General features: G+C 45.6%; 131 protein-coding genes, 1 pseudogene and 1 other annotated feature (2 of these 133 running past the window's edge). Of the genes and pseudogenes, 113 read left to right on the forward strand and 19 right to left on the reverse strand.

Going from position 1 to position 113,850, the window contains the following annotated elements; genetic code table 11:
- The 44 genes and pseudogenes from MKY23_RS07915 to MKY23_RS08130 all read left to right on the forward strand — a co-directional run.
- A protein-coding gene (locus tag MKY23_RS07915) for a histidine phosphatase family protein (protein WP_221786963.1) crosses the window boundary here: on the forward strand, positions 1-611 show its 3' portion. Its footprint begins 7 nt before the window's first position; 611 of the gene's 618 nt are visible here — the last part of the coding sequence; its start codon lies off the left edge, out of view; it ends in the stop codon at positions 609-611.
- Between the two features lie 68 nt (positions 612-679).
- Positions 680-835 (forward strand): hypothetical protein, encoded by a 156-nt coding sequence (locus tag MKY23_RS07920; protein WP_336122126.1) that lies wholly within the window; start codon positions 680-682, stop codon positions 833-835.
- A 130-nt stretch (positions 836-965) separates the two neighbouring features.
- Positions 966-1,916: a radical SAM protein gene (locus MKY23_RS07925; RefSeq protein WP_154982924.1), complete on the forward strand. Its 951-nt coding sequence runs from the start codon at positions 966-968 to the stop codon at positions 1,914-1,916.
- A gap of 170 nt (positions 1,917-2,086) precedes the next feature.
- Positions 2,087-3,112, forward strand: coding sequence for a phosphodiester glycosidase family protein (locus tag MKY23_RS07930; RefSeq protein WP_221786961.1), 1,026 nt, complete (start codon positions 2,087-2,089; stop codon positions 3,110-3,112).
- Between the two features lies 1 nt (position 3,113).
- Positions 3,114-4,127 (forward strand): bifunctional glycosyltransferase family 2/GtrA family protein, encoded by a 1,014-nt coding sequence (locus MKY23_RS07935; RefSeq protein ID WP_339837006.1) that lies wholly within the window; start codon positions 3,114-3,116, stop codon positions 4,125-4,127.
- A gap of 214 nt (positions 4,128-4,341) precedes the next feature.
- Positions 4,342-5,055: an AAA family ATPase gene (locus MKY23_RS07940; protein ID WP_336122129.1), complete on the forward strand. Its 714-nt coding sequence runs from the start codon at positions 4,342-4,344 to the stop codon at positions 5,053-5,055.
- Between the two features lie 59 nt (positions 5,056-5,114).
- Positions 5,115-5,615 (forward strand): isochorismatase family cysteine hydrolase, encoded by a 501-nt coding sequence (locus MKY23_RS07945; protein WP_308722163.1) that lies wholly within the window; start codon positions 5,115-5,117, stop codon positions 5,613-5,615.
- A 56-nt stretch (positions 5,616-5,671) separates the two neighbouring features.
- Complete coding sequence (locus MKY23_RS07950; RefSeq protein ID WP_221786958.1) at positions 5,672-5,902, forward strand: hypothetical protein; 231 nt, start codon at positions 5,672-5,674, stop codon at positions 5,900-5,902.
- A 24-nt stretch (positions 5,903-5,926) separates the two neighbouring features.
- Positions 5,927-6,409 (forward strand): hypothetical protein, encoded by a 483-nt coding sequence (locus MKY23_RS07955; RefSeq protein WP_154887076.1) that lies wholly within the window; start codon positions 5,927-5,929, stop codon positions 6,407-6,409.
- Positions 6,410-6,432: 23 nt separating this feature from the next.
- Complete coding sequence (locus MKY23_RS07960; protein ID WP_336122131.1) at positions 6,433-6,897, forward strand: NUDIX domain-containing protein; 465 nt, start codon at positions 6,433-6,435, stop codon at positions 6,895-6,897.
- A 35-nt stretch (positions 6,898-6,932) separates the two neighbouring features.
- A complete protein-coding gene (locus MKY23_RS07965; RefSeq protein ID WP_339837012.1) occupies positions 6,933-7,556 on the forward strand; it encodes a hypothetical protein in 624 nt (207 codons plus the stop codon).
- Positions 7,557-7,693: 137 nt separating this feature from the next.
- Positions 7,694-8,176, forward strand: coding sequence for a GNAT family N-acetyltransferase (locus MKY23_RS07970; RefSeq protein WP_339837016.1), 483 nt, complete (start codon positions 7,694-7,696; stop codon positions 8,174-8,176).
- Positions 8,177-8,303: 127 nt separating this feature from the next.
- Positions 8,304-8,642, forward strand: a complete 339-nt coding sequence (locus tag MKY23_RS07975; protein ID WP_339837019.1) for a hypothetical protein — start codon at positions 8,304-8,306, stop codon at positions 8,640-8,642.
- A gap of 24 nt (positions 8,643-8,666) precedes the next feature.
- Complete coding sequence (locus MKY23_RS07980) at positions 8,667-9,176, forward strand: hypothetical protein (RefSeq protein WP_339837022.1); 510 nt, start codon at positions 8,667-8,669, stop codon at positions 9,174-9,176.
- Between the two features lie 158 nt (positions 9,177-9,334).
- Positions 9,335-9,772, forward strand: a complete 438-nt coding sequence (locus MKY23_RS07985; protein ID WP_339839324.1) for a LytTR family DNA-binding domain-containing protein — start codon at positions 9,335-9,337, stop codon at positions 9,770-9,772.
- Complete coding sequence (locus MKY23_RS07990) at positions 9,769-10,179, forward strand: hypothetical protein (protein ID WP_154982934.1); 411 nt, start codon at positions 9,769-9,771, stop codon at positions 10,177-10,179. Before MKY23_RS07985 ends, MKY23_RS07990 begins: the two co-directional genes overlap by 4 nt.
- A 15-nt stretch (positions 10,180-10,194) precedes the next feature.
- Positions 10,195-10,593 carry a hypothetical protein gene (locus MKY23_RS07995; protein WP_339837027.1) on the forward strand — a complete coding sequence of 133 codons (399 nt, stop codon included), beginning with the start codon at positions 10,195-10,197 and terminating at the stop codon, positions 10,591-10,593.
- Positions 10,594-10,611: 18 nt separating this feature from the next.
- A pseudogene (locus MKY23_RS08000) lies at positions 10,612-10,944 on the forward strand (hypothetical protein); the annotation flags it as partial.
- A gap of 79 nt (positions 10,945-11,023) precedes the next feature.
- The gene (locus MKY23_RS08005) at positions 11,024-11,368 is read left to right on the forward strand and encodes a hypothetical protein (RefSeq protein WP_221786947.1); all 345 of its coding nucleotides are present in this window, start codon (positions 11,024-11,026) and stop codon (positions 11,366-11,368) included.
- A 193-nt stretch (positions 11,369-11,561) separates the two neighbouring features.
- Positions 11,562-12,074: a hypothetical protein gene (locus tag MKY23_RS08010; RefSeq protein WP_339837032.1), complete on the forward strand. Its 513-nt coding sequence runs from the start codon at positions 11,562-11,564 to the stop codon at positions 12,072-12,074.
- Between the two features lie 32 nt (positions 12,075-12,106).
- Complete coding sequence (locus tag MKY23_RS08015; protein ID WP_339837036.1) at positions 12,107-12,358, forward strand: hypothetical protein; 252 nt, start codon at positions 12,107-12,109, stop codon at positions 12,356-12,358.
- 51 nt (positions 12,359-12,409) lie between these two features.
- On the forward strand, positions 12,410-12,598 hold the full coding sequence (locus tag MKY23_RS08020; protein WP_154887057.1) for a hypothetical protein: 189 nt from the start codon (positions 12,410-12,412) through the stop codon (positions 12,596-12,598).
- Positions 12,595-13,086, forward strand: a complete 492-nt coding sequence (locus MKY23_RS08025) for an NUDIX hydrolase (protein ID WP_221786934.1) — start codon at positions 12,595-12,597, stop codon at positions 13,084-13,086. The genes MKY23_RS08020 and MKY23_RS08025 overlap by 4 nt, the downstream gene beginning before the upstream one ends.
- An 11-nt stretch (positions 13,087-13,097) precedes the next feature.
- Positions 13,098-13,505, forward strand: a complete 408-nt coding sequence (locus MKY23_RS08030; RefSeq protein WP_339837043.1) for a phosphoglycerate mutase family protein — start codon at positions 13,098-13,100, stop codon at positions 13,503-13,505.
- A gap of 183 nt (positions 13,506-13,688) precedes the next feature.
- Positions 13,689-13,817, forward strand: coding sequence for a GNAT family N-acetyltransferase (locus MKY23_RS08035; protein ID WP_221786930.1), 129 nt, complete (start codon positions 13,689-13,691; stop codon positions 13,815-13,817).
- Positions 13,818-13,827: 10 nt separating this feature from the next.
- Positions 13,828-14,220, forward strand: a complete 393-nt coding sequence (locus MKY23_RS08040; protein ID WP_308722158.1) for a hypothetical protein — start codon at positions 13,828-13,830, stop codon at positions 14,218-14,220.
- 80 nt (positions 14,221-14,300) lie between these two features.
- Positions 14,301-14,852 carry a GNAT family N-acetyltransferase gene (locus tag MKY23_RS08045; RefSeq protein WP_339837048.1) on the forward strand — a complete coding sequence of 184 codons (552 nt, stop codon included), beginning with the start codon at positions 14,301-14,303 and terminating at the stop codon, positions 14,850-14,852.
- A gap of 50 nt (positions 14,853-14,902) precedes the next feature.
- Positions 14,903-15,565 (forward strand): Type 1 glutamine amidotransferase-like domain-containing protein, encoded by a 663-nt coding sequence (locus tag MKY23_RS08050; RefSeq protein WP_339837051.1) that lies wholly within the window; start codon positions 14,903-14,905, stop codon positions 15,563-15,565.
- Positions 15,566-16,459 (forward strand): PhzF family phenazine biosynthesis isomerase, encoded by an 894-nt coding sequence (locus MKY23_RS08055; protein WP_339837054.1) that lies wholly within the window; start codon positions 15,566-15,568, stop codon positions 16,457-16,459.
- Between the two features lie 26 nt (positions 16,460-16,485).
- A complete protein-coding gene (locus MKY23_RS08060) occupies positions 16,486-17,250 on the forward strand; it encodes an aminoglycoside adenylyltransferase domain-containing protein (protein WP_221786913.1) in 765 nt (254 codons plus the stop codon).
- Between the two features lie 15 nt (positions 17,251-17,265).
- The gene (locus MKY23_RS08065) at positions 17,266-17,538 is read left to right on the forward strand and encodes a hypothetical protein (RefSeq protein WP_145328782.1); all 273 of its coding nucleotides are present in this window, start codon (positions 17,266-17,268) and stop codon (positions 17,536-17,538) included.
- A 29-nt stretch (positions 17,539-17,567) separates the two neighbouring features.
- Positions 17,568-18,449 carry a GNAT family N-acetyltransferase gene (locus tag MKY23_RS08070; protein ID WP_336122143.1) on the forward strand — a complete coding sequence of 294 codons (882 nt, stop codon included), beginning with the start codon at positions 17,568-17,570 and terminating at the stop codon, positions 18,447-18,449.
- A gap of 20 nt (positions 18,450-18,469) precedes the next feature.
- Entirely contained in the window at positions 18,470-19,066 is a 597-nt protein-coding gene (locus tag MKY23_RS08075) for an HD domain-containing protein (protein ID WP_221786911.1), read from the forward strand.
- Between the two features lie 45 nt (positions 19,067-19,111).
- The gene (locus MKY23_RS08080) at positions 19,112-19,564 is read left to right on the forward strand and encodes an NUDIX hydrolase (RefSeq protein ID WP_154982947.1); all 453 of its coding nucleotides are present in this window, start codon (positions 19,112-19,114) and stop codon (positions 19,562-19,564) included.
- A gap of 98 nt (positions 19,565-19,662) precedes the next feature.
- Entirely contained in the window at positions 19,663-20,451 is a 789-nt protein-coding gene (locus tag MKY23_RS08085) for a hypothetical protein (RefSeq protein WP_339837066.1), read from the forward strand.
- A gap of 49 nt (positions 20,452-20,500) precedes the next feature.
- Positions 20,501-21,169: a zinc dependent phospholipase C family protein gene (locus MKY23_RS08090; RefSeq protein ID WP_339837069.1), complete on the forward strand. Its 669-nt coding sequence runs from the start codon at positions 20,501-20,503 to the stop codon at positions 21,167-21,169.
- Entirely contained in the window at positions 21,166-21,615 is a 450-nt protein-coding gene (locus MKY23_RS08095) for a hypothetical protein (protein ID WP_221786904.1), read from the forward strand. The genes MKY23_RS08090 and MKY23_RS08095 overlap by 4 nt, the downstream gene beginning before the upstream one ends.
- Before the next feature lie 40 nt (positions 21,616-21,655).
- Positions 21,656-22,237: a GNAT family N-acetyltransferase gene (locus MKY23_RS08100; protein ID WP_221786902.1), complete on the forward strand. Its 582-nt coding sequence runs from the start codon at positions 21,656-21,658 to the stop codon at positions 22,235-22,237.
- 137 nt (positions 22,238-22,374) lie between these two features.
- The gene (locus MKY23_RS08105) at positions 22,375-22,905 is read left to right on the forward strand and encodes a PH domain-containing protein (protein ID WP_260510688.1); all 531 of its coding nucleotides are present in this window, start codon (positions 22,375-22,377) and stop codon (positions 22,903-22,905) included.
- A complete protein-coding gene (locus MKY23_RS08110) occupies positions 22,902-24,488 on the forward strand; it encodes a PH domain-containing protein (RefSeq protein WP_221786901.1) in 1,587 nt (528 codons plus the stop codon). Before MKY23_RS08105 ends, MKY23_RS08110 begins: the two co-directional genes overlap by 4 nt.
- Before the next feature lie 24 nt (positions 24,489-24,512).
- Positions 24,513-24,875 carry a DUF3139 domain-containing protein gene (locus MKY23_RS08115; protein ID WP_221786899.1) on the forward strand — a complete coding sequence of 121 codons (363 nt, stop codon included), beginning with the start codon at positions 24,513-24,515 and terminating at the stop codon, positions 24,873-24,875.
- 21 nt (positions 24,876-24,896) lie between these two features.
- Positions 24,897-25,682: a Cof-type HAD-IIB family hydrolase gene (locus MKY23_RS08120; protein ID WP_221786897.1), complete on the forward strand. Its 786-nt coding sequence runs from the start codon at positions 24,897-24,899 to the stop codon at positions 25,680-25,682.
- A 135-nt stretch (positions 25,683-25,817) separates the two neighbouring features.
- On the forward strand, positions 25,818-25,988 hold the full coding sequence (locus MKY23_RS08125; protein WP_154887023.1) for a YHYH domain-containing protein: 171 nt from the start codon (positions 25,818-25,820) through the stop codon (positions 25,986-25,988).
- Positions 25,989-26,033: 45 nt separating this feature from the next.
- A complete protein-coding gene (locus MKY23_RS08130; RefSeq protein ID WP_339837074.1) occupies positions 26,034-26,696 on the forward strand; it encodes an HAD family hydrolase in 663 nt (220 codons plus the stop codon).
- Between the two features lie 6 nt (positions 26,697-26,702).
- Here MKY23_RS08130 and MKY23_RS08135 read toward each other — a convergent pair whose 3' ends face one another.
- Entirely contained in the window at positions 26,703-27,860 is a 1,158-nt protein-coding gene (locus MKY23_RS08135; RefSeq protein ID WP_221786893.1) for a glycosyltransferase family 1 protein, read from the reverse strand.
- 179 nt (positions 27,861-28,039) lie between these two features.
- On the opposite strand from MKY23_RS08135, the gene MKY23_RS08140 reads away from it, so the two are divergent.
- Complete coding sequence (locus tag MKY23_RS08140; RefSeq protein ID WP_221786890.1) at positions 28,040-28,609, forward strand: hypothetical protein; 570 nt, start codon at positions 28,040-28,042, stop codon at positions 28,607-28,609.
- Between the two features lie 19 nt (positions 28,610-28,628).
- Positions 28,629-28,910 (forward strand): hypothetical protein, encoded by a 282-nt coding sequence (locus tag MKY23_RS08145; RefSeq protein ID WP_221786888.1) that lies wholly within the window; start codon positions 28,629-28,631, stop codon positions 28,908-28,910.
- Between the two features lie 72 nt (positions 28,911-28,982).
- Here MKY23_RS08145 and MKY23_RS08150 read toward each other — a convergent pair whose 3' ends face one another.
- Entirely contained in the window at positions 28,983-29,756 is a 774-nt protein-coding gene (locus MKY23_RS08150) for a sporulation protein (protein WP_339837078.1), read from the reverse strand.
- Between the two features lie 163 nt (positions 29,757-29,919).
- Here MKY23_RS08150 and MKY23_RS08155 point away from each other — a divergent pair, with 163 nt between their 5' ends.
- The 13 genes from MKY23_RS08155 (at position 29,920) to MKY23_RS08215 (ending at position 43,638) form a co-directional block, all read left to right on the forward strand.
- Positions 29,920-30,597, forward strand: coding sequence for a class I SAM-dependent methyltransferase (locus MKY23_RS08155; protein WP_339837081.1), 678 nt, complete (start codon positions 29,920-29,922; stop codon positions 30,595-30,597).
- Positions 30,598-30,617: 20 nt separating this feature from the next.
- The gene (locus MKY23_RS08160; RefSeq protein ID WP_339837084.1) at positions 30,618-31,160 is read left to right on the forward strand and encodes a GNAT family N-acetyltransferase; all 543 of its coding nucleotides are present in this window, start codon (positions 30,618-30,620) and stop codon (positions 31,158-31,160) included.
- Between the two features lie 69 nt (positions 31,161-31,229).
- The gene (locus tag MKY23_RS08165) at positions 31,230-31,754 is read left to right on the forward strand and encodes a YfiT family bacillithiol transferase (protein ID WP_336122148.1); all 525 of its coding nucleotides are present in this window, start codon (positions 31,230-31,232) and stop codon (positions 31,752-31,754) included.
- A 171-nt stretch (positions 31,755-31,925) separates the two neighbouring features.
- Positions 31,926-32,309, forward strand: coding sequence for a VOC family protein (locus MKY23_RS08170; protein WP_336122149.1), 384 nt, complete (start codon positions 31,926-31,928; stop codon positions 32,307-32,309).
- A 266-nt stretch (positions 32,310-32,575) separates the two neighbouring features.
- Positions 32,576-33,310, forward strand: coding sequence for a class I SAM-dependent methyltransferase (locus MKY23_RS08175; protein ID WP_339837087.1), 735 nt, complete (start codon positions 32,576-32,578; stop codon positions 33,308-33,310).
- A 65-nt stretch (positions 33,311-33,375) separates the two neighbouring features.
- Positions 33,376-34,089, forward strand: a complete 714-nt coding sequence (locus MKY23_RS08180) for an SDR family NAD(P)-dependent oxidoreductase (RefSeq protein WP_339837090.1) — start codon at positions 33,376-33,378, stop codon at positions 34,087-34,089.
- Positions 34,086-34,622 (forward strand): CDP-diacylglycerol--glycerol-3-phosphate 3-phosphatidyltransferase, encoded by a 537-nt coding sequence (gene pgsA / locus MKY23_RS08185; RefSeq protein ID WP_221786874.1) that lies wholly within the window; start codon positions 34,086-34,088, stop codon positions 34,620-34,622. Before MKY23_RS08180 ends, pgsA begins: the two co-directional genes overlap by 4 nt.
- Before the next feature lie 174 nt (positions 34,623-34,796).
- Positions 34,797-37,466 (forward strand): LuxR C-terminal-related transcriptional regulator, encoded by a 2,670-nt coding sequence (locus MKY23_RS08190; RefSeq protein ID WP_339837093.1) that lies wholly within the window; start codon positions 34,797-34,799, stop codon positions 37,464-37,466.
- A gap of 133 nt (positions 37,467-37,599) precedes the next feature.
- Entirely contained in the window at positions 37,600-39,690 is a 2,091-nt protein-coding gene (locus MKY23_RS08195) for an S-layer homology domain-containing protein (RefSeq protein WP_339837096.1), read from the forward strand.
- 183 nt (positions 39,691-39,873) lie between these two features.
- Positions 39,874-40,326: a GNAT family N-acetyltransferase gene (locus MKY23_RS08200; RefSeq protein WP_336122153.1), complete on the forward strand. Its 453-nt coding sequence runs from the start codon at positions 39,874-39,876 to the stop codon at positions 40,324-40,326.
- Positions 40,323-40,772, forward strand: coding sequence for a GNAT family N-acetyltransferase (locus tag MKY23_RS08205; RefSeq protein WP_251502545.1), 450 nt, complete (start codon positions 40,323-40,325; stop codon positions 40,770-40,772). Before MKY23_RS08200 ends, MKY23_RS08205 begins: the two co-directional genes overlap by 4 nt.
- Before the next feature lie 199 nt (positions 40,773-40,971).
- On the forward strand, positions 40,972-42,192 hold the full coding sequence (locus MKY23_RS08210; protein WP_339837099.1) for an RtcB family protein: 1,221 nt from the start codon (positions 40,972-40,974) through the stop codon (positions 42,190-42,192).
- A 267-nt stretch (positions 42,193-42,459) separates the two neighbouring features.
- The gene (locus MKY23_RS08215; protein WP_339837102.1) at positions 42,460-43,638 is read left to right on the forward strand and encodes a DUF4272 domain-containing protein; all 1,179 of its coding nucleotides are present in this window, start codon (positions 42,460-42,462) and stop codon (positions 43,636-43,638) included.
- Positions 43,639-43,705: 67 nt separating this feature from the next.
- On the opposite strand, the gene MKY23_RS08220 is transcribed toward MKY23_RS08215, so the two are convergent.
- On the reverse strand, positions 43,706-43,984 hold the full coding sequence (locus MKY23_RS08220) for a PH domain-containing protein (protein WP_253495943.1): 279 nt from the start codon (positions 43,982-43,984) through the stop codon (positions 43,706-43,708).
- A 200-nt stretch (positions 43,985-44,184) separates the two neighbouring features.
- Here MKY23_RS08220 and MKY23_RS08225 point away from each other — a divergent pair, with 200 nt between their 5' ends.
- On the forward strand, positions 44,185-44,721 hold the full coding sequence (locus tag MKY23_RS08225; RefSeq protein WP_339837107.1) for a hypothetical protein: 537 nt from the start codon (positions 44,185-44,187) through the stop codon (positions 44,719-44,721).
- Positions 44,722-44,985: 264 nt separating this feature from the next.
- Here the strand turns inward: MKY23_RS08225 and MKY23_RS08230 are convergent, their stop codons facing one another.
- From MKY23_RS08230 to MKY23_RS08240, 3 genes are all read right to left on the reverse strand, one after another.
- Positions 44,986-46,098, reverse strand: coding sequence for an MFS transporter (locus MKY23_RS08230; protein WP_339837110.1), 1,113 nt, complete (start codon positions 46,096-46,098; stop codon positions 44,986-44,988).
- Between the two features lie 90 nt (positions 46,099-46,188).
- Complete coding sequence (locus MKY23_RS08235; protein ID WP_154958299.1) at positions 46,189-46,722, reverse strand: TetR/AcrR family transcriptional regulator; 534 nt, start codon at positions 46,720-46,722, stop codon at positions 46,189-46,191.
- An 84-nt stretch (positions 46,723-46,806) separates the two neighbouring features.
- Positions 46,807-47,577: a DeoR/GlpR family DNA-binding transcription regulator gene (locus MKY23_RS08240; protein ID WP_339837115.1), complete on the reverse strand. Its 771-nt coding sequence runs from the start codon at positions 47,575-47,577 to the stop codon at positions 46,807-46,809.
- A gap of 353 nt (positions 47,578-47,930) precedes the next feature.
- On the opposite strand from MKY23_RS08240, the gene MKY23_RS08245 reads away from it, so the two are divergent.
- The 5 genes from MKY23_RS08245 (at position 47,931) to MKY23_RS08265 (ending at position 52,430) form a co-directional block, all read left to right on the forward strand.
- On the forward strand, positions 47,931-48,890 hold the full coding sequence (locus MKY23_RS08245; RefSeq protein WP_339837119.1) for a metallophosphoesterase family protein: 960 nt from the start codon (positions 47,931-47,933) through the stop codon (positions 48,888-48,890).
- A gap of 87 nt (positions 48,891-48,977) precedes the next feature.
- Complete coding sequence (locus MKY23_RS08250) at positions 48,978-49,835, forward strand: EamA family transporter (RefSeq protein WP_090922113.1); 858 nt, start codon at positions 48,978-48,980, stop codon at positions 49,833-49,835.
- A 91-nt stretch (positions 49,836-49,926) separates the two neighbouring features.
- Entirely contained in the window at positions 49,927-50,772 is an 846-nt protein-coding gene (locus tag MKY23_RS08255; protein WP_339837124.1) for an AraC family transcriptional regulator, read from the forward strand.
- A 326-nt stretch (positions 50,773-51,098) separates the two neighbouring features.
- Positions 51,099-51,650: a nucleotidyltransferase family protein gene (locus MKY23_RS08260; RefSeq protein WP_339837127.1), complete on the forward strand. Its 552-nt coding sequence runs from the start codon at positions 51,099-51,101 to the stop codon at positions 51,648-51,650.
- Between the two features lie 24 nt (positions 51,651-51,674).
- Positions 51,675-52,430 carry a YdcF family protein gene (locus tag MKY23_RS08265; protein ID WP_208606798.1) on the forward strand — a complete coding sequence of 252 codons (756 nt, stop codon included), beginning with the start codon at positions 51,675-51,677 and terminating at the stop codon, positions 52,428-52,430.
- A gap of 98 nt (positions 52,431-52,528) precedes the next feature.
- On the opposite strand, the gene MKY23_RS08270 is transcribed toward MKY23_RS08265, so the two are convergent.
- Both MKY23_RS08270 and MKY23_RS08275 read right to left on the reverse strand, forming a co-directional pair.
- Entirely contained in the window at positions 52,529-53,974 is a 1,446-nt protein-coding gene (locus tag MKY23_RS08270) for a M56 family metallopeptidase (protein ID WP_339837134.1), read from the reverse strand.
- Between the two features lie 9 nt (positions 53,975-53,983).
- Positions 53,984-54,358, reverse strand: a complete 375-nt coding sequence (locus MKY23_RS08275) for a BlaI/MecI/CopY family transcriptional regulator (protein ID WP_154886970.1) — start codon at positions 54,356-54,358, stop codon at positions 53,984-53,986.
- Between the two features lie 227 nt (positions 54,359-54,585).
- Here MKY23_RS08275 and MKY23_RS08280 point away from each other — a divergent pair, with 227 nt between their 5' ends.
- From MKY23_RS08280 to MKY23_RS08360, 17 genes are all read left to right on the forward strand, one after another.
- Entirely contained in the window at positions 54,586-55,116 is a 531-nt protein-coding gene (locus MKY23_RS08280) for a hypothetical protein (RefSeq protein ID WP_339837137.1), read from the forward strand.
- Positions 55,117-55,276: 160 nt separating this feature from the next.
- A complete protein-coding gene (locus MKY23_RS08285) occupies positions 55,277-56,164 on the forward strand; it encodes a TIGR01777 family oxidoreductase (protein WP_090922123.1) in 888 nt (295 codons plus the stop codon).
- 258 nt (positions 56,165-56,422) lie between these two features.
- Positions 56,423-57,424 (forward strand): beta-ketoacyl-ACP synthase III, encoded by a 1,002-nt coding sequence (locus tag MKY23_RS08290; protein ID WP_339837143.1) that lies wholly within the window; start codon positions 56,423-56,425, stop codon positions 57,422-57,424.
- Positions 57,414-58,655, forward strand: a complete 1,242-nt coding sequence (locus tag MKY23_RS08295; protein ID WP_339837146.1) for an ATP-grasp domain-containing protein — start codon at positions 57,414-57,416, stop codon at positions 58,653-58,655. Before MKY23_RS08290 ends, MKY23_RS08295 begins: the two co-directional genes overlap by 11 nt.
- The gene (locus MKY23_RS08300; protein ID WP_339837149.1) at positions 58,652-59,641 is read left to right on the forward strand and encodes an NAD-dependent epimerase/dehydratase family protein; all 990 of its coding nucleotides are present in this window, start codon (positions 58,652-58,654) and stop codon (positions 59,639-59,641) included. The genes MKY23_RS08295 and MKY23_RS08300 overlap by 4 nt, the downstream gene beginning before the upstream one ends.
- Entirely contained in the window at positions 59,638-60,525 is an 888-nt protein-coding gene (locus tag MKY23_RS08305) for an MBL fold metallo-hydrolase (protein WP_339837152.1), read from the forward strand. Before MKY23_RS08300 ends, MKY23_RS08305 begins: the two co-directional genes overlap by 4 nt.
- Complete coding sequence (locus MKY23_RS08310) at positions 60,522-61,841, forward strand: F390 synthetase-related protein (RefSeq protein WP_339837155.1); 1,320 nt, start codon at positions 60,522-60,524, stop codon at positions 61,839-61,841. The genes MKY23_RS08305 and MKY23_RS08310 overlap by 4 nt, the downstream gene beginning before the upstream one ends.
- Positions 61,842-61,894: 53 nt before the next feature.
- A complete protein-coding gene (locus MKY23_RS08315) occupies positions 61,895-62,887 on the forward strand; it encodes an SDR family oxidoreductase (protein WP_339837158.1) in 993 nt (330 codons plus the stop codon).
- A 76-nt stretch (positions 62,888-62,963) separates the two neighbouring features.
- The gene (locus MKY23_RS08320; RefSeq protein ID WP_339837161.1) at positions 62,964-63,116 is read left to right on the forward strand and encodes a hypothetical protein; all 153 of its coding nucleotides are present in this window, start codon (positions 62,964-62,966) and stop codon (positions 63,114-63,116) included.
- A 102-nt stretch (positions 63,117-63,218) separates the two neighbouring features.
- Positions 63,219-63,773: an N-acetyltransferase gene (locus MKY23_RS08325; protein WP_154982981.1), complete on the forward strand. Its 555-nt coding sequence runs from the start codon at positions 63,219-63,221 to the stop codon at positions 63,771-63,773.
- A gap of 24 nt (positions 63,774-63,797) precedes the next feature.
- Positions 63,798-64,676 (forward strand): serine/threonine protein kinase, encoded by an 879-nt coding sequence (locus MKY23_RS08330; protein ID WP_339837166.1) that lies wholly within the window; start codon positions 63,798-63,800, stop codon positions 64,674-64,676.
- Positions 64,677-64,746: 70 nt separating this feature from the next.
- Positions 64,747-65,115, forward strand: coding sequence for a hypothetical protein (locus tag MKY23_RS08335; RefSeq protein ID WP_090922141.1), 369 nt, complete (start codon positions 64,747-64,749; stop codon positions 65,113-65,115).
- Between the two features lie 13 nt (positions 65,116-65,128).
- Positions 65,129-65,284, forward strand: a complete 156-nt coding sequence (locus tag MKY23_RS08340) for a hypothetical protein (RefSeq protein ID WP_186811663.1) — start codon at positions 65,129-65,131, stop codon at positions 65,282-65,284.
- Positions 65,281-65,733, forward strand: a complete 453-nt coding sequence (locus MKY23_RS08345) for a hypothetical protein (RefSeq protein WP_339837171.1) — start codon at positions 65,281-65,283, stop codon at positions 65,731-65,733. The genes MKY23_RS08340 and MKY23_RS08345 overlap by 4 nt, the downstream gene beginning before the upstream one ends.
- A 14-nt stretch (positions 65,734-65,747) precedes the next feature.
- Complete coding sequence (locus MKY23_RS08350) at positions 65,748-66,146, forward strand: hypothetical protein (protein ID WP_339837174.1); 399 nt, start codon at positions 65,748-65,750, stop codon at positions 66,144-66,146.
- Between the two features lie 81 nt (positions 66,147-66,227).
- Positions 66,228-67,025, forward strand: coding sequence for a glutamate racemase (gene murI / locus MKY23_RS08355; protein WP_339837178.1), 798 nt, complete (start codon positions 66,228-66,230; stop codon positions 67,023-67,025).
- 24 nt (positions 67,026-67,049) lie between these two features.
- The gene (locus MKY23_RS08360) at positions 67,050-67,625 is read left to right on the forward strand and encodes a histidine phosphatase family protein (RefSeq protein ID WP_339837181.1); all 576 of its coding nucleotides are present in this window, start codon (positions 67,050-67,052) and stop codon (positions 67,623-67,625) included.
- A gap of 75 nt (positions 67,626-67,700) precedes the next feature.
- Here the strand turns inward: MKY23_RS08360 and MKY23_RS08365 are convergent, their stop codons facing one another.
- Positions 67,701-68,063, reverse strand: a complete 363-nt coding sequence (locus MKY23_RS08365) for a DUF423 domain-containing protein (RefSeq protein WP_090922151.1) — start codon at positions 68,061-68,063, stop codon at positions 67,701-67,703.
- Between the two features lie 25 nt (positions 68,064-68,088).
- The gene (gene coaA, locus MKY23_RS08370) at positions 68,089-69,018 is read right to left on the reverse strand and encodes a type I pantothenate kinase (protein WP_090922153.1); all 930 of its coding nucleotides are present in this window, start codon (positions 69,016-69,018) and stop codon (positions 68,089-68,091) included.
- A 228-nt stretch (positions 69,019-69,246) separates the two neighbouring features.
- On the opposite strand from coaA, the gene MKY23_RS08375 reads away from it, so the two are divergent.
- From MKY23_RS08375 to odhB, 7 genes are all read left to right on the forward strand, one after another.
- Entirely contained in the window at positions 69,247-70,035 is a 789-nt protein-coding gene (locus tag MKY23_RS08375) for a DUF3891 family protein (RefSeq protein ID WP_339837185.1), read from the forward strand.
- 172 nt (positions 70,036-70,207) lie between these two features.
- Positions 70,208-70,681, forward strand: coding sequence for an 8-oxo-dGTP diphosphatase (locus MKY23_RS08380; RefSeq protein ID WP_339837188.1), 474 nt, complete (start codon positions 70,208-70,210; stop codon positions 70,679-70,681).
- Between the two features lie 218 nt (positions 70,682-70,899).
- Positions 70,900-71,334: an N-acetyltransferase gene (locus MKY23_RS08385; protein WP_339837191.1), complete on the forward strand. Its 435-nt coding sequence runs from the start codon at positions 70,900-70,902 to the stop codon at positions 71,332-71,334.
- A 150-nt stretch (positions 71,335-71,484) separates the two neighbouring features.
- A complete protein-coding gene (locus MKY23_RS08390; RefSeq protein ID WP_090922159.1) occupies positions 71,485-71,970 on the forward strand; it encodes a GNAT family N-acetyltransferase in 486 nt (161 codons plus the stop codon).
- Positions 71,971-72,023: 53 nt separating this feature from the next.
- Positions 72,024-72,470, forward strand: coding sequence for an NUDIX domain-containing protein (locus MKY23_RS08395; RefSeq protein WP_339837196.1), 447 nt, complete (start codon positions 72,024-72,026; stop codon positions 72,468-72,470).
- Positions 72,471-73,080: 610 nt separating this feature from the next.
- Positions 73,081-75,954, forward strand: a complete 2,874-nt coding sequence (locus MKY23_RS08400; protein WP_090922163.1) for a 2-oxoglutarate dehydrogenase E1 component — start codon at positions 73,081-73,083, stop codon at positions 75,952-75,954.
- A 5-nt stretch (positions 75,955-75,959) separates the two neighbouring features.
- Complete coding sequence (gene odhB / locus MKY23_RS08405) at positions 75,960-77,234, forward strand: 2-oxoglutarate dehydrogenase complex dihydrolipoyllysine-residue succinyltransferase (protein WP_090922165.1); 1,275 nt, start codon at positions 75,960-75,962, stop codon at positions 77,232-77,234.
- 156 nt (positions 77,235-77,390) lie between these two features.
- Here odhB and MKY23_RS08410 read toward each other — a convergent pair whose 3' ends face one another.
- The 4 genes from MKY23_RS08410 to MKY23_RS08425 form a co-directional block, all read right to left on the reverse strand.
- The gene (locus MKY23_RS08410) at positions 77,391-78,410 is read right to left on the reverse strand and encodes an alpha/beta fold hydrolase (protein WP_154982988.1); all 1,020 of its coding nucleotides are present in this window, start codon (positions 78,408-78,410) and stop codon (positions 77,391-77,393) included.
- A gap of 39 nt (positions 78,411-78,449) precedes the next feature.
- On the reverse strand, positions 78,450-79,430 hold the full coding sequence (locus tag MKY23_RS08415) for a type I phosphomannose isomerase catalytic subunit (RefSeq protein WP_154982989.1): 981 nt from the start codon (positions 79,428-79,430) through the stop codon (positions 78,450-78,452).
- A 207-nt stretch (positions 79,431-79,637) separates the two neighbouring features.
- Positions 79,638-80,222, reverse strand: a complete 585-nt coding sequence (locus tag MKY23_RS08420) for a class I SAM-dependent methyltransferase (protein ID WP_154982990.1) — start codon at positions 80,220-80,222, stop codon at positions 79,638-79,640.
- Complete coding sequence (locus tag MKY23_RS08425; RefSeq protein ID WP_154982991.1) at positions 80,223-81,176, reverse strand: TIGR01212 family radical SAM protein; 954 nt, start codon at positions 81,174-81,176, stop codon at positions 80,223-80,225.
- 314 nt (positions 81,177-81,490) lie between these two features.
- Between MKY23_RS08425 and MKY23_RS08430 the strand changes: the two genes are divergently transcribed.
- Positions 81,491-81,691, forward strand: coding sequence for a hypothetical protein (locus MKY23_RS08430; RefSeq protein ID WP_090922175.1), 201 nt, complete (start codon positions 81,491-81,493; stop codon positions 81,689-81,691).
- 151 nt (positions 81,692-81,842) lie between these two features.
- Complete coding sequence (gene trmB / locus MKY23_RS08435) at positions 81,843-82,598, forward strand: tRNA (guanosine(46)-N7)-methyltransferase TrmB (protein WP_154886924.1); 756 nt, start codon at positions 81,843-81,845, stop codon at positions 82,596-82,598.
- Positions 82,599-82,665: 67 nt separating this feature from the next.
- Here the strand turns inward: trmB and MKY23_RS08440 are convergent, their stop codons facing one another.
- On the reverse strand, positions 82,666-84,930 hold the full coding sequence (locus MKY23_RS08440) for a helix-turn-helix domain-containing protein (protein ID WP_154982992.1): 2,265 nt from the start codon (positions 84,928-84,930) through the stop codon (positions 82,666-82,668).
- Between the two features lie 386 nt (positions 84,931-85,316).
- Between MKY23_RS08440 and MKY23_RS08445 the strand changes: the two genes are divergently transcribed.
- The 3 genes from MKY23_RS08445 (at position 85,317) to MKY23_RS08455 (ending at position 88,846) form a co-directional block, all read left to right on the forward strand.
- On the forward strand, positions 85,317-86,222 hold the full coding sequence (locus tag MKY23_RS08445; protein WP_090922181.1) for an ABC transporter permease subunit: 906 nt from the start codon (positions 85,317-85,319) through the stop codon (positions 86,220-86,222).
- A gap of 36 nt (positions 86,223-86,258) precedes the next feature.
- Complete coding sequence (locus tag MKY23_RS08450; RefSeq protein ID WP_244159348.1) at positions 86,259-87,194, forward strand: carbohydrate ABC transporter permease; 936 nt, start codon at positions 86,259-86,261, stop codon at positions 87,192-87,194.
- Positions 87,195-87,292: 98 nt separating this feature from the next.
- A complete protein-coding gene (locus MKY23_RS08455; protein ID WP_339837205.1) occupies positions 87,293-88,846 on the forward strand; it encodes an extracellular solute-binding protein in 1,554 nt (517 codons plus the stop codon).
- A gap of 111 nt (positions 88,847-88,957) precedes the next feature.
- Here MKY23_RS08455 and MKY23_RS08460 read toward each other — a convergent pair whose 3' ends face one another.
- The gene (locus tag MKY23_RS08460) at positions 88,958-90,109 is read right to left on the reverse strand and encodes a glycosyltransferase (protein ID WP_339837208.1); all 1,152 of its coding nucleotides are present in this window, start codon (positions 90,107-90,109) and stop codon (positions 88,958-88,960) included.
- 50 nt (positions 90,110-90,159) lie between these two features.
- Entirely contained in the window at positions 90,160-90,687 is a 528-nt protein-coding gene (locus MKY23_RS08465) for a phosphatase PAP2 family protein (RefSeq protein ID WP_090922188.1), read from the reverse strand.
- 710 nt (positions 90,688-91,397) lie between these two features.
- On the opposite strand from MKY23_RS08465, the gene MKY23_RS08470 reads away from it, so the two are divergent.
- The 9 genes from MKY23_RS08470 (at position 91,398) to MKY23_RS08510 (ending at position 100,095) form a co-directional block, all read left to right on the forward strand.
- Complete coding sequence (locus MKY23_RS08470) at positions 91,398-92,636, forward strand: glycosyltransferase family 2 protein (RefSeq protein ID WP_090922190.1); 1,239 nt, start codon at positions 91,398-91,400, stop codon at positions 92,634-92,636.
- Between the two features lie 140 nt (positions 92,637-92,776).
- Positions 92,777-92,922, forward strand: a sequence feature (ribosomal protein L20 leader region).
- Positions 92,923-92,975: 53 nt separating this feature from the next.
- Positions 92,976-93,470, forward strand: a complete 495-nt coding sequence (gene infC / locus MKY23_RS08475) for a translation initiation factor IF-3 (protein ID WP_139168915.1) — start codon at positions 92,976-92,978, stop codon at positions 93,468-93,470.
- Positions 93,471-93,494: 24 nt separating this feature from the next.
- Positions 93,495-93,698: a 50S ribosomal protein L35 gene (gene rpmI / locus MKY23_RS08480; protein ID WP_017689665.1), complete on the forward strand. Its 204-nt coding sequence runs from the start codon at positions 93,495-93,497 to the stop codon at positions 93,696-93,698.
- Positions 93,699-93,786: 88 nt separating this feature from the next.
- Positions 93,787-94,146 carry a 50S ribosomal protein L20 gene (rplT, locus tag MKY23_RS08485; RefSeq protein WP_017689664.1) on the forward strand — a complete coding sequence of 120 codons (360 nt, stop codon included), beginning with the start codon at positions 93,787-93,789 and terminating at the stop codon, positions 94,144-94,146.
- Positions 94,147-94,720: 574 nt separating this feature from the next.
- Positions 94,721-95,761: a BMP family ABC transporter substrate-binding protein gene (locus MKY23_RS08490; RefSeq protein WP_090922194.1), complete on the forward strand. Its 1,041-nt coding sequence runs from the start codon at positions 94,721-94,723 to the stop codon at positions 95,759-95,761.
- Positions 95,762-95,960: 199 nt separating this feature from the next.
- On the forward strand, positions 95,961-97,499 hold the full coding sequence (locus MKY23_RS08495; RefSeq protein WP_339837215.1) for an ABC transporter ATP-binding protein: 1,539 nt from the start codon (positions 95,961-95,963) through the stop codon (positions 97,497-97,499).
- Positions 97,492-98,571 carry an ABC transporter permease gene (locus MKY23_RS08500; protein ID WP_090922198.1) on the forward strand — a complete coding sequence of 360 codons (1,080 nt, stop codon included), beginning with the start codon at positions 97,492-97,494 and terminating at the stop codon, positions 98,569-98,571. The genes MKY23_RS08495 and MKY23_RS08500 overlap by 8 nt, the downstream gene beginning before the upstream one ends.
- Positions 98,572-99,534, forward strand: coding sequence for an ABC transporter permease (locus tag MKY23_RS08505; protein WP_090922200.1), 963 nt, complete (start codon positions 98,572-98,574; stop codon positions 99,532-99,534).
- Between the two features lie 186 nt (positions 99,535-99,720).
- A complete protein-coding gene (locus MKY23_RS08510) occupies positions 99,721-100,095 on the forward strand; it encodes a hypothetical protein (RefSeq protein WP_221786825.1) in 375 nt (124 codons plus the stop codon).
- Between the two features lie 6 nt (positions 100,096-100,101).
- On the opposite strand, the gene MKY23_RS08515 is transcribed toward MKY23_RS08510, so the two are convergent.
- A complete protein-coding gene (locus tag MKY23_RS08515) occupies positions 100,102-100,548 on the reverse strand; it encodes a GNAT family N-acetyltransferase (RefSeq protein ID WP_090922205.1) in 447 nt (148 codons plus the stop codon).
- 595 nt (positions 100,549-101,143) lie between these two features.
- On the opposite strand from MKY23_RS08515, the gene ilvB reads away from it, so the two are divergent.
- From ilvB to MKY23_RS08535, 4 genes are all read left to right on the forward strand, one after another.
- Positions 101,144-102,895, forward strand: a complete 1,752-nt coding sequence (gene ilvB, locus MKY23_RS08520) for a biosynthetic-type acetolactate synthase large subunit (RefSeq protein ID WP_090922207.1) — start codon at positions 101,144-101,146, stop codon at positions 102,893-102,895.
- Positions 102,892-103,374, forward strand: coding sequence for an acetolactate synthase small subunit (gene ilvN, locus MKY23_RS08525; protein WP_090922209.1), 483 nt, complete (start codon positions 102,892-102,894; stop codon positions 103,372-103,374). The genes ilvB and ilvN overlap by 4 nt, the downstream gene beginning before the upstream one ends.
- A 324-nt stretch (positions 103,375-103,698) precedes the next feature.
- Positions 103,699-104,691, forward strand: a complete 993-nt coding sequence (ilvC, locus tag MKY23_RS08530; RefSeq protein ID WP_090922211.1) for a ketol-acid reductoisomerase — start codon at positions 103,699-103,701, stop codon at positions 104,689-104,691.
- A gap of 140 nt (positions 104,692-104,831) precedes the next feature.
- Positions 104,832-106,373, forward strand: a complete 1,542-nt coding sequence (locus tag MKY23_RS08535; protein WP_221786822.1) for a 2-isopropylmalate synthase — start codon at positions 104,832-104,834, stop codon at positions 106,371-106,373.
- A 209-nt stretch (positions 106,374-106,582) separates the two neighbouring features.
- Here MKY23_RS08535 and MKY23_RS08540 read toward each other — a convergent pair whose 3' ends face one another.
- Entirely contained in the window at positions 106,583-107,563 is a 981-nt protein-coding gene (locus MKY23_RS08540; RefSeq protein WP_090922215.1) for an aldo/keto reductase, read from the reverse strand.
- A 253-nt stretch (positions 107,564-107,816) separates the two neighbouring features.
- On the opposite strand from MKY23_RS08540, the gene leuB reads away from it, so the two are divergent.
- From leuB to MKY23_RS08570, 6 genes are all read left to right on the forward strand, one after another.
- On the forward strand, positions 107,817-108,902 hold the full coding sequence (gene leuB / locus MKY23_RS08545; RefSeq protein ID WP_110897647.1) for a 3-isopropylmalate dehydrogenase: 1,086 nt from the start codon (positions 107,817-107,819) through the stop codon (positions 108,900-108,902).
- A gap of 367 nt (positions 108,903-109,269) precedes the next feature.
- Entirely contained in the window at positions 109,270-109,809 is a 540-nt protein-coding gene (locus MKY23_RS08550) for a peroxiredoxin (RefSeq protein ID WP_090922219.1), read from the forward strand.
- A gap of 356 nt (positions 109,810-110,165) precedes the next feature.
- Positions 110,166-110,582, forward strand: a complete 417-nt coding sequence (locus MKY23_RS08555) for a hypothetical protein (RefSeq protein WP_090922221.1) — start codon at positions 110,166-110,168, stop codon at positions 110,580-110,582.
- Between the two features lie 493 nt (positions 110,583-111,075).
- The gene (locus tag MKY23_RS08560) at positions 111,076-112,161 is read left to right on the forward strand and encodes an ATP-binding protein (protein ID WP_244159353.1); all 1,086 of its coding nucleotides are present in this window, start codon (positions 111,076-111,078) and stop codon (positions 112,159-112,161) included.
- A 120-nt stretch (positions 112,162-112,281) separates the two neighbouring features.
- Entirely contained in the window at positions 112,282-113,247 is a 966-nt protein-coding gene (locus MKY23_RS08565; protein ID WP_090922225.1) for a MoxR family ATPase, read from the forward strand.
- A gap of 4 nt (positions 113,248-113,251) precedes the next feature.
- On the forward strand, positions 113,252-113,850 hold the 5' portion of the coding sequence (locus MKY23_RS08570) for a DUF58 domain-containing protein (protein WP_221786820.1). 517 nt of this gene lie beyond the right edge of the window; 599 of the gene's 1,116 nt are visible here — the first part of the coding sequence; its start codon is at positions 113,252-113,254; its stop codon lies off the right edge, out of view.

Below are 113,850 nucleotides of genomic sequence, written 5' to 3' on the forward strand. Positions count from 1 at the left end.
TTTTCCTGGTTCGACACGGTGCAGACGAAGAAGGTTATCGCGGCGGTTGGAGCCAAAGGGGACTCACCGAAGCAGGTGTTATTCAAACCAGAGCTTTAGGATCGTATCTGTATGAACATAAAGAGCAATATGATATTCATACGGTGATAAGCAGCGATCTACCCCGTGCGGTGCAAACAAGCCAAGCCATTGAAGAGTCATTGGGCATTCGAGGTATACACACACCTGATTGGCGTGAGATGAACAATGGTGACATGGCGGGTATGCTCCATGCGGAAGCGGAGGAAAAGTACCCCGGGATTTATTTTAATACGCTCAAGATGGACACTGCTTTTCCGGGCGGAGAAAGTCCGACCCATTTTTATACAAGAATACAAAATGCATTCGAGAATCTTTGTGTTCAACTCGAAGAGAAGCGAATCCAATCGAATGTTTTACTGGTGACCCACGGTGGGGTGATTAATGTCCTTTATTATGTGCTGGCTAACAGGGAGTGGAGCAATACGTCCAGTTTTTATCCCATCGACAACACGAGTATTCACACGGTTCAGAACATGAAAAATGGCTGGAGCATATTGGACACGAACAGGATTCCTCATTTAAGATCGTAAAGTAACAGAACTCCAAGGCACCATGTTAAGAAAGGAAACCTGATTTGATAAAAAAAATGCTGAATATCGTGATTGGTATCTCAATTCTGGTGTATTTGTACTTTCTCTATATCATGTTGATGCATCCACCGACGGATGGTTCAGACATTGCACAATTGCAGATTAGATCAGCGTATACGGTAATCGTTATTGCTGTCGCCGGTTTTATTCGTTTGAAATTATAGAGGTGCAGGAGTTAATCATTTTTATATGGAACGTACATAATGTCATAGCGACCTTGGAATGTCTTTCGCTATAATCTTCAGGTTATCAGGACGTGGAGGTAACTGGCTGAAAGATAATCAGGGGAGGCGTATGACGATCAGAAACAAATATAAAGCACTTGAACTGGAGACCCCGGGCGTCTATGAGCTGGAAGGGCTAGAGGTTGGAGTGACTTCGAATTGCAATTATAAATGCGACTACTGCTGTGCCTACAATCGAGATGATGGGGAGTGTATCAGCGGTGCAGAAGTTATCCGAATTATTCGTGAGCTTCCACATCTCAAGCGGGTACGCCTGTCAGGCGGCGAGGTGACGCTGAAATATCAGGATTGTCTGGAGATTGTAACGTACTGTGCAGCACATGGCATCGATACACAGCTGAACACCAATGCCAGTCTGTTGACAGAGGAAAGAATCATAGCATTACGGGATGCCGGCTTGTCCAATATTCATATTTCTTTCAACTACACCGATGCGGAGTCGTATGCTGCCTACTATCGTGTGCATCCACGCATGTATGAGAGATTGGAACAAAACATCCGTCTGTGCACGGAGCTGGGTCTGGAAACGGTGCTAGAAACATTGCTGTTCAAAGGCAATCAGGAAAATATGCAGGCGATCAGCGATAAAGTCTACGGCTTAGGTGTTCGTATTCATGAGATTCAGAACAGCATCAAGATGCCACACACCGACTGGAGTCAGATTGTCTCCAAAGAGTCACTGGTTCAATCCGTCAAGGCGTTAATCGAACATAAAAATCCGGATACGACGCTCTATTTCACATGTATGGATCGGTTTGCCGAACAATTGAATCTGCGTGAACAGCCAGGTGTATATTTCTCGAACTGTGTGGATGGTACGAAACAATTACACTTGCATGGTAACGGTGACATTCTGATCTGTGAGCTGTGTCATCCGGTGGTGATTGGTAACATTTATAGTGGCACGTCGCTAAAAGATATCTATAAGCAGCAGCCCGCTGCACTAACGGATTTTCTGGAAAAGCGCCCTTGCCCGGCTTATGATGCTTTATTCACATAAATCCATTCTACTTTGAGGTCTTCTGATTTCCTTTAACGGAAACGGAGGATCTTTTTTGTATTTTAAAGATAAACTTATAGCCATCTTACCTCTTTCATTTCAGATTCATTTAAGTTACCGGTCCTAATATGGCATTAGAACGTAAATGAATCTGGAGAGGTGAATGATACATGATCAAACTCTTTGAAAAAAACAATCGGAAAGACCAACATAGCATTCCTGTTTCCCGAAAAAAACGCAGGTGGCTTACCTTTACCCTTGTGGCTGTCATTGTTATAGGTAGCATTCTGTACAGCCTGGCTGACCGATATTTGATTCGGCATGTACAGGTGGTTGTGGCTGATGATAACACGGTAGCTACTCCTGCAACGGCGAATGCTGGATCTGAGGGAACAGCGAGTACAACCTCTACTACAACGAGTGCAACGGGTGTACATGCAACGTCGGATGACTGGAATTACAGCAGTGATGATCTAAAGATACAGATTCAGAAGGTGCAGACAGGCTCCGGCTCGGATCAGATTACCTATTATGTAGCTGATGTACAGGCGAAGGACGCGAGCAGTTTGCGAACTGCGCTGGCGGACAATAGCTTTGGCACCAATATCACGGAGGACACATCGGAGATTGCCGAAGCAAACAACGCGATTTTTGCGATAAACGGTGACTACTACGGATTCCGTGATGATGGTGTCATTATCCGTAATGGCGTGTTGTATCGGGACAGCCCGACAAGGGATGCGTTAGCCCTGTTCAATGACGGGACGATCAAAACGTATGACGAAAATGATATTTCCTCTGCTGAACTGCTGGCAGAAGGGGTAACCAATACGTTATCCTTTGGGCCGATTCTGGTGCAGAACGGTGAAATTACTAGTGATTTCAGTCGTGTGAAAATCGACAATAACTTTGGCAATCGCTCCATTCAGGATGCGAATCCACGAACAGCTATCGGTATGATAGCTCCAAACCACTATGTGTTCGTTGTGGTTGATGGGAGACAGGATGACAGCCGGGGCATGACGCTGGCTGAACTTGCCCAGACGATGAAAGACCTGGGCGCAACCGAGGCATATAACCTGGACGGCGGTGGTTCTTCCACCATGTATTTTATGGGCAGGGTAGTCAACAATCCTTTGGGACGTAACCAGGAGCGTGGCGTAAGTGACATTCTGTATCTGACGGAGGCACAATAATATGACAATCCTTATTCCATCCTATGAACCTGACGTTCGTTTATTGAATCTGGTTATGCAGTTACAGACATTTAAGCTTGGGCCTATTGTGATCGTAGATGATGGCAGCGGGGCTGAATACCGTGGAATTTTCGAGACAGCTGAGGCGTACGGTTGTACAGTGCTGACACATGAGGTCAATCGGGGCAAAGGGCGGGCGCTGAAGACAGGTTTTCAGTATATAAGAGAGCATGGCCCCCAAGGCGGAGTCGTGTGTGCAGATAGTGACGGGCAGCATCTGCCGCATGATATTCGGAGTATCTTTGAGACACTGCTTGCGCAGACAAGCCCTGGCATTGTATTAGGAAGTCGTCGCTTTACAGGTAAGGTGCCTGTCCGTAGTCGTTTCGGTAACCGTGTTACCCGTACTGTGTTTGCGCTGACAACAGGCACTAAGGTGAATGATACACAGACGGGACTTCGTGGTTTTCCATATGCGATGCTGGACTGGCTGTGCCAAATTCCCGGAGAACGGTTTGAGTATGAGATGAACATGCTGCTAACCGCACATAAGGAAGATTATGAAATTACAGAAGAATTTATTGATACGGTCTATCTGGACCACAATGAATCCTCCCATTTCCGTCCTTTGGCAGACTCGTTTCGTATCTACATGCCCATTCTGATGTTCAGTACATCTTCTGTCTTATCTGCTCTGATTGATTTTGGATTATTATTTATCATGCAGTATTTCACACATAATCTGTTTCTGTCGGTGGTTGCCGCAAGGCTTTGCAGTTCCATGTTCAATTACACCATGAATCGCAAATATGTATTTTCCGCAGGTAGGGGCTCCAAGATCGGGCAGTCGTTACCGAAATATTTCTCGCTTGTGGTGCTTGTGCTACTACTAAACTACGGTTTGTTATATTTGTATAATGAACAACTGATCATTCCGCTATTGGCGGCTAAAATTCTGACGGAAATTTCAATTTTTGTGTTCAGCTACTGGGCACAGCGAAGATTTGTATTTTAATTAGCCTAAGGATCAGGATCGTGTGCATCTGTTTTAGTTCTTAAATACGGTGCTTTGCTCGAGAACAAGTGTGTACAGCTACATGGAAAAGGAACATAAAGAGTGAGCGATCGGGCTCGCTCTTTTTCAATTGATGCGGTTTCCAAAATATTGGATTATAGGGTACGATGGACATAGGGGTTAACGTGAATGAACCTATGGCAGGAGGTAGATCATGTATCTTCGAAGTGTTGAATTAATGTCAGACAAGATCGAGCAACCTGGGGAATATCCCTTCAGTATCCCGTCGATTCATTCCATGGGGCGACTGGAGTTTAGCAATAACGTTACGTTTTTTGTTGGTGAAAATGGATCTGGAAAATCAACATTGCTGGAAGGCATCGCGCATCAATGTGAATTTAATACCGCCGGAGGCGGGCGGAATAACGTGTTTGAAACACATGCATCTGAGTCCTCACTAGGAGACTATCTAAGACTGGCCTGGTTGCCTAAAATGGCAAACGGTTTCTTCTTGCGATCGGAATCGTTCTATCAATTTGCATCCCATGTCGATGAGATGCCGGAATCTCTTCGATATTATGGCGGACGTTCATTGCATAAGCAATCCCATGGCGAGTCTTTTCTTAACTTGTTCATCAACCGTTTCAGTTCAAAGGGGATTTATCTGCTTGACGAGCCAGAGGCCGCTTTGTCTCCAGCGCGGCAGCTCTCGTTGCTACGAATTATTCATGACTTGTCGAGTACTTCGCAATTTATCATTGCGACACATTCGCCCATTCTGCTCGGGTATCCGGGGGCCAATATTCTAAGTTTTGACGACGGACATATTCACGAGATTAGGTATGAGGATACAGATCATTATCAGATTACTCGCAGCTTTCTGGAGAATCGGGATCGAATGCTGCATGAATTGTTTAGGGATGATTAACTGGATAACGACAAGCAGAAATACGAATTAAACCATTGGATATTAGAAGGAGAGATCGGATGAAAACAGGATTGTTAATTGTGGATATGCAAGAGAGCATTGTGCGTCAAAAGATGGATCAGAAGGCTATAGACCATGCCTGCGAATATATCAATCATGTCGCGAACGTACTTCGCTCCAATGACCATGTGGTCGTGCATATTCAAGATGTGGAAGGCATGGAGGGAGCAGAACCCGAGCAATATCAGGTCATTTCAGAGATTGATGTGGATGGGGAAGATATTACGATCACCAAAGAGAGTTCCAATGCATTCTGGCAAACCAATCTGGAGCAGACGCTCAAAGATTTAGGCGTTGAACTGCTCATCGTATCCGGTTTTGCCGCAGAAGAGTGTGTCCTGTTCACATACAATGGTGCCATGGAGCGCGGATTCAGACCCGTGATGCTCCAGAACGGTGTTCTTAGCACATATTCAGATGCCGTAGCTTCAGCCTACAGGGATCGCAACGTAATCTCGTACCCGGTGGTTGATTACTTGATTGGATCGCGGATGTCATAAACGGAGGTTACTGTTCATCAAAATGCTGATTTTATTCTCGAAGGGGGAAAAGCAGGATGGATGGATACTACATTGCTTTATTAATCGTACTTTCTTGCACGGGGCTGATCTGGACGGTCAAAGGCATTAAAAAAAGGCTGCGTCTGATGGTGTTTTTCGGTGTCATTCTGATGCTGGCACCTATACTAATCATTATGGGCTGGATGACATGGTTACCGCTTGTCAGCTCCGTTGCACTTGTTGCTTCTTTGTTTGTGCGGAAAGAGGCAAGGAGACAGCATGAGTGACCCTGTTACTGGGAGGAAGTCATAATGCCAAATCATCAATTTGTTGTTGAAGATCAAACCGTTCTCAAAGAAAACTTGATGGATGCTTACTCTTGGGACTCTGATGGAAAGGTATATAAACGTGGACTTGGGGTAGTAGAGCAGGCTGTGTTTGAGGATGAATTTATATCTTACATCCATGATACTCTTCGTTGGTTAGACACATGGAATCCGAGTACTGATACAAGACATACAGGACTGAATGTACATGGGATAACCGTTATTGTTGGGCAGGATATCCTGTTGAAGCTTGAGCAAATTATACGATCATGGAATGAGTTACTTAGCCTTGCTCCTGACCCAATTGTTCTTACAGGGAATTATTGCATCGATGTAACGACGGGGAAGAGATGCGATGAGAAGCTTGTGTATGACAAAACCGATTTAATAGATCAATTGAGCAAGCTTGCTGTCATGACAAAGTATGCTGCAGAGACCGGACGTTGTATTATACATTTTGGCGTATAACGATCTGTTGAAAGAGGGGAACAATGACTAGACGTATTATCGTAACAGGCGGCGCTATTATTCGAGACCATGCAGGGAAAATTTTGCTTCAACGAAGATCGGATTACGGAGATTGGGGATTACCTGGGGGCGGTATGGAAGCGGGTGAACAGATCGAAGAGACGATGATCAGGGAAGTGAAAGAGGAAACGGGCTTGGAGGTAATTTCTTACGAATTGGCCGCGATATACACGGGTGAAAAAATGAACTATACATATCCTGACGGGAATGAAGTCGTTTTTGTCATGTTTTTGTTTAATGTTACTGCAGAGTTGGCTGGACGCATGGCCGCGGATCATAGAACGCTTTTGTTTGAAGATGAACAAAGAGAATCGCTGCAGCTTGTGTTTCATCAGCTGGATGAGATCGATTTGTCAGTCATCAACAAGGTTCAGCAACCTGTATTTATCGACCTGATGAAAGGTGAAGCTACGCTGCTTCGTCATTGAAATCATAACATCTCTGGATAAAAGGAGGGCTTTGCTTGCCTTGGCCAATGGTTCATTTTGCAGTTGCATCTGAAATCGTACTGCATTCATCTCCATCATTCTTACTGGGAAGCCTAGCACCGGATTCCATTCATGTGAGAACGAACATACGCAGTGAAAAGGCAAAAACGCACCTCATGGCTGTAGAGCATGAATTTCCTACAGATACTGATTTTCAGCATGTTATTGAATCAAACAGACAACGGATGCAGCAAGACCACCAATTTGCGCAATACCTATGCGGTTACATCGCCCATATATACACTGATCGTGAGTGGACATATCAGATTTATCCACCTTACGAAGCTGACCCGAATGGACGAAGTGTGTACACCCATGATGTGAAAAAGCTGGAGTTTAGAATCCTGCGTGAATACGTCGGTGCTTACGGATGGTTAGATCAGTTGATGACAGCAAAAGCATATGAGTTTGGCAGTCTGTCAGCACATGAGGTGTACGAGTACAGGGGAGAAAAGTTGGATTTCCTTATGAACAAGGAGAACGAGCCTGCGGATGATTTCCATGTGTTGACGATGGACAGTATATCAACTTTTATATTGAAGACCGCCTTGAATTTGAAAACAAGATTCAAAGAATGGCATGTCTACGAACATCTATAAGTTTACACTTTAACGGAGAGCACAGAAAAAAACTGAAAAAGCGAAGCGGTCGCCTTTATCACCGGATTTTCCCCTATGAAAAAGGGAATTCAGAGAATCTATATAGATTCTTAGCGAGACTGGAAGTGGGGAACAGGATGGGACAAGGTATTCGTTTGGTACCATATGAAGAACAATATCATCAAGATTTAACCCGGTTTACGCTGAAAAATGAACAAGTTTACTTTACGGCATTGCCTGCCCAGGTGATCGAAGAGGCTATGATCAATCCGGACAAAGATCCGATCGTTATTTTACATCAGGCTGTGCCTGTAGGGTTCTTTGTTTTACATAAAGGGTCAGAATACGTGGAGCCTGCGGAGTCTGATCGCAAAATACTCATTCGTGCGCTGTCGATCTCGGAGCAATATCAAGGGAGAGGTTATGCACTGGATGCCATGAAGCAACTGCCTGATTGGGTACGTGAGTTTCATCCTGAGATTGACGAAATCATTCTCGCTGTGAATGAGGCAAACAAGGCTGCATATCAGTTTTATGTAAAATCTGGTTTTCTCGACCTTGGATTGACCCGAATGGGCAACAGCGGTATTCAGCATATTTTGCACTACAGCATGAGGTAGGGAGGCAACATAGATGGACATCGGGATGAAGCTCGAATCACATGGCTGGCTGGATATAGAGATTGAATCTCAGCAACAGGAAATCATCGAAATTCCAGTTTCCTAGTTGTCGGATGCCTTGGGGGATATGGCTAGTCAACTCATTGCCCTACATAGAGGTGCGGAAGAAGTTGTCATGGTGATGCAGACGGAGCCAGGGGAATACCGTTTTAAAATCAAGAAAATCGCTCAGGCACGGGTTCGGTTTATGGTGTACGAGATGCGTGACACTTTTAGCTCACAGGTGGTCACAGAAGGGACTTTGTTGATGTCAGAGGAATTAACTTTAGTTAAGCTAACGAAATTATTTTACCGGGAATTTAGTAAGTTAAAGAACTTAGGTCTAGAGGAATATAAGAATCGATGGAGTTATGGGTTCCCTATGGATGCTTATGAGCGAATTGGCCGAGTTGTTCAAATCAAGTAAAGAGTGAATAGAGAGGAGCTTGTAATGAAGGCTGAGATCAGAAAAGAGGATTTAGATTCGCAAAAACTAAGCTGGCTGTGTATTGAACCGATGCTGCTCTCCGTCCGCGGACAGAGTATGGAAGCCAAAAAAGAGGTATACATGCGGCTAAACGAAGGGCAACAAGCATTATACCTGTTTTACTCATATCACAATCACACCATAAGTCTGGCAGAGTTTTATTGGTTCTCGGCATATAACATCATTGATTTGCGTAGCTGGAGCAGGATCAGGAAAGGCATGCAATTTTTTGATTTGAATGAGATAATTGATGTACTGGATGATATTGAAGCACTTATAACAGATGCCAAAAAATCCGGAGAAACATGGCACGAAGTATCGCCAACCGATTTGGAACATGACCCTCAGTTGCTTCAGCAGACGGAGCGTTTATACGCAGCATATCGGCAGGCTTCACAGCAAGCGATCACAACGATGAATGAGTGGGTACGGCAGCATCAGGACTTAATTTTAGAGGTTAAGGCAGAGGCATAGAAAAACGAGCAAAAGATCGTAAAACTACTCTGAAGAGTAGTTTTTTTGTTTTTTAATGCAACACAACTACGGGTTCATGCAACAAAACGCAAAGTAGTGGGAAGTGTCTTTTCAGATATGTAATATGAGTGGTGAGAGGAGGGCAACGTGTGAAAGTTATGTTTGAGGAAAATCAGGAGATGCAGCCTAACGAGGCCAAGATAGTAACTCATCCTGCAGAGAAGTCAAAGTGGGATCGTATTCGGGAAGCGATTGGTCAATCCGAGACGGAACTGGTCGTGATCCAGGCGAAAAACAATCGTCAGGTGAGGATTAAACTTAGCAGCGTCATTGCCATTGAATCGGAAGATCGCATGTGCGGGGTGCGTGTCGTCACAGGAGAGAGATATTTGCTTAACCTACGTCTGAAATATGTGGAAAAAGATTTTCAAGATACATCATTCGTACGAATCAATAATCAGACGATTATCAACGCCACACATATTAGCAACTTTTCAGCTGCCGAACATGCCAGAATTCAGGTTAATCTGACCGATGGCTCCAGCTACTCCGTCAGTCGGTTTTATATTCAAAACTTTAGGAGGAAACTATCATGATCAATCAGCTTAAACAATCATTTTTTCAGGTATTTACGGTCACGACACTTTGGGTCATCCTACTGCTGACGCTGTTCTACCGCGATCAGCCCATTCAAATGGTGTATTTGTGGAACATTGCAGGCATCTCCCTTATTGCGGCTTTATTGTTTGGAGTGATGTACAGCGCACTGTGGAATCATCTTACGTTGAAGCCGATATGGAACATCGTTATTTCTTCTACATGTAACATTGCCGGAGGCATGGGCATCATTTGGTTGTTTTCCAGAGAGATGTTTGAGCTAATTGCGCCTTGGTTCCCGGGAATGTGGCTTCTATCAATCGTGTTGCATGTTATTGCGTTTTATTTTTATGCTAGAATGGATAGCAGGAAAAAAGCGGAAGAATTAAACGACATTCTGAAGTAAGTCAGGTGAACAGCTATGAATAAAGATGAGCTTTTGCAAGTATACGGAATAGAGCCTGACAAGGAACGGCGGGAGTCCATTCGTAGGCTGCTGCAACAAGAGATGGAGAATCAGAAAATAGAGGATCATGAGGTATTGAAACTGCTGTGCATCATGTTGTTTGCTATCGGTAGCGTAGAGGACACAGAGCTGATCTGGCAAGCCAAACGAAAAAATCAGGACGCAGGCAGTTACATTGATGTGCAGCTGCTTTGCGGTGCAGGCTTTGAAGAAACAATCGTGTATCTGGAAAAAAAGGGCGGCGAACAAGCGCATGATCAGGTGCTTTATCTCAAGAAGTGCGAGCCGTACGACTTTGTGGATTTTTGCAAAGACGAATGGTTATCAGGATACAGAGGCTATTACAGCATCTGATGCCAAGGATGGAGGGATATGGTGAAGCAGGAGAGTGCTATACACGTACAGAAGCAACTGTGTGAGAAATACCATGCAGACTATGTTCCGAGTGAACCCCACCTGAAGGTAGGGATTGCCTGGAACGTAAAGGAGAAACGCGAGCCTATCCATGGGATGCGAATTCAGCCAGAAGGCGATACGACGGGCTGGTACATTTGGGCCGAGGAATATTCGGCAGCTGATGATTTCTTTGTACCGCTACATGTTGCTCATATTGATGAATGGGATGCGAAGATTAGTCGATATCTCGGACTTGCTCCGGGATGGAGGTTCCTGATTGCCGAGGATTATGAGGATGTATGGTTTGATGAAGGGTTGCTTAATAGATAAGAAAGAGGTATTTGAGTTTTAACACGATGTGAGGATTTACGAAATGAGGTCAGCAAAGATGGTAATGCAGCATAGGAAAACTAGAACTAGAAGCAGAAGATTACAGATTGGCGTTGCTGTAGTGGCTCTGGTGGTTGGAATTTTGGTACTAACGAATCCAGATGAAAAAGATTTTGAGGCATGGCTTGGAAGTGAGTATGGAATTCATGTTTCATATGATGTGAATGATGGTAGAAGATTTACAGAACTGACTTCCGATGGTGAGAAGACGCTTCAATTTGTTAATGGACATTCACGAAAGTTGGGCATTCTATCAACCTACCGATATCTTTTGAAGGATGAGGATGGGAAGGAGCTCCAAGTTAAGGGTACAGGAATATTAAATAGGTTTGTAAATAAATAATTAAGCTAGCGCGCTTGCATATAGCATGGATATATCCATGCAGGCAGCGTGTTTTTTTATGATGGAAGGATGTGGTCTTGAAGTTGACTTATTTCGTTCGCAAATCCCACATTATGGGTTATGATGTACCTGGGAGAAAATTTTTACATCTACAGGAAGTCATGGGTTGAAAACGAACTGGGAGTGAAGTGGAATGATCCGAAAGTATGCCTTGATCCTCGGTGTTATGTTGTTGCTTGTAACGGCTTGTCAGAGTAAAACAGAGCCTGAGGATACACAGCAACCGGAGGTCTCGGTAAGTACGAATGACGAATTAACCGTAGATGAAGATGAATCAGCAGTCTCTACGCCACAAGATGAAGTTGCCCCGCCCGAATATGTGGATGAGAGCAAGTATTCTGGTGATGAGCTGGAAATTGTCAAACTAATGAATACGCATATGCGTTACTTATATGAACAGGATGAAAAGGCATATATGAGCCTCTTTGCGCCGGAATCTCCGATCTCCGGCATGCCGAATTATACTTTTCGTAAAATCACTTCCATGGGTGACATTACGATTACGGAACAAAAAAAGCTCTATCAAGGTGTTGTAATGATTACGGAAGTGGACGAAGACGACATCGAGTCCAGCTCCACCATGGTGTTTTGGAAATGGAAAGCAGATGGTGATGCTGCGAAATGGATCATTGCGGACATCGATTAACAAGTACAACATGAAAGAAGGTCCAGAACGCGGTGCAGAAGAGATTATTTGAACTTGTGAATGAGGTGCAGGATGAGGCAACTTTTATTGCTTTCCTGATTGCTTTGAGCAAAGATCGGCAAACCTGTCGCGATGAATGGCAGCATGATTCAATCGAATCATTTTTGGAAGCTGCGGCAGATTGGGGGCAGGAATCCGTTAACGGATTAACGCATTATGAGAAGCCTGATAACCCTTGGAAGCGATGTGCTCAGATGATGTATATGGGCAAAATTTATGAGTAATTGGTGAACTATAGGGCAACTAAGAATGATACATAACGGAGGTTATATAAGATGATGGAATTTGTAGAGATAGGTTTGATTGTTGTAACGGTAATGTTGTTCGTCCTAGGTGCGATTAGTAAACGTAAATTATTCATCAGGTGGGGGGGCGCAAGCCTCCTTCTACTAGTCGTGTTGTTTATTCCGTCGTTTGTGAACGGATTTCAGAATGGATTTGTTGAAGGATGGACGGCTCGATGACTGATTCGGTGAACAGAAATATATCGTATTTGCAAGACAACAGCCGATTTAACTTTCGTGTTGCCGGTATTGTGATGGATGCGGACAGAGTTCTTTTACACCAGGCGAAGCAGGATGATTTCTGGAACTTGCCTGGCGGGCGAGTGGAGATGAATGAATCAACAGGGGATGCGATTCGGCGAGAGATGATGGAGGAGCTGGGTGTGTCTATCCGGGTAGAGAGGTTGGCATTTGTTTGCGAAGATTTTTATGAATACGATGGTAAGGAGATGCATGAAATGGGATTCTATTATGTGATCTCTTTGCCCGGAGGGCATTCCTTCTATAATGAACGCGAATTCAAGGGTGTGGAGCAAGATGGCAAATTAACGTTTCGCTGGTTTCCCATCCAAGAGACAGAGCAGATGGAGATTTATCCTGTTTTTTTGCGAAAAGAACTTGTTAATCTTCGTGATTCAAGTAGCATAAGACACTTCATTCAGAAATAGAGGGGTACCGAGTGGATATTACATTTATTCGTCATGGTCACGCGGAGCATTTGTTGAATTATCCGAAGGAGCTTAACCGATTACACCCGGGGTTGACTGAACAGGGAAAAAAACAAATCGTTTCCTTACGTAAAAACATCAACATAATGCCTCACGATACTATTGTGGTAAGTCCTACTAAACGTACTCTTGAAACGGTAGAACTATTAATGACGAATGAGCATAATGGGGCTGTAATTAGTCCTCTAGTCGGCCCTAGAATGTATCCTCAAGATCCGAAGTTTGCTCCATTAGGCTGTGATCAAATCTATTCAATGGCAGAACTCAGCTTGCTATACCCAGATAAGCAATACATAGATGTTGGATTAGAAGCCTGGGAAGAAAGTATAAATCAGATGAATACACAACAGTTCACATGACTAGCAGAGCAACTCTTGGCTTGGTGCAGAAAACAGACGGGGCATACATTCATCGTGTCACACGACGGTACGATCACGAATTACAGAATGATGTTAGGTGAGCATCATCTAACCAGAGATGATTTTCTTGGAGAGGCAGGGTACTACACTGTCCGTGATGTTTAGCTTGAGAAGGAGAAATATATGATGACGCTGTTTCAGCCAATGGAGACACAAAGACTGTATATGAGAGAACTAACTTTGGCAGACCGAGAGAGTGTATTCAAACATTTTGCTGATGAAAAAGTCACGCGGTACATTCTGAATCAATAGGGGGGTTCACATGAAGTCCATTTCCCTTTCATTATCGATACTATTAGCCAGTTTTATTCTGGGGGTCTCATTTATTATTGGCTCTGTACTGCTCATGAATCAGGACAAAGATTCGAGTAATGGAACACTGAATCAGACAGCGGCACAGCAGACGCTCTTGCTTGATAAGGTTTTGTTGACACTGAAAGAGACGGCTACATATCTGGGCATGAATGAAGATCAGGTGATGAGCATCATTAAAACAGAACAGAGCAGTTTGAATGCTTTTCACCACTTTGAGGGGAAAATGTTTCCATTTATAAAAGTTCAAGATCAGTTTTATGTAAGCCGGGTTGAACTGGATTTGTGGATACAAGATGCTTCAAGCAACCATCGTAGATACATTAATGGGCAATTGCAATAGTTATGGCATGTAAGGTTATTCGAATCTTCTAATCATGTACGTTATATCGCTATCCTTGGAGAGGAGAACTAGGCACTAGTATGGAAATCGTCGGACAACAGATTCGGATCACTAGCTTAAACGAGCAGGATATGGACTTTATATGCAAACTGGAATGTGATACAAGCTTGTGGACTTATGAAGAGAGTGTGGAAACGAAGGAAGAGGATGTGAAGGAGAAGTATCGCAGTCACTTCCACGTTGAGGGCGAGACACCGTATGCGTATGATTTTGTTATCCGTCGCTTGAATGATGCCAGTGATACACCAGTGGGTATTGTTCAAATGTGGAGTTACGTTGATTTTCGCAAAAGCTGGGAACTTGGTTTCGCAGTGCTGCCTGAATATGCAGGACAGGGGTACGGAAGCGAGGCGACCCGGTTATTACTACAATTTGCATTTAACGAGTTACAAGCACACAAAGTCGTAGGCATGTGTAATGCCGAGAATGTAAAATCAGCGGCTTTAATGCAGCATGTAGGCATGACAAGAGAAGCCATTTTCAAGGAAGAGTTATGGTGGCGGAATAAGTGGACGGACCAGTGTTTTTTCTCCATTTTGGACAGCGAGTTTAAGAAGCATGGAATGGACTAAGACAGCAGTAATCTAAGACACGTCCTAATACAAGATGAGGGGTTAATCTAATGGCACAGCGTAAACTGGTTTTGCTTAGCGATCTGTATTTTGAACCCCATGATGAACTGAATGAGAGAATTCGAAGCTTGTTTCAGCACAACAAGCCCTCAATCGGTTACATCCCTTCCTGTTCCGACCCACAGCGCATTTATGTCGAGCACACTCGGCGTTTTTATCGCCAGTTTGAGATGGAAGATGTGCAGTATTATGATCTCGATACCGAGTATGAGGAAAGCATGCTGGACTCTCTTTTCGAATGTGACGCGATTCATTTATCTGGCGGGAATACGTTTTATTTTCTAAGTTTGTTACAGCAACGAAATAGGATTGAACAGCTGCGTTCCTATGTTAGTGACGGTGGTATTTTGATTGGGGTTAGCGCGGGCAGTATCCTGATGGCACCTACGATTCAAATAGCTGGATACGGTGAGGATGCAGACGAGAATCATATCGGTTTGACCGATTTACAGGCCCTTGCTCTTGTAGATTTCGAGTTTGCACCTCATTGGGATCGTTCCGAAGAAATGATGCAATCATTCAGAGAATACGCTCAAAATCATCAAACCAAAGTATATGCGTGCCCGGATGGTGGGGCTGTTGTTGTTGAAAATGAATCACTTGAATTATACGGTGGGGCAACTCCTGCTTTGTACAGAGAGGATGAAGAGTAGATGCGTGCTATCCAAGTGTACCACTATGAAGCTTTTTCAAGCCTTCCAGGCAAGGGTAACCCGGCGGGCGTTGTTTTTGATGCAGATCATCTGAGTGAAGTTGCAATGCAACAGATTGCTCATGCTGTCGGTTTTAATGAGACGGTATTTGTATTGAAGTCTGAAAAAGCCGATGTCCGGTTGCGTTATTTCACTCCGGGTCACGAGATTAATCTGTGTGGTCATGCGACGATGGCGGCGATGTATGGACTTAAGACACGTCGTTTATTAGAGGGTAAAGACGCCATTACAATTGAAACTAACGTAGGTATATTACCAATTCAGTTTGAACAACAAGGTGACACCTGGTTGATGGAGATGAAGCAGGATCAGCCACGTTTTGTACCCTTTCAAGGCGATGTTGAGAAACTGGCTAAAGCAATTCATCTGACAACGGATGATCTGGACATGACCATGCCCATCGTTTACGGGAGTACAGGTACATGGACATTATTAATTCCGATTCGTCGTTTAGAGGCATTTGTTAAAATGAAACCGGATTCTTCTCAGTTCCCGGACATTTTATCTGAAAATCCCAAGTCATCCTTACATCCCTTCTGCTTCGAAACACGCGATGATGATGCTCTCATGCATGCAAGGCATTTTTCTTCACCATATTCAGGCACAACAGAAGACCCTGTCACAGGCACCGCATCAGGGGTGATGGGGGCCTATGTTTTGACATATGTGAATCCAGAGATTCATGAGGTTGATTTTACAGTAGAGCAGGGCCATGAGATTAGTAGAGATGGCAAGGTCCAGGTGAACGTACGCCGGGAGCAAGAGGGGATGGATGTCCGAATCAAGGGCACGGCTGTTTATGTTCGGGAGATGAAGGTGGAAATAGACAGTTGAGGTTCTGACAGAAGGAGAGAGTCAAGGTGAATGAAAAGACCATATTGAGCAGGCTCATCGAAGTATTAAAGGAAGAGTTAACCGACGCGTTAACAGGCGTGTATTTACATGGCTCCATGGCGATGGGATGTTTCCATCCGCTGCAGAGTGATATCGATATTTTAGTTGTATGTAGAGAGAAAAGGTCCTCTGAGAGTTACCGCAGAATCGCCGACCAACTGATACGTATAGAAGATGAAATGCATATTCCGAAAGGGTTTGAGATTAGTATTGTACTAGAGTCAGCTGTAACACGTGGTCAATACCCTACACCTTTTGAGTTTCATTATTCTGCATATCACCGGGAGAAGTACAGAAATGATCCTGATTATCTCTGCGGTGGTCATGAAGACCCGGATGTGGTTGCACATATGGCGGTGATCTATGATCGAGGTATTGTGCTGTATGGCAAGCCGATCAAGGAACTGTTCCAGCCGGCGAACCGCGAGCATGTCATCCAATCCATTGCATCTGATGCAAGTTCAGCCTTGGAAGAAATCGTAGACAATTCGGTCTATTATGTTTTAACTTTGTCACGCGTGCTGTTGTATATTCAGGAATCAGTGATTCACTCCAAGCGAGAGGCTGGAGAGCGTGCGGTGGCAGAAGCATTGCCTGAACATCAGGAACTTATCTCCCAATGTTTGGCTAAGTACAACGGGGAACGTGAATCGGTCAATGTGGAACATACACGTTTAAGAGATTATGCCGAATATATGCTCAAACAAATTCAAGAAGCTATGCAGGCTTAAAGGAGAACTTGATATATGAAAGAATCACAACGGATCAAATGGGAGAAACAATTACAGCAAGGAAAAAGGCATCATATCCTGGTGCGCGGCGTTTTGGGCTGGGGTTTGCCTTTGGCTTTTCTGTATACCTTGGTGATGACCTCGTGGAGCGGACAAAGTTTAACCCTGAATGGTGAGTTTTATGTAAACTTACTGACGGCACTTGTGTTGTTTCCAGCTGCTGGCATCTGGTATGGTGCCTGGACGTGGAAAATCCTGAAAATGAAAGTCGAGCAAGGCAGAAGGTAGAGCGGTGAGGTGAAGAAAGGATTGAGTACATGATTACTGAGCTGGAGGCTTCTGAATTTCACAAAATAAAACATCTAACCAATGCCTGTCGCAATATGGAGGTCAAAGCAGTGGCATCAGGCATGAACCCGGGACGGGTCTATGTCGACGATACCCTCAATCCTCAAGCGGCGCTTGTATGGGTTCAGGGGCAATCCGGTTATCAGCTAATTGGTGATTTTCAGAATGAAGTGTTCCGAAGTGAACTCCGAGAGTACATGGAGACACAGATTTATCCCACGTTAGCATCATTACAAATTTTTGACGTAGAGATTGGCGTAGAAGATAGTCGGTGGGAAGCGGTACTTGAGCATATGGCTGGCCCGAGTGAACTGAACGATGATACACAGCATGTGTATCTGCTAAACCCAACGGATGAAAGAATAGAGCGAACAGAGAAAATAAAGAGTGCCAAGCGCTCATCTTCCTCTAGAATGCTTATACAACCAGTCGAGGGAACACAGGTTATTATAATAGACGAAGTACTTTTGAAAGACGATAGGTTGAATAATCTTTCTTTTGTCACATATAAGATCAAGCATTTCTGGACAAACGTAGATGCTTTTCTGAAACATGGTGTTGGCTATGTTGTTACTCGCGAGGAAGAGATTGTGTGCATATGTATTTCTGCTTTTGTCGATGGAAACACACATGCCATTGATATTGAAACATTGGAAGGTCATCGTAAGCGAAATTATGCTGCCTTGGCTGCTCAAGCGTATATGAACGAATGTAACGATAGAGGCATCCGTCCCTATTGGGATTGCTCTCCGGATAACATAGGTTCGATCCGTTTAGCACAAGGTGCAGGTTTATCTCTGGATTTTAACTATCAGGTCTATTGGTACAGCATTTCAGAGTGTATGCGTTAGTAATTGAAGGGGGTAAGAGCGTGGATGAGACACTAGAGTCACAGGTCCAGTTTCTGATTGAAATAGACAAGCTGAAAACGATTGAACGAAGAACACGAATTATCCATGGCGAACGGCTCGAGAATGATGCAGAACATTCTTGGCATCTAGCCATGATGGCATTCATATTGCATGGTCATGCTAACAAGGAAATCGACATGCTTAAAGTAATCAAGATGTTACTTGTTCATGACCTTGTTGAAATTGATGCCGGTGATACCTTTGCGTATGACACCCAAGGAAACACAGATAAACATGAACGAGAGCTTAAAGCCGCAAACCGATTATTTGGTATGTTGCCAGAAGACCAAGCCGAAGAACTGTTAAGTCTGTGGATGGAGTTCGAGACCAAAGAGACACCGGAGGCCAGGTTTGCTTCTTCCATGGATCGGTTGCAGCCGATCATTCATAATCATCAGAATGAAGGTGATACATGGCAGAAATATAACATTACGAGTGATCAGGTATTAAATCGTAATGCCGAAATTGCAAATGGGTCAGCAACGCTGTGGAAGTATACACAACAAATCGTACAAGATTCGGTAGATCAGGGGATATTGAAACAATCCGGTTCCTAAGTAAACGGGGGCTGTTTTAACTACATTTGGACTCAGGAGGCTAACATGGGGTACATCATGGATTTACGAAAATTGGTAGGCACACGTCCCTTGATCATGGCAGGTTCATGTGTACTGGTGTTTAACGAGCAGGGTCACCTGCTACTCCAGAAACGAACAGATAGCTTGGATTGGGGTACCATTGGCGGTTCGCTTGAACCGGGTGAATCATTGGAAGAGACTGCTGCGCGTGAACTATATGAAGAAGCTGGTCTGCGAGCAGAGGCATATAAGCTGATTACCATATTTTCGGGTCAGGATATGTATTACCGTTATCCACATGGAGATGAGGTATACAATGTCATGGCAATCTATGAAGCAGGCGGCATTACGGGCAGTCCAACGGTGATGGATGATGAAGGGTTAGAGCTCAGGTACTTCGACTTGACTCAGCCGATTCCGGATATCAATCCATTCACCAAATATGTGCTGTCCAAAGCGGGATATATCAAAAGCTAGGAGGAGTTTCGCACAACATTATCATTTTTCTCTCAGTGATTTACGGATACTGATTTAGTATGATAATAGTATCATTTTGCAAAGAGAGAGGGTTAGACATGGATACATTTTTGCAGCAAATTAACGAGGTAAATGAGCTTCAGATCGAGCTGGTCAGCCTGCATCCTTTTTTTGCAGAACACCATCCGGTTGTTGTAGCACACGAATCATTGTTATATATCTATGATTATTCATCTGTATCCGGGCAATACGAATGGGTCAAAACCGTACCGGACGACCTATATATTCCTGATGACTGCCTCGGCGCAATGCCTGTACATCATATGAACGATCGGATGTGCGCGATTGTGACCGCTTCTGTTTTCAAAGATTTAGAGCAGAAGGTTTTTCTGTTCCATGAATACGTGCATTGTTCTGTCTATGGAAAATACGAGGAACGAATCGTTGACCGGATGCAGATTAAACATAAAATGACCCAGTTGAGGCGTGTAACCTGGGAGATCGATTACGAATTCCCGTACGAAGATGAGATTGTTGCTGGGCGAATTGAATCTCTTCTATCTGCGTTGAAAAGTGAGAATTTACAGCAAATTCAGGTGGCGCGAACGGCATTGTTCCAATCTCTTACAGAAGAGCAAGCGGAATATTGGAGCTGGCTGGAATGGAATGAAGGAGCAGCAAGGTATATCGAGAATTTGATTCGAGCCAAGTATGAATTGCAGCCTAATCATTATGGCGATACAGCACCTTTTAACCGCCTCGTATTTTACGAGTGTGGATCCGAATATATCCGTTTGCTGGTGAAGGATCAGCCTGCGTATCATACGGATCTGGAAAAGTTGTTTGACCGGATGCAGGACGAGAGACTGGCAGGTTTGGTGAGCTAACGAGAGATTATATATAACCATTCCTTCAATGGAAAAAGGAGATCGGTCTATGCCTCTGCCTATGGTGCATTTAAGTGTAGCCCATCGATTGGCTGATACGTTGCCTGAACCACTGGACCTGGGAGCATTTTATCTCGGAAATATTGCGCCAGATGCCATTCATATGCGTGAAGGCACAACAAGGGACGACAAGCAGTATACTCATTTTTATCCTGAGCAAGAAGACAATTATACCGGACGTCTCCAGAAGTTTTATGGTGATTACATCAGCGAGCGCAAGAGTGAAGGCTGGACTTCCTTTGTCACTGGTTACTTCATGCATGTGATGACGGATTATTACTGGTTTCGAAGTGTGTATCCCGCATTCGAGGAACAGGTTCGTGAGCAAGACCAGTGTGAGGGAGCCGTGCGAACCAAGGAAGACCTGGCCCGTTTATATTACAAGGAGACGGATCAGATTGATTTTAATCTGTATCGCACCATGAATTGGAGCGAAGAAGTATGGTCGGCCTTAAATAACTCGTCAGGGTACGAGATGGCAGATCGTTTAACAGCAGATGAGATCATACGCTGGCGTGATCGCACGTTTTCTTTTTTACATGGGGAAGAACTGGGCATTATTCCAAGTTACATTACCGAAGAGGTTGTACAAGCTTTTGTCCAAAAAACAGTCCCGCGTTTAAACGACTTATCAGCTGAATGGGAGGCCGCTAGGTGAGACATATCGGAATGTTGCTTCTATTCTTCAGCGTCATATTCATTGCAGCGTGCGGTGGCAACAATTCGAGTGATGTGGGCTCCAAAGAGGCTGAGAAACTACAACAGAGTCAGGGGATTCCTACGTTAATCACGTTATCTTGTAATCAGGCTCACTTCTCTAAAACGTGCCGCGATGTAGAATTTGACCGCGCTGACGAGATTCAAATCGTGACCGAAGCCATATTCAGTGCCGAGCGTATGCAGGGGATGCTTGATTATTCTGCTGAATACACGATGAACATCACATATGCAGATGGCGCAGTCACTCGGTACGATCTGTCATTGGGTGCAGATCCAAAGACGCAAGGTTTGCTTGTAAACCAAAAGGATACGACGACTGGATATACGATCCCTCTAGAGAACGCGAATCAACTGAGACAAATCATTCAGCGCCGTACGGACTAAATGGAGCGAAAAGATCAACAACATGAATACAGGCTTATAGATGAATGGAGATGCAGGCAAGTTGATAACAATCGGAACACTGACGGCAGCAGATGTGGATGGAGCATATCATATTTTTGAGACAACGATTCCAGAGGCATACCGTCAGGAAGGGATCGGATCACTTCTGGATGAAATTCAGGAAGAGATCGAACATAAAAAGACTATAGTACAATCTGTTTTGCAACATGAATCTGATCTTGAACCAACGACGACAAGTCCCTTTTTCTTTGTTGCCCGAAAAGAAGGGAAGATCGTAGGTACGATCTCATATGGGCCTTGCGGGAAAGTCGTTCAGGAATGCACCAACCATCGGCTGGATCACGTTGGAACGCTGGGCTCACTGTATGTTTTACCTGAACTGCAGGGCCAGGGGATTGCTTCAGCGCTTATTGCGGCATTGGTCACCGAACTACAGAAGCGGGGGATTATCCAATTTTGTCTGGACAGTGGTTATCGAATTGCACAGCAGAAGTGGCGGCGGAAGTTTGGAGAACCGTATGTTGTGACGAAGGACTACTGGGGTGAAGGAAGCGAAAATATGGTATGGTTGTGTGAAGTGCAGGATTTTGCTGGAAAATAAACGAAAACAAAAGATGACCCCCTGCACTTGAACAGGAGTCATCTTTTTTTATTTCTTTTATCTTACTGCATCGATACATACGCATCATCGTAAAGTATATAGACAAAAAAAGACATGAGAGAGGAGAGAACAACAACATGTCAGAAACAACAGATATGGCAGTAACAACTGGAACAGAGGAATGGAGCACGCCGCAACAGAAGCTTTCCCCTCATGCCATAAGTTTGTGGAGAGTTAGCGCGATCCTTTACAACGTCATTGGCTTTGTGGTGTTGGCAGCGTTGCTTATACTGGACTCCGTCTATGATTGGAGGCCGTGGATCGGCTGGATTTTATGGGGAGTCACGGTTATATCCGCAGGTTATGCTGTGTGGGATATATTTTTGCAGCCCGTGTTGTTGTATCGATATTGGTTTTATGGCGTTAACGCAGAGTTTGTGCAATTGAAGCATGGGGCATTGAACAAGGTGCACCAAGTCATTCCGATGGCCAAGGTGCAATCCGTATCAACGAATCAGGGGCCATTGATGAGAAAATACGGACTATACTCGGTGTCCATCGGAACGATGGGTTCATCTCATCATATACCGGCCTTGCCGGAAGATGTGGCATATGCGCTGCGTAACCAGATTGCGGATTATGCCCGGATTAACGAGGTGGATGAATGACGGAGATGAAACGGCATCATGCACTCAGCTTGTTGTGGAGTTTGGGTAATCTGCTTAAAAGTACATTTGCTTTTATTCTGTTTTTATTCGTATTTCGTGCAGGATCAGATCAGGCATGGGTCTTCTATGCGAGAATCATCTTTTACATCGGTATTTGCATAGCACTAATCTCGATCATCTGGAAATGGTTCACAACACGTTATTCAGCCGATGAGAAAGCTTTCCATATTTACACGGGAGCATTCAGTCGAACCCGTAGAACGATCCCGTATACGAAAGTACAAAATGTGAGCCGACATACGAGCTTTGTTCATCGTTTGTTCGGAGTAACCTCTATACGCTTCGAAACGGGTATCAAGGGTGATGATGCGACGTTTCAGCTACAGGTCGTTTCGGTTTCTGAAGCAGAACAATTAGAAAAGCGGGTAGCCCGTCATTTATCCGAAGTCCAAGCTACGGTTGAGGGAATTATGGATGATGAGCAGGATGCAAAGGATGAGAAAAGTCTACTTGCAGAGCAGTATATCGAAACTGAAGAACAAGCAGGCAGTGACTCAAGCGCCAATGCCAATAACAATGACACAGGAATTAAAGGCACATTCGAACACGTCGTTCACTACCGTTCTACGCGCAAAGATGTGTTCAAAGCTTCGTTTACTTCACTTAGTTTTCTGGTGTTGATCCCGATCTTGGGTTCCTTGTACTCAACCGTGAAGGATTTCTTCCCAGACGAAACCGTAACCGAAAGCCTTGTATTAACCTGGCTTGAATCATGGTGGGTGACGAGCCTGGTCATTCTGCTTTTGATCCTTGTATCTGTCGGGCTTGGAATTGTGCGTACCTTTGTGAAATATGGAGATTTCCAGATCACGTCCGATGACAAGCGAATTTATATTACAAAGGGCATGCTGGAGAAGACGTCGTTCTCGATCCAGAAAGATCGTGTACAGGCCGTCAAGATTACACAGTCCCTGATGAAAAGAATGCTGGGTCTTGCCGAGGTAGAACTTACAACCGCAGGCAGTTTGGGTGAAGCTAGCCAGGAGATTAACACATTATATCCCTTTTTACCTGTGAGGGAGGCCTATCGCATCATTGAAGAAATGCTGCCTTCCTACCATGTGACGGAGGAAATGCATAGGTTGCCGCAAAAAGCGTTGTGGTTGCGTTTACTTAAACCAAACGGGTTGTGGATCATCGTCACGGGTGTGCTAATATACTTCAAACCGGTTTTGTTCGGCATGGAACAGACATGGTGGATGATTTCGCTACTGTTGCTCGTGTGGATTACAACGTGTAAAGTGATCAATTTTTATCATACGCGGTATGCACTGAACGATCAGTTCATTCAGTTTCGCTCAGGTGCGCTGACTTCGACACTGTTTCTGTCCAAACGGGAAAAGGTCATTGAAATCAAGATTACACGTCATCCCTTGCAGCGCAAGTTAGGGCTGGCTTCCATCCATACCGTAAATCGCGCCAAACCTGTCATGCATCAATATGTTCACGATATACCGGATGATGTAGCTGGCACATTCCAGATGTGGTACATGAGGCGTTCCAACGAGGTACAGATCCGGTAGAAACGACAAGGGGCGTTAAGTAAAATGAGTAAAACGAAAAAGATTGTATCATGGACGATTGGCATTACGCTCATTGTATTGATTCTCATGCCGTTTATCTATGTAAAAGTCAACAAAATGATCTATGCACATCGTGTCACAACATATTTAACGGAGCAGAAACATTATTCTCCTGATGAGATTGAATCCGTAGAAGGCGTCTGGAGCGTAAAACTGCCACCCTTCCTTGCTGTAGTGAAGTTTAAGGATGAACCGGATGTGGAGTATATATATTTTGCACATAATGATGTGATTCAGTTTAGCCATCGCATTTCGGAAGAGGCGCAGAAGAGCGGTAAAACGAAATCAGACCTGAAGCATTTTGCGCCGACAGACGACCAGCAGTAGAGGAGAAGAGGATGAGGGTTAATGAAAAAAGTAATAAAAGCTGTATTTTTGGATGTGGACGGTACGTTGCTTAGTGAACAAGATCGCAGTCTCTCCAAGTGTACCGAAGAGTCCATTTGCAGGTTAATCCAAAAAGGAATTCATATCATCCTTGTGACAGGCAGACCACATCATCTATGTGAAGAGTTTAAGCATCTTGGCATAGATACGGTTATTTCAGCTAATGGAGCTTTGGTTACTTGCCGTGGTGAAATCATTCATAAATCCATTCTTTCTTCAACCATGGTTAGGGAATTCAGTCATTTTGCTGATTCTCAGGGACATGCACTTTCCTACTTTACGGAGTCTTTTGGCATGAACGGAACTGGTCGGACGGATCATCATGTGATAGTTGCTCTTCGAGAGACACTTGGAATGATGGAATATGCGGAACAGATCATGACGCTCGATGAGGAAATATACTGTATGTGTTTATACGCAAATGAGGAGGAGACAAACCGATATAAAGAACAGTTTCCTTATTTACGATTTGTACGATTCCATCCGTACGTTTGCAATGTGCTAGAAGCGGGTGAAGTCAGTAAATCTGTAGCGGCTCAGAAAGTTCTAACTCACCTAAATATACGCAGAGAGGATACGATGGCTTTTGGGGATGGAGAGAACGATATAGATCTACTAACTTATGTGGGCGTAGGTGTCGCTATGGGAAACGCTGGAGAGCGTGTTAAGCAAAGTGCGGACTACGTCACGCTGAAAGCGAGTGAGGATGGAATAACTCATGCGTTGAGGCACTACAAGCTTATATAAAGGGACTTTAGTTGGAATAAGGGATATCCATATTGTGGATTTTTATGTAAAATGAAATGAAGTGAAGTGAAATGAAGTGAAGTGAAGTGAGAAAGCCCTAAAGCATAGGGCGTCAAAAGAAAGGTGAATTTTAATATGAAAAAAGGTTTTATACTCATTTTATCGCTGGTTATACTTATCGGTGTATCCTCTTCGGCGTATGCACATCCTGGTCGATTGGACAAAAACGGTGGACACAAGTGCTCCGCAAAATCGATTAAAAAAGGTCTGTGCACAGGCTATCATTATCATAAAAAGAAAAAGTAGTCTCTACTTCTCAATTAACTGAAGGAGAACGGAGGAACAAACTTCATGGATCGCATTAAAGCTGTCATTTTTGACTTGGACAACACGATTCTAAACCGGACAAGAACGTTTGAGGGTTTCACACAAAGTTTGATCAACACGTATTTTGGACACATGGAATCGACCGAACATATAAAGCAGCGGATCATCGAGCTCGACGAAGATGGTTATAAGGAGAAACCCCGGCTGTTCGACGAATTATTAGAAGAATTACGTTGGGCAGAACATCCTCCGCACGAAGAACTAATGGCATTCTACGGCCGGGAGTATGTGCGAAATTCGGTGCTCATGGATGAGGCAAGAGAAGTGGTACAGCATTTGAAAGGCCGTTATTTAATCGGTTTAATCACCAATGGTCAAACACAGATTCAATATGGAAAGATTGATCAACTTGGCATTCGTGAGGATTATGATCACATCATTGTATCGGAAGAAGCAGGTGTGAAAAAGCCTGATCCGCGTATATTTCAATTAGCCCTTGATCATTTTGGTATAGAACCTGAGCAATGCCTCTACATCGGGGATCATCCGCTGAATGATATACAAGGGGCGGCCAAAGCAGGCATGAATACGATCTGGATGAAGGTAAACCAGCCTTGGCCGGAGAAAGTGGAGACTACACCGCTACATACAATCCAGCAGCTTCGGGAATTGAAAACCTTACTTTAGCAAAATTTATGCCGTGTAGATTCGACCTATCTTCTGTCGATGACGTTGCTGGGTGGCCTCTTCGTAATCTTCAATCAGGGTGTCAAAAATCTGCTCCCAGGAACGCTGCTCTGCAAGTTTTCGGCCTTCAAGTCCCATCTTTTTCAGCAGTTCCGAAGAATGGACTCGTAACCTAATCTCTCTTATAAATGCGTCTACGTTACCCGGCTCAACAAGTATGCCGCTGTGCTGATGTACGATAAGGTCTTTGACTCCGCCGGCGTTAGCAGCCAGTACGGGAAGACCCGAGGCCATGGCTTCCAGCACCACATTGCCGAAGGTCTCTGTACAAGAAGGAAAGACAAACAGATCTGCTGATGCATACATCGATGCAAGCTCATCACCATGCAAATATCCGGTGAACGTAACATTGGCAGGCGCTTGCTGCTGCATCTTGGGAAGGGCAGGCCCATCACCGACAATGATCCAGTGAACATGGGCTTGTAGTTCTGCGGGCAATTGCTGCATCGTGGCTGTCAGGGTGGCTATATCTTTTTCCGGGGAGATACGTCCCACGTAGAGCAGGATGAGAGGTGCGGTGATCTGATACCGTTCGCGAATGCTGGGGGTTCGTTTGCATGGAGAATAGAGGTTACAATCAATGCCGCGAGACCAGAGCTTGAGCCGCTGAATCCCCTGAGACTGTAAGGTGTACATCGTGTCTTGGGACGGAACGAATGTAGTATCACAGGTGCGATGAAACCACTTGATGTACTTCCAGTAGAGTGGAATGACACTTCCAAGCTTGTAATAATTGAGATAACGATCAAAGTGGGTGTGATAAGAGATGACGTGTGGAAGGTTGAACTTGAGTGCATATCTCAGGCCAAGCAGCCCCATGTTAAACGGTGTAGCGACATGAAGCAGATCAGGCTGAAATTCCTGTAGCTGTTTATAGGCAGTTACTTTGCTGGGAAAAGCGATTCTGCATTCGGGATACAGAAAAAAGGGGATATTGATTACGGAGCTTACGGGAGCTTCAACGTTTCCTTCCATGATGGATTGGGATGTAAACAGCAGATGTTCTATATTTCTGCGATTCAGATGGTTGCTTAGACGATGGAGTGTTCCTGCGACACCATTGGTTTCTGGAAGATAAGTATCTGTGAACAAGGCTAGACGCATCCTTACCCCTCCCTAAACTTGTGATGCCAAGATCATAACAGCGAATTATTTTCCATGAGTCAAATGCATGTTAACTTGGCGCGATTTCTTTTCTATACAGCATATTCTGGTATGATGGAGAGACGTGGCGGCGCAGATCATGACTACGCTATATAGAGAGATACAGGAGGACAAGTGAGATGAACAAGTTACAGGAAGAAATGGCGGAGTTGATGCCGCTTGCAGGCATCGAAGAGATGTCAGGCGAAGAAATGGTGGGCAGCATTGCGATGGATATGTACCGGGCTGAATTTGCCACGATTCGGGAACAAGTTTCAGAACTGCCTGTTGTAATACGAGATATTATGCTGATTATTGATCTGGATACGGAACTATCCATGAATGGATTGACCGGTTATTTGGAGAATGCCAGCGGCCTGCATTTGAGAGAGGTCATCGAAGCGTTAAACCGAAGTGGCAATGAGACAGATGCGATGATTTTGCAAAAGGTGGAACAACTCTTGAAGGAACAAGGAATTACGCCAGAAAAACTCAGAGAGAACGTGGAACGTCTGTCCGAACACGACATATCAACAAGTTTGCAGACACATGGGACACAGATCCATGAGTTATTACAGCAGGTAGAGCAGGAAGGTCAACATTTAAGCTTTCAAGCGGATAATGAAGAAGTTTTCGATTTGCTGTACCAGTATGTAGACGAGCATAAAGATGAATTAAAGCAGCAACTGGAGCAGTTTCTCGTTCTATAAGAATAAGGGGGAGAAATGGATGCGTCTGAACAAACGTGTGGGGATGGAAACCATTATCGTTAGCTTTACTTTCCTGCTTTTGTTGGTGGTTTGGAAAGTAGTCCAAGGCATGTTTCTAACATTACAGCATGTCCCGCAAGGTACACCATTACAAACCTCTGGTGGGACATCGCAAGTTGACTTTGGACATGTGGCAAGTGGAAGCGGTTTGATGATAACCCTAAGTGTTGGTGGTATATTCCTTTTGGCTATAGCGTACTATGTTGTTCGTTCTTATGTTGTGGGAAAAAACAAGAGATAAAGAGAGTAGCCCTTGGTATCAGATGGATACATAGCCGGGGGCTGCTCTCTTGATGTTTTGCATGTTCGTAGTCTATAGGTGCTCTGAAATAATCTCTTCCAAGCCTTGTGCGACGGAACGTGCACCACGCTCCAGATGTCTCTCGTGCAGTTGCAGGCGCACATAGGTCTCATCCGTGCCCATGGCTTCGGAGAACATTCCGCTAAGTCCACGTGCACGACGGTCGATCTGGATCAACAGTTCCAGGGAATTCCCCATTGGATAGAAGAGAACTTCAAGTTCATCCAAATATCCGCGGAACTTGGTTGTCGGCACAAACTCAAACTCTTGTACAAACGGCAGATTGCCACCGAGCCTTGGCGCATAATCATTGGTTACTTCACGAAGCTTGAATCCCAGCATATCTATGGCATCCAGTACAATTTCCATCTCTCTGGAAGGCACAACATGAATAAGGTCTCGATCTGATGGGTCTACTGCGCTAGAGATGTCCAGTCCCGTTTCCACCCATACTTCCGCACGGTGTAGTGTAATCGGTAAATTGTCCGGTAGATCGAATTGAAAGCTCTTTTCCAGTTTTGTACCAGGCTGCAGGGTGAACCCCTCGGTGAGCAGATATTTGGCTACAACAGCCGTTTCCTTCACTTTGCGATCATTACTTTCCCGAATGTAGTGCGTTTTGATTAACAGATAAATCCGATCAACCTGCTGCTCGACACCTCCGCCCTCAATGTACACTATTCCCGAAAGAGTTCCTCCGGGCATAACTTCTGTTGTATGTAACTCCGTATTTACTTTTGCTGCACCTACACCAACACTGGCCAGCATTTTTTTGAAAAATGACATGTGAGCAACCTCCAGATTCATGGATTATTATGGGGGAATTATGATTTCGAGCATAATACGGACGATGAAATAGATGCGTTTCAATTTTTACAAGAACAGAGGAATCTGTATGGTTTCGCCCGAATGTTACTTTAGGATCAAGATTCCAGATAGGAGGATGTCTATGAGTATGGAGTGGTACGATATGATTGCACGACGTAATGGTGGATACAGAGCTCGGGCACAGTACATATGGGAGGGGAAGTCCGCAGAAGAAATGTTCGAAGAGCGGCTGATCCAGTTACTGCCTGCGTATACATCGGTCCTTGATGCAGGCTGTGGACACGGTGACTTTACTCTTAAAATGGCGGCACATGCTACTCATATAACAGGGTTCGATAACTCGGAAGAGATGATTAAAATAGCGCAGGAGAGTTTGGAGTCCAGTGTCATTCAGAATGTGGATTTTATCTGTGCTACAACAAAGGAAGAACTGCCTTTTCAGGATGAACAGTTCGGCTTGATTTATAATCGTAGGGGTCCCACATCCATTATTGAATACGGAAGGCTTCTCCCTCAGGGAGGCCTGCTGTTTGGAATACATACCGATATAACAAAGGTGCGTGAACGGTTGGAACGTAACCTTTACGAGCAGATTGAGATCGAAGAATATCATGAGGCACTTATGGTTTTTCCTGACGAACACGAGTTTGCTCTCTTCCTTGCAGACGTTCCGGGTAACCCGGATTACACAAGCTCTGAGTTTCGTGAACAATTGCAAACCAAGTTAAAGGAACATACAATTGATGGGAAAATAGCCGTTCGAGAGCATAAATATATATGGAAGGCTGTAAAAGCGTAAGGATTCGGGGAGGGGATGAAATGAATATCGTATATCAAGTGGGGAAATTGACAGTTCGCCTGCTACAGACGGAGGATGAGCAGTTGCTAGTCAAATGGCTGTCTGACCCGGAGGTTCTACAGTATTACGAAGGCCGGGATCAGCCGCATGATCTGGAGCTTGTGAGAGCACATTTTTACAATCAGGATGATGAGGCTGCCCGTTGTATTGTAGAGTATGACGGGAGGGCAATCGGATACATTCAGTTCTATGAGTTGGAGACAGAGGAACGTGTGGAATATGGTTATGCTGACAATAGTGAGATCATCTATGGGACCGATCAGTTTATCGGTGAAACGGATTGCTGGAACAGGGGTATCGGCTCACAACTGGTGAAGTCTATGACAGCGTATTTGATTCAGGAGAAACATGCCCGGAGAGTGGTTATGGACCCGCAAGCGTGGAACGAACGTGCGTTATCTTGTTACGAGAAGTGTGGTTTTAAAAGGGTTAAACAATTGCCACAGCATGAACTGCATGAAGGACAGATGAGAGATTGCTGGTTGATGGAGTACACTCTATAAAATAGCCCGGTGAGTCGTGTCATGTTCATATGCAGTAAACAAATCTACAGGGATCATGGGGGAAATAAGATGGACTTTAGATATCCAATCGGGCAGTTCACACATGAAGGTGAGATAACGCTGGCTCATAGGCAACAATGGATTCAAGATGTTGCAGACCTGCCTAAGCGTGCGAGAGAAGCGGTAGAAGGATTGAATGAAGAACAGCTAAGTCTGCCATATCGGGACGGAGGCTGGATGCTGAAACAGGTTATTCACCACATGGCAGACAGTCATATGAACAGTGTGATTCGCTTCAAGCTCGCTTTGACAGAAGATACGCCTTCGATTCGCCCGTATTTTGAGGAACGCTGGGCCGAACTGAGCGATTCCAAGGATCTGGGTGTGGAGGTTTCACTGCATCTTCTGGATGCACTGCATCGCCGCTGGTCGGCATTGCTATACGCGCTAACGGACGAAGACTATGCCAAAGCGTTCTATCATCCTGCATCCAAAGAAACGATGAGACTGGATCATTGTCTAGGATTGTATGCATGGCATGGCAAACATCATGTTGCCCAGATTACTTCGCTTCGAGATCGACTGGGAATATAGATAAGAAATTACAGCAAACTTTCCTCGCCGTATAGGGGCATGAAACGTCAATTCAGCTGCTCTAAAATGTTTATCTTAAAATAGGACATGCATGTTATACTCAATTGGAATCTGAGGCAATCTAAGATTGAAGGAATACCGAGATAACTTGATTAGAGGAGTGGTTGGCACATGTTTAGCAAATTAGGCCAAGTTATGCTGTACGTCAATAACCAGGATGAATCTCTGGCTTTTTGGACGGAAGTAGCCGGGTTCCATATCGTGGATGAGGTTATTCTTGATGAAGGTATGCGGTGGATTGAGATCGCTCCTGCGAAAGATTCACAGACCAGCATCATTTTGCATGATAAAGAGGTCGTGGCACGTATGTCAGCCGGGGTGAATCTGGGCACACCTTCGTTGATGTTTTTCACCGATGACCTTGATCGGTTATATGCGGATTTGTCTGCTAAACATGTAACGGTTGGAGAGATTGTAGAGATGCCGACAGGGCGTGTCTTTAATTTTGCAGATAATGAGAAAAATTACTTTGCCGTGATGGAGCGCAAGGGATAAAATTAAACGTATATAGCTGTATAGTAGTAATCTTATAGCTGGAATTTCAAGCGGATGACATGTAATGTCGTTCGCTTTTTTTGTGGAAAAAACAATACATATTCTACTAAATTTACACATGAGAAATAGAGAAAATAATGGTTAAAAATGTTATAATAAAATGTAGTGAATTGGTTTGGAATTCATGTAAAAATGCTAGTAAAACAGTAGGGTAAACGAGGTGGAGAAGTACCTATTTTACGAGGTGAAACAGGAGGAATTGAGACTTGGAGAAAACGATAAAAAGTGTGCAGGATCTCTATGATATGCTCGATGCGGATTTCAGATCGGCCAAGCAATTTTGGGAGCCGTTCTATGAGAATCGGGACAGACCCATTCCGTTTTTTCCAAACAAACCAGACGAGAATCTGGTTGCTGATGTAGAAGCTGGACGGTTAAGAGGGGGCAGAGCACTGGAGCTGGGATGTGGCCCCGGCCGGAATGCATTGTATTTAGCGGGACACGGTTATCAGGTTGATGCCTATGATCTGTCAGAGACTGCGATTGCTTGGGCCAAGGAACGGGCAGCGGAAGAACAGCTGGATGTTCATTTTGAATGTCGTTCGGTGTTCGAACTGGCGCCAGAACAGCAATATGATCTAGTCTACGATTCGGGCTGTCTGCACCATCTGCTACCGCATCAGCGTATTCCTTACATTGAGATGATTCATCGTGCGCTGAAGCCCGGAGGGCTGTTCGGCATGACCTGTTTTGCACCAGGATTCGGCGATCAAGGCGGCCCGGAGCATGTGATGGACGATTGGGAAGTTTACCGCGAGAAGTCAATGCGGGGCGGACTTGCTTTTACGGAGGAGAAGCTTCGGTATTTACTGGAGGACCCGTTTGAGTGTGTGGAACTGCGTCCAATGAAAGTGATGGGGCAGGAAGATCCGTATTTTGGTTTGCCTATTTTGTGGGTGACCATGTGGAGAAAACCGGAAGTACAGGATGAACAAGTTTAGAGATGAAATACATATCAATCCTGCGGCATTAGAACAGATATGAGAATTGAAAGGTGAGGAGCATATTGGGTAACAGAACCTTAATTATTACAGGTACATCCAAAGGCATTGGTAGACAGCTTGCAGAACTTTGTTTGGAAAAGGGAGACTCCGTCTACGGCATAGCACGCGGAGCATCCGACTTGGGCAATATCTACGAAAGGTACACTCATGTCCAGTTCGACCTTACAGACATTCAGGGCATCGACGATGTAATCTCGGGCATATTGGAGCAGATTCCGCTTCTTTCTGTGGAATATATCGGACTTATCAATAATGCGGCCATGCTTGAACCGTTGAAACCCATAGATCAGTGTCTTGCGGACGAGATTAGCGTTCATCTGAATATTAGCTTGGCCGCACCGATGATTCTTACGTCATCTTTTATTCACCATACCAACCATATAACGGCTCGACGGAAAATTATTAATGTGAGTTCCGCTTCGGGCAGTTATCCTGCTCCTTCGATGGCTGCCTATTGTACATCAAAGGCAGGAATCAACATGTTTACACAGTGTGTTGCGATGGAGCAAGTCTCACAGTCTAATCCGGTGGAGATTGTCGCCTTTGATCCAGGCATGGTGGATACGGAATTGCAGGCTGTGGCGAGAGGAAAAAGTACAGAGGAATTTGCACTGTCTGGCGCATTTCGAGATGCTTATGAGACAGGGCAATTGAAAACCCCACGTGATGTGGCATTGGAAATCCTGAAGTTACTGGAGGGGGCGAAGGAGCAGTGAATCTGGCAAACGGGGTCACTCTGGCAAGAATCGCATTGATTCCGCTGTTTATGCTATGCTTTCTCGTTCAGCAGGAGCCGGGTTTGATGGTTGCGGTAATTATTTTTGCACTAGCCGCTTGTACAGATAAACTGGATGGGTATATTGCCAGAAAGTACAATCAGGTAACCAGGTTGGGTAAGTTGCTCGATCCTCTTGCAGACAAGCTTCTCATTTCAGTGGCACTTATTATGATGGTTCAGGTGAATATGATTAGCTCGTGGGTTGCAGTTGTTATTATTGCACGTGAAATTGTAATCACAGCCTTGCGTATGGTAGCTGCAGAACAGGGAATCACACTTGCTGCTGATCGATATGGAAAAATAAAAATGGTTCTTCAAGTCGTTGCAATCCTTACCGTTTTACTTCATCATGTGATATTTAGTACTTTTACAGATTTGAGAATAGATATGATTTTGATATGGATTGCGACAGGTGTTACGCTATTATCCGGTTTGAATTATATCATCGTCAATTTGAAGTTGCTGAGATAAAAAGATAAATAATCGTCTCATTTGCCCTGTACTGTCTGTGCAGGGTTATTTGCCTTTGGTTTTTGTATAAAATGGTGTGCGGCATCGACGTTGTTCCCTGTATACTTAGAATGTCTAAATGTACATACAACGATTTCTATAATGTGCACCCCAGTGCGGGTTCAGGAGGATTACATGCAGCAAGAACAAACAGCTGGTTTCCATGGCGACTGGCTTCAATTTATGATTTTGGCGAACAAACTGGAATTACCCCCTCTACCAGCGGATACCATGGATCGTCCAAGGCTCAGTTCGCAATACGATGAAGTTATGCAATCCAAGATGACGTTGTTGACTGCTCCGGCCGGTTCGGGAAAATCAACACTATTGGGGAGTTGGCTGAGAAGTGCCGCAGGGCAAGCGGCTTGTGTCTGTCTGGATGAAAAGGATCAAGATCCATTTCAGTTTTGGCTGTACATTATTCATGCGTTGGACCGCGTGAGACAGGGGTTATGTGGGGAGGTCCTGCCTGATTTCTTGCAGCGCTATCCAGTCGAGCCGAGAAAAGCACTAATTTTGCTGTTAAATCGTGTTGCCCAGATTGATCAGCCTACGATGCTTATTTTGGATGATTACCATGTTATAACGCAGCCGGAGATTCATTCGCAGATGCAGGAATTTATTGAAAACCTTCCTTCGTCTATCCATCTGGTCATATCGAGTCGGACGTATCCTCCGTTTAAGCTGGAGAAGCTACGGCTGAGAGGGGAATTGAAGCAGCTTACCCTTCAGGAACTTGCGTTTACAGCGGAAGAAGGCATTGACTTTTGCCAGAACGTTATGCGTATCGAGCATGCCAGCGAGAATGCACTTGGGTGGGTACAGCACACAGAGGGTTGGGCAGCCGGGTTAAAGCTACTTGCTTTATCTCACACATTAGGTGCAGGCACGGTGAAAAGTTCAATGGTAAACATGACTTCATTCCCACCTCGTACAAAGGATCAAGAAGCAGGAAACAGAAACATCTCGGATTATTTGTTAGAAGAGGTATTCCAGCGTCAGTCACCAGAAATGCAGCGCTTTTTGCTTCGAACTGCAATAACAAGAAGAATGAACAGCCGTTTAGGTCAGGTGTTAAGTGGTTTGCATGAAGCTCCACAGTTGTTAAGGCAGCTGGAGAAAGAACATCTTTTCCTTATCCCTCTGGATCGGGAAGGAGAATGGTACCGTTATCATCATTTATTCTCGGCATTTCTGAGGCGTGAGTTGAGACGGAATCACGCCGAGTTGGCCAACGAATTACATGGTTTTGCCGCACTTTGGTATGAACAGAACGGATATCCATCTGAAGCGCTGGATCATTATATTCTTGGGCTACATTTGGAAGATGCCGCAAGATTGCTAGAAGAATTGTTCGCCCATTTTATCATGGGAGAGTGGTGGACACTTCGTAAATATTTTGATGTTTTGCCGCTGGAAATAGTGAAAGCTCGTCCTAAGTTATATATGTCTTATTTGTTTCTTGTTGCACGTGAAATGCCTTATGGGGAGATGGTGAAGCAACTGGATGAGCTCGAGCATGTCATCCGCGTGCATCTCCAAGGGCAGGTTGCGCCAGAAATTATTGAATATTTGTTGCAAGTGATCTGTGTCATGAGAGCTTATATGGCGTATCTTAACCGTGATTTAGAAGGACTTTCTTCTTATCTCGTATCTTACATTGATCAGGGCTACCCTGATGATATTGCGTTTCAGTATATGGACTACGATCGAAGAGAGAGCATGCGTATGCGAAGTTTTCACGGCGTTCATGGTTACTTGAGGAGAGCGGAAGCTTGTTTTGGAGCCATCACAAAGCGTTGGTATGATGAACCTGCCTATGTAACGTCCTACTACGGAGCAGGATATGGTGAGGTTTTGATGGAACAGGACCAGTTATCCGAAGCCGTGAAGTATGCGGAACGAGCTCTTGAAGTGGCCTTGCAGATCAAAGTGGCGGCGATACTTGTTCCTGCATATGTACTGAAAGCTAGGCTTGAATTACATTCAGGTAGAGCTGAGGAAGGTATAAAGCTGTTGCAGCAGGCTGAGAGTCTGCTGTCTGAGAAGGATAGAGAGTACTGGAAATCTGTATTAGAAGCACATCGCAATCGAATAGGGCTTGAGCAGAGCCCTGTGGACACGGCTACCCACATTCTCGCTAATCCGGTAGACGAACAACAAATGCTCGTTGAAATGAGCTGTGACCAACTATTTCAATGGATGGTTCGATTACGTGCTGCCGTGGCTCTTGAACATTATGATTACGCACAAGAGGAACTGCAACGAGTTCGAGAACATGCTGAAAAACGCGATCTGTTGACGGAACAGATTGAATGTGCTCTGTTAGAGTCCGTAATACTACAGAAGCAGGGGGACTCAGGTGCTGGTATTGTAGCCTTATCGCGTGCTCTTGTTTTGGGAGAACCTGAAGGATATATCCGTTCATTTGTTTCCGAAGGCGAGCCGGTAAAATGGCTACTTCAACAGTATTTGGTGCTTCGCCGTAAGAAGGCCATCTCGGATGATGGAGTGAAATTAGCTTATGTGAAGCAATTACTCTCTGCTTTTGTCCAAAACCAAAAGGTACGGGGCCGTTCAGCACCAGATGAAGCAAAGCATGAACAGAAAGAAGTGGGACTGAGTCCCATGGAGCAGAAGATATTTGGTCATATTGCAGAAGGGTTAACCAGCAAGCAGATTGCTGCCGAATTTGGGATATCACCTGGAACCGTAAATACTCACATTCGCCGTGTGTTCGCCAAACTCGGAGCAAGCAGTCGTACGCATGCGGTACAAATTGCTGAACAGCGGGGCTTATTATAAGTTATGAAACAATGTCTACTTTTTTGTAGACTGTTTGGATGATGTCGTCTCTCCTACAATGAATCTAACGAAATAACGCTGTGAATTTCCGGTGTCAATAGCGATAAGATTCCGTAGGAGGTTGTGTTAAGAAATGTCTAATCATCATTCCAATTACAAAGGTTACTCTAAACAGCGTCGGAATAAAGTTGTGCCATATATAGCCGCTGTGTTTTCGTTCACTCTCTTTGTTGCTCCGGGAGCAGTAGGTGCCGCGGAGGATGGAACAAGTATCCAGGACTTGCAGCTTGCTGCCCCGTGGGCCCAGCAAGCTATTGAAAAAGCTACCCAGCAACAATGGATTATTCCAGACGGAACAGGTCGTTTCAACCCAGATGCACCTATGACAAGAGGGGAACTTGCACATATGTTAGCTCAGCTTCTGGAGATCAAGGTCTCGTCTTCAGACCAACGACCGAAACAGTTATTTAAAGACTTAGAGCGTGCAAGTTCGGGCGAATCTTATATCTATGCTCTTAACTTAACTGGGATTATGAATGGATATCCCGATGGTACATTCCGGCCGAATGGTGTAGTGACGAGAGAACAGCTCGCTGTTACGATGATTCGGGCACTGAAGGTGAAAGGGTATGATGGGCTATCTGATGGTCAACAATCGTTATCATTTAAGGATAGTAAGGATATTAGCGTCTGGGCTTTGCCCGGTGTGCAACAGGCCGTTGGATTAGGTCTTCTCAAGGGGGAAAATGGATATTTTGCACCCAAACGTTCCACGTCCAGACAAGAGATGGCTGTCATTGCAGTGCGGGCAACAGACACGATTCGAGTATTGAGGGAATCAGGTTCAGAACAAGATGGTTCTAATTCGCAGGCTCCAAAAGATAATCCAGGCAAGGTAACGGAGACACAAGGTACAATTACAGGAACAGTAGGTACTGCGAATGGTACAGGTACAGGGAACAACAACAACAATAATACTGGAACAACGTCCGGCGGAACAACAGGTGGAGGAAGCGGAGGATCGGTTAGTCCGTCTGTACCTTCAACCCCTTCCAATCCAGCAAATCCATCTAATCCAGGAACCAGCAATCGTGCTCCAATCGTTGCCTCAGGAGGTTTGCCTGCTCAGGAATTGACGTTGGATCACGCTTCTAAGGACTTGCAGGCCTCTTCTTATTTCAGCGATCCAGAGGGTGGACCATTGAAGTTCGCTGTCTTGTCGGGAGAGGAGAACATGGTATCTTCTACTGTGACTGACTCGGTAATTCGCCTTGCACCACGAGCTGCTGGTCAGACGATGCTGACCATTCAAGCTACTGATGAACAAGGTGCCAGTGTAACGGCACAACTCCAGGTTACCGTGCAAGTGAATACGATTAGCCGCCAATTCCCTGACGAGCAATTGGCTGGAGCTATGGCATTTTGGCTACAGAAGGGGCTAGATGATCCGCTGACCAAAGCAGAATTAGCTACGGCACTTGTCCAGACTCAAGGAGGATTGTATGCAAGAGATGCTGGCATTTCCGATCTTACCGGTGTCGATATATTTAATGGATTAAATGTCGTAGAAATTGATTTATCTGGAAATAACATAAGCAAAGCGGATGCCTCTGAATTTGAACAATTAGAGTGGCTTGATCTGTCGAACAACCGTCTGAGTGAAATCAATGTCACAGGACTTGAGAATTTGCAGTATCTAAATCTAGGAAATAATGAACTCACTGCACTGGACGTGACAGGGCTGACTTACTTGCAAACATTGTTTATGCAAAACAATCAGCTTGTTCATATTCCAGGGGGGCTGGTAGATTCACCGAATTTGGAATATGTAAGATTAGATTTCAATCAGATAAACCTCAGAGAAGAACCGGATTTCACAACGTACCATGCACTACTAAAAAAGCAAATCTTATATACCTTTGATGGTACTCCGCCTGAAATGATCGAGGCACCGGCAGGAAATACGGCTTATGTAGGTGGAGATGAAATCGAGATAGACTTGTCCTACATGTTTAGAGATGAGGATGATGACAGTTCGACCCTTAAGTTAGAAGCGACGTTTTCTGATAATCAATTAGCAACTGTTCGAATGGTTGGACAAAACTTATACGTGAAAGCATTAGGAACAAGTAATACGCCTATACGAATTGGGATAATGGCTACAGATCCGTTGGGGATGACGGGTTGGGGGTATGTAGATGTTTATCTGACCGAAGCCCAGTAGCTAGTAGCTTAGTCAGAATTGAATGGAACGATAACAAACGCACTTTCCTATGAGGGAGGTGCGTTGTTTCCATTTTGTGTAATTTAGTATAAGATGAGTGAGATAACGTTAAGCGATAATATGAAATACATAGACAGTAGATTGCGAATTTTAATTGACGTAGAACCGAGAGGGAGAGCAAATATGCCAAATACCAACATTACGCCAAGTACCGAAGAAGATTCAGCCTATGTCCGCCAGCAACTGGTCGCTTACAATGCGGCACATGTGAGCGAGGATTTAAGGAACAGATACGAGGAGCTTCATTTTCATATTCGAAACGAGGCAGGGCAGATTGTAGCAGGGGTACTGAGCACCTTATGCTGGAACTGGGTCGAGCTAGATATCTTATGGGTTGATGCCAAAGAGAGGCACAAAGGGTATGGAACGAAACTGCTACAGGAGGTAGAGCGTTTGGCCCGGGAGAAGGGGTGTGATTTCATTATGCTGAACACCTTCTCATATCAGGCTCCTGAATTTTACCTAAAACATGGGTATGAGCTGATGACGATGATCGAGAATGCACCTACGGGACACCAACAATACTATTTCAAGAAGGATCTCATCAGATCAGAAGGAGCAGAGGCATCACGATGATTACAATTAAACAGATTGAACCGCAGGATTTGCCTGCGTTAAACCAGCTGTACCATGAATTGATGGGTACACCTCCCAATGAACAGCAGATGAATGCACAGCAAATGCAAAAGACGTTTCAACAAATGAAGAAACAGAGTCATTACTATGTGCTTGGAGCCTACGATCAGGATAAACTTGTGGGATCGGTTATGGGGGTTGAATGCATGGATCTGATGGGTACTTGCGAGCCATTTATGGTCGTCGAAAATGTCATTGTCTCCGAACGGGTTCGCAGGCAGGGTGTTGGACAGAAGCTCATGCTTAAGATCGAACATATTGCCAAAGATTTGGGATGTGCGTACATCATTCTGGTGTCTGGAGATCAGCGCAAGGAAGCCCATCGATTTTACGAGAAACTGGGCTTTAGAGACGAGAAGGTTCAGGGATACCGAAAACATTTATAAACGGCAGTATTCTTTCTATACACTGTAAAAAAAGGGAGTGAGCCCCTAGCGGACGCTCTCTTTTTTAGTGAGCGAACGGAAAAGGGGAGCCTTTTTTACAGCAGTATAGCGTATCCTACACCTATACTTTAGTAGCATATCGAGAAGGATAGATTTTTGTTAAACTTTAGGAAAAAGAATACATAGGAGGTTACCGAATATGCGTATCGTGGATAACATCAAAGTCTGGGGGGAACCGCTGGAGAATGCCGTCAGTCAGGCGGTGACTTGTTCGAAATATGGAGATGTGCTGGGCGTGGCCTTAATGGCTGATCATCACAAGGGATATTCGCAGCCGATTGGCGGAGTGGTTGCTTACCGCAATATGATCAGTCCGTCAGGAGTGGGGTACGATATTGCCTGCGGCAACAAAGCTGTGCGCACGAACCTGATGTGGGACGATATTCGTGACCGGATTGCGGTCATTATGGATGATATTAATGCAACGATCTCATTCGGCGTAGGCCGGAACAACCCAACCCCGGTGGAGCATGAGCTGTTCGACGATCCGAACTGGAAGCTTTTTGATACCATCGAAAGCGGATTGCAACAGAAGTTGAAGACACTCGCACGGAATCAACTCGGAACCGTCGGTAGCGGCAATCATTTTGTCGATATTTTTGTGGAAGAGCAGACGGGCAAGGTATGGATTGCCAATCATTTTGGCAGCCGTGGCTTTGGGCATAAAGTAGCGAGTGGGTTCCTGAATCTGGCGGCCGGACGAGAGTTCAGTGGCAAAGCACCGGGTGAATCGATGGATCAGCCGCCGACCCTGTTTGACTTGAACAGTGAAATGGGTGATATGTATTGGGCGGGTATGACACTGGCGGGTCGTTATGCCTATGCCGGAAGGGATTACGTGATTGAGCAGGTGCTTGATATCCTTGGAGCGAGTGCTGAATATGCCGTACATAATCATCATAACTTTGCGTGGAAAGAGCAGCATATGGGCGAGGAAGTCGTCGTTGTTCGTAAAGGAGCGACACCGCTGGCACCGGGCCAGCTTGGCTTTGTCGGCGGGAGTATGGGGGATATTTCGGTCATTGTAGAAGGCATTCATAGTGAGGAGAATACGGAGTCTTTCCGCAGTACGGTTCACGGGGCAGGACGAATCATGAGTCGTACGCAGGCGGCAGGCAAAATGAATTACAAACTTCGCACGCGTATGGGCGGCGAAATTAGTGAAGAACAGATGCAAGCCGCCATTCGAGCATATGGTGTGGAGCTCCGTGGAGCTGGCACGGATGAGAGCCCGTTTGTCTACAAAAAATTGCAAGACGTGCTGAATGCGCATGCCAATACGCTCAAAATCAATCATGTACTGTGCCCGGTAGGCGTAGCGATGGCGGGTGGCAATGAGTTCGACCCCTACAAGGATTAATCGAAGATCAACCTGGGGCACGTATTATTTTTTTAAAAAAACTATATAAGTTGAACTATTTTTTACACATTAACGGAGAAGAAAGAAAAAACCTGAAGAAACGTAGCGGTCGCCTTTATCACCGGGTTTTCCCCTTTGTAAAAGGGAATCACAAAAATCTGGGGATAACAGCTACTCTCCAGGTTGTTCTGTCTTTGGAGTGGCCTGTGTAAAATCTTTAATCTAACTTAACAAGAATTCAGACACAAGAAGGAGGGCGAACACCCCATGAGAAACTGTGCGATATACAGCTCCCAGTTTGACCTGGATCAGTTGTATGAAATGATCCAATCCATCTATCCTGATGCTGCCATCCAGCGAAGAGAAGACCATACGCACATACAGGTGATTCAGAAGAAATGGTTTAGCAAAAAAACAAAGGGCTTCAACATCATGACCAGCCAGACGCATCCCGAGGAGTTCGGCACGATGATTCAAGGTATGCTTGGGTTTATGAGTCAGATCGAAGGGCGTAATGCTGCGCTTCAGGAAAAGGTACTGATTAAATGCTCCACCCTGAACATGGTGATCGGCATCGAGACAGAGGAAGATATCTCGGAAGAGTTCTTTAACGAGTTATTACAACTGGCTGAAGCGCTGGATGCCGTCATTTTCTGGGGAGGTGGCTCCCTACTGAATGCTCAGGGTCAGGTGCTTCTGGATGTAAACGGAGAATCCGAAGTAGAGGATTACACGGTAACCGCACACACGAGTTATCTGGATGACACTCGTCCAACCTCAGCGGATGCTGTGGAGCGCAAGGCGCGTTCAGAGCAGCGATTAGCGGCGCAAGGTGTTCCGTATAATGCCAATCTGCCAGCAAGGGCAGGTGAGCAGGATACAACGATTCGAACGAAGGAAGAGGTTGCGCAGCGTGCTGTAGCTCTTTGTATAGCCGCCCTAAAAGGTGAGTGCCTTGGAGCGGGTGAAAGTGACGATGACACGGCAGCGCTTGTGCAGGAAGTCATCGACAAGTATGATGCATCCGCCTTCTTTTCTCCGGATGAAAAGTCTTTTCTGGATCAGCATGGAGCACAGCAGCAAGAGGTCATTCGCTTCTCTTGGGGATATGAGGCATACCATGTCATGCTATGGGCACTAGGGTACGTGGAAGAATTGAGTGCACCTACTGAGCTTTGCAACGTAAGTAAGGACGTTGGTTATCTACAGCAAAAGGACAGCTACGCAGAGTTCCTGTCGGATGCCACTCTTCGCAGCAAAGATGAAATTTTGGACGAGGCCGACTTGATTTATCGGTACAATTGGGTCTGTGTAAACAGCAGAATTAAAGAGGAGTTACCACCTGCAGGTTTAAATTCCGGTGTAGCTTATGAACGGCATCGTGCACTTAACTGGCTGATCTGTTATCTCGATCAAGCGTGGGATGAGGTACGGACGGATACGTAAATGAAATCAAATTGAAAAGAGCCATCGACTAGATTTTTTAATCTGATCGGTGGCTCTTAACTATGTGCTATTCGATAGATGAGGTTACTGAGGGAGAGACCATGGCTTGAATTGCAGGATACATGTTCTCGCTGCTCGTAAATAAAATGTAGGATTGATGAGTGGTTCGGATCAGAATCCGCTCGGTTGAACGAGCATAACCGATTCGGACAGCTGAAGGCTCACTTCCTCCATAGGTGTTATCTAAAGTTACAGATGTGATTTGAGAAATGGGGATTTCAATCTTGGAAAACTGCCAGCGAATGACGAGTTGATCATCTACTTGCTTTACGTTTACGTCAAACATAGGATGACCTCCTTTTTTGTACAATAAAATGATTGGACTAATAGAGTAATGAAACAGTCTTGCGTATACGATAGTTCCAGTTTATCATTTTTGGCTAAAAATTCCTAATTAATAAAGATGAAGTAACTAAAAATTTCAACATAAGATATGATGTTTGAGTAGAATCAATCCATCCAATGTTTTGTAAGGAGATGAGTTGCATGAAAAAACTTAATGGATACCATTATTTCGAGAAAAATGTAGGCCCGTTCCGTAATCTCTCAAGCCTGTCTCAGAGAGAGGCCGAAGCAGTTTCACAACAGATTCGGCAGGAAGGCCGAGTTTTTGCCGCTCAGCGGTCATCTGACTACATAACAATAAGGAGACGCCTTGAGCATATGGCATTTGAGAAGTTCATAGCTAAGGGAGGAAAGCCGGCACAAGACTATCCCCATTATCTAACGCTCGGTGTATGTCCCTGGCTAGAATCATGGTATCAGGATCCCGATCATATTATTATTCCATGGGAGGAATTACCCGCAGAAGTTGTGAGCTTCACCTACGGTGATCTCTTCCCAACGATGCGTTATGAAGACGATAAATCCTATCGCAAGCAGGTTTATACCAAAGACGAAATAGATGAACTGATTCAGACCTATGGTTTGCCGCAGGAGTGGAATCGAACGGGCGAACATGGGCCCGAACGATATATTGAAATTCAAGTCTGGGACAACGAGGTTATACGGGCATATCGGTAGATCTACTCATTGCTAGTTCTCATTTTCGGTTGGTCAGGGCAGGGCGTAGCTTCCTTTTGAATTAGTCAAGGGTGGAGAGCGATGGAAGCTAGCTCGTTATTTTGGTGTGGCCTGTTCCGAAGAGATTTAAGCTTATTGTAGCCTAATCTCCGCTCGGAACAGGAACCAAAGTTACATTAAACGGTGTAAGTCTGCAACCATGCTTCTACGGAAATATGTTGCAAGTATAATGATGCGCTGTCTTCCGACAGCTTTGAAGCTGGATCAAGCCGGTTTCACGCGAAGGAATAGTCCCAGCAAACCGAGAATAGCAAAAGCCAGAAAAGCGACCGTGCTTGAAAATACCTCAATGCTGTATCCCGCCATGAACGATCCCAGAAATTGACCCACGCCCAGGGCGAGAAATGCAAGACTAATGCCGATGGAGACATTTGGCTGGAACAGTCTCGTTGCCCATACAATGAAAACACTTGTGAGAAAAATGTACGTGCTGCCGAACAGGACGGCTGAAACCATACTTGATGTCATCGAAGGCAGGACAATAACGCCAAGCGAGATCGATAACAACAGAATGCCTATACGATAGGACCAACCTAACTCAATCCGTTCTATGATCCGACCTGCACTTCCGCCGAGTATGCCTGTCACGCCCATAACAATCCAGAACAAGACGGCTTCCGAATCGGAGGCCCCTTTCTCGTCCGTAAGAAAGTTTCGGGCAAAAGTCCAATAAATCGCAGAGCTTGCGCCTGTTAACATACAAGCCATGAGTAAAGCCGATCCCGGTCTGGTGGGTCTCATGCAAGACCAGATGGACTTCGTACAAGGGAGTGTTTTGGTTGCAGGAATCGCATGTCGGTTCCATAGCAACACGGTTATGCCTATGAGGGCAAACAGGATATAACTTATACGCCAGTAATCGGTGAATAGCAAGTAGAGTGGACCGGAGACGATAATACCAAAGCTGGTGCCTGTATTGATCCAGCTGTTCCCTCTGGCGTGCAGATCTGGTGCGAGTTCTGCGCTTACTGCATTCCCGAGGGCTGGAGATGCCCATCCTGTGCTGAGTCCGGCAAGAAAAACACCGGCCGCAAGCAGCCAGGTATCATGTGCCAGTCCGATGCCGATCAAGCCAAGAATAGCGCTGATTCCAGCTAGTTGAATGACGTAATGGTGCCCTTTGTGATTAATGATAAGCGGCGCAGTAAGAAGGGCAAGACAATAAGCAATATAGGTTGCCGAGTTAATGGCCCCGGATGCCGATTCGGATAATTGTAAAGCCTCGGAGATTTCTGGCATAAACAGTCCGTAACTGAAACGCCCAAAAGCATAACATACTGCGATCAGGGCAACACCAGGAAGGACTATCTTTTTCATTGAATTTCACCGCCTTATTTTAGATAGAACGATCATTATATTTCTTATGAAAATAAAAAAGTGAGTTGAAATATGAACTCACCCTTTGTGTTATGAATTGAAACTATTTTGAGTCATGTGAATCAGTTCCCGGCAGACCTCTTTTACATTTTCCGTTTCGGCCAGCGCCGTCGAACCCTCTAACAACAGCATAAATTGCATGATGCTTCGATCATTTGCTTCGGGATCACTTTTTTTTATCAGGGTTATGAGGTGTTTTTTGTGCCCGTTAACGGTTTGTACGATAACATGGTTTGGATCAGCCCCGAATTCTTCCTTCGCTCGTAAAAAAAGACATCCCCTGGCTTCATGTTCCATCAGCCACTTGGCATGACCCTCAGCCAGATTGAGAAAGACGGACTGTGCCTTGTTATCTGCATATATACGTAGTTGCTCCAGATAGCGCTGTTCGCGGCGCAGAAGCACCTCGACAATCAGGTCTTCCTTGGATGCAAAGTGATTATATAACGTCATGATGGCCACGTCAGCATCGGTAATGATCCGTTTTAGGCCAATGGCATGAAAGCCATGCAGATAGAACAGGTCCTCAGACACGTTAAGAAGCGTTTCCTTTTTGCTACTCATAATCGCTTGGGCCACTCCTTTCACCCATTTTCAGTAAAAATAGAATGATCATTATATCCAAAATATAGAATGTGTATATCGATGTCAATCTGAAATGACAGTTTCAATCTCCAGTCGCCCAAAGTTTTCGATCCATTCAGTAGGGCAGCTTGAATCTGTAATCACCATGGATATGTGATCGGCAGGTGCAATTCTGGCAAACGTGGAGCGTCCAAACTTGGTGTGATCTGCCACCAGGATGGCTTCTTCGGCGCGTTCCATCATTTTACGCGAGATCAGGGCTTCCTCCAGTACATAATCGGTAATTCCATCGGTGAAGGAAACACCTCCAGCCGAAATGAACGCTTTGTTCACTTTGAACTGGTCAAGTATCTCATGTGCCCCAGGCCCAGTGGCGGCTTGAACAACAGTGTTGATTTCGCCTCCAGCAAAAATGATTTTACCTGTAAAAGATTCTAGGGCAATAGTCAGGATGGGTACAGAATTCGTAATCACCGTGATAAGGGAGCGATGTTGCAATTGGCGCATGATTTCGAGTGTGGTTGTGCCGTTGTCCAGCATGATGGTTTCGCCGTCTTCAATCAACGAAGCTGCCGCGGCGGCAATAGCCTGCTTTTCTTGAACTTGCAACTGTGAGCGCTTCTGGAAGGGCGCTTCGATCATACCTGAGCGGACACGTACAGCGCCCCCGTACACTTTACGTAACTCACCTTCCTTCTCCAGCCGATCCAGATCCCGCCTTATGGTTTCCGTGGATACCTGAAATAGCTGAGCCAACGTTTGTACCTGAACTTTGCCTTGTGTGGCAAGCTGGGCAAGGATCGTCTGTTTTCGCTCCTCATATGTTAACGACATTAAATTTCCGCCTCCGTTACGTTCTTTTATAGAAGTTTGGCCTTTGTGTGGATTGTTGTTGTTTTTAACAGTTTAAGTTGATGAAAATCACTTGTCAATTTCGTTCGGTAGATATGGTGATAGATATTTAGAGATGTGTTGACAGAGGATAGATGTGGCGATATTATCAAATGAAACAACTAAAAACCACAATAAACCACATTTTAAAACAGGATTGAACACGAGTTGTTTCAAGAGTTATTTCAAGCACTAATCAGCAATACATATAACCAATAGATCAAACTGCATGAATGAAGTGAAGCTTATTGCTCGCATTCAATGCGTATTCATGTGGTATTCGGGAGGACAACACAGTGAAACGACCGCTTGCTTTTCGTGAAAATGGAACCTTTACCATCGTACAATTTACCGATATACACTGGAAAGACGGGCGGCCTGAAGATCTGCGAAGCCGGCAGATGATGCAATCGATCATCGAACTGGAACAGCCGGATCTGGTTATTTTCACAGGAGATGTGATTTACACTGGGCCTGTCGATTCGGGAAATCAGGCGTGCGAGCATCCGGAGCAGGCTTTTCGTGATGCTGTCTCGGCTGTGGAGGCGTGTGGGATTCCGTGGGCTTTTGTGTTTGGCAATCATGATGCCGAGCAACGAATCACTCCAGTAGAGCTCATGCGTGTAGTTCAGGAGCATGCGCATAGTGTGACGGAAGCTGGTCCGCGTGATATTGCAGGATTGGGCAATTACACGCTGGAGATTGCCGGGGCGAATGGACTTCCGGCAGCCGTGTTGTATCTGCTCGATTCCGGGAGTTATTCGACCGTGGAATCGATCCCCGGTTATGGTTGGATTCAGCAGAGTCAGCTCCGATGGCTGATGGATGAATCCACACGCGTCAATCCCGGCCGCAGTCCGGGGGATAAGCTGCCAGCCTTGGCGTTTTTCCATATCCCGATTCCGGAATATCAACTGATGTGGGACAGTCAGGTTTGCTATGGCAACAAATATGAACCTGTCTGCTGTGCGAAAGTCAATTCGGGTTTGTTTGCTGCACTGCTGGAGATGGGGGATGTAATGGGTACGTTCTGCGGACACGATCATGTGAATGATTTTCACGGTCAGTATCAAGGGATACGTCTTTGTTACGGGCGTTCGAGTGGCCACAGTACCTATGGAAGGGAAGGTATGCTACGCGGAGGACGTGTCATTCAGATGTGTGAAGGTGAGCGGGAGTTTGATACCTGGCTTCGTCTGGAGGATGGATCGGTGGTGAAGGAACAGCCGGAGCATCAACCGGAGACCGCGACGTAAGGTATTCTAGAGTGTACTATAGCGTGGCAAGGGAAATAGAAAGCGATAAGCAAATAAGCAAGGAAAACAGAGAGGAACGTATACAGCATGATTTTACCGTTAATTCTGGTGCTTGCTTCAGGAATGGCACATGCCGTCTGGAGTATGTTTACAAAACGAAGTTTGAACAAAAGTGTTTTTCTATGGTCGATTATGATGATTCCCACCGTATTGCTGCTGCCTGTGCTGGTGGTGGAATTGTCCCGCGAGTCGTTACCCGTGTCAGCTTATGCGCTGTTGATCGTGTCGATGGCACTTCAGGCGTTATACTCCTGGCTGTTGTCTCAGACGTATGAGCTTGGTGATCTGTCTCAGATCTATCCGATTATGCGGGGCACGAGTACGTTGCTGGTGCCGTTGATCGGTGTTGCTTTTCTGGGAGAAAGATTGTCGGGTTTCGGATGGCTAGGCATTGCCTGCATGATTGTTGGTTTCATCGTTCTTAGCGGTGTGGGGAGCAGGAAGGGACAAGCTGGCTCTGGAATGAAGGGAGCGAAGCCAGTTCTGATGGCCTTGTGTGTGGGGTTATGTACGACGAGTTATGTATTTGTGGACAAATTAAATCTGCAACATATTTCGCCCTTGGCGTTGCTTGAGGTTACGAATATTGGTTTTGTGGCTGGATTAACGCCAGCGCTGCTCGCTTCAGCTGGCTTGCGTCAGGAATGGAAGGTCAATCGTTCGACGATTTTGCTTGGGGCTTTGCTGAATCCGGGATCATATCTGCTCTTTCTATTTGCACTGGAACAGGCTCCGATGGCCAGATTGGGCCCGCTTCGGGAAGTGGGTACGGTATTTGCGGCTTTTCTCGGGATTTGGTTATTAAAAGAACAGCAGGGAATGAAACGGATTCTCTGTTCCATCGTTATTTTTGGCGGTATCCTGCTGATTGGTGTGTGGGGATAGGGTAGGAAGACATCGGACAAAAGAAAGCACAAAATGACAGGCTTCTCTACCCTTCTTCGTGTATCATGATAAGCAAGGAGTGATGCAGTACATGAAATGGATTGAAGCCATACAGAAGTCGATTCAATATATAGAAGAGCATTTACTGGAGCCTATGACGACGGATCAGATTGCGGCGCATGCGCATATGTCGGCATTTCATTTTCAACGTATCTTTGGTTTAATGACCGACGTTACCGTGGTGGAGTACATCCGGCGCAGAAGATTAACACTGGCGGCCAATGAACTGTTGCAGGGAGATCCCAAAATTATGGATTTGGCCTTCAAGTATGGCTATGATACGCCTGAATCGTTCACCAAGGCTTACCGCAGACAACATGGAATATCGCCAAGTGAAACCCGAAAGTCCGGTGCTTCAGTCCAGTCGTATAATCGACTCGTTATTCAAGTCAGTTTACAAGGAGCAGAGCCAATGAAACATCATATTGTCGAACAAGAGGCATTTTCCATCGCAGGCATCAAACAACGCTTTTCATATGTGGATGGGCAGCATTTGCAGGGGATTCCTAATATGTGGGAGGAAGCGTATCACAGCGGTACAGAGGATCGGATAGCTGCATTGAATAACGGGTTTATCCCAGGTTTGCTAGGGGTGTGTGTAGATCAGGGCGAGATCGAGGACAAGCAGATGGAGTACTGGATTGCAACAACGTATGAAGGGGAGCAACCGGAAGGGCTATCTACGTTCACGTTCCCCGCGAGTAAATGGGTGGTTTTCGAGGTTGAGGAACCGATGCCTCAGGGAATACAAAAGCTGTGGAAACGTATTGTAGGTGAATGGTTCCCTTCAAATGCATACGAACATGCCTGGCTGCCTGAACTGGAAGTCTACCGCGGCATGAAACATGCGCCTCAAATCTGGATACCGATTAAATAGCCGGATAGGTAGCATTAGATAGCTCAATAGTAAGTATTAGATAGCCCTATAATAAGTATTAAATATCTGGATCGTAAGCATTAATTATCTTCACCAATGATCATCGATCAATATGACATCATAACTCCGCTCAGGAATCGTGATTTTCAGGCGTGCATTCGTTTTGGATGTACATGAAAATGACAGCTTGAGGGGAGTTGTTTATTTTATTCCAGGGTTCGAAACATGTTATATTAAAAAACAGTAGTCTCATCCACCCCTAAGAACGACGGACGGCCAAGCTGGAATGAAGATATCGGATTCGAGTAGGTCAAGGAGGATTTGCTGTGCAATATGAAGAACGACTTGTGCAAACGTTGCGACAACATGAGCAGATCATGCAGGATCTGCGGATTGTACGTTTGCTAGAGTTGCCCGATTGTTACATCGGTGCGGGTTATATTCGTAATTACATATGGGATGATCTTAATGGATTTACCAGACGGGAGCTGCATAGCGATATTGATGTTGTTTATTTTAATGCTGCTGATCTTCGAGAAGAACGGGATTACGAACTGGAGCAGGAGCTATGTACTGCAACAGGTAACACGAAGTGGTCGGTTAAAAATCAGGCCAGGATGCACCTGCGCAACGGAGACATGCCGTATCGCTCGACTGAAGATGCACTGCGCTTTTGGCCTGAGCAAGTAACAGCCATCGGTGTACAACTACAATCTGACGATCAAATCAGGATATGTGCCCCTTATGGACTGGAGGATCTGTATGCGTTAGTTGTGCGCAAAAGCCCGGCGTTTATGGACGCGGCCTACTATAACGAACGTGTGTGCAAAAAGAATTGGCAACAGCACTGGCCCAAGCTCACGATTGTAAGGGCATAATATAACAAGTGTGGATGTCTATGTATGGGAAGGAGTGTTGCTGTACTGATACAGAAATTTTTACGGGAGAAAGGATATATTTTGGATCTGATCCTGCTGGCGTGTTTGGTTTTCTTTCTGATCTTTTGGGGCTGGAACTTTGCCGTGAAATTTTTTACTCTCCTCGCGGCAACCTTTATCATATTAAGACGGATTGATTACGAGAAACACATCTGGCTGAAACGCGGGTTGTTGGTCGTTTTCGGCATTGGCGCCGTCTCCTTTATCATTATTGAAGCTCTGGTATTTACCCAGCTTGGTTCAAAGGAAGAGGAGCGAGCGGACTATGTCATCATACTTGGGTCGGGCATCAAGGGCACCGAATTGTCACTGACCTTGAAACAAAGGTTGGATGCCAGCTTGGATTATATTCGCACTCACCCGCAGACTCCAGTTATTGTATCTGGTGGACAGGGGCCAGGTGAATCCATTCCTGAAGCCCTTGCGATGAAAAATTACCTGGTGGATCAGGGCATTGCCCCTGCTCAGATCATCATGGAGGATCGCTCGACAAGTACGCAGGAAAATTTGGCTTTTTCTAAAAAAATCATTCTTGCTTCCGGGCTGGAACATCCCAAAATTATGATTGTCACAAGTGATTACCACATGTTCAGGTCGAAATATATTGCGGCCAAAAACGGATACGCTGCAGAATACGGTATATCCGCCCCTTCACCAGGGTATTTAAAGCCGATTAATATGATTCGTGAATATTTTGGCACTGTGAAGGCGTTTTTATAGTCAAACGAGAAACAGGACGAAGCGGAAGGAATAAAAATGCTTCGTCCTGTTTTCTATTTTTTATGGTGAACACTACATTAAACTTGGGTGGACAAGACTCATTTTTTTGCAGAATCGCTAGAAGCAGCTCTAAGCTCAGTTGCTCTGGACTCGGCAGCTGCTCTGGAGTTGTCAGGTGCGATTACAGCCTCAGAGACCTTATCTCGAGGAGAAGTGGTTCTGGATGCAGCCGCTGGAACAGTAGCCTCTCTGGCATTGTCAGGTGCAATTGTAGCCTCAGAGACCTCATCCCGAGGAGAAGTGGTTCTGGAAGCAGCCGCTGGAACAGTAGCCTCTCTGGAGTTGTCAGGTGCAATTGTAGCCTCAGAGACCTCATCCCGAGGAGAAGTGGTTCTGGAAGCAGCCGCTGGAACGGTAGCCTCTCTGGAGCTGTCAGGTACAATTACGGCTTCAGAGACTTCATCTCGAGGTGTAGAAGCACTAGGTTCGGTGGCTCGACTGGCAGTCTCTCTGGAGTTGTCAGGTACAATTATAGCTTCAGTGGCTCCACGCTCTACTTTGGGCGTATGGCTCGATGCCCATACAGCTGTAGACGTACTTGCTACAGCAATTAAACAAACGGATGAAATTGTTATGATCCAATGTTTCTTTTTCATTTTTTTGACATCAAACATCATCGTAAGTCTCCTTTTTAATTGTTTTCCCTCCCCTGAAAGGGATGAGCAAAATTGCACAGGCAAGTTTCGCGCCCCTGCGGTGACATTTAAAATGGTTTCGCCATAACGTTTGCGATCTTCGATGGACATCTTCTGGACAACCTTTTCATCACAAGAAAATTCACTCCAGGTGTGAATCTCTTGGCGAAGGAGGTAAACGAGAGGATTGAACCAGTGCAAAGCGCTGACCGCTAGAGTGAGTGCCTTGACCCACAGATCTTTATGTTTAAGGTGAGTTAATTCATGGTGATAAACCAGACCCATATTCAAGTGAGCTGTACCCGCTTGAGGCAAATAAATCGTAGGTTTCGTTAAACCGACCAGCACGGGACTTCGTAACATTGGACTATATGCCAGGTTGACATGCTGCCGAATACCTAACTTTTCTTTGATCATGGGGAGCAGTAAGGCGGCCTCACTATTTTCTTTTACATCTGACTGTGTACGTTTCAACGCATGGATGAATCTGTAATAACAATAGATCTGCCACGTCGTATAACCGAGAACGCCTACTCCCCAAGCACTGAGCAAAACATACGCCGCCGTAGAAGATATCGTCCATTCTGGGGTAAGCGCTCCTTCAAGCATACCGTTCAAAAAGTTAGATTGTTCAAGGTTTCGGTTTGAAGCATGATGAAAAAGACTGGAGAACCATGTCATTCCGAACGATAGGGGCAGTACATAAAAGGCGAAAGCCATTTTACTCAGCCCGTAACGCCAGGAAGCGGGGAAAAGATGTACCGGCAGAAGGCGCAAGGCAAGAATGCAAACAGCGGCAATGCTTCCAGCCACCGTCAACGTTATCAGCAGATCAATAAAGAGATTCATGCGCGCCACCTACTTTTCCGACAGCCATTGTTTTAGTTCGGCAATGTCTTTCTCTGAAAGCTTATCCCCGTCATACATGGCTGAAACCAGATTTTTAACAGAGCCTTGATAGAGGCCATCGAGTACGGTTTTGGTTTTCTGAAGTTTGTAGTCTTCTGGCTGTAAAAGAGGCTCATAATAGTTGGTTCGACCCTGTCTCGTGACAGTGAGCGCCCCTTTATCCACCAGTCTGGATAGGAAAGTGGAAATGGTCTGTGCCTTCCACGCTTTTCCCTTTTCCTTAAACATGTCTAACAGTTCGGAAGAAGTGACCGGAGGAGTACAAGACCAGATCACCTCCATCAGTTCCAGCTCGGTTTCGGACCATTTTTGAGTTTGGTGCACCAAAGAAGCACTCCTTTACAACGTTATGCGTCCATAACGATAATTTTATTACTACACTACGTAGTAAATATAAACTACTACAACATGTAGTATATAGTCAAGCGCAGTGTGTGAGAACCTCGTTTCTTCCTCTGTTTGTCAAGAGGGTTCTGTTTCTATATCCCAGATTCAACGAAGAAAAGCATGTTATACTATAGGTCAACAATAGATGACCGAAACAGGAGTGAATGATCATTACAGCATATCAATTACCTGCTCTGAAGGAGCAGAACATGATTTCAACGAACGATTTACAAGACATTATTCGCATGCTCGCCCATGCACCTTTACTGTATGATGATGGTCAGCATATTCAGGTTCAGGATTACCTGGAAGGTCTTGAGATAGGGTTAACGCATGATATTCGTCGTGCAGCGATTGAATTGTACGAACTGGGTGTCAAGGCTTGTCGCCAATTTACGGATGTACTTGCCTATGAGCAGTTGCAGGATGTGCTTGGTCTGCAGGCTGAGTTGTGGCAGGAAGGTGTGCTTGCACTGCAAGACTGGATGAATTGGCTAAAAGAAATTGGCGAAGGGCGGCGAACTTTGCCTGAGTATGATTTTGCATCCATATTGGGTGAATTCCCCGAAGGGTATATGATTCATGATTTTCATGACGAACTACAGGTTCGACTAGAGCAGGATGCAACGAATGCTTGGGCGAACGAAGAGCGAAGTCGGTTATATACAGCGATTGGCGTGCAAGAAGCAGGCTGAGCGAGCGATTTGAATGAAATTGAACTTTTTAAACGTCGATGGGCGTCTCTCTACACGGAAATGGAATCCATATCAAACGAAACGGTCTGCTACGTTGTTTAGTCTGATATGAATGCAATGCGTAGATGGCATGATGCATCTGCTGAAATGAGGGGATACCGTGAAAAAGGTTGTACTTGCTGGTGGAACGGGATTTGTTGGTCAAGATTTTACAGTCCGGTTTAAAAAGCTGGGGTACGATGTGCTGGTGATCTCACGCCAGTCTGGACACATCGCCTGGGAAGATCGAACAGCCATCATTGAAGCACTTGAAGGCGCGGAGATGCTGATTAATCTGGCTGGTAAATCGGTCAATTGCCGTTATACTGACGAGAATCGTAAAATCATTATGGATTCCAGAACAGAAACCACAAACATTCTCGGGGAAGCGGTATTGGCTTGTGTGCATCCGCCTGAATTGTGGATTAACTCCAGTACGGCTACCATCTATAGACATGCGGAAGATCGTCCAATGACGGAACAAGATGGAGAGATTGGTTCGGGTTTCTCTGTGGAGGTTGCCAAGGCTTGGGAGCAGGCATTCTTCGGATTCAAGCTACCATCTACACGTCAAATTGCACTACGCATTGCGATTGTGCTTGGGGAAGGTGGGGTGATGGAACCACTGACGAATCTGGTTCGATTTGGCCTGGGTGGAGCCCAGGGAGCAGGAACCCAAAAATTTAGCTGGATTCATATGGAGGACCTGTTCCGCATGGTGATATTTGTACAGGAGCATCCGGATCTGGAAGGGGTCTATAATGCTTCATCTCCTCATCCAGTGACCAATCGGGAACTGATGGCAAGTCTTAGGAAGCAGATGGGTGCACGTATCGGACTTCCGTCCCCACGCTGGATGCTTGAGCTTGGAGCTATATTTATCCGTACGGAAACGGAACTGGTACTCAAGAGCCGCTGGGTCATTCCCGACAGAATCGAAAAGGCAGGTTTTACGTTCACTTATGCTTCGCTGGATAAGGCACTTGCTGATCTCCTTAAATCCAAATAATGGGGAGCAGACAGTTTACATAGGTGCCTCCATTTTCAGACTGTGAAAAACATGTGCAGGAATCATTAATATGTGAATGGGAGGGCAGAGCAATCTGCCCTTCCGTCTATTTCGATGATATTTAGGCTCGGGATCGATCATCAGGCTGTTTCAAATATTCTTTTTCATTATCACTATTATTCAGTTGCAGGTATATTCGTTTAATGGGTAATACCACGAAATTTACATAACACGCATGAAAGAGAAGAGGTTGGGCATATGCAGCTTAGAAGAGTAAGAATCGCAGGTACAGGAAAATACCTGCCTCAGATGAAGGTGACAGACGAAGAGTTGGATGAGCGATTACATGTGCCCGCAGGCTGGGTCAGCAAAGCGACGGGCGTCGGCTATCGTTATTATGCTTCGGACGAGGAGACTTCTTCCTATATGGGTGCAAGAGCGGCAGAAGCAGCTCTGGCCGATGCAGGGCTGTCTTTTGGTGAGATCGATTGTTTGGTATGCACCAGCGGTACGAAAGAACAGCCGTTGCCAAGCACAGCCGTCTTTATCCAGCAGGCCATGGGACAGGAAGAATCAGGTGTTCCTGCTTTTGATATGGATGCGACATGTCTGAGTTTCCTGAACGGACTTGATGTCATCTCTTATATGGTAGACGCTGGACGTTACCAGCGTGTATTGCTCGTAGCCACCGAGATTGCTTCAGCCGGATTAAACTGGAAAGATCCTGAAAGTGCTGCTTTGTTTGGTGATGGCGCGGCGGCAGTCATCATTGAGCGAGCATCTGAGGAATCCCCGTCACAGATCGTTCATGCATCTCTGCGAACCTACAGCCGCGGGGCACGGTTTTCGGAGATTGCAGGCGGAGGCACGCGGCATCATGCGGCCCAGTATGATGTGGCACATCCAGATCCATTCCTCTTTCATATGGATGGACAGGCAATTTTTCGCATGGCGTCCAAGCTGTTACCCGGGTTTATGAATGAGATGCTTCAAGCTTCCGGAGATCGAATGGAGGATTTCTCTCTGGTCATTCCTCATCAGGGCAGTGCAATGGCGATGCGCCTGATTCGCAAGAAGCTTGGAATTCCTGCAGAACGCTTCATGGATATTACACGAGGTCATGGTAATACGATTGCGGCCTCCATTCCGATGGGATTGCATGAGGCAATTCGTCAGCAACGAATAGAGCGTGGTGATCGGGTATTGATGATCGGAACGGCGGCTGGGCTGTCTTTGGGAGGACTGATCTTTGACTACTAGATTTGCACGACGTGACCAACGTGTGCTTCAGGGACAAACGGGTCATACATACAGGGTACTTCTTACCGGGGGAAGAGCTCCGGTTACGCTGGATTTGGCGCGTATGTTGCATCGGTCAGGTCACCTCGTATTTATTGCGGAGAGTATGAACCATCATCTGTGCAGAACGTCTAGTGCGGTGGAGCAATGCGTACTTGTTCCATCGCCACGTCACCATACGGAGAAGTACCTGTCGGCACTGGAACATTGGGTTAAGATATGGCAGATCGATGTGCTGATTCCGATGTGTGAAGAAGTGTTTTATGTGGCTGGTGGGGCTGAACGCTTAAGGCAGCGTTGTCGTGTTCTTGTTTCCAGTCTGGAGCAGTTGCACGTTCTGCATCATAAGTATGATTTTAATAGGCTTGCCAAGTCTATGGGGCTTCCGGTTCCGGATACACATCTGATTCAAACTCCGCAGGAGTGGCTGGAGATGCAGCAGGTTTTAAAGGGAGAGTGGGTCTGGAAACCGGTCTATTCCCGTTTTGCGGCCAAAGTACGTATGCCGAAACTTGGGTACCACGATCCACCGGGTGAAGATACGTTGTCTCCTGCCTCACCTTGGGTGGCGCAGCGGTACATTCATGGACGAGGACTGTGCACCTACAGTGTAGTGCATGAAGGCCATTTAATCGCGCATGCCACCTACGACAGCCGATATCGTACGGGCAGTGTAGGCGCGAGTGTTTTTTTTGAACAGGTGCAACATGAGGGCACGCGCGCGTGGGTAGAACACTTTGTGCGCACGACGGGCTTCAGCGGACAGATTGGATTTGATTTTATCGAAGACGTGACGGGTCAGGTGTCTGCGATTGAGTGTAACCCGAGGGCAACCAGTGGCATTCATCTATTTCATCCTGGTAACGACTTGGTGCGTGCATTGCTTGAACCTGAAGTGGTACTTAGCGAAGGGATCGAAGTGACACCGCGGTCAGGTAATGATAAGGCGATGTTAGCATTGCCCATGCTGGGAAGTGGTATCCGGCAGATTCATAGCAGCAGAGGTAGCCTGCGAGCTTGGAGGACGGCTTGGCAGGGTGCCAGGGATGTGGTGTATGTGCGGCAGGATCGGCGGCCTTTTTTTGAACAATTTGCGGTCGTACTTGCTGCCTGGCGTCTTGCACGTTCACAGCAGATTACGCTGACGGAAGCACTGACTCATGACATAGAATGGAACGGTGAACAACGATGAAGAGAGCATTAGTGACCGGGGCTACAGGTTGTCTGGGTAGACATCTGGCGATAAGGCTTGCAGCAGAAGGCTGGGAAGTGACAGGCATGGGGCGACAGCAAGAGATCGGCAGTGTGCTTGAAGCGGCTGGAGTTCGCTTTATCAGGGGAGATATTCGGGATGTCCAGATTGTAGATGCAGCATGTACAAGTCAGGATATCGTGTTCCACTGTGCGGCCTTATCCTCACCTTGGGGGAAATATCAGGATTTCTACAGCAGTAATGTGCAGGGAACGCAAAATCTGATTGATCATTCTCTACGCCATCAGGTGCAGCGGTTCGTGCATGTTTCCACGCCGAGTATTTATTTTAACTACATACCGCGTTATGAAGTTCATGAACATGACCTGCTGCCGGCTAAATCGGCCAATCATTATGCGGCTACCAAACGTATGGCTGAAGACATTGTGATGGAGGCACATCGTAACGGATTGCCATCGATTATGATTCGCCCGCGAGCCATTTTTGGCCCGTATGACCAAACGCTTTTCCCGCGGATTGTTGCAGCGAATGCCAAGCGGGGAGTACCGATGATTGATGGTGGACAGGCGCTGATTGATCTGACGTGCGTAGATAATGTGGTGGATGCGCTGTTATTGTGCAGTGATGCTTCTGATGATGCGCTTGGGAGAGCCTACAATATTTCGAACGCAGACCCGAGACCATTTGCAGAGTTGGTCGGGACTCTTTTTGACATGTTAGACATGCCGCTGCGGCGTCTGAATATTCCTTATCGAGTGGCCTATGGGTTGGCCAGTGTGCTGGAAGGTGTGCATCGATTCATTCCTGCTCTGGGAGAGCCGTTACTGACCAGATACTCCGTTGGATCTTTGGGTGTGCCGCAAACGTTGGACATTACCGATGCTAAGGCGCAGCTAGGATATGTACCGCGGGTGTCCATTGAAGCGGGATTGCGACAATTTGCAGATTGGTGGATGAGTGAATGATGTTAACAACGAAGCCGGTAAAATTATATTTAGGCGCAGCGGGTTACTGTACTCATCCAGAGTTCCTTACGTTACGGGGGGGAAGCTTCCGGCCGGTTCGTTTTCCGGCAGGCTTCGCTTGTATTCTCCATCCCGAACATGGCCCGATACTACTGGACACGGGGTACAGTTCACGTTTTTTTGAAGAGACCGCTCGACTTCCGAACGCATTATATCGTCATATCACGCCCGTTGTATTTCGGGAAGAAGACAGTGCCGTCCATTTTCTGAAGCAGATCGGGCTGGTGCCGTCAGATATCCGTTATGTTATTCTTTCGCATTTTCACGGAGATCACATTGCAGGTGCCAAGGACTTCCCGGAGGCTCAGTTTATTTATTTGCCGAGAGCCTATGAGGCGGTTTGTTCTCTTGGTTCAATTGCGGCGGTGAAGGCCGGTTTTCTGGCCGGACTGCTACCTGACGATTTTATCCAGCGCTCACTGCCCGTGAACGACCCTGCCAAGCGATGGGCGGACATGAGTGAGACTACAGGCAAGGAAACCCCATCAGGGTTTCCTTGGGAAGAGGTGTACGATCTTTTTGGTGATGGCAGCCTGCTCGGCGTGGAAGTATCGGGTCATGCAGAAGGCATGATGGGTTTATTGCTACGGACAGAGCAACATGATTATTTTTTATGTGCAGATGCAGTATGGTCGAGCCGGGCTTTCCGTGAACAGCGCAGACCTCATGCACTGGCAGGTATTATTATGTCAGATCGGCAGGAGTATAGACAGAACTTTGACAAGCTGGTTCACCTGCATCAACAGTTCCCTCGGCTTCGCATCGTGCCGAGTCATTGCCAAGAGGCGCTGAGCGCATGGGGTACAGGAGGAACGGAAAGATGAGCAATCCTGTTCGTATTGTTACTCATTATTTACTTGCACGTGGCTTGCGAAGATGGCGTACCAGGGCACAGCTTGAACTTTGGCAGGAACGCCGAATCATTCGTCATGTGGAGCGGATTCGAGCACAGTCTCCGTTTTACCAAAAGTGGTGGGGAGACCTGAACGCATCCGAGTGGAGACAGTTCCCGCAGATCGAAAAAACGGTGATGATGCAGTATTTCGACACGCTGAACACGGTAGGTATTACGAAGGAAGAGGCGCTAATCCTTGCTGGCGAAAGTGAGGATACCCGTAACTTCAAGCAATCCTCCATTCAAGGCGTCACGGTAGGGTTATCTTCGGGCACATCGGGTAATCGAGGTATTTTTCTGGTAAGTGATCGGGAGCAGGATGCGTGGACGGGCACCGTGCTGGCGAAACTTCTTCCGGGCGGGCTGTGGAAACCCGCGAAAATCGCGTTCTTCCTGCGGGCGAATAGCAACCTGTACGAATCGGTCAAGCGTGGCAAGCTGCAATTCCAATATTTTGACCTGCTGGAGCGTGTGGATGTCCTGATTGAACGTATGAAAGAATACCAGCCTACGGTGTGGGTGGCTCCTCCTTCCATGCTTCGTATACTGGCTGATGCTTATCAGCAAGGACGTCTAACACATGTGCCTCAGAAAATTATTTCCGTAGCCGAGGTGCTTGACCCTCTGGATCGTAAGGTGCTGGAGCATGTCTTCGGTCAGACGGTTCATCAAGTGTACCAGTGTACAGAAGGCTTTTTGGGAGCAACGTGCGAGCACGGAACGATACATCTGAATGAAGACATTGTGCATATTGAAAAAGAGTACATTGATCCTGCAACCCGGCGGTTCGTGCCTGTGATCACGGACTTTTCCCGAACGTCGCAGCCGATTATCCGGTATCGGCTGAATGATATCTTAACCGAGGCGGCAGCGCCGTGCGCCTGTGGTTCGTTGTTTACTGCCATCGAGCGGATTGAAGGCCGCTGTGATGATACGCTTTATTTTTCGCATACCTATGAGGAGAAGGCTGTTTCGGTTTTTCCGGATTTTATCAGTCGTGCCGTGATTGCGGCTTCACCGGCTATTCAGCATTATCGTGTGGTGCAACGTGGCAGTGGGATGCTGGAGGTGTCAATACGGGTCAGCGAGGAAGTGGGTCAGGAGCAGGCGCAGGCCGCTGTGTTGCAAGAGTTGGGGAAATTGGCAGGTCGACTGCAATGTGTGTTACCTGAGGTTCAATTTGTGCCGTATACGTATGAAGCAGGGATCACGAAGTTGCGACGGGTGGAGAGACGGTTAGATTAATTAAAGTTCAACACAGACTGCACATGTACTAGTTAAAAATGAATCGAACGATCATGAAAGTAGGTGATAATGTGACCGTGTGGGCTTATAAAATAGGAGAGGATTCGCCAAAACCTGTGGATGGCAAGGTTACATCAGGAGCGGAAAAAACAACGGAATTACTTCAATCAGCTCAAGCAAATGTAACCAGATCAGGCCAGCCGGGGCAACAACCTCCTCCGGTAGCTCTCATTACAGGTACCTCCAGCGGATTTGGGATGCTGACTGCCATCACTCTTGCCAAGCAAGGGTATCGAGTTATGGCTACAATGCGTGATCTAAGTCGCAAGGGAGAACTTGCGAATCGTGCCGAGGAAACAGGAGTGACCGAGCGGATTCATTATGCACAGCTTGATGTGACAGATTCGGAATCTGTGCAAACCGCTGTGGATACGGTGCTTCAGCAATATGGACAAATCGATGTGCTGGTGAATAATGCGGGTTTTGCTGTAGGCGGATTTATTGAGGAAGTGTCGATGGAGGACTGGCGACGCCAGATGGAAACAAACCTGTTCGGGCTTATCGCGGTGACACGAGCGGTTCTGCCTGTCATGCGTGGACAGAAACGCGGGCTGATTGTTAATCTTTCGAGTGTAAGCGGCCTATCCGGTTTTCCGGGATATGCTCCATACGCTGCCTCAAAATTTGCTGTGGAAGGATTCACAGAAAGTCTGCGCCATGAGATGTCTTCATTTGGAATACGTGTCGTATTGGTGGAGCCAGGAGCCTATCGCACGCCCATCTGGAATAAAGGTCTCGGTGAGATTCACCGGAATGAGGATTCGGCTTATAAACATAAGCTGGATGCGGTTCTGCGTTATTCGAAACATGCCAGTGAGACTGCTCCTGACCCGCAAGAGGTCGCTGATCTGATCGGACGTATTGCGCGCATGCGTGCACCAAAATTGCGCTATGCACTGGGCAAAGGTTCACGGGTTCTTATTATTGCAAAGGCGTTGTTGCCGTGGAAATGGCTGGAGTGGCTGATTGCCCGTGGTCTGCAATAGTGGGGAATAAGTGATTATACGACCATACATGAAGCAGAATCATTATCTTTTCCAAGTGGAAATGGAGGTCTGATCAATGTTTGAAGTGATTGTCATTGCGTTGCTCATGATCATTACAGGACTACTCCTGCATATCAACAGCAAACTCCCGGCCCGTGACCGGGTTCAGGAAGCGATGGGACGTGACCGTGATCGGCGCGACAGCCAGAACCAGAGCCGAAATCGGTAGGCGAAGCAGAAAGGATAAACTGAATAAGGGTGTTCCAGAGTAAGAAAGTGATTGTATTATGATTGACCTGATATTTCTTGACATGTAAGGAGTGGATGAGGGATGAGTTCAGATGCTTTCAAAGAAAGGTATATGCTACGTAATATTCAACGGGACGAATCGGATCTGTACTGGCCTCTGCGGCTTGAAGCGCTACGGACGCATCCCGAAGCCTTTGGCGCTTCATACGAGTTGTCCAGCCAGTTATCCATCAGTGAGGTGAAAGAGCGAATACATAATGAGCCTGATGATTACATTCTTGGTGCATTCACACCTGATGGCATGCTTGCGGGCATGATGGGTTTCAAAAGAGAATATGGTCTAAAGCTCAGGCATAAAGGATTTATCTGGGGTGTCTATGTATCACCAGCTCATAGGGGGAATGGACTGGCTTCCCAGTTGTTATCCGAGGTTCTGGAACGGGGTAAACATCTGGAGACTATGAAGCAGATTAATCTAAGTGTAGTGACTACAAATAGTTCAGCAAAACGGTTGTATGAGCGGCATGGATTTGAAACCTACGGCATCGAACGCAATGCGCTAGAAGTGGGCGGCCAAGGGTATGATGAAGCGCACATGACGTATTTTTATAACAAAAGTGTAGATAAAAACATCTAATCTATAGGCAAGAGGAGAAGTTCTATGACCGATCAGGTTGTTCATGAAATAGATGGTGTATCATTTATGTTAAAAGAAAAACATGCCTTCGACTGGCTGACCCCGCTGGGTACTGTCTTTTGTGTATTTGATCAGCAGGACTCCGGCAATATTTCATTCGGTTTGGTGCAGGAGGATGGTCAAAAGCAATTTGTGAAGTATGCAGGGGCACGTACTCTTCAGGCCAATGATATGGCAGACCCGGAGGAAGCTATACGTCATTTGCAGTCTTCTGTCTTGATCTATGAAGATCTGGCACATGACAGTCTCATTCGGTTAATAGACCATTTTGCGACTGACAACGGTTACGCTTGTGTGTTCGATTGGGTGGAGGGAGAGTGTCTGCATTCGCACTGGTCTTTCCCGCCTCCAGCCAAGTACGAAGATCCACGCTCACCTTATGTTCAGTTCAGACAACTTCCGGTACCGAGGCGAATTCAAGCCATGGAGCGCATTCTGGACTTTCATATTGAAGCGGAGCGCAAAGGGTATGTGGCTGTAGACTTCTACGATGGCAGTTTGATTTATGATTTTGCAGTGGAAGAGATTCACATCTGTGATATTGATCTATATCGTGCAGGTGCATTCACGAATACGATGGGACGGATGTGGGGTTCATCCCGCTTTATGTCTCCGGAGGAATTTGAACTTGGTGCGTCAATAGATGCTATCACGAATGTGTTTAACATGGGCGCTATGGCCTTTGCACTGCTTGGGGGAGAACTTGATCGCTCCCAGGAACGCTGGGATGCCGGAGAAGCACTATATGAAGTTGCTCTTCGTGCGGTGAACCCGGATCGGTTCCAGCGATTCACTTCTGTGGCGGATTTGGGCTTGGCATGGAAAGAGGTTATGCACAAGTAATGGAAGAGTGGATTCGTAACCATGTATAAAAACCCGTATAATGGAAAATGACAAGGAGGCTTGATGGAAGATGTGCCGATATGCCATGTCTGGACCGTATAAAGAAATATATGCATGCTTTAACTGCCGTAAGTCTTATAAACAAGTATCGCCGTATGATCTAAGTAAGGAAACCGCAGCGCGACTTGAACATAAATGTCCACAATGTGCGGAGGTTATGGTGAATATGGGGCATGATTTTCAAGCACCCAAGCAAACGGATATCAAACAGTGGACCAAAGTCATGACGTTATATCAGAATGGTGTTACTTATCATAACTGTGGATGCGGAGCCGGATATCGTCCAACTGAACTGCGAGAAGTTCCCGAATTTCTGGAACAGCAGGCTGCTGGCCGGAGAAGTGAAGGGGAAAAGTTACTTCATCGTTGGATGGAATAGGAGAGCAAATCGTATGATTCGTACTTTCATACAAAAAGACCTAGAATATGTCATTGAAGCGCATATCCGTATTTATCGGGACGAGTATAATTATGATGACAGCTTTGCGGCATGTATTACCTTTGCAGTGAAGCAAGGACAGAATTTGCGCCAGGAGATAGAGCGATGAAAACAGAACCTGTCTATGCTGAAAATACCATTGTTGGCGTTTGGTTTCAGGGCGTGTGGCGCTGGTACGTCACCGAACGGGAGTATTGGTTTTTAAATATAGAGATGGAAGAACGGTTTGGTATCGATGTGTTGAATGAGGAGACGGCGGCTGTGTTCTTACAAGCCATTCAGGAGGAGCAGGTAAGCGCGGCTGAACTGAGGAGTTCGCTTCATCATTTTCGTGAAGCCCATCTTGTCGGTGATGAATGGCTGAAGTATGTGCCGTCCTTTCTTGTCGATTTCGATAAGCGGCTATTCTTCTCGATGTTCCCGGAGCCTGCTTCCTTTGAGCATTACATGCCGGATGGCTGGATCGGGAGTTACAAGGAGTTTTTGGAGAGGGTACCAGAGAAGGAACGATACTGGATGGTACAAGGAAATTCTCTATTCGAAGAAAACCTTCTATAGTGGGGGGGGCTGTAATGAAACATAGATGGCTTATGACGAGCTTATTCTCCTTATGCACAGCGCTAGCCTTATCTGCATGTACTGTTACAGCGGATAACCCTTCCGCAGAAGAAACTATTAAACAAAGTTTGAATACGATGGTCAAGGAGCCTGTTCTGGCTGCCAGCAGTAACCCGAATGATTATATTGCAGGCCATCGGGACGTATATGAAGCTATTCTACAAACGGGATCAGAAGGTCTGAATTTCTTGTTAAATCAACTTGGTTCCAGCCCGGATAATGGTTTGAAAGAGTGGATCATGGCTCGGGCCAGTGTTGAATTATTGGGAGAAGACAATCCAGTGCAAGACTGGAACAGTGGTAAAGACTGGTTGAGACAATATAACATGATCGCAGCAGATCAATCCGACTAAGATAACCTTCACCTCCAGTCAGCATGAGCAGTACATTTACGGTCCTCAGAACCGAAAGAATACGTTATAGAGGTGACATCTTTGACGAAAAAGATTGCTTTTTTTGATTCAGGCATCGGTGGATTAACGGTACTGCATACCGCTTTGCAGCAGTTTCCGGAAGAATCCTATTTATATTATGCAGATACATTACATGTCCCTTATGGAACCAAGCCGGCGGACGAGGTTCGTCGTTATATTTTTGCTTGCGTGGAGGCGATTGTACGGGAACAAGTAGATGCAATCGTGATTGCGTGTAATACGGCAACCAGCTTAGCGGTGAATGATCTGCGTTCCATGTATGACATTCCTATTATCGGTATGGAACCGGCGGTCAAACCGGCCGTCGAGATGAATAGGGACAACGGCAAGCGCGTGCTAGTGTTTGCTACGGCTTTGACACTGAGTCAAACGAAGTATAACGAATTGGTCTCTCGTGTGGATGATGAGCATCGGGTCGATTCCCTTGCGCTGCCTGAATTGGTGGAGTGGTGTGAGCAGTTGGAGTTTGATCCGTTCAAAATAACAGCATACTTCCGCTCCAAGCTAGCAGGCCTGGACCTGGAACAATACGGTACGGTGGTGATGGGCTGTACGCATTACCCGTTCTATACAGCTATTCTGCGCAAGGTGTTACCAGATCATATTCGGATTGTTGATGGTAGCGTGGGTACGGTAAGTCATTTGAGTCAAAGACTTGAACTTGGTGCACAGCAGCAAGCTGGAAACACGGGGCGGGTGCAGGCAGGGAATGTGTCCTTTTTCAGTTCATCGGGTCGAACGGAAGATCATAATAAGATGCGTGCAGCACTTCAATATTTAAGCGACAACGTACTGTAGACTAGACTATGGGAGGTGTCAGTAATGGAGTCGATTTACCTGATACGTCACGCAAAAGCCGAAGGACAGGAGCCATACGCAAGTCTGACGGATGAGGGATGCAGTCAGGCTGAAAAATTGGCAGATGTATTGTCTGGTCATGGAATCTCTTATATCGTATCCAGTCCATGGAAAAGAGCCGTACAGACTGCAATGCCTTTGGGTGCAGCGATAGAGCAGCTCATTCATACCGATGAGCGCTTGCAGGAAAGAGTGCTGAGTACAAGGGATCTGCCAGACTGGATGGATGTGCTTAAACGTACATATGAGGATGAAGATTGGGCAGCACAGGGCGGAGAATCTTCCAGAGTCGCAGCTGCCAGAGCTTTGGCGCTGCTGAAGGAATGTTGGCGCAGACCGGAGCGTCATGGAGCTGTTGTTACGCATGGCAACCTGTTGTCCCTAATCATTCGTTATTATGATCCATCCTTTGGTTATGCGGAGTGGGCCAAGCTTTCGAATCCTGATGTATATGTTCTAAAACGGGAGAAGGAGTCTACGAGTGAAGAGGAATATGAGGAGGGGAAACAACCTGCCATTTCCAGACTGTGGCTGGATTGAACAAAAAAGAGCATCCCGGCATCGCATGTTCATTCAGCCAGGACACTCCATATATTTGTTACGCGTTTGTTTTTCTTAAAGAGCTGCGAACAGCAATGTTATCCAGCCGGCAAGGAAGGCTACACCACCTATGGGTGTGACGGCTCCCCACTTGCGAACACCTGTAACACTCAATGTATAGAGACTTCCTGAGAACAGGATGATTCCGGCAAACAAGAGCCATCCCGAGGTCACAACAAGGGATGTAGAGGTTAATCTGTCTGCGAACAGTCCAAGCAGGATGATGCCGAGTCCGTGAGCAATATGATACTGGACACCGGTCTCATAGATTTTGATCATGTCAGCGGATAACTTGCGTTTGAGCGCATGTGCCCCGAAGGCACCGAGTGCAACGGCCAGAAACATCATAATGCTGCCGAGAACCACGAGGGTTTGCATGTTATTTTCTCTCCTTTTAATCAGGTTACAACTTGCGCAATTGAATCTGCTGAATGGAGTGATCGGCTTCTTTTTTTAGAATTAACCGTGCACGTCCTTTGGTTGGTAAAATGTTTTCATGCAGATTTTTCGCGTTAATGTCCTGCCAGATCTGATTGGCTGTCTCAATGGTTTCCTCTTCGTTAATATTGGCGAACCGCTGATGGAAGAAGGAATCCTTGTTCTGAAAAGCGGTCTGACGGAGCAACTTGAAACGTTCGACGTACCAGTGACGAATGTGTTCTTCCTCTGCATCAATGTAGATGGAGAAGTCAAAGAAATCACTTACAAGTAATGGCGTCTCCCGCTTCACTTGTAATACGTTGATGCCTTCAATAATCAGAATATCCGGCTGGCAGATCGTTTTCTCTTCCCCCTGGATTACGTCGTAGGCCAGATGTGAATAAACCGGTGCTTGTACCTCAGGCTTGCCTGATTTTACATCGCCCATAAACTTAATGAGTGATTTAATATCATAACTTTCAGGAAAACCTTTGCGGTTCATGATGCCTTTTTCTTGCAACACCGCATTGGGATATAAAAAGCCGTCCGTGGTGACCAGATCGACCTTGGGTTTGTTTTTGCCTCTGGCAAGTAACGCCTGAAGCAAGCGGGCTGCTGTACTTTTTCCCACGGCAACACTGCCCCCGATCCCGATAATATAGGGGGTGTGAAGCGTTTCTTTTTTCATAAAAGAGGCCGTTAGGCGATCAAGCTCTCTTGATGCTCTTGCATATAGGTCAATGAAGTGGGTTAGGGGCAAATAAACATCCTCAACTTCCTGAATGGATACTTCTTCGTTCAAGCCCTTTAATTGTTCCAGTTCAGCTTCCGTCAGCGGAAGAGTGACCTGATGTTCTTTGAGTCCGGCCCATTCTTTGCGGTTAAACTCGATGTAAGGTGAGTATAAATTCATGAGATCCCGCTTTCTGTATGTAATGTAATCGAAGACACAATCATTAGTGTACCAAATTTCAGCGAACTGACAACACCTTTACATGCTCTGCTTAATCCGAAATGTTATAAATACCGGGATAAGGTAGCTTAACTGTAGGATGAAAGGCAGCTTATAAGAAAGTGTAACCCAAATTATGTTAAAGTCAACGTAAATGTAAACGTAAACCATGCGGAAGGGTGACAGCAAATGATCGTATATGAGAGAGAGCATGATTTTGTTTTGACCGCACAACATGAGCATGGAATTGTCGCTGGAGATATGGCTGCACATTGGAAAAAGAAGTGGCTTCCCCATGGCTCGCATCGGGATGACCTGATTCTCGCGGCGAAGGAGCATGACCGGGGTTGGATTGACTTGGATGCCGCTCCTTTATGGAACGATTATAGTCAAATTCCGTACTCCTTTCGTGATTTCCCGCTGAGACCGCGTTTTGTGTTTTACCGCAAAGGAATCGAAGAAGTAAGGCAGCAGAATCCTTATGCGGCTTTACTATGTAGCCTGATGTATACAGAGTTGTTTCAAAAAACGCTGGGGGCAAATTCTGAGGATGATGATGACATCAGGCAGTATTTGCAAGAAGAGCAGCTACAGCAGGAGAGTTGGAAGAAAGAACTGGGCGTTAATGCTTTAGAACTGGAAGAACGGCTGAAAAACGATGTAGAGATCATGCTGTTCTGTGACCAGCTTAGTCTCTTTTTATGTATGGAAGAGCCAGGCACACCTACGGCGCGTTATGATTTTTTTGCAGAAGGGCTCGGCTGTGGTTTTGACACCTGTCCAAGTTCCAACGTCCAAGTCGAGTGGGTGTCAGGTGAAAAGGTGGCTTTATCCTTTTTCCCATTTGATGAGGAGTTCGAAGTGACGATGTCTTATAAAGTGATACCCAAGGCCAGCATTCGCAAGTTTGGGATGTTACAAGCATATCGCCGGGCGGACTGGAAGAAACGCCAGATATGGATTACAGCTGTATCCTAAGCATGCATACACCTAGTTTAACGAAAAACTACAAATATACGTGATCAAAAGGCGGGCATCTGATATTACGGGCGTCCGTCTTTGATATGGAACAAAGTCTAGCAGGAATAAACGTATGATCTCCAGAAATGTTTAGTAAAACGTAAGAAAAGCGCATCTTGGGAGGCTGAACATGAATTATCAGGTTGAGATTTACACGATGAGTATGGTGTGGAACCCGGTTAGCGATCAGGTTTTGCTGATGAACCGGCCGAGCCATAAAGGGTTCCCGGGGTACATTGCTCCTGGCGGTAAAGTGGAGTTCCCCGAAAGTATCGTGGACGGGGCCATCCGTGAGGTTCGTGAAGAGACAGGACTTTGGGTCAAGCAAATTACATATAAAGGGCTGGATGAGTTCTGTGATCCTGAGCAAGGGTTAAGATATATGGTGTTTAACTATCTGGTAACTTCATATGAAGGCGAACTTCTTACCGACCCGCCGGAGGGGGAGTTAGTATGGGTACCCTTGAAACAGGCATTTGAATTGCCGATGCAAGACTGGTTTGCAGAGCGGTTCCCGCGATTTTTTAACTCAGGTACATTTGAACGAAGTGTAGTTTGGGAGAAGTCGAGCGGACGAACCTTGCAAGAGACGTTCAAGACATAAGTGATTAGACCGTGACCATGTTTCTGACTTACTTCGAAAATGTCTGGGATAAGGTGAAAGAAGAGGTCTATCGTGTAGGAAATATGCATTGAATTGCAATTAGTTCATGAGCATTTGAACCTGACTGAATAGCAACGATCACATCATATCCATATCTATATATTTAGTTCCAGATATTATGATATAATGGAATTTACTTTGTTTTGGAGGTGCAAGCGATGGGAATCGTATTTCGAGATAAGCTGGATGGAATTGATAGTGAGCAATTAACTGGCGGGTTCTTTGACGGTTGGCCGAACCCGCCATCACCTTCAACATTTCTGAAATTGCTAGAGCAGTCGTATGCGATTGAACTTGCGATCGATGAGCAAACCGGGAATGTCGTCGGTTTCATTCAAGCGATCTCGGATGGAGTACTTAGTGCATATGTTCCTTTGCTGGAAGTACTGCCGGAGTATAAAGGTCAAGGGATCGGAAGTGAACTCACACAGCGCATGCTTCAGCGTCTACAGGGGCTATATATGATCGATCTCTTGTGTGATCCAGATGTCCAGACGTTTTATGAAAAACAAGGAATGCAGAGATCGACGGGGATGTCCATTCGCCATTACTCCAATCAAGCAGGACACATAGACAACAAACAGAACGACTAACATAGATTTCGAGACAGCAGAAACATCAGGAATAACAGGATCATCAAGGGACTGGGAGCTTAGAATGAGTAATTTGTAGATTTGCCATACATAGGCTTCTGCAAACGGCATGGAAAAGAATAATATGGATGTGAAAAGGTGGGGATTGGCATGAACTTGTCGTTCCGAATATTGGACTGGGATGAAGAAAAACCGTATGAACTTTTATTGATGGCAGATCCTTCAAAAACGATTGTAGACGAATATCTCAGCAGAGGTGTTTGTTTTATAGCAGAGTATGAAGGAGAGATGGTAGGAGAGTTTGTATTACTTAAGACTCGTCCGGAGACAGCAGAGATTGTGAACATCGCGGTGCAGGAGGAATTGCAAGGACAAGGTGTTGGCAAACACATGATTAAGGAAGCCATGGAGGCAGCAAGAAGGCTAGGTTGTCGTATATTGGAGATCGGAACGGGCAATTCCAGCTTTCATCAATTGAAGCTGTACCAGCGCTGTGGATTTCGGATAACCGGCGTGGACCGGGATTTTTTTGTGAGACATTATGAGGAAGAGATAATCGAGGATGGCATCCGCTGTGTAGATATGATTCGCCTGTCCGTTGACCTGAATGACATCACAGACGAGGAGAAGAAGTAGAGCAGAAGTGAAGAAACTGAAATTTCGAAGTAAGGGAAGGGTAGGGCGCAAATGTGAACACGCATACGCATGTTGGTGTATATGGACTGGCTGTGTGGGAACAATTCTATCTGCTGATCCAGAAGGCTCGTGGGCCATACTACGGAAAATGGGATTTGCCCGGTGGAAGAATGGAATTCGGGGAGTCACCGGAAACTGCATTGAAACGAGAGTTTGATGAGGAAACAGGGATCATTCCTTTGCAATGGTCCATTCGTTCTTCACAATCCGTTGTTGTGAATTGGGAGTACCGGGGTGAACCCGAGGCAGTACACCATATCGGTATTTTATACGATGTTATTATCGGACAGAACAACAACAATCCGCTGGAACAGGTCAAAAGAAATCCTGATGGTGAAGACTCGCTGGGAGCAGCGTGGTTTACATTAAAGCAAGTGAAAGATCTGCAATTAACGCCCTTTGCACAATATATGATGAATCTTTCCTATAAGGAAAGATAGGACCATCAGTCAGGAAGCCGCCGGGATTTGCATTCGAGCGGCATTATTCTATGTTGTATATTGTCAGGATTCATTCTGAAAAATCCAATTTCTTGTTGAATGACATTTGAATTGGTTAATGTTTAAATGGACGGTTTGTTTTTGGACAGAATGGACCACAATTCTTATTAAGGAGGTATATACGGACATCAGATCTGGATTTGACCGAATCCAGCGTTTCTGGCTTGCCCTGAATTGCACCGATTATTCGATTCATCTAATTTATGCATCAATTGAGCTAAAAATAGGAAATGCTCCTGAGCGTAAAAGTTTATAGAATAGAGATTAGAACACGAACTTCTTTGGAAACAGGGAAGAACGTATAACCTTCGAACGGATCAGGACATTATTCGACATCTGTGCGACGGTAGAACTAATCATTGTATTACTTTGATTTTGAAAACGCAGACAAACCTTTGACGGGAGCGTCGGAACAACGTTATTACCACGAACAGCACGATGATTGGACTTCATGAAAAATTTCGCTTAAAATGTTGAACGAACGCGAATTACAGCTTATTCAATGATTTCCGTCAAACCCTATGACAAAATCAAGACGGAGGGAACGTCGATGACGATCGAGAAAGGCAACATGAAACCCTGGGAGAGTTACTATGGTCCCAATATGGGATACGTACAAGAACAGTATGAATTATTCACCCAAGATCCAGGTGCAGTGACACCGGCCTATCGTGAATTGTTCGAGCAATGGGGAGCACCGCCAATGTCTGGCAAGGGTGCAGAGACTCTTTCGAATAGCGGGAATGGTCAAGTTGCTTCTGGAAATGTAGATATTCAACTATTGCAGAAAGCGGTTACAGCAGGCAAGCTTGTATGGAACATCCGTACGTATGGCCATCTGGCTGCAGATATTGATCCACTTGGAATCAGTGAAGCAACAGATACGTCTTTGCTGGAGCCTAAGCATTTTCAATTAAATGAGGAAGATTTGAAAGCACTGCCTGCGTCCCTGATCTGGGAAGGTGCAGACGGTCAGACAACGACTGGCTGGGATGCAATTCAACGTCTTCGTCAAATCTATACAGGTCCGATCGCTTATGAATTCAGCCATGTGCATGAAGTACAAGAACGCGAGTGGTTGAATCGTCGTGCGGAATCCCGCACATCCCCGGCCCCGCTTACGCAACAAGAACGTACAGCGTTGTTGGAACGTTTGGTTGAAGCTGAGCAATTTGAAGATTTCCTGCACAAAACGTTTGTTGGTCAGAAACGTTTCTCCATTGAAGGGAACGATGTACTTGTTCCTATGCTGGATGAAGCCGTCCGCCTTATGGCAGAAGCAGGCTCCAGTCATATTTTGATGGGGATGGCTCACCGCGGACGTCTGAACGTGCTCGCTCATGTCCTGGGCAAGCCGTACAGCAAAATTTTCTCTGAATTCCATCATGCCCCGAACAAAGACTTGGTTCCATCAGAAGGTTCAACCGGAATCAATTATGGTTGGACGGGGGATGTCAAATACCATATGGGCGCGAACCGTTTTGTAAAAGACGGGGAGACTGTACAGGCTCGCCTGACACTCGCCAACAACCCTAGCCATCTGGAATACGTCAATCCGGTTGTGCAAGGTTTTGCACGTGCAGCTCAGGATGATCGCCGTGAACCAGGTTATCCGAAGCAGGATGTAACCAAAGCAGCGACCATTCTGATGCACGGGGATGCGGCATTCCCGGGAGAAGGTATTGTGGCCGAAACGCTGAACTTCAAGGCATTGCCAGGATACCAGAATGGCGGAACGATTCACATCATTGTGAACAACCGTCTTGGGTTCACTACGGACAGCAGTGACTCACGTTCAACTTATTATGCGAGTGACCTTGCCAAAGGTTATGAGATTCCGATTGTGCATGTCAATGCAGATAATCCTGATGCTTGTATTGCGGCAATTCGCATGGCAGCGGAATATCGCAACCGTTTCAAGAAAGATTTCCTGATTGACCTTATCGGATATCGTCGTTATGGTCATAACGAAACAGATGATCCCGAAACGACGCAGCCGCTCGTGTATGACAAGGTGAAGAATCACCCAACAGTCAGTCATCTGTATCAGGATATGCTTAAGAAGGAATCGGTCATTGATGATGCGTTCATCGCAAGTGTACGTGATGGCGTAGCAGATCGCTTAAAAGAAGCCTATGATCAGATGAAGAAAAATGAAGTGCATGAATACTATCAGCGCAACATCAGTGAGTCCGAGGCAGTCACAATTACGCCAACAGCGGTGCCTTTGGAGCAATTGCGCAGCATTAATGCCGATCTTCTGAAATGGCCAGAGACTTTTAATGTTTATCCAAAATTGCAACGGATTTTGCAACGCCGGAGTACGGCTCTTAATGAAGGGGAAAAAGTAGACTGGAGCCTTGCAGAAACGCTGGCATTTGCGACGATATTGGCAGATGGCAAGCCGATCCGTATCAGTGGTCAAGATGCCGAGCGTGCAACCTTCGCTCATCGTAACCTTGTGTTGCATGATGCTACGAATGGTGATAAATTCTGTCCGTTGCATCATCTGCCACAAGCAAAAGCATCGTTTGCGATCTATAATAGCCCATTGTCAGAAGAGTCTGTCGTTGGTTTTGAATATGGATACAACGTGTACTCACCGGATACACTCGTAATCTGGGAAGCACAATTTGGTGATTTTGCAAACTGTGCACAGGTCATTTTCGACCAGTTCATATCAGCAGGGCGTGCAAAATGGTCTCAAAAATCGAGTCTGGTTATGTTGTTGCCACACGCTAACGAAGGCCAAGGGCCAGAACATACGAGCGCACGTCTGGAACGTTTCCTGCAATTGTGTGCGGAAGACAATATGACTGTGGTTAATCTGTCGAGTGCTTCACAGTACTTCCACCTGTTGCGTCGTCAAGCTTCTTTAACCGAGACAGAAGATGCACGCCCACTTGTGATGATGTCACCAAAAAGCTTGATTCGTAATCCGCGTGTTGCATCACCAGCTGTGGAATTTAGTGAAGGTAAATTCGAACTTGTGCTGGAGCAACCGGGTCTGGGCACAAAACCGGATCGGGTAGAACGCATTATTTTGTGCAGCGGTAAAGTTGCTATTGATCTGGAAGATGCGATTGAAAAGGAGAAGGGCGATTATTCCTGGCTTCACATCATTCGTGTCGAGCAACTCTATCCGTTCCCAGCAGAAGAGATCAAACGTGTACTCGCACGTTTCAGTCAATTAAAAGAGCTGGTATGGGTACAGGAAGAGAACAAAAACATGGGTGCATGGACATATATGGAGCCTCGTCTTCGCGAGATCGCGCCTGAAGGCACTACCGTGAGATATGAAGGCCGTCCGGAACATGCAAGTCCTTCCAGCGGTTACCAGCTTGTGCATAGCATGGAGCAACAATTGATTATTACAGCAGCGTTGAAACAAACGGCGAAGAATAATATTCCACTGGGGAGGTAACAGCTGTGAGTGAAATTAAAGTACCTGCAATGGGTGAGTCAATAACTGAGGGAACGGTATCCAGATGGATGGTTAAAGAAGGAGACACCGTTAATCAGGGTGATGTTCTGCTTGAACTGGAGACCGATAAAGTCAACATCGAGATCAGTGCTGAGGAGAGCGGTGTGCTCGAGAAAATCATTCGTCAAGAAGGCGAGACCGTAGTTATCGGTGAAACGATCGGTACACTTTCGGCTGGAGCAGGGGGCGGAAACGCTCCGGCTGCTTCCGAACCGGCAGCGGCTGAATCCAAACCCGCTTCTGCACCAGCTCCGGAAGCTCCAGTAGCACCGGCTGCTGTTGCGGCACCACCAGAGTCATCCGATAGCAACAAAACAGCGTCTCCTTCTGCACGCAAGCTTGCTCGTGAGCGTGGGATTGAGTTGGATCAAGTACAGAGCAAAGATCCGATTGGCCGCGTGTATCAGGATGATGTGAAAAGCCATGGAAGTCAGCCATCCACTCCAGTGGCACCACCAGCAGCTAAAGCTCCTGCTTCCGCACCTAGTGCTCCAGCAGCCAGCGGCGCAACTTTTGCCAAGCCTGTAGAGCGTCAGCGTATGTCCCGTCGCCGGGCAACCATTGCGAAGCGTTTGGTTGAGGCACAGCAGACCGCAGCGATGTTGACCACCTTTAATGAGGTTGACATGACAGCGATCATGGACGTTCGTAAACGTCGGAAGGACAAGTTCAAAGAGAAGCATGATATTAACCTGGGCTTCATGTCTTTCTTTACCAAAGCGGTTGTCGGTGCACTTAAAAAATTCCCAACGATTAATGCAGAGATTGATGGCGAAGACGTTGTACTGAAGAAATTCTACGATATCGGTATTGCGGTATCTGCCAAAGAAGGTCTGGTTGTTCCGGTTGTACGTGATGCTGACCGTCTGGGCTTTGCCGAAATCGAAAGAAGCATTGCAGATCTGGCATCCAAAGCGCGTTCGAATACACTGGCATTGTCTGATCTGCAAGGCGGAACCTTTACGATTACGAATGGCGGAACCTTTGGCTCCCTATTGTCTACACCAATCTTGAATACTCCTCAGGTAGGTATTCTCGGGATGCACAAAATTCAGCTTCGTCCGGTAGCGATTGATGCTGAACGGATGGAAAACCGTCCAATGATGTACATCGCCTTGTCCTACGATCACCGGATTATTGATGGAAGCGAAGCCGTACGATTCCTGGTGACTGTCAAAGAATTGCTTGAAGATCCAGAATCATTGTTGATTGAAGGTTAATGACTTCTGAGATTAGCATTGGACTTTATTTCTCATCCTATGAAATCTGAGATACTTCACTAGAATAAAACCCCCTGAATGAGCACATTACATACTGTGCTCGTTCAGGGGGTTTTTGCTCACATTTGAATCGGAATAGAATCAGAAATAGATTTCTTACATCAAAGCCCTCTGATTCGATTGAATTTCAAAAGACGGAACGGTATCGGCATCTTGTTGACTACTATTTTGTGTATGTTGCTGCTCGATTGTCGGCATATGACGTTTTAACCAACTCAGGACATCATGAGCCACTTCGTTACGATTGGTCTCATGGAGCATCTCATGCCGTCCGCCTGGATAAAGATGATATTCTACATCTTGAAGTCCAAGCTTCTGATACTGAGAGTATAGGTTAAGCACACCTTTGCCCCGAAGTCCGACAGGATCTAGTTCACCAGAGAACAGAAGAACCGGCTTGTGTTTCGGGATACGGTCCATATGCTGAGGAAGATGGATTTCGAGTAACAGCTTAAAGAAATCTCGAAAAAAACCAGCGGTACATATCGCTCCACACATTGGGTCATCGATGAATCGCTGTACTTCCTGCTGGTCACGAGATAACCAGTCAAAGGGGGTTGTGGCTGGCCGGAAAGCGCGGTTAAATCCGCCAAATACAATGGCATTCAGTAACAGGCTTCGATGATTGTCACCTTGAATGCCGCACTGGAGTAGAGCCAGTTTTTCTCCAAACCGAAGCAAGCCTCGTTTGCCGTTTGTACCGGACAGCACAAACGCGTGGTATCTCTCATGTCCCGCATACATGAGGTGCTGTACCAAAAAAGAACCCATACTGTGCCCCATAAGGAACAGAGGGACATCTGGATGTTCTTTGGCAACTAGCTCGCCCAGATTGACCATATCTTTAGCCATCCAGCGAAATGCGTCCACACCTGCATCACCCAGTGCCTCGGTGCTCTCCACCGTTCTGCCATGACCCCGATGGTCATTAGCATACACAGCAAAGCCGTGTTTCGTAAGATAACCCGCAAATTCGGCATAACGCGCTGCGGTTTCGCCCATTCCGTGCGCGATCTGTACAACGCCTTGGATGTGTTCGTCCGGATCGGGAAGCCAGCAGTATACATGAACACGGGTACCTTCATTGCCCATCAGCGTAAAGGTAGATTCCTGCATCTCGTGTAATTCCTCCTTCACAGGTTATCGGTGACAAACTTAAGGAAGATAGGATCGAAGAACGGTTGTATTGCCACTTAATGTATAGTTACCCAGATTAGCCGGCAAAAGATAACATTGACCTGCTTTCAATGTCAGCTGCTCGCCTTCCTCAGAACCACTCCATTCAAGCGCACCCTCACCTTCACATACAACAAGAATGGTAAAGCTGTCCGGTGTCGTAGATAAATCCCAACGTTCAGTCACCACGCCTTTCTCTACTACAAAGTAAGGACAAGAAGCAAGCTGGAGCCATTCACCAGGTACTGTATTGCTGGTTTTCATTGTTGTGGCTCCGGCGCCTTCATAGGCCGTGACATTTAAGGAATCTTCTACATGTAGTTCACGTGGCTTGCCGTCCAGTCCAGGTCGGTTGTAATCATAGATCCGGTACGTTGTATCTGAATTTTGCTGTATTTCTGCTACAACAACACCTGCGCAGAGAGCGTGCACCGTTCCTGCAGGGATAAAGAATGTATCTCCGGCTTCCACAGGTACTTGACGAAGAGTGTCCATAACGGTGCCATTCTCCAGCGCCTGTCTCAACCCCTCACGATCTACACCTTCATTAAGACCGTAAATAATATGAGCGCCGGGTTTGGCGTCGAGTACGTACCACATTTCGGTTTTACCCAGTTCACCTGGAGGAAGAGCCTTGTAATCATCTGTAGGATGAACCTGAACGGATAGGTCATCGTTACAATCAAGCAGTTTGATTAGCAGAGGAAAGCGTCCGCCTTTTTCAGAAACGCCTTTGGTTCCCAGCCAGGATGTTCCGAATTGTTCACGAACCTCATCAAGTCCTTTGCCAGCGAGTGGTCCATTTATTACCTTGGTCGTACCATTGGCGTGATCTGCAATCATCCAGCCTTCACCAATATGTCCTTCAGGGGGTGTTAGGCCAAATTGCTCGAGCGCTCGGCCTCCCCACACACGTTCTTTGAATTCGGGTTGGAATTGAAGCGGGTATGGCGTAGACATGGATATCTCTCCTCTAGTATATGAAATGGTGATTCGCTTTAACCAGTTCAGGCGCCTCTAACGATCGGCATATGCAGATGTAGATGAACATGTGCAGAATACAGTTGCACCATGTAGGTGGCAACTGCGATGTTGAGTGAACCAGCAAAGGCTTGTCCAGTCAATGTGTTCAGTGTATTTCATTTGGTGAACAAAGAGAATTATTTTTTATTTTTTTTCAATACCGATTAAATAAGGTGAAGTTTGACGTTGCAACTGGCGGTACATCACAACCTGAGCCTGTTCGACAGGTAAAGTGGTTGCCCATGTAGATACAGCATCAGCTTCCTGATCGCCACCTTCGTGACCCGGATATAACACGACAGTAATTATACCGCGTGGACGCAATAACTTTATAGCAGCTTCAAGTGCTGTGATTGTGCTGGTTGTTTCTGTGATTATAGAAGCATCTGCCCCTTCAGCCGGTAAGTAACCCAGATTAAACATAATAGCTCCTACTTTACCAATCCAGGCGCCCGGTACGGCTTCGGCCATGCGTGCATGGCTTAATTCCATCATGGAAATAGAGCCGAGTTTGCTGCTTTCAGCTTGGTTTCGAATCCTGGCCTGAGCCAGTGTTAGCGCTTCGTTTTGAATATCAAATCCGATGACCTGACCACGCTGGCCTACCTGCTTTGCGAGAAACAAGGTATCAGCACCTGTGCCCACCGTGGCATCAATGGCGAAATCTCCTGGCTGGAGCCGAGAACCAATCCATTGATGTGCACAGCTGAGAACCGATAGAAAGCCCATTTATGCCTCCCTCCAATACTTACCCTGCCATGTATCGCGTTCACGCAGTTCTCGGTCGATTGAATTAAGAACTTCCCATTTGTTCAATGACCACATGGGACCAATAAGCAGGTCGCGCGGGGCATCTCCTGTAAGACGATGTACAATCATTTCCGGTGGGAGCATCTCGAGGGTATCTACAATTAGCTTGATATACTCATCCTGTCCAAGGAAACGAAGCAGACCCGCTTCATATTGCTTAACCATCGGCGTTTTGCGCATGAGATGAAGCAGATGAATCTTAATGCCCTGCACGTCCATATTTGCCACCGCACGACCGGTATCCAGCATCATTTCGTGGGTTTCTTGCGGCAAGCCATAGATAATGTGCGTGCAGACTCGAATATTGTGTTTACGTAGCTTTTCTACCGCTTCTTCATAACACGACGTATCATGTGCACGGTTGATCAAATTCGAAGTGGAATCATGAATCGTTTGCAGTCCCATCTCTACCCATAAATAGGTTCGCTGATTAAGCTCTGCCAAATACTCCACAACGTCATCCGGTAAACAGTCCGGGCGAGTAGCAATGGATAAACCGACAACGCCGGGCTGTTGTAAAATCTCTTCAAAGTATTCACGCAGTTCTTCGACTGGTGCATAGGTGTTGGTGTACGCCTGAAAATAACCGATATAGTGAGCCGAAGGCCATTTCAGATGCTGCCTGTCGCGAATCGTATTGAATTGGCTGACGAGGTCTTCACGTCTGCTTCCTGCAAAATCACCTGAACCCCGTGCACTACAGAAGGTACAGCCCCCTTTGGCAATGGAGCCATCCCGATTCGGGCAGGTGAACCCGGCATCCAGCATCACTTTAAATACTTTGTTGTTAAATTGATCTCGCATTTCATAATTCCAGGTATGGAACCGTTTATCCCCCCACATTAGTGGCGCTTGTGTAGCTGGTGCATTCATTTTCAAGGTACTCCTTTGAGGTCTATGGCTTAAAATGTAGCCCTTTTTTGGTTCATTTCTTATTCTGTAATATCATACCTGAGCAGGGTATGCAGATGCTGTGCGGTTTTCGTCATTTATTGTACCAAAAATCCGAAAAAAAGGGGAATGCAAACGAAAAAAAAGGCCGCCAAATCAAGGTTTTTTACTTGATGTAGTTTACACCTTGTGTTATATTTAAATCAGCGTCAGACACCATCCAGTGAGTAGTTTTCATCGTGGCATTTGAATGAATGTTGACGTCATGGATCATACTATACCGTGAGGTGATATGAATGAATTCCCAAGTTAAAAATAACGAATTCCAGCATGTATCTGTTGAACTGACGGCAGAAGAGGCGCTGGCCCTGACAGGCGTTCGTTTTAATGGAAATCCGAAAGTGAAAGCGGCTGCAAGACAAAAAGTTCGCGATGCTTTCGAAAAGACATTTGATTTTTCACACCAAGATAAGGTAGACTATGAACTACTAAAGTAGTTGGACCCCAATTCCAAATAAATCGAGAAGGGAATCTTTGAGATTTGCCCAACGTGGCAGGTCCGGAGATTCCTTTTTCATTGCTCTTTACAATTTGCCGGTTCTTGGGCAAAATGAGTCTAAGACAAGTATGGACAAACGGAGGAATAACATGCGTTTACGTGGTAGAAAAGGCATTAGAGAAAATCTGGAGCAACAAGAGGATCTTGTTGTACTGGAGCCAAAGCAACACAAAGGCAAGTGGGCGGAGCTGTTCGGCAATGATCATCCGATTTTTGTCGAGTTTGGCATGGGTAAAGGTCAATTTATCAGCCAAATGAGTTATAAATATCCACAATATAATTTTATCGGTATCGATATGTATGATGAGCTCGTTCGTCGTGCCAGTGAGAAGGCGCGTAACGCCTGGAGTCAAGCTGAGGTAGAGACACCCCCGAACTTGAAGCTGGCGCTTGCGAACATCGAACAGATCGAAGAGGTGTTTGATCCGAAGGAACTGGAACGCATTTATTTGAATTTCAGTGATCCTTGGCCAAAAGCGAAACATGCACGCCGCCGGTTGACACACCCACGCTTCTTGAAAAAATACATTGAGTTGCTGAATCCCAAAGGACAGATTCATTTTAAAACGGATTCTGAAACGTTGTTTGAGTTCTCCCTGAACTCAATCGCTGATTTTGGCTTGCAGATGACGAATTTGTCTCTGAACCTGCACCGTGAGGGTTTGAATGAAGAGCATGTCATGACCGAGTATGAACAAAAATTCATGGGTAAAGGCATGAACATTCATCGGGTCGAAGTGATTGTAGGGGAAGAGGCTTTACGAGAGTACAATGAAATGCGTCTGGATAAGTACAAAGTGCGTGAAGCGACAGACGAGTCTGGTGAAGATCAGGACGAAGCATAAAAAGGGCGGTATCCAAGGGCAAATGCATTGCTCCAAGGTACCGCTCTTTTTCTTTTATAAACAAAGGTTACAGATGCTCAGAATGAAGCTCTTTACGGCGATAATCGTTAGGGGTTACGCCGTTCAACTTTTTAAACATCCGATAAAAATAAGAACTGTTGGTAAAGCCGGTTCGCTCGGCGATATCCGCAACGGAATTTTCGGTCTGCACGAGCATATGTTGTGCTTTAGCAATGCGTGTCTCATTAATGACATCTGTAAGTCCTTTCAATGTGAGCTGTTTATATAACCTGCTGACATAGATTGGCGACATGCTTAATTCCTCTGCGATTGAGGTTAAGCACAGATTCGGGTCAGCATAATCCCGTTCAACAATATCGTTGATTCTCCGAATAAGTTCCTCATGCTTGAGTGTGCGTTTTTCCTCCACCTTGGAGCCGAGTTCGTCAAACATCCGATAAAAATGTTCATGCACCTCGCTGAGATCCTCAGCATTTTTCACCGGAAGCATCAAACTGCCTGAAACGGAATCCAGTGTAAGTTGATTGTTCTTCTTGAGGGTATTGCGAACATGATTAAGGGTCATCGTCAGATGGGACAGAGCGAGTTGAAAGACGGTGAACGGATAAGCGGCCGTCTCACTCACGATATCTGCATATATTAGCTTGGCTTCCTCAGTTTTGCCGGTCATTAAGCATTCCACAAGCTGTCTTTCTTTGCCTGCGGGAAAAGTATACTCTTTGCTCTGATACGCCATAATGCTTGCAGTATGAATCAAGCAACCTGGCCCCATGAACAGGCGATGCAGCGATGCTTCAGCGGAACGAGCGTAACCTTCAATACATTCCTCCAGTGAATTTTCCTCTGGACCCAGCGTACAGGAGATGGAGCATTTGAGATGGGTCATGACTGCAGCCTGCATCATACGTAGCAATTCCTCAATTTGATGCGAAGCCGAAGCCTCATTCTCTGACAAAGAATCATTTTCCGATTTTTCATTAAACAGAAGCGTAATCAGGTCACCGCCCATATCCACAGCTTCAACATAATAGTGAATATCTGCGGTTTCGGTGCAAATGTTCATCATTGCGTATTTGACTAGCTTGGTATCATCCCGATAAGTCTCGCAAAATTCGGTATAATGGTCGATACGCAAAAGCACCATTCTTGAGGGTTGATGTACATCTATGGGGGAACCGTAGAACCTCATCCGCTCTTCCAGCATATTGCAGGTTACGGTTTCCCGCCCTTGTAGCGCACCTCGTAAAAAATCCTGTCTGAGCAAGTGCAGACTACCCCGGCGTTCGGCTTCCATCACGCGCATGCGGACAAGTACGTTGTTAATCGGGTGATATAGCTTGCGCGATACAAGATAAGAGAGAATCAGACCCGCGGCCAGTAACCCCAGGCAGAATAACAGGGTGTGCGTGCGCATACCGCGAATATCGGCTGTAATCACGTCATAGGGGGTGATCCGCACATAACGCCATCCTAGACTGTCTGGGGCGGTGTAGGTGATAAGTGAATTTTCCCCATCCACTTGCTCGGTAAAATAAGCAGAATGCTCCGTATCCTGCATAATTGGACGCATGAAGGTTTCGTTTGCGAGATGGTTAAGCAGTGGGCGATCACCAAAATCGGACAACAAGTCGCCTTGTTCATTCACGATGAAGGTTTTGCCAGGCTGGTCTGCCGCATTCATATTGGGGCTAAGCCAGTCATCCTTAATGTTGACGATAACGGCGTAATTGAGCTTGGCGTTGTCGTTAATGGTGTCGTAGCACAGGTAAGTGTAGCTGTTCACCTCACTGGCTTCGGTTGAGCCGACCTTATACGTTCTCGGAATAGGTACAAACGGTTTATAGTCATGGAAACGATCCAGAATATGTTTAATCCCCTGGTCATCGATCTCGGATATAGACTGCTGCCCATTGCGAACCCCGTCGGAACTGATAAAAAATTCACTGCTTTTAGAGTTATATACATAGATGGATTCAATAAAAGGAAGAGACATACGGTAATTATCGAGTTGCTCCATGGCCGAAGTGATCTGATAGATACTGGGCTTAGAGTAGAGCATTAAGGAAGAGATCGTGTAGTCCTGATAAATCTGGTAGGAGAGAGACTTGGCACTTTCCGTCATTTTGGCCACTTCACGGCTGGTCTGGGTGAGGCTATTCACATCGGTACGATAGACTTGACGGAGAGCAATTCGATTGTAGTTAACGTATAAAATGGCTGATGCCACAAGTAGCGTTGCGGCGGTGCTGATAATAATACCGATCAGAATCCGCGTGAACACTTTCTGGCTGTCCTCTGAACGTTTGCGCATTCTTTTTTCCCCCTCGAACCTTCTGATATGAGTGAACTTATGTATTTTTCATAAGAAGTACTGAATTTCATATGTAGCAAAACAGAAGTACAAGGTAACTTGAATTATATAATATGTATGCGTTTACATCAATGGTGGACAAGCGTTTTGGTTCCTTTTCCCTAGATAAAGTTCAACTTTCGCGGGATTGTTCATTCGGTTGGAGTTATGCACGATATCAACTTTTGTGAACGTACATGCGTTCATTTCATAATTAGTACATTTTGTTCACTTCTTAATTCGCAGTATCGTTCACCAATGGGAGGAAGCTTCAGTATTCATTAACGAAGAAGTCAGTCTACAATGAATTCAGAGCTTCACCGTTACATTTTGGGAGGGATCGAGCCATGCTCAAAGAATTGAACAAAAACAAAATCATGTTTCTGATGCTGCTACCCACGCTGATCTTTTTTCTCATTAACTCGTATTTTCCGATGGTCGGTATTTACTACGCATTTACCAGTTATGATTTTGCAGGAGGATTATTCGGAAGCCCGTTTGTCGGGCTAGACAACTTTAAATTTCTCTGGCAATCGGGAATGCTGTTGAAACTTACGACCAATACCGTAGGGTATAACCTGGCTTTCATTATACTGGGGAACGGTCTGGCGATCTTTTGTGCGATCATGCTCAGTGAAATTCGGGGCAAGTTGTTCAAAAAAATAACCCAGTCCGTCATGTTCCTGCCGTACTTTATCTCTTTTGTTCTATTAAGTGTAATCGCTTACAACATGTTTAACTATGAATCTGGGTTTGTGAATACCGTGCTCAAACGTTTTGAGGCAGGGCCGGTGGATATCTACAACACACCATGGATATGGGTGTTTCTGATCATTATCTTTTACTTATGGAAAAACCTCGGGTACAGCATGGTCATCTATCTGGCCGCTATAACGGGAATAAGTGACGAGTATTATGAAGCGGCGCGCATTGACGGCGCGAACATCTTTCAGCGGATCTGGTACATCACAGTGCCAATGCTCAAACCAACGTTTGTCATTCTCCTGTTATTCTCGCTTGGCAGCATCATGAAAGGACAGTTTGACCTGTTCTATCAATTGATCGGGAATAACGGCGTGCTCTACAATGCTACAGATATCATTGATACGTATGTCTATCGTTCACTGAAAGTAACCTTTGATATCGGTATGGCAACAGCAGCTGGCTTATACCAATCATTATTCGGGTTCATTCTCATCATGACGGTCAACTACATTATCCGCAAAATTAACGAAGATTACGCCTTGTTCTAGAATAAGCACGCCTATAGGGCAGAAGGGAGAACAACTATGAGCACACAAACGCATACCCAAAGACGGATACGGACCCGGACCCGTGCCAAAGATTCGGAATTCAACTTGGCTTTTCAGCTCATTGCCTATGGTATCATCATTGTTTTGTCATTGATGTGTCTGCTGCCATTCCTGCTCATTTTGTCAGGTTCATTCAGCAGCAACGAATCGATCGTGCGGGATGGGTATCATCTTTTTCCAACACACTTCTCTCTGGAAGGTTACAAAATGGTATTCAAATTCCCCACACAGGTACTCAAAGCGTATGGCGTTACGGTGTTCACAACGGTTGTGGGAACAACACTGGGCCTGTTTTTTATCACCATGGCGGGATTTGTGCTTCAGCGTAAAGATTTCAAATACCGGAACACGTTCTCCTTTTTCATTTACTTCACAACGTTGTTTGGCGGAGGTCTTGTGCCCTGGTACATTATGCTGGCGAACTACTTCAATCTGACGGATACGTATACGGTACTCATTTTCCCAGGGTTAATGACACCATTTCTGATCATTCTGATGAAAAACTTTATTCGCTCCGCGGTGCCGGATGAACTGATCGAATCGGCGAAGATTGACGGTGCCAACGATTTCCGGATCTATTTCAGCATTGTGTTAAAACTGGCGATGCCGGGCATTGCAACCGTTGGACTGTTTCTTGCCCTGGGCTATTGGAATGACTGGTTCACTTCTTCCTTGTTTATCAACAACCCGGATATGTACCAGCTCCAATTTTATTTGTACAACACGATGAATACGATTACCTTCATTGACCAGATGGCGATTGGTACGGGGGTAACGCTCAGTCAAGACGTTCCAACAGAGTCGACCAAGATGGCAATGGCGATTATCGTAACAGGCCCGATTTTGTTCCTGTATCCGTTTGTTCAACGTTATTTTGTCAAAGGACTCACCATTGGAGCTGTAAAAGGTTAGAACGTACACACGCTGGGGACGTCAGGCTACTGAGGATATGAATGGTCTGATGCATAGCGGGTCTGCGCTAACATATAGGTTTAACACAAAAAGGGAGGATGCATATGCGTAAAAAAATGATTCGGCACCTGTCTATGGTACTTGTTCTGATGTTATTTGCTGGCGTGCTGGCCGCTTGTAACGGTGGCGGTTCTGGAGGGAATGCGCAAGGTAATGCTCAGGGAGGCTCATCGGATAATAAAGGCGAAAAAGTAACCCTGCAATTTTACATGCTTGGAGATGCTCCGAAAGACCTGCCTGTGATTGAGTCAGAGATTAACAAGCTGGCTGGAGCCGATCTGAATGTAAATGTAAAATTCAACTTTACGTCTTGGACGGATTGGGATCAAAAATATAAATTGCTGCTGTCTTCCGGACAGCCGATTGACTTAATCTTTACAGCAGACTGGACGAACTACCAGTCTTATGCGAAGAAAGGTGCTTTCCTGCCGCTGGATGAACTGTTGGCAAAAACACCAAAGCTCAAATCTCATGTTCCGGATGATATGTGGAATGCGGTTAAGATTAACGATAAAATCTACACGGTTCCATCCACGTGGATTGAATACGTAACGGAAGGTATTGCATACCGTGAAGACCTGCGTGAGAAGTATAATCTGCCGAAGCCGGAATCGATGGAAACGCTCGAAGCATACCTGGACGGCATCAAGGCGAATGAGCCCAACATGATTCCAATTGCAGACAGCAATGCAAACCATACGCATGGTGTTCGTCAATTGACTTCCAAGCTGGTAAATACGGCGGGTCAGCTTCCATATGGCCTGGATATTATGTATGATACACCATCAACAGTGACGTCCTATTGGGGCTCACCACAGCATTTACAAGACCTGAAAACATACAAACGCTGGATGGATAAAGGATTTTTCCCGAAAAACGTACTGAATGTGAAGGATACATCCAATTCCCTGTTGCAAAATGGTAAAGCAGCTGTCATTCTTGCTGGGGAGAATCCGAACAAATTCAATTCTGATGTGATCAAGGTTCAGTCCACTCACCCGGACTGGAAACTCGGATATTTCCCATATCCGAATGCGAAAGGTTTTGCACAGCCGGTGCATCCGATTCACAACGGTTTTGCCATTCCGCGGAGTAGTAAAAATCCGGAAAGAGCACTGGAATTTTACGAGAAGCTTGTAACCGACAAACGTTACAACTGGCTGACCGAGTATGGAGTGGAAGGCAAAAACTTTGAAGTAAAAGACGGATACTATCATATGATTGGCGATGCACAAAGCAATGGTTTCCCGCGTGAAGGTATGAATGGCTGGGCGTGGCGTAATCCGGAGTTTATGCTGTATGACAAGAGCTTTGATGATGTACTCGCTATGTTTAAAGACCTTGATAAGATCAAAAAACCGGATATCTTCACTGGTTTTGCCGAGGATTGGACACCTTATCAAGCTGAGAAAGCGGCTTTGGAGCAAGTCGAGAAGCAATATCTGTATCCACTTAACGTAGGCCTTGTTGCGGATGTAGAGGGCGGTTTGAATACGTTTATGGAAAAAGCAAAACAAGCCGGTCTGGACAAAATTCAGTCCGAGTATACAAAGCAATGGCAGGAGTATCTGAAATCTGCTGGTATAAAATAAGCAGTGTGATTATTCTGCAGACTTAAGAAAAAAAGGTGCCTTCAGTTTCGAAGGCACCTTTTCTCTTCGTTATAAGAGACAAGAAGGACGGAATTTTCTAACTATACAAGGTTATAAACGGGTCGACTCTGATGATACAGGCCGCATATCCTGTAACAAATTCATAATAGACTGCGCGCTTTCCATCGGATGTACTTTGGCTATCTCGGCCAGATGGCGTTTTCGCTTCTGAAGCACCTCAGGATAGGAATGAAGCAGTTTGTTCATCCACTTTACAACCACATCAAGGGAGGTAATTCGTTCACCCAATCCTCTGGCCGTAAAATAATGTACATTCTCTTCCTCCTGACCCGGGATCGGATTATGAAACAGCATCGGAATACCTTTTGCCAAACCTTCACTGCAAGTCATTCCGCCTGGTTTTGTAATTAGTAGATCAGAGACTTCCATTAATTTATCAATTTCCGTTGTATACCCGATAATGTGGATATTTTCTTGTTGGAACAGTGGGTCCTGTTCCATGCTAATCCGAATTTTGTCATTACGTCCGAGACAGAAAATAATCTGGATATCTTCATGCCAGCGTGCTAACAATTGGTGAACAACTTTGTCACTGAGCATTCCCCAACCACCGCCCATCACAAGCACAGTAGGCATTTTTTTTAGGTTAAATCTGGATCGGATCTCGTCGTGCACGGGATGCTCCCAGAAGTTTGGGTGCACCGGGATACCGGTTACTTTGATTTTCTCTACGGATACGCCTCGTTGCATCAACTTGGATTTAACTTCGTCTGAGGAGACGAGATACAGATCCACTTCAGGACTAATCCATGTACCATGTGCATCATAATCCGTTAAAACGTTACATAAAGGCACCTTCGTACCTAACCGCTTTAACCTGGATATAACCGCACTTGGAATGGGATGCGTGCAGACAATAACATCCGGATGCAACTGACGCACCACACTGCGGGTATGGGTATAAAACACTTTGTGCAGTGCAAGAGTTGTTAACCGATTCAATGGCTTTTTATATTGCTGTCTGTACATGTATCCAACAAGTTTGGGTTGATTGGTCACCGTTCTTTTGTACGCATTAAGGATAAGTGGTGCTACTTTCGGGTTAAGAAAGCTTCCGAGTTCAAGCACTTTGGTCTGGATATTCGGCGACAGTTTTCGTAAGTGGCTGGACAATGCATAAGCAGCTTGGGTATGCCCTGCGCCAAAGCCCTCAGATAATAGTAAGATTCTTTTTTTCTCCACGCTTGCTTCACCTGTTCCTGCTAGGTTTTCCTGAGTCTAACATATCGGCTTTAAGTCCAGAATGCAACTGTAGCAAGTGCGACTAAAGTACCGATTGTGGCTCCTGCCAAAACATCGGACGGATAGTGTAGCCCCAGATAGATTCGAGAGAATCCGACAATAAGGGCCACAGGAAGCAAAGTCAGCAATAGAAACGGCTCAGTAGTCATAAAGGGTACTGTGACCGAAAAAATAGCGGTTGTATGCCCCGACGGAAACGAATGATCTGTCAGTGGGTTGCGAAACGTTATTGTATCAGGCAAGGCCAGATAAGGTCGAATGCGAGGATACAATTTTTTGGCAATGGCTACAGGAATATGACTTACCGCTAATGCGATACAGGCTTGAAGTCCAGTCGTACTCCATGGAGCCGGGGCCAGTAGCCAGATTAACAAAGATACTGCAATGGAAGAAGTTGCTCCACCAAGATGGGTGAAATAGTACAGCCAGAAATTCATAAAACGATTATGAAGCCGGCCGTTAATCCACATAAACACATTACGATCGTACTTTTGAAACTTTAAGAAAAAACGGCTCATATTGGCCTCCTGCCAGTTAGGCCGTCCCGAGGACGGCAGTATTTCCGGGAAGTTACCCGTGTCGGTTTGCCACCTGTTAAGTATATAACCGATTTTGAAGGTCTTGAGGTTATTTCAGGCATATGTTTATCATATTTTTAAATGTTGTCCTTTTCAAGAAGAAGACATGTAAAGAACGTAAAATTCATGTAAAAGAGTGGATGAAAAACCAATGGTCTTTTTTGACTTCATTCTGCTAAAAAAGATACAATGATTCAACATGGCTGAAATGAGGTAAAAAAATGTGAGTTTTAGATTAAACTTTTTGGTGGCCATTTACGTTATTTGATGTAGAGAGACGGTTCAGTTGCAGTAAGCCACATCAAAAAGAAGGGACTTTAGAAATAAAAATCAAGAAAACGGCTGAAAATAAGATATATCAGGCATGAATGCGAGGTTGTGGCATCACGGAGTGGCTATTCAGCGTTTAAAGTTCACATTTCTGCTTCAGAAAGTGGAATTGGGGTTTTGACAAATTGCTGAAAAGAATACAGAATCGATAAAGCAGCCAACTGGCCGCAGCCATGATTTGAAACATTGTCTGAATGACTGACGTAGTACACAAAAGCACAGGGTCATATTCTGCAATTACAAAAAAATAAAATGCAGAATCAGGAAGAGAAAATGCTAAAGTAATCTGGGTTTTATCTAAAAGGGGGTAACAGAGAACGATGTTGGACGCTATATTCGTCACGCTGCAGGTCATTTTGGCACTGCTTGCCGTGTACCAATTCACGTTTTCGCTGTTCGGTCTGTATAAGAAAAAGAAAAAGAAAAATTATCCTGCAACAAAATCATTTGCTGTGCTGGTTGCTGCACACAATGAGGAACAAGTTATTGGTGCGTTGATGGAAAACCTGAAGGAACTGGATTATCCGAGAGATCTGTACGATGTATTTGTCATCTGTGACAACTGTACAGACAGCACGGCAGAAATCGTTCGTCAGCATGGTTGGAATGCATGTGTACGTACGAATCCAGACTTGAGAGGTAAAGGGCACGCCATCGAGTGGATGCTTAAATACCTGTGGGATTTGCCGCGTCAGTATGATGCGGTTGTAATGCTTGATGCTGATAATCTGGTTGAGCAAAACTTCTTGCTCGAAATGAACAATGACTTGTGTAATGGAGCACGCGTTATTCAGGGATACATCGATACGAAAAATCCTGAAGATTCATGGATCACTGCGGCTTATGGTGTATCGTACTGGTATATCAACCGTCTATGGCAGTTGTCTCGTCACAACCTGAACATGGCGAATTTCCTCGGCGGTACAGGGATGTGCTTCGAAACCAATCTGCTGAAAGAAATTGGCTGGGGCGCTACAAGCCTTGTAGAAGACCTGGAGTTTACGATGCGAAGTGTACAGCGTAATGTGTATCCGGTGTTTAACTATGATGCCAAAGTTTTCGATGAGAAACCATTGACATTTAAAGCTTCAGCTAGACAACGTTTGCGCTGGATGCAAGGGCACTTTACGGTAGCAAGAAGATACTTCTTCCCATTGTTATGGCAGTCCATTAAAGAAAGAAGTCTCGTGAAGTTTGACCTTGCTGTATATGGTGCCAATGTGTATGTGGTGTTGCTCACTTTCCTGTTGACGGCTGTCATGTCAATTGATATTTACGTATTGGACGGCCCACATATCGCTAACATTTATGGATATTTCCCATTGTGGGTTGGATTCATAGCGATCGGCATGAACGTGTTAACGTTTCTGTTGTCCATGGCGCTCGAAAAAGTTAAGTTTGCTAAAGTGTATCTGTATCTGATTCTTTTCCCGATTTATTTGTTGTCATGGTATCCAATTACGTTTTATGCGTTCTTTACGCAAAACAACAAACAATGGAGCCACACGCAACATACACGGGTTGTACGCCTGGACGAAGTACAGAGCAAACAAGGCTAACTTTTGGATAGATTAATTGGTGAACCTCTGCCTAGCTATGAATGTTGTCACACTGTTTTGAAAAAAAGTGTTTTGTATGTTGACAATGTTTGTTGGCAGATGTTATAGTATTCAAGTGCGTTAAACAAATAGCAAAATGGAATCACAAGCAGAAGTCCGACTTCTCACCTGACCAACATACGTTGGCTGGTCAACGATCCCAATAATTTATGAAGTGTATACTCATGAAGAATTGTGTTGATTACAGGGATGTCGGTAGCTTGACCGGCATCCCTTTTATTTTTGTGTAACAGGATATTCAAAATGACCTGGAGGTGGACGGTTATTAGTAAAGATCACATGATTAATGACGAGATTCGGGCGAAGGAAGTACGCCTTGTCGGAGCTGAAGGAGAACAAATCGGGATCACTCCCATTCGTGAAGCACTTCAAATGGCAATTGACCTGAACTTGGACCTGGTTAATGTGGCCCCACAGGCTAAACCGCCGGTGTGCCGCATCATGGACTATGGCAAATTCCGCTATGAGCAACAAAAGAAAGAAAAAGAAGCCCGTAAGAACCAGAAAATTGTTGACATTAAAGAAGTATGGTTCCGTTCCAATATTGAGGAGCACGATTATCAAACGAAGCTTCGTAATGTAGTTAAGTTTTTGAAAGAAGGCGACAAAGTGAAATGCTCCGTTCGTTATCGCGGACGTGAGATTGCACATGCGTCTATTGGTCAACGGATTTTGGAACGCGTTAAGGTAGAAGTTGCAGAACTTTGTACCGTTGAACGTCAACCGAAACTGGAAGGCCGCAGTATGATTATGATCTTGGCTCCTAAAGCCTGATAACATTGGAGGAGGAAACACAACATGCCTAAAATGAAAACACACAGCAGTTTGAAAGGACGCTTCAAAATTACCGGTTCCGGTAAAGTCCTTCGTTACAAAGCTCACAAAAACCACTTGCTTTCTCACAAATCCAAACGTGCTAAGCGCGTTCTGAACGGCAACCCTGTAATGGCTGCTGGTGACGTGAGACGTTTGAAACAAGGTTTGGCTAACCTGAAAGGTTAATTCAAAATAGTAGATTCCGTACGGGGGATTGGCTTCGGCCATACACATACCACGGATACATTTATATTTATTTGGGAGGTTCTTTAATATGGCAAGAGTAAAAGGCGGTTTTGTAGTACGTCGTCGTCATAAAAAGGTTTTGAAACTGGCAAGAGGTTATTTCGGTTCCAAACACCGTATCTTTAAAACAGCTAATGAGCAAGTAATGAAATCCCTGGTATACGCATACCGTGACCGTCGCAACACAAAACGTAACTTCCGCAGACTGTGGATCGTTCGTATCAATGCTGCAGCACGTATGAACGGTTTGTCTTACAACAAATTGATCCACGGATTGAAACTTGCTGGTGTGGACATGAACCGCAAAATGCTGGCTGATCTGGCCGTTAATGACATCAATGCGTTCAACTCTTTGGCTACTGTAGCTAAAGGTAAAATCAACGCTTAAATCTGTATGAAGTAAGCCGCCGTACCTATGGCGGCTTTTTTTACGGACTGGAGAATAAAAACGGCTTAGGAAGAACAACCTAAACTTATCGCAAAAGCTGGAAGTGATAGCAGAGTGCGAGCGCCGTTGGTGAATAACACAGCATGGCATTACATAAAACACGAACGGTACAATAATACAAATGAATCAGAGTGGTATTACGAAAATTTAGAAGTGGGTGTGATATTTTTGTTATATAACGTCACATTGTTGTAACGTTAGTGTGTTAAAACGTTAAATTATTAAGCGCTTTCAATAAAAAAAGTACAAAAATAAGTGCTTTTTGGTGATTATACATCTGGATTTTAACACTGGTTGATTGTATAATCACCTCTAGTAGGCCAGTCCTAAATTTTTCTTTTCGGGTCATAATGTTCGGCTTTTCGACAGATGAACAGATGCATCGAGCAAAAGAATGCGCTTTTAGTGAGCCATTTGCGAAACATTTCGCTTTTAACCTGTTCTTTATATCTGTTGATCCGTGCAATGCAGACGAGATTTGAAAGGGACATATTATTAAGGGGGAAAAAGAGAAATGAAAAAGATGCTTAGCCTGTCTCTGGTAATGTTGCTGGCAGTATCGGTTATGCTCGCAGGATGCGGAAGCAAACCAAAAGAAGAAACAAATGCCGGAGGAGACAATGGTGGAACTTCCACTGAAGCCAAATCCGATGTTCAAATCGGTATGGTTACTGACGTAGGCGGCGTGAACGACAAATCCTTTAACCAATCGGCTTGGGAAGCACTGCAAGCAACCGAAACTGAAACAGGTGCTAAAGTTAAATACCTGCAAAGTAAATCCGATGAAGAATATATTCCAAACTTGAACGAATTTGTTAAAGGTGGATATGATCTCACTTGGGGTATTGGTTTCCAACTGGCTGATGCGATCAAAACAGTAGCAGAGCAAAACCCTGATTCTAAACTGGCGATCATCGACAGCGTAGTGGATGCAGCTAACGTGAAATCCGTAACGTTCGCTGAAGAAGAAGGATCTTATCTTGTTGGTGTTGTTGCTGGTCTTAGCACTAAAACAAACAAAGTTGGTTTCGTAGGTGGTATGGATAGTCCACTGATCAAAAAGTTTGAAGTTGGTTTCAGAGAAGGGGTTAAAGCAGTAAACCCTAAAGCTGAATTCATCTCTAACTACACAGGTGCTTTTGACAAGCCTGACTTGGGTAAAGCAGCTGCAGCTACATTGTACAACAAAGGCGTTGACATCATTTTCCACGCTTCCGGTGCAACAGGTAACGGTGTGTTCAATGAAGCGATTGCTCGTAAAAAACAAGGTCAAGATGTATGGGTTATCGGTGTGGATAAAGACCAATCCCTTGAATTTGGCGATGAAGTGACACTGACTTCCATGATCAAAAAAGTAGACGAAGCGGTTAAACGCGTGAATAAAGAAGTTGTTGACGGTACATTCGCGGGTGGATCTGAGAATCTGACGCTGAAAGAAAACGGCGTTGGCATTGCGGACACTTCCAGTAAAAATGTATCACCAGAAGTTCTGGCTAAAGTTGACGAATACAAAGAAAAAATCATCAGCGGCGAAATCAAAGTACCTACTGAGTAATACGAATTCGTAGTCATTTTGATATCTGCTGTATTATAATCATCCGGGCCGGTCTTGACCGGCCTTGTGATTGTAAAGCCAGGAACATTTGATCAAGGCATTATAACATTTGTACAATCTAACCATTGCAATAGTGCTCCGAGTAGGAGCTTTTCTTTCGTTTGCGGAACCAAACTATATCAGTTATAAGGGTGATTACATGGGTGCAGCAACCCCCGTCGTTGAGTTGAAACAGATAACGAAGCGTTTCCCAGGCATTGTTGCCAACGACGCCATCAGCCTTCAGCTTCAGAAAGGCGAAATTCATGCTCTACTGGGCGAAAACGGCGCTGGTAAGTCAACATTGATGAACATTGTTTTTGGTCTCTATCAGCCAGATGAAGGTTCCATTGAAGTGAATGGCAAACCTGTCATCATTGACAGTCCAAACCGGGCGATCGATCTTGGCATCGGTATGGTGCATCAGCACTTTAAGCTTGTGCAGCCGTTCACGGTAACAGAGAACATTATTTTGGGATCCGAGCCTACTAAGGGTCTCAACATTAACTATAAAAAGGCCGCTGCAGAAGTACAGCGCTTGTCCGAGCAATATGGACTCAAAGTAAATCCTCACGCCAAAATTCACGATATTTCTGTCGGCATGCAGCAGCGTGTTGAGATTGTTAAAACGCTATATCGCGGTGCGGACATTTTGATCTTTGATGAACCAACAGCAGTACTGACACCACAAGAAATCAAAGAGCTGATGGTCATCATGAAAAAGCTTGTCGCTGAAGGTAAGTCGATCATTCTGATTACGCACAAGCTGAAAGAAATTATGGAAATTTCGGATACGGTTACGATTATTCGTCGTGGTAAAGTCATTGATTCGGTTAAAACTTCGGAAACCAATCCGAATGAACTTGCAGAAAAAATGGTTGGCCGAAACGTTACGTTTAAAGTGGATAAGCAGCCTGCCACACCTGGAGCCAATGTACTTGAGGTCAGCAAGCTGATGGCCAAAAATAAAGAAGGTATCGCGGTTCTGAACGATCTGAACTTAAATGTGCGTGCTGGAGAGATTGTTGGTATTGCCGGGGTAGACGGTAATGGTCAAAGTGAATTGATTGAAGCCTTGACAGGTTTGCGCAAAGTGGATAGCGGATCGATCCGTTTGCAAGGAAAAGAGCTTTCCAATCACTCTCCTCGTCACATCTCAGAAGCGGGCGTTGCTCATATTCCTGAGGATCGACATAAGCATGGGCTTGTTCTGGATTTTTCGGTGAGTGAAAATATCGTTCTGGAATCATATTACAAGGAGCCGTATACGCGCAAAGGCTTCCTGAATTTTGATGCGATTAAAAAGCAGGCTAAGCGACTGGTAGAAGCATTCGATGTGCGAACACCGAGTATCGAGACGAAAGCACGTTCTTTGTCGGGAGGAAACCAGCAGAAAGCCATTATAGCCCGTGAGGTGGATAAAAACCCTGAATTGCTGATTGCTGCTCAGCCAACACGTGGATTGGACGTAGGGGCTATCGAGTTCGTGCAAAAGCAATTGATTGCTCAGCGCGATCAGGGGAAGGCTGTTTTATTGATTTCGTTCGAACTCGATGAGATTATGAACGTTTCAGACCGCATCGCGGTTATATATGAAGGACAGATCGTTGGCGAGGTGCTGCCGGAAGAAACCAATGACAGGGAGCTTGGCTTGATGATGGCGGGCAGCACCCAAAAGAGAGGTACTGTGCATGAATAAAGTGTTAAAATGGTTTACCCGAGATTCGTTTATTTTGCCTGTTGTAGCGATTCTGATGGGACTTATTCTCGGCGGAATTGTTATGCTAATTGGTGGATATAACCCGTTTGAAGCATACGGTGCTTTATTCAAAAAAGTATTTGGTGACATGTACAACTTCGGGGAAGCTGTGCGGGAAATGACTCCGCTCATTATGACGGGCCTTGCTTTTGCTTTTGCGGCTCGTGCCGGGTTGTTTAATATCGGGGGCGAAGGACAGTTTCTCGTAGGGATGACAGCAGCTACGTTTGTAGGTGTGAAGTTTACTGGTCTGCCTATTTATATTCATGCACCACTGGCGCTAATTGCGGGTGCGGTATTTGGTGGGCTCTGGGCAGCAATTGCTGGTTACCTGAAAGCTGCACGAGGGGTCAACGAAGTTATCAGTAGTATTATGCTGAACTGGATTGGTTTATATTTAGCCAATCTGATCGTGCGTCAATTTTTGCTTTTGCAAGGGGAGAACCGCTCCGTTGATATCAGCGAGTCGGCCTCTATCAGTCTGACTTGGCTTTCTGAATTGATGGGCAATTCACGTGTTCATATGGGAACGTTGATTGCTCTTGTAATGGCAGTGCTCTTTTATATCTACATGTGGAAAACAAAGCAGGGATATGAAATCCGTGCCGTCGGTTATAACCCGAATGCAGCGGAATATGCAGGTATGCATGTTAATCGGAATATCGTCAAAGCGATGTTTATCAGTGGCATGCTCGCAGGGCTTGGCGGAGCGTTCCAGGTTCTCGGGGTATTCCAGTATCAGACCGTAATGTCTGGTTCTCCAGGCACCGGGTTTGACGGGATCGCAGTTGCTTTGATTGGTCTAAATCATCCGTTTGGAGTGTTACTTGGTGCGTTGCTCTTTGGTACGCTTACTTACGGTTCTGCAGGAATGAGCTTTGCTGCGGATGTACCACCTGAGATTATTCGGATTGTCATCGGTTCGATTATCTTCTTCATTGCCGCACAAGGCATCGTGCGCTGGGTACTTAAACCGTTCTATTCCAAGCGCAAGAAAGAGAAGGTGTTGTAGATGGACTTGTTGACAATCGGGCAAATTATCAATACGACGCTTGTCTTTGCTACGGCATTGATTTTTGCTTCCCTTGGCGGGATATTCTCGGAAAAATCTGGGGTAACAAACCTTGGACTTGAAGGTTTCATGGTGTTTGGTGCGTTCGCAGCCGGTATTGGTGCTCACTATGCCCAAGAAGCGGGTATGGGCGGGACAACATCGGCGTGGATGGGGGTACTGCTTGCCATCGTGCTTGGTGTACTCGTTTCACTTATTCACGCGGTAGCATCCATTACGTTTAAAGCTGATCAGATTATCAGTGGTATCGTCATTAACTTTTTAGCGGCAGGAAGTACACTGTATTTGGTAAAACTGCTGTTTGAAGGTTCAGGTGATTCACCTTTGGTACAAGGCTTCAGCAAATTTAATGTGCCGTTTCTCGAAAACATTCCTTTGCTTGGAGAAGCATTTTTCAAAAATGTATATCCAACGACTTACCTAGCGATTTTGTTTGTATTCCTGACATATTACATTATGTTTAAAACACCGTTTGGACTTCGTCTGCGTTCTGTAGGTGAACATCCAAGCGCGGCGGATACTGTCGGGGTTAAAGTTCGTCGTTACCGTTACGTTGCTGTTATGATCAGTGGTGCACTTGCGGCGATTGGTGGAGCAGCCATTACATTGACAACAACAGGTACGTTTTCGCATAATACCGTTTCCGGTCAAGGTTACATTGCGATTGCAGCGATGATCTTTGGTAAATGGAATCCAATCGGTGCTTTCGGCGCGGCTGTATTTTTTGGATTCTCTCAAGCGATCCGTAACTATGTGCAATTGTTTGAATGGTCACAGAGTATTCCCCAGGAAATTATTTTCATGTTGCCTTATTTGCTTACGATCATCGTTCTGGTGGCTGCGGTTGGACGTTCTTCGGCTCCATCTGCGCTGGGCGAACCGTATGATCCTGGTAAAAGGTAACTTTAGCAAACCGGATATCATTTGTTATCCAAAACATAATTTCGAGAAAAGACCTGCGATTTTAAGCGGGTCTTTTTTTTGTGCGCTCCATTGTAGTACCCAACTTTTAAGGTAGGGACAAAGAAACAGGCGAATTCGGTCATGGACGAATACACTGTTTTGAATGATCCGAGGAGGAGGGATAGTATGAGAAAACAGGTTACGCGTACTGAAGCGATGAAACTTATAGGCAAAAACATAGTTGCGGTCAAAAAAGACGGTACTCGGGTTACGGGGAAACTGTTAAAAGTATCAGGTAACAAACTCGTTCTCAAGCGTTTAGGTGGAAAAAAAGTACGTACCAAAGCCATCTTGCCTTTGGTATTATTTGATCTGCTGGCCATTGCGACCTTACCTTACGCTTATGGCCAAGGCCCGGGATTTGGACCAGGGTATGGTCCAGGTCCGAAACCTGATTGTTGCCCAGGGTACGGCCCTGGTTATGGACCTGGATCGGGTTACGGCCCAGGCCCAGGATATGGTCCTTATGGTCCCGGACCGAGACCGCCTGGATTTTTCTAAAAGCGACTAGAGTCTTTTTTCCATTTCGTAACAGCGACTGATCAGGATATATCTCAGGTTTTGATATCCATTTTTTTGATAGAATTGATTCCCCTTGATATTGCCTTCATCCACCATGACTTTGGATTTTTTGCAACCACGGGATGCTGCAAAGTTCTCTGCTTCATGCAGTAATGTCTGTCCGTAACGCTTTCGTTGCTCTTTCGAACTAACGGCCATCATATCTACGTAAAGTAGTTCTCCATGCATGAGAAAATGAATGAATGCCACAGCAGGTTTATTTGGCTCCGGCGAGATTACAAAGGTCATGCCCCTGTTCATTCGCAGGGGTATTTCTTTGCGTATTTTATGGATTTCCTTCTCGCTCATATGTGATAAAGGAACAAGCTGTGTGTCAATCAGCTTCATAATTGCTCCGTCATCCAGCTTGGATGAACGCTGACGAATGATCATGCGGGGCCTCCTTTCAAGGCCAGTCGTGCGGCCTGTATATCTTATGCCTGGGGCGAGATAAAAGGTGACTGCATGAAGGCCGGACATTGAGGCAATCATAGAGTGGAGAGCGTGTGTAAATGTGGTTAGCATATTTTTATCAAAAACAGGTATTGACTTATCGGTTAGAGGAATCATATAATGTTCCTAACATTTAACGAGAATATTTCATCGGCTATGAAGAGGACGAAGTTTTAAGGGCTCTTTTGCTCAGAGAGTGGATGGATTTGCTGAAACCACCACCATTACCCCTTATATACGAGCTCACCTCGGAGCTGTTTTCCTGAAAAGCATTGGAACGTCAAATCCATGCGTATTAGGGGGAATCGTAAGTCTGCGTTACAGACAACAGGTATGGGAGACGACTACGTCGTTTGTACATCGTTTTGTTATACCTGGTAAGGTCCGTTATTGCGAAATTTCGGACAAAGTTGGGTGGTACCACGGAAGCGATAACCTTTCGTCCCTCGCAAGCATGAACTTGTTTGCAGGGATGGAAGGTTTTTTTGTACCTTTTTATGTCAGAATGGTGTAAATTTCGAGAGGAGGATGACTAATGGGAGCTCAAATTCCAGAAGTACGATCGACAGATGAATTACGTGAAAGATGGATGAAGCCGGAGGTCATTAGCGGTTCCGAGATTTTGCTAAGAAGTTTGCTGCTTGAAGGTGTGGACTGTGTCTTCGGTTATCCGGGCGGTGCGGTATTGTACATTTACGATGCGATGTATGGCTTTGAAGATTTCAAACACGTTCTAACTCGTCACGAGCAAGGTGCCATTCATGCGGCTGACGGTTATGCACGAGCAAGTGGAAAAGTCGGCGTATGTATCGCGACCTCCGGTCCAGGTGCAACGAACCTCGTTACAGGAATTGCAACGGCATATATGGATTCCGTACCACTGGTTGTCATTACGGGTAATGTCAATTCCAGCTTAATCGGCTCGGATGCTTTCCAGGAAGCGGATATCACTGGTATTACAATGCCGATCACCAAACACAGTTATCTGGTGAAAGATGTAAAAGACCTGGCGGGCATCATTCATGAGGCATTCCATATTGCTAATACCGGACGTAAAGGACCTGTACTGATCGATATTCCAAAAGATGTATCGGCAAACAAAACGTTGTTTGAACCGAGCACTGAACCTGTTATATTGAGAGGGTACAATCCACGCACGGTACCGAATAAACTGCAGGTGGATCGTTTGGCACAGGCCATTCAGGAAGCAGAGCGACCAATGATTATTGCAGGTGGCGGTGTAGTTTACTCTGGCGGACACGAAGCGCTTTTCGAGTTTGTGGAGAAGACGGGCATCCCGATCACAACAACACTTCTCGGACTTGGAGCTTTTCCAAGTGGACATGAGCTTTGGACTGGAATGCCGGGAATGCACGGAACCTACACGTCGAACATGGCCATTCAGCAATCGGACTTGCTCATCAACATCGGTGCACGATTTGATGACCGGGTAACGGGTAAGCTGGACGGATTCGCACCACACGCGAAAATTGTCCATATCGACATTGATCCTGCAGAGATCGGCAAAAACATTGCGACTGATATTCCAATTGTAGGCGATGTGAAAACAGTACTGGAGATTGCAAACAAGGAAGTTGGACGTGCTGAACGTGCAGATGCCTGGAGAGATCAGATCAAACAGTGGAAACAGGAAAAGCCGTATAGCTACACGGATTCGGATGAAGTGTTAAAGCCGCAATGGGTTGTTGAATTGTTGAACGACACCACAAAAGGTGAAGCAATCGTAACAACGGACGTTGGACAACATCAAATGTGGGCAGCACAATACTACAAATTTAATCAACCGCGCTCATGGGTTACTTCAGGTGGACTTGGAACAATGGGCTTTGGATTCCCATCTGCGATCGGTGCACAAATGGCTAATCCGGATCGACTGGTAATCTCCATTAACGGAGACGGCGGGATGCAGATGTGTTCTCAGGAACTGGCAATCTGTGCGATTAATAACATTCCAGTTAAAATTGTAATTATTAACAACGAAGTACTTGGTATGGTTCGTCAGTGGCAGGAACTGATTTACGAAAATCGCTATAGTCACATTGATCTGGCAGGAAGCCCTGATTTTGTGAAGTTGGCTGAAGCTTATGGAGTGAAGGGACTGCGGGCAACGAACAAGGAAGAAGCCGAGCGTGCATGGCAGGAAGCTTTGGATACACCAGGGCCAGTCGTTGTAGAATTCGTTGTACGTAAGGATGAGAATGTATATCCAATGGTTCCGCAAGGAGCAACAATCGATCAAATGCTGATGGGAGATGCTGAAGAATGATAAGACATACGATTTCGATATTGGTTAATGACCAGCCAGGTGTCCTTCAGCGTGTATCCGGATTGTTTGGCCGACGCGGGTATAACATCGAAAGCATTACAGTAGGTCAATCTGAAGAGCCAGGACTTTCCCGAATGGTCATTGTTACGATTGGTGACGACAAAACACTCGAACAGATTGAAAAACAGCTGTATAAAATTATTGATGTTATCAAAGTGGTTGACTTTAGCTTGAAACCGATGGTTGCTCGTGAACTCGCGCTGATCAAGGTGAAGGCGGAGCCCTCGGAGCGTCCGGAAATTTTGGGTGTGGTGGAAACCTTCCGCGCATCGGTTGTCGATGTAGGCCCAGCAAGTCTGATGGTACAGGCCGTTGGTGATACGGACAAAATTGATGCGATGATCGAACTGCTCAAGCCATATGGCATTCGTGAATTGTCCCGTACAGGCGTAACAGCATTGGTACGAGGCAACGTATAGAGGTATAATGAAATCAAGATGGGCTGATCCATACATGAACACAATGATTTACTTGTGAAAATGCTCAGTTAGCGTAAAATAAATGCTATCTGATCCAAATGTGTCAGTCCAGTAACTGCTGTAAAGTAACATTTTAGTGATGTAACGCTTGAAAAGAGAGCCACACCCCCGCATTAACGAGCGGGTGTCTGAACGGATCGGATCAGAAGCGGCGATAATCAGCATTGATCAGGTAATTTTTTAAAAGATGTGAGGTTGACCGGTCCATTGAGACACCCGCTCATTAATGAAGGGTTCTTTACAATACAAAGGAGGACTTATAACATGCCAGTAACTACTTATTATGAACAGGATGCAGAGCTTAGCGTATTGAAAGGAAAAACGATCGCGGTGATCGGATATGGTAGCCAAGGTCATGCTCAGGCACAAAACCTGCGTGACAGCGGATTGAACGTAGTCATCGGACTTCGTGAAGGTAAATCTTTTGACGCTGCTAAAAATGATGGATTTGAAGTGTTGTCTCCGGCTGAAGCAACTAGCCGTGCAGATGTGGTTCAAATCTTGCTACCGGATGAAACACAAGCTTCTGTATACAAAAACGAAATCGAACCAAACCTGAAAAAAGGCGCAGCATTGCTCTTCTCTCACGGTTTCAACGTTCACTTCGGCCAAATCGTTGCTCCAAAAGACAGCGATGTATTGCTGGTAGCTCCTAAGTCCCCTGGTCACATGGTACGTCGTACCTATGTAGAAGGATTCGGTGTTCCTGGTCTGATCGCGATCGAAAAAGATGCGACTGGTAAAGCGAAAGACATCGGTCTCGCTTATGCTAAAGGAATCGGCTGTACACGTGCAGGCGTTATCGAAACTTCCTTCCGTGAAGAAACAGAAACAGACTTGTTCGGTGAGCAAGCGGTTCTGTGTGGCGGTGTAAGTGCCCTCGTTAAAGCTGGATTCGAAACGTTGACAGAAGCTGGATATGCTCCAGAAATGGCGTACTTCGAGTGTCTGCACGAATTGAAACTGATCGTTGACATGATGTATGAAGGTGGACTTGCAAGCATGCGTGATTCCATCAGTAACACTGCGGAATATGGTGACTATGTAACTGGACCTCGCGTCGTTACTGAAGATACGAAGAAAGCAATGAAAGAAGTGCTTTCCGATATCCAACAAGGTAAATTCGCACGTGACTTCATCTTGGAAAACCAATCCGGCCGTGCATTCTTGACAGCAACACGTCGTAACGAAGCTGAACACCCAATCGAAGTGGTTGGCGGACAATTGCGTGAAATGATGCACTGGATCAAAAAGTAAGCAACGATTCCGTTCACTTTTTGAACAAGCATCTTAAGGGATTCGAGCAACTTACAGCGTGAACTGGAAATAGCGGCCGTGCTTATGCGTGAGCCGCTATTCTGGTTTACAGAAATGAATAATATGCAGGGGGTGCGAAGGTGCGTAAAATCTATGTATTTGACACAACGCTGCGGGATGGAGAACAATCTCCAGGAGTCAATCTGAACACTCGCGAAAAGGTGGAGATTGCCCATCAGCTGGAGCGTCTTGGCATTGACCGGATGGAAGCAGGTTTCCCAGCAGCATCTCCGGGTGACTTGGCCGCAGTCAACGCCGTAGCGAAAGCGGTTAAAAATATTACGGTGATCGGCTTGTCTCGCTCCAGAGAGCAGGATATCGATGCGGTCAAGGAAGCGCTTAAAGGTGCAGAAGATCCGTGCATTCACGTATTTCTGGCCACTTCGCCAATCCATCGCCAGCACAAGTTGCGCATGGATAAAGGGCAGGTTCTGGACACGGCTCGCTCTGCGATTCGTTATGCGAGGAAGACATTTTCCAAGATTGAGTTTTCCCTGGAGGATGCAGGGCGTACCGAGTATGATTTCCTCGTGGAAATGGTAAATATGGCAGTTGAAGAGGGTGCTTCTGTCGTTAACATTCCAGATACGGTCGGTTACCTGAGCCCATATGAATACGGGAATATTTTTAAACATCTGAAAGAAAATGTTCATAACATCGATAAAGTTCAGCTGAGTGCACACTGTCACAACGATCTGGGGATGGCAACAGCGAATACGCTTGCCGCCATTTTGAACGGCGCTGATCAGATTGAAGGTACGATTAACGGCATCGGAGAGCGTGCAGGCAACACCGCGATTGAAGAAATTGCGATGGCACTCGAAACACGTCAGGAGTTTTTCCAGGCGAAAACGACACTGCAGTTGTCCGAGATCGCACGTACCAGCCGCTTGGTTAGCCGTTTGACCGGTATGGTTGTTCCTGGCAACAAAGCAATCGTTGGAGCTAATGCCTTTGCTCATGAATCGGGTATTCACCAGGATGGTATGTTGAAGGAAAAAACAACCTACGAGATCATGACTCCAGAAACGATCGGTCTCAAAGAGAGCAAGCTAGTGCTTGGTAAACACTCCGGACGTCACGCGTTCCGTGAACGCTTGATTGAACTTGGGTATGAGTTGGACGATGAAGCATTGAACCGTGCTTTTGCACAATTTAAAGATCTGGCAGACAAGAAGAAAGAAGTTACCGATGAAGACCTGCTTGCCGTAATCGAAGAAAAGTTACAGGATGCACCTGAGGTGTACAAACTGGAATCGATCTTTGTTACGTACGGTGATGAATCCGTGCCTACAGCGAAAGTTCGTATTGCTACGCTGGATGGGGAGACGGTGGAAAAACAGGCAGAAGGTAATGGTTCGGTGGATGCGATCTATAACGCTATTGATCAGGTGAGCGGAGAAGAAGTAACGCTATCGGACTATTCCATCAAATCCGTAACACACGGTAAAGACGCACTTGGTGAAGTACATGTTGTCCTTACCCAAAATCAAGTTTCTGTTCAAGGGCGCGGTGTGAGCACAGATATTCTCGGTGCTAGCGCTCGTGCGTATGTTGACGGCTTGAACCAACTCATTGAGAAACGTAAAACGTACACCAACCGTGTGAACGTCAATTTGTAGAGAAGTACTGCACGGTGTGCTTGAAGTACAAATTTACAAACCTGCTAACTAGGTCGGTATAGTAAAGCCATAGTCGGTATAGTAAAGCTAAAGCCGAACATATTAAAAAGTCTGACCCTTCTGGAGTGGACTGTACCTGGTAGTGTAGACGTGATGAAGTCTATCTATGAGTACAGTCCAACAAGGGTCAGACTTTTTTTATTGTAAATTTACCAAGCGTATGCGTTAGGGGCGTGTCCGCCAGGACCAGGGAAGATTTCATCCAAACGGTTAAGAGTGGATTCATCGAGCGTCATGTCAAGACATTTCAAGGCGGTCTCGAATTGCTCCAGTGTGCGCGGACCAATGATTGGCGCAGTAACAGCTGGATTGGCAGCTACCCAGGCAAGTGCAACTGTATCCTGTGGCTCACCAAGATCACGGCAAAGTGCGGCGAAATCTTCAAGCTGCGTCTGATGTTTCTCAATTCGTTCTGCAATGCCTCCACTGCGAGTCCCTTCAAGTTTCTGTAAGGCATTGCGTCCGAGCAAACCGCCATCCAGCGGGCTCCATGGAATAACGCCAAGCCCGAGGGCTTTAGCGGCCGGTAATACCTCCAGTTCAGGCAGGCGGCAATTCAGGCTGTATTTATGTTGCTCAGATACAAGGCCGAGGAAGTGGCGGTTTTTCGCTTCGCTCTGAGCAAGGGCGATCTGCCACGCGGCAAAATTACTTGAACCGACATATCCGATTTTGCCTTGGTATACTGCATGTTCAAATGCACCCCACAACTCGTCCCATGTGATAACAGGGTCGACATGGTGCATTTGGTATAATTCAATATGATCGGTTTGCAGACGCTGAAGAGAGCCTTCAAGGTGACGTCTGATTTTATATGCGGAGAGACCGGCTTCATTGTTAGGGCCATCTGTTTCATCATGCATGGAACCGTAGACTTTGGTGGCAAGCACGACCTTTTCACGTCTGCCTCCGCCTTGTTTGAACCAACGTCCGATGATTTCTTCGGTGAGACCGGAATTTTCACCCCAGCCATAAATGTTAGCGGTATCAAAAAAGTTAACGCCGGCATCCAGTGCTGCGTCCATAATGCGGAAAGCTTCTTTCTCGTCCGTGGCTGGTCCAAAATTCATCGTACCGAGACAGATACGGCTGACCTTAAGGCCTGATTTACCCAAATACGAATATTGCATGTTAAACATCCCTCCAGCATACCTGATTTGATTTCAGCTATATTTTACCTTACCCTGAACTGGCGAACAACTTCGAAGTGCTTGTAATGATCCTTCTTATAGGCAAAAGCTATTAAAGTCATAGATTGTATATCTTGGTCAAATGACCGTAGAATATGATACAAAGAAGAGAGTTATTTATGAGACGATGTTTACACAGAAACGCTAACATGGGCGGATCAGTGATGAATGAAAATGAAGGAGTGGACAACCTATGGCAGACGTGAAAAAAATTGCAGTAATCGCAGGTGACGGAATTGGTCCTGAAGTTGTGGCCGAGGCGGAAAAAGTTCTGAAACGTACGGAGGAAGTGTTCGGTTATCGTTTTGAAACAGAGCACGCACTGTTTGGTGGTATTGCCATTGACGAGAAGGGCACGCCGCTTCCGGAAGAAACATTGACTGTATGTAAAAATGCAGATGCAGTGTTGCTTGGAGCAGTAGGTGGACCGAAATGGGATAATAACAGTAAAGAGTTGCGTCCTGAAACAGGACTGCTGGGTATTCGTAAAGCGCTTGGCTTGTTCTCCAACCTGCGTCCTGCCGTTGTGTTTGACTGTTTGAAAGACGCATCCACGCTGAAACCGGAAGTACTTGAAGGTACAGACCTGATGGTTGTTCGTGAACTGACGGGCGGAATTTATTTCGGTGAGAAGTTCAGACGTGAAAGTGCCCAAGGTGAAGAGGCAGTAGACACTTGTGCTTACAATGTTGCGGAAGTAGAGCGCATCGTTCGTCAAGCATTTGAGATCGCTCAAGGTCGCCGTAAAAAACTGGCTTCTGTCGACAAAGCTAACGTACTGGAAACATCCCGCCTCTGGCGTGAAGTGGTTAACCGTGTAGCTCCAGATTACCCGGATGTTGAACTGGAGCATGTGCTTGTAGACAATTGCGCGATGCAGTTGCTGCGTCGTCCGGCAAGCTTTGACGTCATCGTAACAGAGAATATGTTTGGTGACATATTGAGTGATGAAGCGGCTATGCTGACAGGCTCCATCGGTATGCTCGCTTCGGCATCGCTAGGTGAAGGAAGTTTCGGTCTGTATGAACCGGTACACGGCTCAGCGCCGGATATTGCCGGTCAAGGCTTGGCTAACCCGATTGCTACCATCTTGTCACTCGCGTTGATGTTCCGTACAACGTTTGGCTATGCAGAAGGTGCAGATGCGATTGAAGAAGCGGTAGCGAACGTGCTGAATGCGGGCCACCGTACAAGTGATATCGCTGTTGATAAGAGCAAAGCGATCAGCACGACCGAGATGGGCGATCTGATTGTTGCAGCTATTCAGAAAAAAGCTTAAGTTTCGTTTTAGCCTTGTCCACTTATTGAGACATTAACAGATCTCAGGTTACAGTCCTGTGGTTCGTATAAGAAACAGCCCTTTGATGCCCTAGTAGACCGTCTTTTGGTTTCTAATAGTGGAGAATGCAAAGGGCTGTTCCTTTCTCATTTACAACTCGAATTCGGCACGAAAATTTCTTATTTATAATTATTATAAAAAAATAACGTTTATAATCTTGACTTTGAGAAGTACGGATGATAACATTTTATTTGTACTTGAGAACAAGTATCAACAATTTAATGACAGGACAAGCGCCCTGCGTGCATCCTGATGATGAGCAATCCATATGGATGCTTACATAATCCCAAAGGAGGAATTTTTAGTTATGGCAGAACGTTTGGTTGGTAGACCAGCACCAGATTTCGCAATGGAAACAGTATCAGGAGACGGACAAGATTTTGGATCCGTTAAACTGTCCGATTACCGTGGCAAATGGCTCGTATTCTTCTTTTATCCTTTGGACTTCACATTTGTGTGCCCAACTGAAATTACAGCTTTGAGCGATGCTTCCGAGCAATTCAAAGCTTTGGATACAGAAATCCTTGGCGTGAGCGTAGACTCCGTACACAGTCACAAAGCATGGATCAACACACCTAAAGACAGCAACGGTCTTGGTCAGTTGAGCTTCCCGCTTGCTTCCGATATTACGAAGCAAGTAGCTAAAGATTACGGCGTTCTGATCGAAGAAGAAGGCGTAGCATTGCGCGGTCTGTTCATCATCGATCCAGAAGGCGAACTGAAATATCAAGTCGTTAACCACAACGATGTAGGCCGCAGTGTTGAAGAAACACTTCGCGTACTGCAAGCACTTCAATCCGGTGGATTGTGTGCAATGAACTGGAAACCAGGCGACAGCAATCTGTAAGCCGGTTTACTTGAACGATTGATGTTCAAGCCCTCATCCCCCTCGGGATTGAGGGCTTTTTGCAACCTTTTTCAAAGATATACCGTTAACTTAATAAAGGTGTTTGAACAAGCTGTCAGACGTGTTAATAATGTAATAGAAGAAGATCTTCTTTTTTATAAAAGAAAGAGGAATTGAAGGCTTGTAAGGCGAATAGGGTATGGAAACCCGGTAATTTAAGTCATTCCGGTAATCCGCATTTATAATTTGCATATGAATGTGATACACTGTTTGAACGATTCCCTTTCGGAGGTCTTTCAAGTGCACGGGTGTATATTGACTAAATTCCCGGCACCTAATAAGGAGGGTGAACAAAAATGAGTTACTGTTGTGGGGCAAGTATGGTGGGAACGAAGGGCACGCTGAAGCATTACCGCACCCAGGTTCATAATGTTCCCCTGCTGTTTTGTCCGGTGTGTCACCGGGTTGAGGTGCATTACAAGGTTGAGAATGAATATGAAATTCTTGCTGAATATGCGCATGGCGATGGGGCTTCTGAGATTGATTTTCAAGACTATGTGACAGAAGACGAGGATGCCATCTTCGAAAATTGCGTAAACCGTGAAAGTGAAGATGCAATGGTGATTGTTCAGCGCCAGATTGATATGTCACTTGATCTGCTACGGCTCGCCAAGGAAATGAAGGATGAGAAATGGGAGAGCGAATTGAAACGCCGCCTTGCCGTCATGAGTCAACGAAAACTTAAAATTCAGCATAACAAGACTGGGCTATAGATTGCAGTGAGATGTGACATGGATAGACCAATATCTATATCTGTAATAAGCAGTATGAAACGAAGCTGATCTCCCTTTATGGAGAGGAGGCTTCGTTTTTTGTGTGTTTTAGAGTGATCTTTTCTTTTTTTTTGCAAAATAATTTCCATTCGACACTTTCTCCGATTGACTCTATTCCCTAAACTTGTCTATGATAAAAGCAGACTTGCAAAAGAGGCGGAGCAAAATAAAGGGTTTTCGTTTGGGAATTGGAAAAGGTTAGTAAGGAACAAAACGTAAATGATTTTTCCGGACATTCTTGAATGAGCCGGATTAGACCAGCTTAAGTTCCGGACATGCCATCCTATTTTCGGCTCAGCCCCCTAATGAAAGGGACCCGGTAATCAATAAAAAATCGGCCCTTCCTGTTTCTGTGATGATATGATGTCCGAACGGCAAAGTTTATCATTTACGTGAAAAGGAGGAACCTGAAGTGATTCGTGAATTTCAGGATATAGCGCCTCAACCAACGGATGTGATTCCTCAAGTACATCTGGATAACAATAAGTATGAAAATGTACTAGAACACATGGATAGCGGTATTATGTTATTTGATAATCATGGGGTCTTGACGTTTATTAACGTTCAGATGGCTAAGCTGCTGGAGCTGCCGAGAGATCTGTTAAGCGGTTGCACGTTAATGCAGATGTTGCGTCTGCCCCAGATGAGCCGATTTAAGAAAAAGAAAATTTTACGAATTTATCGGGAAACGATCTTTCATCGTAAGCGTTATCATGAACTGACGGATGAGTATGGAAGGCACTGGCTTGTGACCGTGACCTATGGTGATCAGATGGATGGCGATTTTCTTTTTAGTGTCAAGGACGTTTCGGATTATAAGCAGATCGAGCAGACGGCCTATCAAAACGATAAACTGGCTATGCTTGGCCGCATTTCCGCATCAATTGCTCATGAGATCCGTAACCCGTTAACAGCCATTCGCGGATTCATCCAGTTGCTTCGGCCCCACCTGCTACAGCTGGGTAAAGACGAGTATGCCAGAATCATACTCACCGAGATCGACAGGGCAAATGACATTATCTATGAATTTCTGAACTCCTCGAAACCTTCGGCTCCGCAGAAAACGGTCATGACCGTAGAATCTTTACTTAAAGAGGTCGTTCTATTGACCGAGAGTGAAGGGTTGATGAAAGGATGCGAAATTCTGCTTGAGGTGGATGACACCCCGCTTAATGTATCCATTGATGTGAAACAGATCAAACAGGTCATTCTGAATATGGTCAAAAATGCAATGGACGCCATTGAAGAAGTCGGTGAAGAATATACAGGCTTGATCCGAATCACAACAGCTACGGAAAATAATTTTGTGCAAATTACGATTGCGGATAATGGAAGAGGTATGGATCATAACACGCTGGTACGCTTATTCGATCCTTTCTTCACCACAAAAGAAAGCGGCACGGGTTTGGGACTTTCCGTGAGTTACCGTATTATTAAAAATCATGGGGGTACCATCTCTGTGGATAGTAAAAAGGGTGAAGGCACCAGCTTTATGATCAAGCTTCCACTGGTGAATTGACACAAACGTTTTCTGAAGGGATCGGTATTTTGCCGATTCCTTTGTTTTTTGTTGGCAGGATAAGGGTTATAGTTAGAAATGAATGCGAATACATAAGCATCGCGGAAGGAAGGGATTTCTTTGAATATTCAAGATATGGAGCAAATGAACGGACAATTCATGGAACATGTAGGCAAAGTGATTGTGGGTAAAGAGCATACAATGGAACTGATGTTGACAGCGATCATTGCATCAGGTCACGTACTTCTGGAAGATGTCCCTGGTACAGGGAAAACAATGCTAGCCAAATCGATGGCGTCTTCACTGGACTGCACATTTCAGCGGATACAGTTTACACCTGACTTGCTACCATCCGATCTGACGGGTATCCATTTCTATAATCAAAAATCAGGGGATTTCGAATTCAGGCCCGGACCGCTGTTTGCGAATCTTGTACTGGCAGATGAGATCAATCGAGCAACACCACGTACACAGTCCAGCTTGCTCGAATGTATGGAAGAACGCCAGATCAGCATTGATGGTTCAACAAGGCAGCTCGAGCGGCCGTTTATCGTTATCGCGACTCAGAATCCTATTGATAATCAAGGAACATTTCCGTTACCCGAAGCTCAGATGGACCGGTTTATGATGAAGATTCGTATGGGGTACCCAACTGATGAAGAAAGTGTAGAGATCCTAAGAAGGACGGTGGCCAGCCGCTCAGTAAATGATCTGTCTTCTATTATCTCGCGCGAGCAACTTCTGAGAGCACAGGAAACGTATAAGACGGTTAACATAAACGAGGACCTCCTGCTTTATATTGTACAACTCACTGAAGCAACGAGAAAACATTCTGAACTGTCACTTGGGGTTAGTCCACGGGGGGCTCAGGCGCTTCTAAAAGCAAGTCAGGCATGGGCGGCACTTCACGGTAGAGATTATGTTGTACCTGATGACATTAAATTACTGGCAGAGCCTGTTCTGGCTCACCGCCTGGTGTTTCGTAATCGAATCAGACAGCAAGAAGGACTTGCGGAACTCATCATTCAACAGATTCTGACCGAAACCGAGGTGCCAACCGAGACACTTACTACAGGCGGACGTTAAGCTTATGGCACTTCTATGGCTTGTCGTTGTGGGGAGTTTAGTGATTGTGTTGCATGGCATATGGTTTGGACGGCCTGTGTTGCGAAATCTCAAGTATAGTAGACAGTTCAGCAAAACAAGGTGTTACGCTGGTGATGAACTGGAGATGATCGAAACGATATCCAATGAAAAACGAATTTCTGTACCTTGGCTTAGACTTGAAGCAATGATGCCTGCTTCATTTGTGTTTCGTTCAGGTTCAGGTATGGATATTAGTCAAGGTAATATTTATCAGAACCATAAAAGTGTTTTCACATTAAAACCGTATAATCGGATTACACGCACTCATCCGTTTGTCTGCTCCAAGCGGGGTGTGTACACGATGGATACAACTACCATGACCGGTGGAGATCTATTTGGAGTATGGCGTTCCTCAAAGCCGATTCCTGTGCAGATGACGATGATTGTATATCCTTCATTGGTTAACACGGAAGATATGCCAGCCATCTATCAAGTGTGGCAAGGAGAGGTGGAAGTTTCTCGGTGGATTGTGGAAGACCCGTTTCTAATCCTGGGGGTGCGGCCTTATGGGGCTGGTGATCCAATGAATCGTATTCACTGGAA

This window comes from Paenibacillus sp. FSL R7-0272 (assembly GCF_037969905.1).
GTDB lineage: Bacteria > Bacillota > Bacilli > Paenibacillales > Paenibacillaceae > Paenibacillus > Paenibacillus polysaccharolyticus.

What these genes read in the sequence shown, in the direction of transcription:
- MKY23_RS08500 (WP_090922198.1), top strand. Translation starts at nt 97,492, where the DNA reads ATGAATAAAGTGTTAAAATGGTTTACCCGAGATTCGTTTATTTTGCCT.
- MKY23_RS08155 (WP_339837081.1), top strand. Translation starts at nt 29,920, where the DNA reads ATGAGTATGGAGTGGTACGATATGATTGCACGACGTAATGGTGGATAC.
- MKY23_RS07970 (WP_339837016.1), top strand. Translation starts at nt 7,694, where the DNA reads ATGGGACAAGGTATTCGTTTGGTACCATATGAAGAACAATATCATCAA.
- MKY23_RS07950 (WP_221786958.1), top strand. Translation starts at nt 5,672, where the DNA reads ATGGATGGATACTACATTGCTTTATTAATCGTACTTTCTTGCACGGGG.
- MKY23_RS08250 (WP_090922113.1), top strand. Translation starts at nt 48,978, where the DNA reads ATGATTTTACCGTTAATTCTGGTGCTTGCTTCAGGAATGGCACATGCC.
- MKY23_RS07985 (WP_339839324.1), top strand. Translation starts at nt 9,335, where the DNA reads ATGTTTGAGGAAAATCAGGAGATGCAGCCTAACGAGGCCAAGATAGTA.
- MKY23_RS07990 (WP_154982934.1), top strand. Translation starts at nt 9,769, where the DNA reads ATGATCAATCAGCTTAAACAATCATTTTTTCAGGTATTTACGGTCACG.
- MKY23_RS07935 (WP_339837006.1), top strand. Translation starts at nt 3,114, where the DNA reads ATGACAATCCTTATTCCATCCTATGAACCTGACGTTCGTTTATTGAAT.
- MKY23_RS07975 (WP_339837019.1), top strand. Translation starts at nt 8,304, where the DNA reads ATGGCTAGTCAACTCATTGCCCTACATAGAGGTGCGGAAGAAGTTGTC.
- MKY23_RS08080 (WP_154982947.1), top strand. Translation starts at nt 19,112, where the DNA reads ATGGGGTACATCATGGATTTACGAAAATTGGTAGGCACACGTCCCTTG.
- ilvN (WP_090922209.1), top strand. Translation starts at nt 102,892, where the DNA reads ATGATAAGACATACGATTTCGATATTGGTTAATGACCAGCCAGGTGTC.
- MKY23_RS08345 (WP_339837171.1), top strand. Translation starts at nt 65,281, where the DNA reads ATGAAAACAGAACCTGTCTATGCTGAAAATACCATTGTTGGCGTTTGG.
- MKY23_RS08145 (WP_221786888.1), top strand. Translation starts at nt 28,629, where the DNA reads ATGCGTCTGAACAAACGTGTGGGGATGGAAACCATTATCGTTAGCTTT.
- MKY23_RS08005 (WP_221786947.1), top strand. Translation starts at nt 11,024, where the DNA reads ATGGTAATGCAGCATAGGAAAACTAGAACTAGAAGCAGAAGATTACAG.
- MKY23_RS08390 (WP_090922159.1), top strand. Translation starts at nt 71,485, where the DNA reads ATGAACTTGTCGTTCCGAATATTGGACTGGGATGAAGAAAAACCGTAT.
- MKY23_RS08225 (WP_339837107.1), top strand. Translation starts at nt 44,185, where the DNA reads ATGAAAAAACTTAATGGATACCATTATTTCGAGAAAAATGTAGGCCCG.
- MKY23_RS08115 (WP_221786899.1), top strand. Translation starts at nt 24,513, where the DNA reads ATGAGTAAAACGAAAAAGATTGTATCATGGACGATTGGCATTACGCTC.
- MKY23_RS08035 (WP_221786930.1), top strand. Translation starts at nt 13,689, where the DNA reads ATGATGACGCTGTTTCAGCCAATGGAGACACAAAGACTGTATATGAGA.
- MKY23_RS08300 (WP_339837149.1), top strand. Translation starts at nt 58,652, where the DNA reads ATGAAGAGAGCATTAGTGACCGGGGCTACAGGTTGTCTGGGTAGACAT.
- MKY23_RS08270 (WP_339837134.1), bottom strand. Translation starts at nt 53,974, where the DNA reads ATGAATCTCTTTATTGATCTGCTGATAACGTTGACGGTGGCTGGAAGC.
- MKY23_RS08090 (WP_339837069.1), top strand. Translation starts at nt 20,501, where the DNA reads ATGCCTCTGCCTATGGTGCATTTAAGTGTAGCCCATCGATTGGCTGAT.
- MKY23_RS08130 (WP_339837074.1), top strand. Translation starts at nt 26,034, where the DNA reads ATGGATCGCATTAAAGCTGTCATTTTTGACTTGGACAACACGATTCTA.
- MKY23_RS08235 (WP_154958299.1), bottom strand. Translation starts at nt 46,722, where the DNA reads ATGAGTAGCAAAAAGGAAACGCTTCTTAACGTGTCTGAGGACCTGTTC.
- MKY23_RS08255 (WP_339837124.1), top strand. Translation starts at nt 49,927, where the DNA reads ATGAAATGGATTGAAGCCATACAGAAGTCGATTCAATATATAGAAGAG.
- MKY23_RS08165 (WP_336122148.1), top strand. Translation starts at nt 31,230, where the DNA reads ATGGACTTTAGATATCCAATCGGGCAGTTCACACATGAAGGTGAGATA.
- MKY23_RS08420 (WP_154982990.1), bottom strand. Translation starts at nt 80,222, where the DNA reads ATGGGCTTTCTATCGGTTCTCAGCTGTGCACATCAATGGATTGGTTCT.
- MKY23_RS08305 (WP_339837152.1), top strand. Translation starts at nt 59,638, where the DNA reads ATGATGTTAACAACGAAGCCGGTAAAATTATATTTAGGCGCAGCGGGT.
- MKY23_RS08455 (WP_339837205.1), top strand. Translation starts at nt 87,293, where the DNA reads ATGCATATGCGTAAAAAAATGATTCGGCACCTGTCTATGGTACTTGTT.
- MKY23_RS08375 (WP_339837185.1), top strand. Translation starts at nt 69,247, where the DNA reads ATGATCGTATATGAGAGAGAGCATGATTTTGTTTTGACCGCACAACAT.
- trmB (WP_154886924.1), top strand. Translation starts at nt 81,843, where the DNA reads ATGCGTTTACGTGGTAGAAAAGGCATTAGAGAAAATCTGGAGCAACAA.
- MKY23_RS08365 (WP_090922151.1), bottom strand. Translation starts at nt 68,063, where the DNA reads ATGCAAACCCTCGTGGTTCTCGGCAGCATTATGATGTTTCTGGCCGTT.
- MKY23_RS08320 (WP_339837161.1), top strand. Translation starts at nt 62,964, where the DNA reads ATGTTTGAAGTGATTGTCATTGCGTTGCTCATGATCATTACAGGACTA.
- MKY23_RS08195 (WP_339837096.1), top strand. Translation starts at nt 37,600, where the DNA reads ATGTCTAATCATCATTCCAATTACAAAGGTTACTCTAAACAGCGTCGG.
- MKY23_RS08505 (WP_090922200.1), top strand. Translation starts at nt 98,572, where the DNA reads ATGGACTTGTTGACAATCGGGCAAATTATCAATACGACGCTTGTCTTT.
- MKY23_RS08290 (WP_339837143.1), top strand. Translation starts at nt 56,423, where the DNA reads ATGCAGCTTAGAAGAGTAAGAATCGCAGGTACAGGAAAATACCTGCCT.
- MKY23_RS08555 (WP_090922221.1), top strand. Translation starts at nt 110,166, where the DNA reads ATGAGTTACTGTTGTGGGGCAAGTATGGTGGGAACGAAGGGCACGCTG.
- MKY23_RS08055 (WP_339837054.1), top strand. Translation starts at nt 15,566, where the DNA reads ATGCGTGCTATCCAAGTGTACCACTATGAAGCTTTTTCAAGCCTTCCA.
- MKY23_RS08170 (WP_336122149.1), top strand. Translation starts at nt 31,926, where the DNA reads ATGTTTAGCAAATTAGGCCAAGTTATGCTGTACGTCAATAACCAGGAT.
- MKY23_RS07995 (WP_339837027.1), top strand. Translation starts at nt 10,195, where the DNA reads ATGAATAAAGATGAGCTTTTGCAAGTATACGGAATAGAGCCTGACAAG.
- MKY23_RS08410 (WP_154982988.1), bottom strand. Translation starts at nt 78,410, where the DNA reads ATGCAGGAATCTACCTTTACGCTGATGGGCAATGAAGGTACCCGTGTT.
- MKY23_RS08100 (WP_221786902.1), top strand. Translation starts at nt 21,656, where the DNA reads ATGAATGGAGATGCAGGCAAGTTGATAACAATCGGAACACTGACGGCA.
- coaA (WP_090922153.1), bottom strand. Translation starts at nt 69,018, where the DNA reads ATGAATTTATACTCACCTTACATCGAGTTTAACCGCAAAGAATGGGCC.
- MKY23_RS07925 (WP_154982924.1), top strand. Translation starts at nt 966, where the DNA reads ATGACGATCAGAAACAAATATAAAGCACTTGAACTGGAGACCCCGGGC.
- MKY23_RS08150 (WP_339837078.1), bottom strand. Translation starts at nt 29,756, where the DNA reads ATGTCATTTTTCAAAAAAATGCTGGCCAGTGTTGGTGTAGGTGCAGCA.
- MKY23_RS08070 (WP_336122143.1), top strand. Translation starts at nt 17,568, where the DNA reads ATGATTACTGAGCTGGAGGCTTCTGAATTTCACAAAATAAAACATCTA.
- rplT (WP_017689664.1), top strand. Translation starts at nt 93,787, where the DNA reads ATGGCAAGAGTAAAAGGCGGTTTTGTAGTACGTCGTCGTCATAAAAAG.
- MKY23_RS07940 (WP_336122129.1), top strand. Translation starts at nt 4,342, where the DNA reads ATGTATCTTCGAAGTGTTGAATTAATGTCAGACAAGATCGAGCAACCT.
- MKY23_RS08190 (WP_339837093.1), top strand. Translation starts at nt 34,797, where the DNA reads ATGCAGCAAGAACAAACAGCTGGTTTCCATGGCGACTGGCTTCAATTT.
- MKY23_RS08220 (WP_253495943.1), bottom strand. Translation starts at nt 43,984, where the DNA reads ATGTTTGACGTAAACGTAAAGCAAGTAGATGATCAACTCGTCATTCGC.
- MKY23_RS08020 (WP_154887057.1), top strand. Translation starts at nt 12,410, where the DNA reads ATGATGGAATTTGTAGAGATAGGTTTGATTGTTGTAACGGTAATGTTG.
- MKY23_RS08510 (WP_221786825.1), top strand. Translation starts at nt 99,721, where the DNA reads ATGAGAAAACAGGTTACGCGTACTGAAGCGATGAAACTTATAGGCAAA.
- ilvC (WP_090922211.1), top strand. Translation starts at nt 103,699, where the DNA reads ATGCCAGTAACTACTTATTATGAACAGGATGCAGAGCTTAGCGTATTG.
- MKY23_RS08550 (WP_090922219.1), top strand. Translation starts at nt 109,270, where the DNA reads ATGGCAGAACGTTTGGTTGGTAGACCAGCACCAGATTTCGCAATGGAA.
- ilvB (WP_090922207.1), top strand. Translation starts at nt 101,144, where the DNA reads ATGGGAGCTCAAATTCCAGAAGTACGATCGACAGATGAATTACGTGAA.
- MKY23_RS08280 (WP_339837137.1), top strand. Translation starts at nt 54,586, where the DNA reads ATGATCATTACAGCATATCAATTACCTGCTCTGAAGGAGCAGAACATG.
- MKY23_RS08495 (WP_339837215.1), top strand. Translation starts at nt 95,961, where the DNA reads ATGGGTGCAGCAACCCCCGTCGTTGAGTTGAAACAGATAACGAAGCGT.
- MKY23_RS08470 (WP_090922190.1), top strand. Translation starts at nt 91,398, where the DNA reads ATGTTGGACGCTATATTCGTCACGCTGCAGGTCATTTTGGCACTGCTT.
- MKY23_RS08215 (WP_339837102.1), top strand. Translation starts at nt 42,460, where the DNA reads ATGAGAAACTGTGCGATATACAGCTCCCAGTTTGACCTGGATCAGTTG.
- MKY23_RS08350 (WP_339837174.1), top strand. Translation starts at nt 65,748, where the DNA reads ATGAAACATAGATGGCTTATGACGAGCTTATTCTCCTTATGCACAGCG.
- MKY23_RS08385 (WP_339837191.1), top strand. Translation starts at nt 70,900, where the DNA reads ATGGGAATCGTATTTCGAGATAAGCTGGATGGAATTGATAGTGAGCAA.
- MKY23_RS08440 (WP_154982992.1), bottom strand. Translation starts at nt 84,930, where the DNA reads ATGCGCAAACGTTCAGAGGACAGCCAGAAAGTGTTCACGCGGATTCTG.
- MKY23_RS08415 (WP_154982989.1), bottom strand. Translation starts at nt 79,430, where the DNA reads ATGTCTACGCCATACCCGCTTCAATTCCAACCCGAATTCAAAGAACGT.
- MKY23_RS08065 (WP_145328782.1), top strand. Translation starts at nt 17,266, where the DNA reads ATGAAAGAATCACAACGGATCAAATGGGAGAAACAATTACAGCAAGGA.
- MKY23_RS08490 (WP_090922194.1), top strand. Translation starts at nt 94,721, where the DNA reads ATGAAAAAGATGCTTAGCCTGTCTCTGGTAATGTTGCTGGCAGTATCG.
- MKY23_RS07960 (WP_336122131.1), top strand. Translation starts at nt 6,433, where the DNA reads ATGACTAGACGTATTATCGTAACAGGCGGCGCTATTATTCGAGACCAT.
- MKY23_RS08430 (WP_090922175.1), top strand. Translation starts at nt 81,491, where the DNA reads ATGAATTCCCAAGTTAAAAATAACGAATTCCAGCATGTATCTGTTGAA.
- MKY23_RS08265 (WP_208606798.1), top strand. Translation starts at nt 51,675, where the DNA reads ATGGGAAGGAGTGTTGCTGTACTGATACAGAAATTTTTACGGGAGAAA.
- MKY23_RS08105 (WP_260510688.1), top strand. Translation starts at nt 22,375, where the DNA reads ATGTCAGAAACAACAGATATGGCAGTAACAACTGGAACAGAGGAATGG.
- MKY23_RS08425 (WP_154982991.1), bottom strand. Translation starts at nt 81,176, where the DNA reads ATGAATGCACCAGCTACACAAGCGCCACTAATGTGGGGGGATAAACGG.
- infC (WP_139168915.1), top strand. Translation starts at nt 92,976, where the DNA reads ATGATTAATGACGAGATTCGGGCGAAGGAAGTACGCCTTGTCGGAGCT.
- MKY23_RS08540 (WP_090922215.1), bottom strand. Translation starts at nt 107,563, where the DNA reads ATGCAATATTCGTATTTGGGTAAATCAGGCCTTAAGGTCAGCCGTATC.
- MKY23_RS07945 (WP_308722163.1), top strand. Translation starts at nt 5,115, where the DNA reads ATGAAAACAGGATTGTTAATTGTGGATATGCAAGAGAGCATTGTGCGT.
- MKY23_RS07955 (WP_154887076.1), top strand. Translation starts at nt 5,927, where the DNA reads ATGCCAAATCATCAATTTGTTGTTGAAGATCAAACCGTTCTCAAAGAA.
- MKY23_RS08515 (WP_090922205.1), bottom strand. Translation starts at nt 100,548, where the DNA reads ATGATCATTCGTCAGCGTTCATCCAAGCTGGATGACGGAGCAATTATG.
- MKY23_RS08140 (WP_221786890.1), top strand. Translation starts at nt 28,040, where the DNA reads ATGAACAAGTTACAGGAAGAAATGGCGGAGTTGATGCCGCTTGCAGGC.
- MKY23_RS08465 (WP_090922188.1), bottom strand. Translation starts at nt 90,687, where the DNA reads ATGAGCCGTTTTTTCTTAAAGTTTCAAAAGTACGATCGTAATGTGTTT.
- MKY23_RS08400 (WP_090922163.1), top strand. Translation starts at nt 73,081, where the DNA reads ATGACGATCGAGAAAGGCAACATGAAACCCTGGGAGAGTTACTATGGT.
- MKY23_RS07980 (WP_339837022.1), top strand. Translation starts at nt 8,667, where the DNA reads ATGAAGGCTGAGATCAGAAAAGAGGATTTAGATTCGCAAAAACTAAGC.
- MKY23_RS08025 (WP_221786934.1), top strand. Translation starts at nt 12,595, where the DNA reads ATGACTGATTCGGTGAACAGAAATATATCGTATTTGCAAGACAACAGC.
- rpmI (WP_017689665.1), top strand. Translation starts at nt 93,495, where the DNA reads ATGCCTAAAATGAAAACACACAGCAGTTTGAAAGGACGCTTCAAAATT.
- MKY23_RS08045 (WP_339837048.1), top strand. Translation starts at nt 14,301, where the DNA reads ATGGAAATCGTCGGACAACAGATTCGGATCACTAGCTTAAACGAGCAG.
- MKY23_RS08310 (WP_339837155.1), top strand. Translation starts at nt 60,522, where the DNA reads ATGAGCAATCCTGTTCGTATTGTTACTCATTATTTACTTGCACGTGGC.
- MKY23_RS08040 (WP_308722158.1), top strand. Translation starts at nt 13,828, where the DNA reads ATGAAGTCCATTTCCCTTTCATTATCGATACTATTAGCCAGTTTTATT.
- MKY23_RS08315 (WP_339837158.1), top strand. Translation starts at nt 61,895, where the DNA reads ATGAAAGTAGGTGATAATGTGACCGTGTGGGCTTATAAAATAGGAGAG.
- MKY23_RS08160 (WP_339837084.1), top strand. Translation starts at nt 30,618, where the DNA reads ATGAATATCGTATATCAAGTGGGGAAATTGACAGTTCGCCTGCTACAG.
- MKY23_RS08110 (WP_221786901.1), top strand. Translation starts at nt 22,902, where the DNA reads ATGACGGAGATGAAACGGCATCATGCACTCAGCTTGTTGTGGAGTTTG.
- MKY23_RS08450 (WP_244159348.1), top strand. Translation starts at nt 86,259, where the DNA reads ATGAGCACACAAACGCATACCCAAAGACGGATACGGACCCGGACCCGT.
- MKY23_RS08200 (WP_336122153.1), top strand. Translation starts at nt 39,874, where the DNA reads ATGCCAAATACCAACATTACGCCAAGTACCGAAGAAGATTCAGCCTAT.
- MKY23_RS08010 (WP_339837032.1), top strand. Translation starts at nt 11,562, where the DNA reads ATGATCCGAAAGTATGCCTTGATCCTCGGTGTTATGTTGTTGCTTGTA.
- MKY23_RS08340 (WP_186811663.1), top strand. Translation starts at nt 65,129, where the DNA reads ATGATTCGTACTTTCATACAAAAAGACCTAGAATATGTCATTGAAGCG.
- MKY23_RS08335 (WP_090922141.1), top strand. Translation starts at nt 64,747, where the DNA reads ATGTGCCGATATGCCATGTCTGGACCGTATAAAGAAATATATGCATGC.
- MKY23_RS07930 (WP_221786961.1), top strand. Translation starts at nt 2,087, where the DNA reads ATGATCAAACTCTTTGAAAAAAACAATCGGAAAGACCAACATAGCATT.
- MKY23_RS08125 (WP_154887023.1), top strand. Translation starts at nt 25,818, where the DNA reads ATGAAAAAAGGTTTTATACTCATTTTATCGCTGGTTATACTTATCGGT.
- MKY23_RS08210 (WP_339837099.1), top strand. Translation starts at nt 40,972, where the DNA reads ATGCGTATCGTGGATAACATCAAAGTCTGGGGGGAACCGCTGGAGAAT.
- MKY23_RS08360 (WP_339837181.1), top strand. Translation starts at nt 67,050, where the DNA reads ATGGAGTCGATTTACCTGATACGTCACGCAAAAGCCGAAGGACAGGAG.
- MKY23_RS08330 (WP_339837166.1), top strand. Translation starts at nt 63,798, where the DNA reads ATGACCGATCAGGTTGTTCATGAAATAGATGGTGTATCATTTATGTTA.
- MKY23_RS08380 (WP_339837188.1), top strand. Translation starts at nt 70,208, where the DNA reads ATGAATTATCAGGTTGAGATTTACACGATGAGTATGGTGTGGAACCCG.
- MKY23_RS08085 (WP_339837066.1), top strand. Translation starts at nt 19,663, where the DNA reads ATGGATACATTTTTGCAGCAAATTAACGAGGTAAATGAGCTTCAGATC.
- MKY23_RS08050 (WP_339837051.1), top strand. Translation starts at nt 14,903, where the DNA reads ATGGCACAGCGTAAACTGGTTTTGCTTAGCGATCTGTATTTTGAACCC.
- MKY23_RS08135 (WP_221786893.1), bottom strand. Translation starts at nt 27,860, where the DNA reads ATGCGTCTAGCCTTGTTCACAGATACTTATCTTCCAGAAACCAATGGT.
- MKY23_RS08230 (WP_339837110.1), bottom strand. Translation starts at nt 46,098, where the DNA reads ATGAAAAAGATAGTCCTTCCTGGTGTTGCCCTGATCGCAGTATGTTAT.
- leuB (WP_110897647.1), top strand. Translation starts at nt 107,817, where the DNA reads ATGGCAGACGTGAAAAAAATTGCAGTAATCGCAGGTGACGGAATTGGT.
- MKY23_RS08120 (WP_221786897.1), top strand. Translation starts at nt 24,897, where the DNA reads ATGAAAAAAGTAATAAAAGCTGTATTTTTGGATGTGGACGGTACGTTG.
- MKY23_RS08445 (WP_090922181.1), top strand. Translation starts at nt 85,317, where the DNA reads ATGCTCAAAGAATTGAACAAAAACAAAATCATGTTTCTGATGCTGCTA.
- MKY23_RS08240 (WP_339837115.1), bottom strand. Translation starts at nt 47,577, where the DNA reads ATGTCGTTAACATATGAGGAGCGAAAACAGACGATCCTTGCCCAGCTT.
- MKY23_RS08325 (WP_154982981.1), top strand. Translation starts at nt 63,219, where the DNA reads ATGAGTTCAGATGCTTTCAAAGAAAGGTATATGCTACGTAATATTCAA.
- MKY23_RS08205 (WP_251502545.1), top strand. Translation starts at nt 40,323, where the DNA reads ATGATTACAATTAAACAGATTGAACCGCAGGATTTGCCTGCGTTAAAC.